The sequence below is a fragment of the Streptomyces sp. NPDC021012 genome, from assembly GCF_044333355.1.
In the GTDB taxonomy this organism is placed as follows: domain Bacteria; phylum Actinomycetota; class Actinomycetes; order Streptomycetales; family Streptomycetaceae; genus Streptomyces.
In genome coordinates, this window is the sequence record NZ_JBIRQU010000012.1 from 1 (window position 1) to 112,114 (window position 112,114).

Below are 112,114 nucleotides of genomic sequence, written 5' to 3' on the forward strand. Positions count from 1 at the left end.
ACACCGCTCGGCCTGGACCGCCCAGCTGGGCGCCCTGCCGGTGATCGAGGGGACCGTGATCCGCCTGCAGGTCGAGCACCTGCCCAGCGGCGCGACACCGAAGCCGGTCTGGCTGTGGTGGTCGGGCACCGACGCCACCCCGGCCGACATCGACCTGCTCTGACAGGCGTTCCTGCGGCGCTTCGACATCGAGCACACCTTCCGCCTGTTCAAGCAGACACTGGGCTGGACCTGCCCGAAGATCCGCACCCCCGAAGCTGCCGACCGCTGGACCTGGCTGATCCTCGCGGCGTTCGCCCAACTACGGCTTGCCCGCCCGCTGGCGGCAGACCTCCGGCGGCCGTGGGAGACACCCAGCCCGCCCGACAGACTCACCCCCGCACGAGTCCGTCGCGACTTCCGGCACCTCCGCCCCAAGGCCGCCTGCCCGGCCCGAGCACCGAAATCTTCGCACCCCGGTCCAGGACGTCCGCCAGGACGCAAGAACACCCGGCCGACCCCACGCCACGACGTCCACACAGTCCGCAAAACAGACACCATGAAACCGAAGGCGAAGAAGTCGACGACCCCACGGCCTCGCCGCACAGGTTAAAGATCAAGCTAGGCAGTGTCTTCAAAATGGCCGGGGCTGTTGGATCATGTCCCTGAATCCCGGTCGTTGGCCGGTTCCGCGTGGCTGGTCAGCAAGAGTCGCCTGGTCTGCGACGGCCGGGACCGTTCTCCCACATGCGTCGTCACGGGCGACCACACCAGCGACTGCACACGGGATCCGACATGGGCGGTCGACCAGCGGAAATGACGCAGGACGCGGATGGCCGGCATCCGGCGCCTCGGGGTGAGGCGCCGGATCCCGCGCCGGAGGCGGTGGCGGGTTACGTCGTAGGGATTGCCGGGCCGGCTGCCTCCTGCCGCGGGCTGTCCGGTTGGTTTCCACCGGTTCCGGTCCGGGCGTGGGAGGCGGCCGAGGGGTGGTTCAGTCCTCCTCGACCTCGGGGGTGAGGAAGTCCACGCCGTCCCAGAGTTGGCGTTCCTTGGAGCGGGGGTCGCTGACGACCTCGTTGGCGGTGGTGTTGTCCTTGGCGAAGGTCATGACCGGGCGGGTGACGGTGTCGTAGGCGGGCCAGTCGGCGCCGGGCTTGCCGGTGCGCGCGAACGTGATCCAGTGCGAGCGGATCGCCTTGGCCAGCTCGGCGGGCGGGGTGGCGCCGAGGAGCTTGTCGGCGCCGGGGGCGTCGAGGCTGTCCCAGAGGAACGGGAGGTCGACGATGTGGCCGGCGCCGATGGGGAGGGAGGTGCCGGCCGTCGCGGGCGAGCGCCAGCCGATCTCGTAGACGTAGGCCGGGGCGGCGCCTTCGCGCTGCCGGGTCTCGGCGACGTGGTAGCTGGGGATGCGGAAGAGGCGGTCGGTCATCACGGCCGCGAACACCTCGGCCGGTGTCGAGCGGGTGTAGGGCGCGGTGTCGTTGGCGCTGTAGACGTCGTATGCGCTGGCGGGCGCGCCGTAGACGGAGAGCCGTTCCTTGAGCTTGTCGGCCTGGGCGTTCGCGATGTCGGGGTAGGGCGCGACGAAGAAGCGGTGCTCTTCGGTGGTGGTGCCGATCAGAAGCGGGATCTTCGAGCCCACGCCTTCGCGGAGGGACTCGATCGGGGCCTTGGGCAGCAGACCTCCGTCGATCACGGGCTGGAAGGACATGCCGCACGAGTCGATGGTGCTGTCGCCGTAGGCGCTGCGGTCGGCTGTCTCGACGACGCCGTTGTGCGCGAGCTGCTGGGCCTTGACCACGTCGCCGGGGTCCTTCGGGGCGAGGAGGTGCGCTTCGGGGGCGTAGGTACTGACGCGGAGGGCCACCTCCATGGACAGGCGTCGCGCGTCCTCGGGGCGCTGGCCGATGCTTGCGGTGCCGCTCTGCACGATGGCCTTGTGGAACAGGTTGTCCTCGGCGACGTATTCGGAGGACAGCAGTGCCAGGATGCTCATCGCGCCGGCCGACTGGCCGAAGACCGTGACGTTGTCCTTGTCGCCGCCGAACTCCGCGATGTTGTCCTGCACCCACCCCAGGGCCGCGATCTGGTCGTGCAGCCCGCGGTTGTTGGTCCCGTTGTTGAGGTACCCGAAGCCTTCCATGCCGAGGCGGTAGTTGAAGGTGACCAGCACCACGCCCTCGCGCGCGAAGGCGGAACCGTCGTAGAGGGTGCCGGCGGAGGAGCCGCGCATGAACGCGCCGCCGTGGAACCAGACCATGACCGGGCGGGGCCCGGTCTGCTCGCGCGGCGCCCACACGTTGACCGTCAGGACGTTGCCGTCGCCCACCAGCGCGGGATCACCGCTCAGCAGCGTATCGAAGATCCCGTCGGTGGCACGGGACGGGGCGGGACCGAACGCGTTCGCCTCGATCCCGCCCCCCTCGCCGAAGTACGCCGCCGGAGCCCCGTACCGCAAGTTGCCGGTCGGGGCTTCCGCGTACGGGACGCCGAGGAACGTTCCGATCCCGTTTTTGACCTGCCCGGACACCGGGCCGTACCCGAGATCGATCTGCCATACCTCGCTGGACACGGTCTCACCTCGTCTTCAGATTGGGGGTCGCCGCCCACCGCAGACGCGGGGACGGCTCACGGCCATCATGATCAGAACGATCTCGGCGAGGGCGCCCCCGTCAGCCAATCACTCAAACGGGTGAATGGGTGCTCCGGCCTGGACAGCCGGCCCATCCGCTCGCTGGCGGCATCCGCGCGGCAGGGCTGACGGCGCGCCCCTCAGCCCTCGGCTTCCCTCACCCGAAACCGGTGACGGCACCACACCTGTCTGCGGCAGACAGGGCAAGCCTGAGCTGCACGGACGGCACCCTGATCGCCTTGAATCGCACGATCTCCCCTACACCGCGCTGCGCATGGTTCTGCCGTCAGACATCACGCCCACATCAGGAGTGATGCGAGGGTGACCGCTGCTTCGTAGGACTCGGCGGTCTTGTCGTACCGGGTGGCGATACCGCGCCACTGCTTCAGGCGGTTGAAGCACCGTTCCACGACGTTGCGGTGCTTGTAGGCCTCGCGGTCGAAGGCCGGCGGGCGGCCGCCCCGGCTACCGCGCCGGGCCCGGTTGCGGGCCTGGTCGGCCCGCTCGGGAATCGTGTGCGCGATGCCGCGGCGGCGGAGCCAGGTGCGGATCGCTTTCGAGCTGTAGCCCTTGTCGCCCAGGACGTGATCGGGCCGGACCCGGGGCCGCCCCGGTCCGATCCTGGGCACCCGGATCGCCTCCATCACGTCGGTGAACCGGGTGCAGTCGTTGGTGTTGCCTCCCGTGACGACGAGAGCGAGTGGACGGCCCCGCCCGTCGCAGGCCAGATGGATCTTGCTGGTCAGGCCGCCTCGGGACCGGCCGAGGGCCGGGTCGCGGAGCCCCCTTTTCGGGCCCCGGCCGCATGCTGGTGGGCGCGGACGACCGTGGAGTCGACCGACACCAGCCAGTCGATGTCGCCCGCCGCGTCCGCCTTCGCCTGCGCGGTCCGGAGCATCCGGTCGAACGTGCCGTCCGCGGCCCACCTGCGGAAACGGGTGTGGAGCGTGGCCCATGGCCCGTAACGGTCGGGCACATCCCGCCAGGCTGTCCCGGTCCGGAACTTCCACACGATCCCGTTCAGCACCCGGCGGTCGTCCCGCCGCTTCCGTCCCCGCAACGACACGGGCAGCAACGGCCGCACGAACTCCCACTCGGCATCGGACAGCTCATGACGACATATCACTCCACCATGATCCACTACCCAAGATCATTTGAATACACCGCCTAGGGGGGAGATCGTCCTGCTCGGTTGCAAGGGTAGTTACGGCATCGTCAGCGCCTGCATCAGGAAGAAGCTCACCTCGCCCGGCCGGTCACCGCACAACCCCGACATCCCGCCAGGTGGCCAGATGGATTCCCAGCCGCCCGGAGACGCTCACGGAAGTCGAGCGACTCCAGCTCAAGGCCGTGCTGGCCGACTGCTCCGAGCTTGACGCCCTCACCGGCCACGTCCGGGCCCTTCGCCCAGATGCTCACCGAGCGCCGGGGCGAACGACTCCCTGAGTGGCTCGACGCCGTCCGCCAGGACGACCTGCCCAGCCTCCGCACCCTTGCCGCGGGCATCGACCGCGACCGCGACGCCGTGATCGCCGGCCTGACTCTGCCCTGGAGCTCAGGCGTCGTGGAAGGGCACGTCAACCGGATCAAGATGCTCAAGCGCCAGATGTTCGGCCGCGCAGGCTTCGCCCTCCTGCGGAAGCGCGTCCTCATGTCCTGATCACCGACGACGGGAGGAACTCGATGGCAGCGGCGGCGGCGGATGTGCAAGCCTTCCCCTTCCAGATGCCGACGGAGAAGACCTTGATGACCAGCGACGACGCCCTCGAGCAGTTCAGACACTTCGCGCGTGAGAGGGCATTTGGCAGGCATGTTGGGTCGGACAGGCTCATCCAGGCAGGTCTGGACGCGCTGATAGCTGGGATCGAGAGCCCGTCCCTGGCCATGCTGGCTGGGCTCCTCCGGAGCGAAGAGCCCGAAGGCCGTCGCGAGGATCACCGATGACCGGGACGAACTGCTGGTGTTCTACGACTTCCCGGCGGAGCACTGGGGCCGCCTGAGGAGCACGAACCCGATCGAGTCGACGTTCTCCACGGTCAAGCTCCGTACGAAGGGCACCCGCGGGGCCGGCGGTCCGGCCGCGGCGCTGGCGATGGCGTTCGAGCTCGTCGGGTCCGTCCAGGCCCGATGGTGTGTGATCATCGGCGCCCACCTGGTGCCCCTCGTCCGGGCGGGGGACCGGTTTGAGAACGGCGTCCTGGTCGAGCGCCCAGAGGCCGCGTAGTCGGGTCGGCCGGTCAGCCGGCGAAACCGCCATTGCTCTTCAACAGTTGGCCGTTGACCCACTGTCCCTGCGGTGAGCACAGGAATTCCACCAGGTCAGCGGTGTCCTGCGGGCTGCCCAGACGTCCCAGCGGTGTCTGGCGCAGTACGTGGTCTCGGATGTCGTCGGACATCCAGCCGGTGTCGATCGGGCCCGGGTTGATCACGTTGGCGGTGATCCCGAGGTGAGCGAGTTCGTGGGCAGCGGACAGGGTGATTCGGTCGAGTGCGCCCTTGCTCGCCCCGTAGGGCAGGTTGCCGACGGTGTGGTCGCTCGTGAGGGCGATCACGCGTCCGGTTCCCGGAGTCCCGTTGAAGCGTCGGCCGAACTCACGGATCAGTAGCCAGGAGGCACGGGTATTGACCGCGAAGTGGCGGTCGAAGCTCTCCAGGGTGGTGTCGAGCAGGCCCGAGTCCACCGACTCGCAGTGACACATCACCAACGCGGTGACGTTGCCGAGACGGCCCTCAACCTGATCAAAGACCCGCCCCGGGGCCTCAGGATCGGTGAGGTCCGCCTCGATCGCCACCGTGTCGGCGCCCCGTTCTTCCAGGGCCTTCGCGATGGTGGTCGCGGCGTCGGTCTCGACGCCCCAGGCCATGCGCGCGTCGTACGGCGTCCAGTACGTGAAGGCGACATTCCAGCCTGCTTCGGCCAGTCGGTGAGCGATCCCCGCACCGATCCCGATGGACCGGCCGACACCGGTCACCAACGCGACCGGTCTGGCGGACTCGAACAGGGGCTTCTCATCAGCACTCGTCACAAGGCGCAATCGTTCGGCCTCCGCACGGCGACGGCAACCCGATTTTCCTTCAACTCATCCACAAGTCTTGACGATTACTCCTTCGAAAATGCTGTCCACGTCGTCTTCGCCCGACACATGCTGGAGCTGATCCGCCTGATCCGCCTGATCTCCGAGGACGTGGGGTACCACGGGAACTGGGCGGTAGCCGTCGGAGCCGACCGGCTCCGTGACCGACGCTGATGGAACCAACCGTCTATCTTCGCCAGTAACCACCGGTACAGCGCGACACCTACGAGGAGAGCACAGGCGTCACTCTGGTCGAACTGCGAGGAGCGCAAGGCGCGGTGACTCACAGGCTCCTCGGCCCCCTGCTCCGCTCGCCGGACTCCGAAGAGGCGTTCGCCAAGGCCCTGGCTGACGAAGAGTGAGTCGTGCTCCCGGACGCTTTGGACCACACCATCAGGAGGAACCAGTGTCGTACCCGCAACCGCTCACTCCCGAGGAGAAGCTCGCCGAGGCGAAGAAGCTGTTGAGGCTCCCGCGTATCGTCGCGATCTGCGGCTCCACCCGTTTCATGGCCGAGATGACCGAGGCCGATCTGCGGGAGACCGAAGCCGGAAAGATTGTCGTCAAGCCGGGTTGCGACATGAAGTCGCCGCACGAGCTTTGGTCCGACCCCGTCGAGGCCGAGGCGCTGAAGGTCCGACTCGACGATCTCCACCGGGCGAAGATCCGGCTCGCTGATGAGGTGCTCGTTGTGAATGTGCGCCCGAGTTCCCCATCGCCCCGCTCCCCGCGGGCGGTGCCCCCGGTCCTGCGGAGTGCGTCGACAGCCCTGTGTCACCCGCGAGGGTGAACATCGAGGAAGCATCAGAATTCATGAGCTTCCATCCGGCAGTCTGAGATTTCGCTGAGTATGGCGAAGTTGAGGGGGCGGGATGTCGCTCGCTGTCGTTGCACCAATCCGATCTCGACCGCTGTTGGAGTCGCCGCAGGACATCGCGGCCTTCGAGCAGGACCTGCTGTCTGAGTTCGTGCTCGCCCGGGCTGCGGCCGGGATCGCCGACGAGACAATTTCCGGAGACGTGGATGCGCTGATGGAGGTGCGCGGCTGGTGCGGCCGCCCGCTCTGGGAGCTGGTCCCGACTGACCTCGACCGGTTCTTCGGTGAGGACCAGCGACGGCTGGCCACGCTGACGAAGGTCCGCAAGGCGCAGTCCCTGGCGACGTACTTCGAGTTCCTGGAGGTGCGGCATCAGGCCGATATCCACGCGGCGACTGGCGTGCTGGTGCAGTGCCCGGTCGATGAGATCAACCGCCCGCGAGGCAAGACCAACATGCGGGTGCGGATCCCGCCGCCGGCCGCGGACGTCGATCGGCTCTTCGCCGGATGGCGCGACGATCTACATTCGGCTCGGAAGTACGCGCCGTGTGTCCGTAATTACACCGCATGCCGCCTGGCCAGCCTCATCGGCCCGCGGGTCTCGGAACTGTGCCTGCTCGAAGTCCACGACATCCGCTGGGACCTGGGCACCTTCGGCAAGGTGCTGCTGCGCGGCAAGGGCAGCCGCGGTCAGAAGAAGGAGCGCCTGGTCCCGCTCATCAATGGTTCTCGTGAACTCCTCGAATGGTGGCTCCAGGGCCCGCGGTGGGAGTTCGACGGGCACCTCGATGAGCCCGGTGCACCGCTGTTCCCCTCCGAGCGCCGCGATCCCGCTGGCCGCTGCAAGCGCGTGAGCACCAGCGCGATCCGGGGCGCGATGGCGGAGGCAGTGCAGCGCCACCTGCCTCGCTGGTCCGGCCGTGCTACTCCGCACGCGCTCCGGCACTTCGCCGCGTCCGATCTGTACGCACAGGGCATGAACGTCGTCGCCATCCAGGAGCTGCTCGGTCATCGCTGGATCAACACCACGATGATCTACGTGCACGTCAACAAGACCCACATCGAGGACGCCTGGACTTCCGCCGGCCAGCGGGCCGCGTCTCGGTTCACCGGATAGCCCAGGACAGGAGCCGGAATGAAGTGGAACCTGCGGCTGGCCGCCGCGCAGCGCGACATCTGGAAGTCCTCGCAGCTGCAGTCGATGCTCGCCGACGCGGGCCTGACGATCAGCGCGGGGAAGATGTCAAACCTGTGGTCCGGGCAGCCGGTCACCATCCGTCTGGACGACCTCGACATCATCTGCGAGGTCTTGGGCTGCCAACCCAACGACCTTCTGGCCCCGGAGCCCGAGAAGGCCCGCGCTCGTCGTCCCGCAAGCACGTCCGCCCCGGCGGCGGTCGCGGGCGAGCACCCCAGGATCGAACGTCGGGTCGGTCGGACGGAGCCACCGCTGTGAACCTGCGGCCCCGGCCGTGCAAGCAGTGCGGCGACAAGGTCGCGGAGTACGGCCGGCTCCGCTGCTTCAGCTGTCTGCATCCCGAACTTCCGCCGCCGACCTGCAAAGCATGCGGCAGCGACGCCTACTACGTCGGCGGCTACTGCCGTCGCTGTCATCCCCGCGTGCCGTACGCGGACAGCTGTAGCGACTGCCTCGCCTGGGGCACCTGGCACCGCCACGGCCGCTGTGCAGCCTGCACTTCCTTACGCAACCGCGGTCACGAGACCGGCACTTGCGCGACCTGCCGTCGCACCGTGCCACTCCTCAAGCACGGGGTATGCCGGCTGTGCCGCTGCCAGGCCCAAGCCGTTCCTCGGACGTGGCAGCGCCCGGACCTCACCACCGCGGCCACCACCGGGCAGCAGCTGTTCATCGCCGATCTGGTTCGGCGGGTCCACCTTGCCGCCCGGAGGCGGGAGCGCGGCTCATCCGATGCGCACCAGCTCGTCGGCGGCCCATTCTGGGCGATGCCTCGGTGGCGTCAGGAGCCGCTGTTCGTCGCCGAGCGGGACATGTCGCGCGTCACCGTTCCCGGTGTCGAGCCCATCGATCCCGCCTTCACCGCCTACGTCTCCGCGCGGGCCGAGGCAAGCGCCGAGGCCCAAGGCTGGTCACCGGTCTTGCGCGAGCGGGTGCTGCGAAGCCTGTACCTGCTGACCGCCGTCCACGGCCCGCACGAAAGTATCAAGGCCAGCACCGTTGCCACTCTGCCGCGCCAGCAAGTCAGACGTGCCATCACCCGGGTTACCGAGGTCCTCGCTCACCTCGACCTCCTCGACGACGACCGCATCGATCCCCTCGACGCGTGGATCCACCGTCGGCTCAGCGACGTGCACCCGGAGATCCGTGCAGAAGCCCTCGTGTGGATCCGCATCGTCCGATACGGCGGGCCCCGTCGCCGGCCCCGTTCGCCCAACACCGTCCGCAACCAGGTCAACGCCTCGGCCCCATTCCTCCTCGACTGCTCGAAGCGCTACCGCACCCTTCGCCAGGTCACGCGCGCCGACCTCACAGAGTGGCTTGCCCACTGCTCATCTCCGCACAACGGTGCCGTCGCGCTGCGCAACATGTTCAAGACCCTCAAGAGCCAACGGCTGCTGTTCGCCAACCCCGCACGCGGCCTGCGACTGGGGGCGAAGCCCACCTCGGTGCCCATGCCGCTGAGCGCCGAGGCGATCCAGGCATTGGCCGCGGCCGCCGAGAGCGACCCCGCCCTGAAGCTGCTGGTCGCCCTCATCGGCATTCACGCGCTCTATCCCCACCAGGCCCGCGAGTTGCCCTTGGCTGCCATCGACTTCACCGGTGGCCGGCTCGTACACGACAACATCGACCACCCCCTCGACGCCTTCACCCGTCAGGCCGCCGCTGACTACATCCGACTCCGGCACTCACGCTGGCCACACACCCGCAACCCCCACCTGTTCCTCAGCTCGCAGACCGCGCACTCTCGCACGCCGGTCACCATCGGCTGGATGCAGCCCTTGCTCAAGGATCTTCCGGTCACCGCCCAACGACTCCGCGAGGACCGGATCCTCGAAGAGGCCGCCGTCACCGGCGCCGACCCGCAACACCTGTGCGCGGTTTTCAACATCACCCCCGACACCGGACTGCGCTACACCCGGACATTCCACCCCGACCCCTTGTCCGACTGAGACCAGGCGGGTGCCTGACCCCGCGGTCCGTCAGGTTGGATGGCACCGTGGCGAGACGACCCAAGACGAAGAAGAAGCGGCCCCCCTTTGGCATACCGAAGGAGATCATCCTGCTGACCGGGCAAGACGTGTGGCCCTACACGTTCATCGCTGACGACTCGGGTGGCGGATGCGGCAAGATCCCGATGCCCTCCGACGCGGCCCCTGAGGAGGTGCAGACGGCGATCTTTACCCAGCTTGCGGACCTCACCCGCATACTCCACGGCGTTGAGATCGACGTTGAGTGGTCTTCCCTGACGCCGGACTCGTGGGTAGGCCACATCCGGCGTGTCACCGCGGAGGAGCCTCCTCCGCCTGGCGCGGTACCTGAAGTCGGCTGACCACCGATCGGCTCACCGGACACCGAAAACGTCATGTGCTTCGACACTGAATCAGTCGGAACCGAGCTGTACACAGCTGAGGATCCCGGCCGGCAGGGCCAAGTTCGTGGTGCCAGCGTCTCAGAAATCGCGAACTCAGGCGCTTTCGTCGGCGACTACATCGGAGACAGCACCCGAGCCGAAATCGCCTACGCCCGGTCGCTGGGCAGGCCCGTGCGGTTCACGCATCCCGAAGTCGCCCCCGACGTCTGACCGCCCACCCCCGTACCCTCCGCAGGCCGCAGGCACCCCTTGGAATTGATCATCTAAGGGCTGCCCCGCAAAGATCGGCTTGTGTGCCCGGTCTCAAGGGCACGGAGCCCGGGAGACATGATGTCCTCCGTGATGAACGGTGCAGAGCCGCATCCGTTCACGGACGACACCGACACCGACTACCTCCTCCACCACCCTGACTGGGATCGCGCCGAGCTTCTCGCTCGCGACGACGGGCACTTCATGGGACCGGGCCTGTCCTGGCCCGAGTTCGTCGCGGCCACAGACAACGCGCTACCCGGCGGCAGCACCACAGATCCGCATGCCCGCCTGCTGCTCCTGCTGCCGGCGTTCGGGGGCGACGAGATACCCGACGATGCCGTTGACCGCCTGGCGAACGCGCTACGCGCCCGCACCAGCGTGGAAGACCCCGGACCTCTCGCCGCTGTTCTCCTGGAAGATCAAGGGGCTCCCGCCCCCGCGCGCTGGACGTCAGCCGAGCACGGTTTCTCCGTCAACGACGACGCATGCTCTTTCCACAACCCGGTCAACAGCTTCGCGCTGTCCGCCGATCGTCTGGACCGGGTGGCCAACGCGCTGGCACCGCGACCCGCGCACTTCAATTTGCAACCGTGAGTGAGCCGTTTTCATCCTGAACAGCTGCAGGTCAGCAGCGTGTGAACGGCCTGGACGATGGTGCCGATGCGGCGGGTGGAGCATCTGACTCGGCGGAGTAGTCGCCTCTGGTCTGGCGGTCTGGGCCGGACTGAGCCTCGGGCGGCCCGGAGATCCCTTCGACCGGACCCGGCATCCCCGCACTCGCGCCAGGTCCGGCGCCACCGACCGCTCGCTGACCCGAAGCGCGACAGCGGTCTCCCGATTCCTCTTCCCGCCCTCGAAGCATTCCACTGCCTGCAGCCGGATCCGGTCCCGTGCATCCTCTCGACGTCGGTCGACCCACCGCCTTGCGCGTACTCACAGCCCAGGGCTACCGGAACCGACGGGCAGCCGTCAGGCGAACGGCTCCGGCAACACCCAATCAAGTTCAGTAGTGACTTTGCGTGATCGTCAGGGGCGTATGGCTCCAGGCACCGTCGGCCTCCCCCGTCGAACGCGGCCGGGGGCCTTCGAGCCGCTGATAGGTTCCTGCCGTGAGTGAACAACTGCCCGACGGCGGCATCGAGCTGTCACCCGACGAGATCGAAGCTCTCGATGCCAGGTGGTCGTCCTGCTGGACCCCGAGTGAGGTCGCGCAGCGGTTGGCCGGGGTCAGCGCACCCTGGTACGTGGCCGCGGGCTGGGCGCTGGACCTCTTCCGCGGTAGGCAGACACGCGCTCATGGGGACATCGAGATCGCGATTCCGGCCGCGAGCTTTCCCGAGATCCGCCGCCGTTTCCCCGGCTACATCTTCGACGCGGCAGGCAGTGGTCGGATCTGGGAGGACGCCACCCCGGAGGTGCTGACCGCCGTACACCAGACGTGGCTCCGCGATCCGGTCGCCGGAAACTACCTGGTCGACGTGTTCCGCGAACCGCACGACGGAGACACCTGGATCTGCCGACGCGATGAGCGGATCCGGTTTCCCTACAGCGGCATCATCCGCCACACCCAGGACGGTATCCCGTATCTGGCACCCGAACTGGTCCTGCTGTTCAAGGCCAAGCATGTCCGCCGGAAGGATCAGTCGGACTTCGACGAGACCGTCCCGCACATGACCCTGGCTCAGAGGCGGACCCTGGCTGAGCTGCTCGGCCGCGTACACCCGGGGCATCCCTGGATCACGCACCTGTAGTCGACCATCCACCGGTGAGCTCTTGGGACATCGGAACGAAAACCGGGGCTGTCCCGCCCAGCGAAGCTGCTAGTGCCGTGACCGCATAGGTTCACCGGGTTGCTCGTTGTGCTGGTTGGAAGTGGCGACTTCCAACCAGCAGGAGAGGCGGGATGGCACCACCGGTCAGGGTCCGGAGGCTGACGGAGCAGGAGGGGCAGAAGCTTCAGCAGACCGTGCGGCGGGGCAGCACGAGTTCGGTGCGGTTTCGGCGGGCGATGATGCTGCTGGCCTCGGCCGGCGGCAGCACGGTCCCGGTGATCGCGCGTCTGGTCCAGGCGGACGAGGACACCGTCCGTGACGTGATCCACCGCTTCAACGAGATCGGGCTCGCATGCCTCAACCCTCAGTGGGCGGGAGGCCGTCCCCGCCTGCTGAGCAGTGACGACGAGAACTTCGTCATCCAGACGGCCACCACCCGCCCCACCATGCTGGGCAAACCCTTCAGCCGCTGGTCGGTCCGCAAACTGGTCGATCACCTGCGTCGGAACATCGCCCGGCCCGTCCGGATCGGCCGCGAGGCCCTGCGGTGCTTACTGGCCCGCCACGGGATCACCTTCCAGCGGACGAAGACCTGGAAGGAGTCCCCGGACCCGGCATTCGACGCCAAGCTGGAACGAATCGAGTACGCAATCAACGAGCGGCCGGACCGCACGTTCGCCTTCGACGAGTTCGGTCCGCTGGGCATCCGCCCCACCGCCGGCTCCTGCTGGGCCGAACAGAGCCACCCCGACCGACTGCCGGCCACCTACCGCCGTACCCACGGCATCACCTACTTCCACGGCTGCTACTCGGTCGGCGACGACAAGCTGTGGGGGATCAACCGGCGCCGCAAGGGCATCGACCACACCTGGGCCGCCCTGCGGTCCATCCGCGCCGCCCGGCCGGACGGCGGGCCGATCTACGTGATCCTCGACAATCTCTCCGCCCACCTGAACTGGAAGATCCGCAGGTGGGCGGCCCGGAACAAGGTCGAGTTGTGTTTCACCCCGACCTACGCGTCCTGGGCCAACCCCATCGAGGCCCACTTCGGACCGCTGCGGCAGTTCACCCTGGCCAACTCCAACCATCCGAACCACACCGTCCAGACCCGGGCCCTGCACGCCTACCTGCGCTGGCGGAACAACAACGCCCGCCACCCCGACGTCCTGGCCGCCCAACGACGCGAACACGCACGCATCCGCAGCGAACGAGGTCTCCGCTGGGGCGGCAGACCTCTACCAGCGGCGGCCTGACGTCATCGCCCCGACCACAGGAACTGCTCGTCCGGTTCCTCCTGCCGCTCCAGCACTCCCGCTGCGACCAGCTGAAGAAGCACCTCATGGAGCGCGTTCCCCAACGGGTTGTCCGTCCAGAACACCGACTTGACCTGCGTGAACGTCACAGACTCCTCAAAGATCCCCAACGAGCGGCCCACCACGAAGGCAGCACCGTCCCAATCAGTCCATGCAGCCAGGCCCTCGGAAAGATCCACGAGCCGATCCTGCCATCACACGATCAGACCCGGTGAACCTTTCCGGTCACAGCACTAGGTGTTGCTGGCCGGCACGTTGTTGGCAGCGGTGAGAAGTCAGCTGTCGTGGCCATAGGGTCAGCGCTGTCCGCTCAGGTGGTGTCAGTCACCGTGGGGAGGCGGGGGCAGTTGCCGCGCCGGTCGCGCGTTCGGCGACGTCGGCGGGGGCGGCGGCGATGACGTCGTCGAGCGCGGACCGGGAGATTTCGAGGTCGGTGATGGCCTTGGTGATCCGCTCGCGTTCCTTGAACAGGTCGGCGAGAAGGTCGGAGCAGGTCGGCACGAGTCGCTCGCCCTCGTCGCGCAGGCAGGGCAGGACCGTAGCGATGGTGACGGTGCTCAGGCCGGCGGCGAGCAGGCTGCGGATGCGGCGCACCGTGTCCACGTCCGCCTCGTCGTATTCGCGGTAGCCGCTGGGGCGCCGCTCGGGCTGAAGCAATTGCTGCTCCTCGTAGTAGCGCAGCAGTCGTTCGTGTACGCCGGTCCTGCGGGAGAGCTCACCGATCCGCACGTGCTCCTCCTTACGGATGTCATGGCGGCGGCAACGCCGCTTGACTCTCACATCGATGTGAAACTCTAGCGTTCGGGGCATGAGCAAGAGCTTCGCCTCGCTCGCCGCCCTGTGCGCGAGCGTCTTCGTCGTCGGCACGTCGGAATACCTGGTCGCGGGCATGCTGCCCGAGGTCGGTTCGGATCTTCAGGTGTCGCAGGGCACCGCCGGGCAGGCGGTGACCGCCTACGCGCTCGGGGTGGTGATCGGCGGTCCCGTGGTGACCATGGCGACCGCGCGGCTGCCTCGCAAGGTTCTGGCGCTGGGTCTGATGCTGCTGTTCGCCGTGGGTAGCGCAATCAGCGCGCTGGCCCCGACGTTCGGGGTGCTGCTGGCCGGGCGGGTGATCTCCTCGCTCAGCCACGCTGCGTTCCTGGCGCTGGCACTGGTGATGGCCACAAGCGTGGTGCCCGAGCACAGGACCGGTTCGGCGATCGCCACCGTGGCCTCCGGGTTCACCGTCGCCACGTTGCTCGGGGTGCCATTGGGCTCACTGCTGGGGCAGGCCGCCGGATGGCGCGCCCCGTTCGCGGTGCTCACCGCGCTCACCCTGGCTGCCGTCGTGTTGCTGGCACTGGTGCTGCCCAGGCAGCAGGCGCCCACTGCGAGCTTGCGTGACGAGTTGCGGGTGGTGACCCGCAAGCCGGTGCTGCTGGCGATCGCCACCACGGCGGTCGGCTTCTCCGGTGTCGCCGTCGTGTTCACCTACATCGCGCCGCTGCTCACCCGTGTCGCCGACTTCTCCCCGGCCGCCGTCTCCGCCCTGCTGCTCACGTACGGCGTCGGCAGTTTCCTGGGCAACCTGGCTGCCGGCAAGCTGACCGACAAATCCATGTCCGCGACCCTGCGCGGGGTATTCGGCGGCCTGACCGGTGTGCTGGCGGTCATGCCGTTCGCCGCCGCCTGGCAGCCCACCGCCGTCCTCGCTGTCCTCGTCCTGGGCCTGCTCGCCACCGCCACCATCGCCCCGCTGCAGGGCCTGATCCTGCACCACGCCGGGGCGGCCCCGACCCTGGCGGTCTCCGTCAACGTCGGCGCGTTCAACCTCGGCGCCGCCGTCGGTTCCGCCCTCGGTGGGCTCCTCGTGGCCGCGGGCGCGCTGCGCTGGACCGGACTGGCCGGGGCCGTGCTGAGCCTGACCGGCCTGGCCCTGACCTACCTGGTCCTGCCCCGCGCCCATACCGCGTCACGTACCGATAACGCCGCGGTCTCCACCGCTGTTTGAACCGCCGCTCCTCACCCCCTGGAAGGTCTCCTCTTGACCATGCATGCCGTCCAGATCGACCGCCACGGCGGCCCTGAGGTCCTGACCGTCCGCGAGATCGCTGAACCCGCCCTCGCCGATGGCGAAGTCCTCATCCGCACCACAGCCAGCAGCCTCAACCCGGTGGACTGGAAGACCCGCGCGTGGCAGGTTGGCCCGCCGCTGCCGGCCACGCTCGGCTGGGACCTGGCCGGCCGTATCGTCGCCAGCACCGACCCCGCCCACGAAGTGGGCGAACCCGTGATCGCCATGTCGGCGCAGATCGCCACCGGCCTCGGTACGTGGGCCGAGCACGTGGCCCTGCCCGGCGGTCTGGTGACCGCCGCGCCTGCCACGGTGCCGTTGGCCGACGCGGCGGCCCTGCCCCTGGCCGGGGTGAGCGCCCTGCAGGCCCTGCGCACCGCCGAATTGACCGCCGGCGAGCGCATCCTGGTCATCGGCGCCGCCGGGGCGGTCGGCGGCCTGGCCGTCCAACTGGCCCGTCAAACCGGAGCTCAGGTTGATGCCCTGGTCTCCCGCCCCGGACACGAACACGCCGCCCGGGAGCTCGGCGCTCAGGAGGTCTGGCACCGCCGAGACGACCTGCCCCACGGCCGCTATCAGGCGATTCTCGACACGGCCGGCATCGATACAGCCACCGCCCTCGTTCCCGGCGGACGCTACGTCTCCATCGCCGACCACCCCCTGCCCGACGTTCCCGGCGCCCGCAAGAGCTATGTCCAGGAGAACGCCACCGATCTCGCGCATCTCGCCAAGCTCGTCGACACCCACGAACTACGCCTGCGGATCGCCGACCGCTACCCCTACGCCGACATCCGCGCCGCCCACGAGCGCTTCGAAGCCGGCGGCCTGCTCGGCAAGATCCTCATCACCTTCTGAAGTGCATCCCGCCCGGCACCGATGCTTCGCAATCGCTGCCGGAAGAATCCCCTTGCCACACGCCAACGCACCCCTGTCCGTCGAAGGACGCCGTCGCCTCGTCTCACGCCGTACACGCCCGGACACAACGGCAAGGTGGAGCGCTACCACCGGATCCTCGCCGAGGAATTCCGCTACGCCCGAACCTGGCTGTCCGAAGACCAGCGCCGCGAAGCTCTCGGAGTCCGGAACATCCACTACAACTACCACCCACCCCACAGCGCGGCAGGAGGTCGACCACCGGCCGCTCGGCAACGAGAAGGCGTCACCAACGTCCTGGCCTCCTGCTGGCGGAGTGGGAGGCGTCCGGCCCGGCGGCCTGGCTCGCCGACCGACCGGGCGTCGAAGTCGTGGTCGGGACCGGGCGCCGTTCTTCGCCGAGGGCGCCTCCGCAGGCGTTCCGCAGGCCGTCCAGGTCGCGGCGCAGCCCCGATCACTTCGCCTGGGCGAGCAGGACCGCGTCCGGACCGGCCGGGAACCGCAGCTGGCCGGTCGTGTCGTGCACGGCCCGCCACACCGCCTCGGCGACGTCGCTCTCCTTGGTGAAGAGGTCCTGGCCCGTGAAGTCGTCCATGGCCTTCCTCGCCCACGGCGCGTACGGCGCCGGGACCAGCGCGTCCAGCGCGACGCCGTTCGTCGCCCTGGCCGCGAAGTTCGTCGTCAGACAGGCGCCCGGCTCGACCGTCTTCGCCTGTACGCCGAAGGGTGCGAGCTCGAGCGAGAGGGATGCGGTGAACCCCTCGACGGCCATCTTGCTGGCCTTGTAGACGGCCGAGAGCGGCATGTGTCCCAGCACCACGCTGGAGGTCACGTTGACAACCACGCCGGAGCCGCGTTCGCGGAACTGGGGCAGTACCGCCTGCGTCGTCGCCATCACGCCGAACGTGTTGGTTTCGAAGACCTCCCGCACTCGGTCCATCGGGGTCCCCTCGAACACGCTGATGGAGGGGACACCCGCGTTGTTGACCAGTACGTCGACGGGGCCGGCCGCCTCGAACGCGGCGGCGATGCTCTCGGGCTCGGTCACGTCGAGCCCGACGACGCGCAGCCGGTCCGACTCGGGCAGGACGTCCGTACGCGGCGTGCGCATCGTGGCGATGACGTTCCAACCCCGCGCGTGGAAGTGGAGGGCGGTCTCCCGCCCGTAACCGGACGAGCTGCCGGTGATCAGGACTGTCTTCATGGTGTGACCTCTGCGATGTGAGGGGGCGGAGTCGCGGAGCGACAGGCATTTTCCTGCTCCACGGAAGAACTTCTATCCCCATTGAATCGCTCTGGCCTGCATAAACAGTAGAACTATCCTCGTCTTCACTTGCACGATCCTCCTCGGCTGTCGAGCCCCCACCATCAGGGCAGGATGGCCGCCGGCGTACGTGCGGAGTCCCGCAGGCGGGCCGCGTCCCGGCTGGGCGGTGCGCCGAACTGGCGGCGGTACTCGCGGCTGAACTGTGACGGGTTGTCGTAGCCGACGCGGTGGCCGACGCCGGTGACGTCGTTCGGGTGAGTGGCGAGGAGCAGCCGGGCCTCCTGCAGTCGGATCTGCTTCTGGAACTGGATGGGGCTCATTGCCGTCACCGCCTGGAAGTTGCGGTAGAAGGCGGAGACGCTCATGCCCGACAGCCGTGCCACGTCCTCGACCCGGAAGGGTTCGGCGTAGTGCTGCCGGATCCAGCGCACAGCCCGGGAGACATGGCTGAGGCCGCTGTCCGCGAGACCGAGCTGGCGCACCGCCGCACCCTGCTCGCCGGTGATCAGCCGCCACAGGATCTCGCGTTTGACCAGCGGGGCCAGTACGGCGCGGTCGCGGGGTTCGTCGAGCAGGCGCAGCAGCCGGACCACCGCGTCGAGCAGCGCGGGCGGGGCGTCGCTGACGGCGATCCCCGACGGCACGCCCGTGCCGGTGCGGGGGGTGTCCCCGGGACCGGCCTGCAGCAGCAACTCGGCGACGGCGGAAGGTTCCAGTACGAGGCCGAACCCCAGCGCCGGATGCTCGGCGTCGGCCCGGGTGAACTGCCCGGTGACGGGCAGGTCGACGGAAGCGATCAGGTACTGCCCGGCGCCGTACTCGTAGACCCGGTCGCCCAGGGCGAGGCGTTTGGCGCCTTGGGCGATGACCGCGAGCACCGTGCCGGACATGGAAGGCTCCGGCGGATCCGCCCGGTCGACCTTCGAGATCAGTACGCCGTCGATCGCCGTGGTCCAGTCGGGGCGGGCATGACGGGCCAGCAGGGTGCGGAGCTCTTCGAGATGCATGCGTCCATTGCAGCACCACTCCGGAGCATGGCTCCCGTATTCGCGAGGATCGTGCAACTGCGGGCGAGTATCGTTCTAACATTTCCGCAGGTCAGACCAGTTCAATGGAATCACCTCACTCCAGCAGAGAGAAGAAGGATTCCATGACTGTCAACTACGGCTTCAACGCCACCCTAACCGCCCGGCCCGGAATGGGCGACCGGCTCGTCGACCTGCTGCTGACCGGCCTGGACGAGGGCAGCCCCGGCGCGAGCGAACACTGCGTCGTCTACCTCGTCTCCCGCTCCGCGTCCGACCCCGACGTTGTCCACGTCACCGAGGGCTGGACCAGCGAGGAGGACCACCACCGGATCTTCGCCGGCGAGACCGCCCAGGCCATCGTTGCCCGGATCGGTGAACTGCTGGCCAAGGAGTCCGAGTACACCGACTACGTCCCGGTCCGCGGCAAGGCCGCGTTCTGACCCGCCCCACGTAAAGGAGAAGGCCATGACCATCGCACGCCCCGCCCTGGACCCCGAACTGCACGAGCTGCTCAGCGACATGCCGCTGATGTCCGAGCTCAGCCCGGACGTACTCGCCCACCTGCGCGAGCTCCCCTCGGCGCCCGTCGAATCCCTCCTCGCGCACCGGCAGGCCGACCGGCGCGATGTCACCGTGCCCGCCGAGGACGGCACCCTGATCCCCCTGTCGGTCTTCAGCCCCGCGAACACCGATCGCACCACCGCCGCGCCCTGCGTCTACTGGATGCACGGCGGCGGGATGGTGATGGGCGACCGCTTCGCGCAGATCGACATACCACTGGAGTGGCTCGACGAATTCGGCGCGGTCGTGGTCTCCGTGGACTACCGACTCGCACCGGAGGCCACCGGCACCGCCCTGGTCGAGGACTGCTACCAGGGACTGCTCTGGATCGCCGGGCACGCCACCGAACTGGGCATCGACCCCACCCGGATCGTCGTCGCGGGCGCCAGCGCGGGCGGCGGCCTCGCCGCCGGCGTCACCCTGCTGGCCCGCGACCGCGGCACCCCGGCGATCGCCGCCCAGATGCTGATCTGCCCCATGCTCGACCACCGCAACACCAGCACCTCCAGCCGTCAGTACGCCGGCACACCCGGCGTCTGGACCCGCCAGATGAACGAGTTCGGCTGGCGCAGTCTCCTCGGCGGCCTCAGCGACGACGAGGTGCCCCAATACGTCTCGCCCGCGCTGGCCACGGACCTCTCGGGGCTGCCGACCACCTACGTCGACACCGGCTCCGCGGAGGTCTTCCGCGACGAGGACACCGACTACGCCACCCGTATCTGGGCGGCCGGCGGCCAGGCCGAACTCCACGTCTGGGCGGGCGGCTTCCACGGCTTCGACGCGCTGTACCCGCAGGCGCACATCTCGGCCACGGCCCGCCGCACCCGCACCGACTGGCTGGCCCGGGTCCTGCGTGACGACTAGCCGCCGCGCTGAGGTGTCTGCCGGAAAGAGCTCCTGGGGAGGGCTCCGGCCCCAGACCCCCGTGGAGACAGTGTGGTGGCGTCGGTGGGGCGGGCAGCCGGTCAGCACCGGACTTCCCCGGACCGGCTCAGCGCCAGGGATCGAGCGCGTGTTTACTGAGGGCCGAGGACCGAGGGGCGAGGGCTGAGGGCTGAGGGCTGAGGGCTGAGGGCACTGCGGGCATCGCCTTGTCCTGTTCGAGAGCCAGGGCTTGGGCGGTTTTGGGGCCGACCTGGTGACGATCGCCTCCAGCTCGTCGTAGGCCTTCACCCCGGAAGGGCGGCGAGCGCCGGGCCCGCGGGCCACGGTGCCCGCTGAAGAGGGGCGGACCCGCATTGAAGCCGGCGGTCAGGCTGTGGCGGTGGGCTCCGCTTCGTCGCCTGCGGCCCGCAGGGCGTCGATCGTGGCGCCGTGCTCGAGACAGGTGTTGGTGGACTCCTGCAGCTTGACGTTGGCCTTTCGGTGGGACGCAGCCCTCGCCATCAGCTGGTTCCTCGTCAGCCAGGCCTGGCGAGGAACCAGCCAAATGCCGCTGTCGACACAATCCTCCACCTGCCGCTCCCTTGTAGGCCGAGGCCGGCGCCCTCAACATGTGTGCTTCCACTACCGGAGGGCACAAGAATGAGATCAGTACGACGATTGATCGGTTCGGTGCTTGCGTCGGTCGCTCTGCTCGTCGGTGTGTCCGGTAACAGCTACGCCGACCCGGGAGACTTCCTGCTGGTGAACGCGAATTCCGGAAGGTGTCTGTCCGTTCCGGGGGCGGCGACGAGTTTTGCCTACCTCAACCAGTTCAGCTGCAACAACTACGCGGACCAGTTCTGGTACCTGAAGTACCAAGATATGAAGCAGGGAGTCGCCTGGTACACGATAAGGAACCGGCATAGCGGGTTGTGTCTGTCCGTCGACGCCGCCCAGACGGAGAACTTCGCAAGGGCCACGCAGTACCCATGTGGGGTCTACGCCGACCAGTTCTGGCGGATCGACGACTACGACGCGAATACACGCGGCTACCACGTCAAGAACTGGAACAGCGACAAGTGCCTCGCAGTTCTGGACGGGAGCCAGCAGGAAGCTGCCTCGGTGATCATCTACCAGTGCGGAAGCTGGCCGGACCACTACTGGCGTCAGAAGTCAGCTTGAGCCGCTGACTCAAGCGGCGCTCAATAGTGGAAGGAATCAGAGCATCACCCGATGACGCCCGCGCCGCTGACCGACCAGCAGAAGGCGGAGGATCCTGGCGAACACTTCTCGCCGGGGTCATCCGCCTTCAAAACCGATCTCTCCGATAGGCTCTGGGCTATCGATCAGAAGTCCCCGGGCAGGTGGCTCCATCCGTAAAGCTGGGGAAGCCGGAGATCTTACATCTGACAACCTTTGGATGCGCTATCAGAGTTCACATCTTTTGTGGCCTGACGCAGTGCTCCGGGCTGTGCTTCACGGCCTGCCTGAGGCAGCGGCATGACCCCGAGTGCGGGGCGGGAGTGGTGCGCGGCTCTGCCCGGCGCAGGCCGGGACGGTCAGCCATGAAGGCAGCGATGTCGGTGTAGTACGCGTAGTCGCCGCTGTCGGTGAGGTCGCGAAGCCGGGCGATGGTCTCGGTCATGCCTTGGTTGTCGCTGAGGACGGCTTGGTGGAAGCAGACGGCGAGCTTGAGGATCGCGGTGGCGATGGCGACGCCGGAGACGCGGATCTCCTCGCGTAGGACGTGGGCGTGGTCCAGGCGCTGTGGCCGGTGCCGGTGCTGGTGCCAGCCGAGGTCGGGGACGACCCGCGTGGGCGGCGGGGAAGCCGCCGGCGAAGCGGGCGAGGCGGGCCAGGCCGCGGCGGGCGACGGGGGTGGCTTTGTACGCCAGAACCCAACGACGTGAACAGAGCCGCGAGGAAGTGCTCGGCCCTGGGGGCAGAGGCAGAGGATCATTCCGTCCCGGGTGCCAGGCACCGGTTCGCCCACCCGGGCTGCCCAGGGGGCCGGCGCCGTCGACGCGGTCCAGGTCGCCGGCTCCGTACCTTCGACGCAGACCATCCCGCAGGAAGCCGCGTACTCCAGGGCCGGTTCCGTGAAGGAGCTGGTGGTGACGATGATGGCCACGTCGGCCTCGTGCACGGCGTAGCAGGTGCCGCCGAGTCGCTGGAGGTCAGGAGAGCCGGCCCGGTGCTCCTCCCCGTACTGCTTGTACTGGAGGACCACACGTCTCCTGTCGGTGGTCGTCGCGATCACGTCTGCGCCGAGGTCGCCGGCGCCGCCGACCACCTCCACGGGGGAACAGCCGTCCTGGGCGCACAGCGCGGCGATCGTGTGCTCGAAACCCTCCGGGGTCGACGGCCAGGTGGGCCAACGCCCCGGGGCCGATGGCAGGCGGCATGGCGGGATCGGCAACAACCGGGGCGGTGCCCGGCGGACGGTCACAGTGCCGAGGGCACCCTCCTCCACACGGCTGTCCGGGTCCGGCAGCAGACGTGCCGTACACGCTGTCCCGTCCCCGACCTTCCCTTTCGGACCAGCCCCGGGGTCCCGGTCCGGCGGCCCATCGGGGCCCTGCCTCATCGAGTCACTGCTGCGCCGACGCCCAGCAGCAGCACAAGGACGACGAGGACCACCGGCAGGTGTGAGCCGGTCGAGCGGGACGTCTTGAACAACAGGGCCACACCGCCGACCACCACACCCGCGAGCCCCACCACGAGCACCAGGTCTCGCACGGACCTCGCCGGGCCCTCCCACCGCACCGCGTCCCTGCCCTCGCCCCTGCCCGCAACCATCGCCATACGCCTCTCCCGCGTTCGAATTCGCCTCACCCCGACACATGCCACCAAAACATGCTTCGACCGGTCTCCCCGTCCACGAGGCGACGCCACCCCAGCCACCCCAGTCGACCCAGGCGAACCCGCGCCAGCGGCACTCGACGGACCGCCGGTTCATCACGCCGCAGCCGGGCGCTCACAGAACGCGGCGGTCTGCCGGCGAGGAAGTCGTTGAGGAGGTCGAGTCCGGCGTGGTCAGCCGGTCGGTTCGTGCGGCAGCGATTCGAGCTTGTCGGCCGCGCGGACCTGGTGGAGGTGGATGAGGATGTCGTAGGCCCGGCCGAGGGCCAGGGTGGGCAGGGGGTTTGGGGTGAAGGTCGAGCCGGCGTCGTAGACCGGGCGGGCGTGGTCGAGCCAGGCGCGGGCCGCGGCGGGTGCGGTCCGCAGGTCGAGGTAGAAGTCCCGGTACCGGACCCGGTCCAGGGTGTACTCGTTCATGCCGGGGCGCGCGGCGGGGACGGTGACCGGCTTCCAGTCCCCGTCGAGGGAGGTGTCCTTGGTGAGGAAGGAGCCGGCGGCGAAGCTGAAGCCGATCGCGGTGTAGTCGCGGCCCAGGCCGTCGCGCAGTACCGCCCCCTGGGTCCGCGGGTAGGTGTCCGGATGGGTGGAGAGGTATCCGACGTGGCCGTTGTGGGCCGACAGCAGCATCTTGTGGCCGGTGTGGCGTTGCCACCACAGCACGTTGTCGGCCATGGCCTGGTCGCGCAGGCGCTCGGCGACGGTGACCGAGGCCGGGTCGGCGAGGTCGACGGTGGCGAAGGCGAAGGTCTGCGCGATGTTCCGGGCGTGCTGCACGGTCCAGGCGTAGTCGTCGTCGCCGTCGGTTCCCTGGTGCCCGGCGACCAGGTCGAACGCCTCCTGGGCGCGCGCAGCGTTCTCCCGACGCTCGGCGACCGGCTTGCGCAGGTAGGAGAACACGTCGTCGAAGGGACGCAGTCGGCTGTACAGCTCGGTGAGCCGGGGCAGCGCCTCCGGCCGGGTCTCGCGTACGGACGACAGCACGCGCTCGAAGACGGGGTCGCCGAGCTTCGGCGCTCCGAGGTCGTCCCCCATGAAGTGGACCGGGTGGTCGGGGTGGCGGCGGTTGTGCTCGCGCATCCAGCCGATCAGGCTCACGAACTCCTCGCGCTCCCAGGGAGATCCGGCCAGCGTCTCCTCCGCGATCTGCCGCGGGTCGCCGGGCCCGCCCTGGAGGTACTCGTCGATCCGGAGCCCTGCCGACCAGCTCATCTCCAGGGCGAAGGTGGTGAAGCCACGTTCCTCGACGAGGTGTCGGAAGACGCGTTCCTTCATGGCGAAGAACTCGTGCGAACCGTGCGTGGCCTCGCCCAGCCCCGCCACCTTCGCGTCCCCGACCATGCTGCTCAGCGCCCGGAGGTCCGCTGTCCGGCCGCCGGGGTCCGTGGTACGCAGCGGGTGTGCGACCCGTTCCAGAGACCGTACGGCAGCTGCCTCCCGGCCTGCTGCCACAAGATCGGCCGATACGGCTGGTGTGGCGGGTGTGTCGATCGAGACGGCTGATGTGGTGGGTGCGGCCGGGGCCGCTCGTACGGCCGCGGCTCGTACGGCCGGTGTCGCGGAAGCCACTGTGGTGGCCAGCGTCGTGGCGGCGACCACTCCCGTGAGTGCGAGCACCCCTCGCCGGCCGTTCCTCTTCCTGTACCCGTGCATGCTGATCGCTCCTTGCGTGCGGCGGCTTCCCGCGCCGATGAAGTGATCTTCGTGCGCCGGGGGGCGGGCCGCGCTGGGGTGGTCCACCGACTTCCTCCAGGGGTCGTCCCTGGTACGTGCCGGGGGTTAACCCCCAGCACTCGCCCGAGGAACACGAGGGGGGTACCCCCACTGAGCTCGGACCGCTACCCGGATGGTCCGGTGGATCTTGAAGCGAGCAGGGTGGACGGACACCACCGGACTCCTACGGGAAGGCCACTCATGTTCAGCTTGCAGTCCGCCGGCCGCCGCGCGGCGCGCACCACCGCCGTCGGTGCTCTCGCGGTCGCCATGTGCACCAACCTGATGACCGACAAGGCCGGAGCGATCGTCAACGGAACTGATTCCACCGAGCGTTACCCGTTCATGGCGGCGATCCCGGAATCGGCTCCGGAGCAGGGGGTGTACGACGGCAACTGCGGGGCGTCGCTGATCGACCCGCAGTGGGTACTGACCGCGGCTCACTGCGTGCAAGGCGACGGGCTCGAACTGGAGGGCATCGTCCGGATCGGCAGCGAGGAGCGGAAGTCCGGGGGGACCGTCCGGGCCATCGTGCGCACCGTCGTCCACCCGGGCTATGTGAACGGTGACGGGCAGGCCGCCAACCAGAATGACATCGCGCTGGTCCGTCTGGATCGCCCGGTGACCGAGAAGCCCGTACGGATCGCGAAGCGGGTCGGGCAGCCCGGAACCCCGACACGGATCCTGGGGTTCGGAACCACCGTCGACACCGGGCTGAAGTTCGCGGAGCGACTGCAGGAGCTCAAGACGCGCAGGGGCACCGAGGCCGAGTGCGCCCCCGGCTATGCGGGCCGGACCCGGCTGTGCACGGTCAGCCGTGTGCCCGGGGCCATGGCCTGTTTCGGGGACTCCGGCGGGCCGCAGCTCCAGAAGGACGGGCAGGGGCGGTGGGAGCTCGTCGGGACCACCTCGGGTCCCGGCGTCCCTGGGGTCGCGTGCTCGGCCGGGCCGGGTCTCTACACCAACGTGCCGGCCTACGCCGACTGGATCCGGAGGACCATCAGGCGCCACGCCTGAGCGCCGACACACGCCGACCGCCCCGGTCCCCCCCCCGCCACGGCGTCAGGAGCCGCGGTGCGGAGCGAACGTCAGGGAGCCGAGCACCGGCGCGGACGGGCGGGGCGAGACCGAGGAGGAGCGGGCGGACCGACGATGGCAGGAGCGTGCTGCGTGTTCGCGCGGGCCGTGGTGGTCATTGGCCGCTCATTTCGCCGTCCTCGGGCGGGCGTGGGAGCCGTTGGCTTCGATCACTTCTTGCGGTTCTGGTCCACTTCTTGTGGTGCGGTCACATCCTGTACCGAATGCACGATCCCGCGGAGAAGTTCCTTCAGGAGTTCGGGGGGCTGACCGTGAGCATCGGTGGTCCGGGAATCAGCTGTGCCCGCGAGCCATTCGAAGTGGACCCGGAACTGGCGTGATGCCCCGCAGGATCGGCAAGGGACGCAGTTAGCCCGATCGGGCCTGGTGGCAGGGGCACTTGGCGAGCAGGACGCGCTTGCGGAGGAGCTCGAATCCCGGGCGGTCGAACATCCGTAGATCCGGCCTTTGCGCTGAGCGCATTCGTCGACTCCGACCACGCGGGGCGTGGCGGTAGGCGGATCCGGCAGAGAGGTGATCAGCTTCAGGAGGGTGTTCCGGCTGATCCCCACGCCGAAGGCATCTGCGATTCGGGCGCCGGCCCGTCCCGCCACCGCGAGGCCGACAGAAACCAGCGTCGATCGCAGCCGCTCTGTCCGCCGACCGAACCGACGAGTGAGCCCGGGCACCTGCTCGGCAACCGTCTTGCGCGGGCAGGAGCCCTCCAGGCAGACGAACCGACGCACCCGTAGCGGCACCACGACCAGCTTGCCCGCTGTCGGCAGGTCACGAGGGAATCGCAGGGAGGAGCCGTGTACTCGCGCAGACCAGCACCCGCAGCCCGGACAGACCGCCCGCCTAGCCATGGCTCGGACCTTGACTCGGACAACCGTGTCAGCCACCTCGACCGACTCCACCGACAGGTTCTCCACCGATCAGAACAGCAGCTCACCCAGCTGCGGCTGTACTTCGTTCATGCCGCAGAACCGGCGCCCTCACCACACGCGAGCGGGGCGGTTTTCGGGCGGCCTCGGCCGTCATTTGACGACGGCCAACAGTCGCGCTGCGTACGCGGCCACAAGAAGTCAACCAGAGCCCGTTCTTGCGTACAAAGCCAGGCAGGTGCAGAGATTGTGCCGACATCAGCCATACCAAGGGAGCGTGACAGTCGTGGCAGACCTCAGAGTGACGTACGACAAGACCGCGAACGCAGCGTACGTCCATCTCACCGATCCGCAGGTTCGCACCAGATCCTCGCGTATGTACCCCTGTGATCCGGTGGAGGTCGGCGGCATGATCAACCTGGACTTCGACGAGCAAGGACGCCTCATCGGCATCGAGGTACTGGCGGCCGACTCCCAGCTGCCCGAGTACCTGCTCGAGTCGTCTGAACGTCTGGATGCCGGAGGTGTATCAACTGGTTGAGCGGTCCTTGTCTTGCGTCGCATCAACTTGGGGACGTGCCAGTCCGCGTAGCGGCGGTGGAGGTGGGCGAGCAGGATGACGCGGTGGCGGAGGAGCGGGACGCCGGCGCGTCCGGCCATGAGACGTTTCTGCAGTTTGACGTCGGTGATGCGACCTTCGTCGACCACGGAGTGGTAAGGGGTGGTGATTCCCTGGGCGACGGCGTGCCGGTCTTCGCGTAGGGATCCGGCGGGGCCGACGAGAGGGGCCAGGCCGCTTGTGCGCGAGGTCGTCCAGCCAGCCAGGGACGGGTGTCGCGTCGCGGTGGTCGAGCATGGCGGCGAACCGGCGGACCCGGTCGTGAGTCTGCCGGAGTTCCGGGCAGTGGCCGAGGAGTCGGGACAGGCCTCGCCGGAGGGGTGCGACGGCCATCTTCACGCGTTGGTAGTGGCCGAGGCATCCCTTGGCCTGGAGTTCCTCATGCAGGGTCTTCGCGCTGTGGTGTCCCTCGTCTCAGCGTTGTTGCAGGTAGTCGAGGTAGAGGTCCAGGGCGGAGGGTTTGCGGGGCGGTTGGCGCATCACCTCCTGCCATGTGCGGGCCCGGGCGTATTTGCTGACGGTCCGGCGGTCCAGGCCGAGTTCCCGGGCCACGGAGCTGTGGCTTCGGCCGGTCCGTGCCAGGGCCTGAACTGCCGCGAAGCGTCTGCGGGCGTGCCGCGCGGTACGGCTGTCGACCGCGGTGCTCTCGGTGGGTTCCTCGGTCGGTGCGGGACCGCTCTCACCGGCCGAGGGGAAGGGCTGCGAGCAGGCAGCTGGGGGCGGAGGTGATGTCCTGGACGCGGCGGGAGAGGCCCTGCCAGAGGCGGAAACGGTCGCTGACCTGCATCGCACCGGGGGCACCGCCTGCAATGCCCTGCCGGTAGGTGAGGGAGTCGTCGAGAGTCTGATGTTCAAGATCCGCAGTATCCGGGCACCGCTCCGGCCCGCCAGCACCACACCGACGTCCTACGCCAGGCGCTGCGACTGCGGCGTCCGCCGCTGGTAGCGCGTGGTCGGCCCCGCTACCTGTTCGGCGAAGGTCACCTTCGGGCACGACGCGTTCTCGCAGTACAGGGGGCGTACGGACAAGTAGATGCGAACAGGTCGGCCGGCTATGTGAATACGGTCGGTCTCACACAGGTACCGGGACAGAGGCGAGGGCGGTTCCTCCGCTGCTTCCGTGTCGATGGGAGGAACCGCCCAGTGTCGTCCCGACGGGGAGTGCCAGCCGTTGCGTCACTGCTTACCGGTACGCACGTTGATGCAGACAGCCTCCGCCGCGTTTGAGCTTCTCCAGCGTTACCGCTCCAGAAAGCAGCACACATCACCTCGGCGGTGAGGTTTTCGGTGAAGACCATGAAGTCCATCCGGCGCCTGGTACTGATCGCCGACCTCGCGTTCACCGAGAACCAGGTCCCGCTCCGCCGCACCATCGGCGTCTTCCCCTTCTCGCCCCAGGTGCGGCCGGTGACCTGGTCGGAGCGGATGGCGACCTCGCCGTCGTCCTTCCCCGCCTTCGCCCGGATCGTCGGCCAGACCTCCTCGTGCCGGCGGCACATGGCCTCCGGGTCCTGCTCCGCGGCCCGCTTGTCCGGGCACTGGAAGAACAGACCCCACTGGAAGAACAGACCCCACTGGAAGAACAGACCCCACCGCCCCCGCGGGTGCATGACCAGCGCCTCACGGCCGCCGACCTGTGCTTCGCCCCAGATGTCGACCGTCTTCAGTGACGCCCCGAACACCGCCGCCGCAGGGCCTTCTGCGCCGACGGCGACAGGCGCCGCGCGACCCCCACCAGATCACTAACACCCCGCCAACGACCCGTAATCCGAACCTTTTCTGATCAGTAGTGATTCATTAGTGAGTCGATAGCAGAGAATGGGAAAATTGGAGCACTCGCCGCACCGCGGAAGATGAAGTATGAAGTATGAAGTTTTTCTTCTTGCGGGGGAGGGGGGCTATTTAATTGCCACTGAATTATGTCGAGAGTCGGCGGTCCTCGGTATGTCGAGCCGACGTGCGTTCATGAAGGAACTGAAATGAGAATCCCCAAGCGTCGGGCGGAGCGCCGACGTGGATCACTTATCCCTCTGGTGGTAGCCACCGCCGCTGTTACCGTGCTGGCGACGCTGGGCCTTACGGGGGCATCCACGGAATCTGGTGGCCAGGTGCTGGCGACCGCGTCGTATGTCGCGAGCCAACCCTCCTATGATTCTGATTTCATGCTGCTCGAACCAACGTACACCACCGCGCAGATCCATCAGAAGGGTCTCAACATTCCTGACGATGACACGGGTGTCGTGGTTCCCTACTACGGCCCTTTGGGATGGAATCCCGGCGCGCAGAAGAACAAGGACTGGATCGGGATCTACGAGAAGGGCCAGTTGGACACCGCCCACCGCATCGACTGGGACTGGGTCTGCCCCAATGAGATCGGAAAGTGTGCCTCGTTCGGGGCGGCGGTCGTCCCGGCTGGAAACGACGGGCTGGCGTCCGGGAAGACGTACACCGCCGCGTACTGGGTCGGCGCGGCGAATGAATCCAAGGGTAGGCCGGCGGCCACGGTCGATTTTGTCATCCCCTGGTAACCCTCGAGGAGAAAACACTCTCATGCGAACGCGAACGCGTTTCTTCGGCCGCTGGAAAGGCTTTCGGCGCAATCTTCTTGTCGCTTCCCTGACCGCTGCCGTCACTGCTGCAGCCACCCTGGGCGTGCAAGCATTTGCAGCGAATGGTGAGACCGTGCAAGGTCACAAGTTCATACTCGTGGACGCCTTGTGGACCACCGCGCACATTCGCGAGAAGGGCGTTCTCCAGGCGCTGGATACCGGACTGGTCGTCACCTACATCACTCCCACCGGCCGGGTTCCCGCCAACAACAAGGACTGGATCGGGATCTACGAGAAGGGCCAGTTGGATACCGGCCACCGCATCGACTGGGACTGGGTCTGCCGTTCTGCCGAGCGGTGCACCTCCCACGGCTCGGCGGCGATCCCGGCCGGTGACGACGGGATGCTGCCCGGAAAGATGTACACCGTGGCCTATTGGGCCGACGGCGCCAAGGAGTCGGACGGCCCGCCGGTAGCCACGATCGACTATGTCGTGCCGTGGTCGGGGATCGCCCCGCCCGTGCACGACGAAGGCTGAGAAATCAGATGTCCGGAAGAGATCACCGTATGTTCCCCAAATTCATCCGTGGCCTTCTCGCGATGGTTCTCGGAGTCTCCCTCCTCCCGGCTCTGGCCAGTCCCGCCTCCGCCGTCGAAGAAGATTTCATCTCCAACTACAGAAACCTCATCCAGGACATCCGGAACGGGGTGGCCAGGGATGGGGCACACACCACCGGAGCAAGTTCGGCACAGACGGAGCCACGTGAACTTGGCGACGGCATGGTCGTCGTGTCGCTCAGGGACATCACCCCCGATTACGCCCCTGAAGTCCAACTCGTCATCAATCGGACGAACACGTATGTGCAGGGCTACTACCTGCCGGCCCAGAACCGGTACTACAGGTTCCCGAACTCGTCCACGGACGACATCAACGCTCTCCCAGCCGGCACCAACCCGCAGGTGTCCACGCTGAATTTCGGCGAATCGTATCCGGACATGGGATCCAGTAGGCTCACCCGGGCGATTCCGGGCAGCTCGGACCGCCGCCCCATCAACATCAGCTGGCCGGGTCTCCAGCAGGCGATCGCTACGCTCGGCGCGACGCAGCCCGACTCCCTGCGAAGCGACAACCTGGGCGAGCCTCTCACGATTGTCATCGTGGCCCTGGTGGAGGCAGCCCGAAACCGCCACATCGAAGACCTGCTGATAGAAACCTTCAGGACCTGGGATTCGCTGGATGCCAGCACCATCGCGGTGTTCGTCAACAACTGGGCCACGATGTCTGACATCTACGCCCAGCGGAGCGAGACGAACAACTTCTATTTCGAGTACACCTATTACGACGCCGGGCGCCTGGTGACGCAGTTCGTCAACCGGATCTGGCTGGGCGCCTGGCTGGCGCTCCTGGCGCGTCCGAACATGAGATCGATGCCCATGTGCTCCGACGACCCTTCCCTCCCGCCCTCGCCGGAATGCGAGCAGCCCACCCCAGGGACATCTGTGGCGAACGCCCCGGCGGCGTCGACGCGGGCCGCCTACAGCTACATCGCCGACACGCAGGACGAGTTCGGTACGGGCATCGGCGTCCCCCGCAGCTACACCGGCGGTTTCTTCGGCCCCGGCACCAAGTTCGGGACCGAGGGCTACCAGTCGTCGTTCACCTACGACAACGCCGTCACCGTCATCGCCCTGACGAAGGGCGCCCGTCGTGACCTGACCCGCGCGGTGCGGCTGGGCGACAGCCTGCTGTACGCCCAGGACCACGACCCCGAGAACGACGGCCGGATCCGGGCTTCGTACCTGCCCAATCCGTTCGTCACCACGCTCGGCCGCGACTACCCGGCCGGCACGCCCTACATCGGCGGCTGGTCGGTCTACACCGGGAACATGGCCTGGGCAGGCATGGCGTTCTGCCACCTCTACAAGGCCACCGGCGACGGCAGGTACCTCGACGGAGCGCTGCGGGCCGCGAATTGGATCCAGACCAACTCGGCCGACGACCGCGGAGCGGGCGGGTACATCGGCGGATACGCCGACACCTCCACCGCCGAGGACGGCAGCGGCATGGTCAAGCGGACCTGGAAGGCCACCGAGCACAACATCGACGTCGGCGCGTTCTTCTCCATGCTGAACCAGCTCACCGGCGACCAGGTGTGGAAAGCCCGGTCGGACAACGCGTTCGCCTTCGTCAAGACGATGCTGAGCGCCGACCACAACCACCTGTGGACCGGCACAGGCCTCGACGGCGTCACCACCAACGAGGACGCCGTGCCCGAGGACGTGCAGACCTGGAGCTACCTGGCCACCCTCGACCCCGCCTACGAGCGCACCGTCGACTGGGCGGCGGGACGCATGGCCGCCACGGACGGCCCGGTGGACCCCGGCACCAATGAAAAGCTGTTCAAGGGCGTCAGCTTCGGTGCCATGGACACCACCAAGGTCTGGTTCGAAGGCACCGCTCACCTCCTGGCCGCCTACCACGTCCGCCACAAGACCGGCGATGCGGCCAGCGCCGCTGTCCTCCAGAAGACCTTGGAGAACGCCCAGACCTCGGCCCCCAACAACGACGGCCGGGCGATCGTCGCCGCCTCCGACGACGGCCTCGACACCGGCCAGGGCGACCTCTACTACGCCTCCCGCCACACCGGCGCCACCGCCTGGTACCTCCTGGCCGGTGTCGGAGCCAACCCCTTCCGCCTCTGACCACCCTGGTCAGGCGTCGTAGACGGGTCCCGACCAAGATCCACCGCCGGCCAGGAGCTTCGTATGCCTGTTTACCCGGCTACCCGGCTACCGGGCTACCCGGCCAATTCGGTTCTTGTCGAGCTCCTTCGAGTTGGTCACCGATCGTGCGGCAGACCCGGGTAGGGAGCCGTCACGTGCAATGAGCGAGGCCCCCGGGCTGTTGATCGAGACGTGTGAAGTCTCCATCACGCTGCTCGGGGGCCTCGTTGGCCATCCATCTCGCCGCAGTCGACCTGCCCCATGCACTCGTGGAGCGGGTCACCAAGCTCATCGTCATCCGCGAGGGCGACCGGCGGCGCAAGCTCCGTCCGCCCCAGCCCGCGATGGCACCACTGGTGCACCTGCGCGAACGCACCACCCCGGTGAAGATCGCTGCCGGTTTCGGGATCAGCGAGTCCACCGCTCACACATACACCAGCACGATCGTCGACCTGCTCGCCGCGCGTACGCCGGGTCTGCTGAAGACGCTGCGCGAACATGATCCGACTTCGTCCTCCTCGGCAGCGCGGGGACGCGCCGCAGTTCGAACCCCTACTGGACGGGGTCCGCGTGCCCCGCGTCGGGCCAGGCCAGCCCTGAGGCTGATCCTTTGGAGCGGACACCCGGACAATGGATCTTGATGGTCCAGAGAGGGATGTCCAGGTGGGACGTAAGTCTCCTTATCCGGAGGAGTTCAGGAGAGACGCCGTCCCGCTCTATCGCGCCGCGGCCGAGAAGCGGACGTATGCGTCGATGGCTGCTGATCTCGGTATCACCGCGGAGTCGCTGCGGACGTGGGTGCGCAAAGACGAGGCTCAGGCGGCGCCCGAAGGCCGTGATGACGGCGTGAGCGCGGCGGAGGAGCCGGCCCGGCTGCGGGCGGAGAGCGCCCGGCTGCTGAAGGCCGAGCAGGAGCGGCAGCTGGAGCCGGACGAACTCCAGCGCCTGGCCCTCGCCGCGGTCGACCCGTACGTCGACCGCGACGTCCTCGCGCGGCAGATAGCCCGCGAGGAACAGCAGCGCCGCGCCTTGGACGGGTCCGTCGGCCGGTGGGGCGCGCCGGATAAGGAGCCGTAGGCCGGCGCGGCTCCGGTTCGGCGGGTCAGCGGCGTCCGATGGTGCCGCGGACGAGGGCGTAGGGAGTCACACAGAAGGCGCAGAGGGTGGCGACGATCGTGATCACGCGGGCGGCGCGGGTGGTGGGAGGGGCATTCGCGGCATCGGTCATGAGACGGTGGACTCCTTCTCCTACGGCGGGCAGGGCAGTCGACTCTGCTCCGGTATAGCCGCTCCGGGCCACAGGGGTGCGTGCTTCCCGGCAAGGCACCCCCGGCCGCGACGAACGCGCTACCCGAAGCGGTGACGATCGCGCCGTGGGCAATGGGGCAACGCGCATTCGCCGCATTCTCTCCCAGCGGAGCAGCAGCTCCGTCCGGCGGCCTGCGGGCCGGGAGCTGCCCGGGACACCGGATCCCGATCGCGGCCCGTAGCGCCCCGGCCGTCTCCTCGTCCGTGTCACCGCGCCTCGGGGCACAGGCTGGTCGTCCCCTCCTGCGCGGTGTTCTCGTTTTCGGCGGCATCGGGGGCGTCCTCGGCGCTCTCCGCGGTGCGGCGGTAGTACGGGTGGGGGAGCCCATCCTGCGGGCGAGGTGGAGAGGGGTGGGGGTGCTTTGGCGGACGCCGGAGGTGATGCCCTGGTTGGTCAGGACGGCGGCGATGGCTCCGATGAGGTCGCCGTCGGCGTCGGGACTCTGAGCGATGAGGGTGAACCGGGTGGCGGCGTGAGCGTAACCGTTCTTGCTCTGGCTGCCGCTGTCGAAGCGCGTCTCGTGCTTGCCGAAGCGGCCAGCGGGGCGGCGGCCCAGGTGCGGGAGACGTTGACGAGCAGGAGGTCGGGGTAGGTGACGGCGCCGTCGTCGGTGGCGAGTTGGAAGAGGCTGTTGGTGGTGTCGGTGGCGCGCCAGGTGCCGTCGCTGGTGCGCATGTGGGCGCCGGTGGGGCCGGCCGATGCGTTCCAGGTCGCCGATGACGCGGACGGTGGCCAGGGGCGTTGGGCGCGGGGGAGGCTGTGGCCGGGCAGCCAGGACGCCGGCCGGGTTATGCCGGGCGGCGGCTTCTGGCCCAGGGCTTCGTCGGTGAGGCCCGCCCAGATGTATTCGACGGCGTCGCCGTCGACGTAGAGCACCGCGGGGGCTGGCGCGGGGAGTTCGCCGCGCACCGCTCCGGTGGGGCCGGAGCGGCAGGCCGGGGACGAGGACGACCCGGCAGGCGATGCGCCGACGTAGGGCGTGTGTCGAGCGTCTCGCCTGTCCGGCGGCGCCCGGCCCCCGCCCTGGTCGGCCACCGCCGGCCGTCCGGGGTGTCGCTGCCGCTGTACGAGCGGGTTGTCGCGCCCGTACGCCTACGGGTCGGGCGCTGAGGGCCGGGCCGGCCGAGGGGAACCGGCTGGGCGTCGGGTTCGCGGCGTGCGGGGGATGATGGGGGTGGAACGACGGAACGCGAGGTCAGGAGCTTTCATGGTGAAGCGGGTGCACCAACCCCGTGAGGACGCGGAGTTCGATTTCATCCTCGGGATGAGCGACGTCCCGGTCCTCGCGTACTTCATCGGGACATGGCCCAAGGCGCTCGATCCCTGCCGGGCGATGGACCTCGTGGTGGGTGGCATCGCCGAGGAGTACGCGGGCCGCCTGACGGCCGTCCGCGCCGACATCACACGCTGTCCGGCCGCGACCGGGCGGTACGGGGTCACCGGAGCCCCGTCGTACGTCCTGCTGAAGGAGGGCGAGGCGGTGGCGCACGGCGAGGGACCCATGACCACCGCCGAGGTACGGGAGCTCCTGGACGGCCACCTCTGATCGACGTGAACACCGACAGCATCGACGCCAGTGGCGGCCTACGGCCGGAGCGCTCAGCCTGGGGCGACGGATCCGACATCGGGTGGGCCTGCGCGCGACAGGAGTACGCGCGGTGGACGGGCGCCGAGCGCGCCGTCCTCTCGCGAGCCTGACGCCCACCCCTGGGCCGAGACTCCTCACCACCGGTCCCGGTCGTCCGAGGGACGAGCAACAGGCCCTTGGCCACCTGTACGACGGTGACCACGACAAGCTTCACTCGGGCCGGCCGCAGGGCCGCGCCGACGCTGAACCGACCGGCGGGACGTCAGGAAGTGCCGCCTGATCGGCACCCAGAGGTGGGTCGTCGGTTTGCGTTCAGGGACGGGGCATCAGGGGCAGGAAGCGGTTTTGTTCTTTGTGGGCTCATCGAAGTAGGCGGTGCCGTGATTGTCGAGCAGGCAGACTCTGATGATCAGGCCGGCCCGGCCGGTCATCGTTCGGGGTCGGGCCGGGGACCAGGACGGTCTACTTCGTCGGACGGCCCCGAGGAGCACCTTTCTGAAGAAGAGGCGGAGCGGGCCTTCGCCGAGCTGGACCGGTCGGCCGAGGAGCTGAAGGTTCAGCAGGTGGCCCGGTACTCCTGATCAGGGATGTAGGCCGCCCATTGGGTGGGGGAGAGGGAGCCGAAGCGGGTGCACAGCTCGGTGGCCAGCCGCTCGGGGGCGAGTGGTTGGGTGCGCGGGCGGGTGTTGGCTCCCTGGATGTGAAGGGACTCGCCGTCCGGGGAGAACGCGAGGGTTCTCACCCTGTCCCCGCTGGTGGGCAGAGGTGCGCCGATCATGGTGCGGGAGGGGATGTCCCACAGCCGGATGCCGCCTGCCCGGGTTCCGGCGGCGAGCGTGCGGCCGTCCGGGGAGAACGCGAGAGCGCTGACGGCGACCGGCGTACCGTCCGGGCCGTCCGGTTCACCGCCGGCCAGTACGCCCTGTGGGGACCTCATGGCACCGTCGTACAGCAGGATCCGTCCGGAGCCGTCGGCGACGGCGAGCAGGTCGCCGCTGTCGTCGTACGCCATGGCGTCCCCGAGGTCGCGTTCCGTACGGTCACGCATCAGCCGGCCCGTGGGGAGTTCCAGGACCGTCCCGTCGTTGAGCGCCATCAGCGGCGTGCGGGGGTGGAGCGCCATCCGTGTCGCGGATGCCCCTTCCCGGAAAGGTGTCAGCGGCTTGGCGTGCGTGAGGTCCCAGACCTGGGTGGAGAGGACGCCGTACACGACGGGCTTTCCACCCGCGTTCGCCACGGCGAGGGGAACGGCGAGGGGAACGGACGGCTCTTGCCCCTGACGCATGGTCACCTCCGCTGCCGGGCGACGGTTCTCCACGTCCCAGACCAGAATGTGCCGAGCGGGTATCGCGGGCACCACCGGCACGTCACGGCCGTTCACAAGGTCGTCCATGGGGTTCGAGGCGGGGGTGAAGGCAAGGAACCTGCCGTCCGGGCTGAACGCCGCAACGGGCTTGGGAGGCTGGCCGGGGAGGTGACGTACGCCCGGCGTGGTGCCGAGGAGGCGGCCGGTTCCCGTGTCCCGCAGTTCGTAGAAGAGCTTGCCGTCCGCGGTCCTCGGCACCGCCGTGACGTGTCTGGTGGGGCTGGGCAGAGAAGGAAGGCGCTTCTTGTCGTCCCAGCGCGCGGTGATGAGGTCGCGTACGTTCACGGCACGTACGGTGCGCCCGCCCATGCCTATGTAGCGGACAACGCCGGCGGCGCTGTCGATCCGTACGTTGTACGGCTTGTCCTGCGGGGACAGGGGCAGATTCAGGAGCAGCGGCCTGTCCTGCTCGGCGTACAGATCCTGCCGGTCGTGCAGGACGCGGGTGTTGCGCCAGAGAAGCAGGTGGTCGTTGGTGACGCCGACGATGAACCGGGAGTCGGGGCTGAAGGACACCTCGGTGAGGCCACGCTGAACCAGCTCGTCCAGGGTGTCCCCGGTCACGATGTCGAGGCGTTCGGCACCCTGCTCGCGCAGGGCGAGCAGCGTTCTGCCGTCCGGGCTGAAGCGCAGAGATCCCGCTTGGCAGGTGGGGCGGATTGCTTCCCGGGGAACGGCGAGCGCCTTGAGGGGCACCCTCTTGCCGCTGGGAACCCGCCAGATCTCGACCCTGACGCCCGTACCGCAACGGGCCACCAGGCTGCCGTCCCTGCTCAGCGCGACGGCCCCGTCGCCGATCCGGGCGCCCCGCAGCGTGAGCAGCGGATGCTTTCCGCCCGGGGCCCATACCTCCGCGCGGTCCTCCAACGCGAAGGCGACCCGCCGCCCCTGCTCGGACAGGGAGATGTCCCTGGCCACCATCGCCCCCCGTACGGGAACGGTGCGACGTACGCCGCCCGGCACGTCCCACACGGTGAGGCGACCTTGGGGCACCAGGTCTGCCGCCCATCGGCCGTCCGGGCTCCATACGGGCAGTCCCGGATACAAGACGGACAGTTCGAGGTCGCGCGGGTCAGCCATGCTGCTCACCGTGAGCAGGCCGGGAACGGTGTAGGAGCCCGTCCTGGTGCGGGTGGCCGTATCCCATACCTGGACGCGTTTACCCTCCTGGACCCGAACGACCTTTCCGTCCGCGCTCAGCGACGTGTGCGAGGTCTCCGTGTTCCGCACCTGCGGGGTGAAGTCCGGCTCGGAGCGCTGTCCCAGAGCGGCGAGCAGCGAGGAGCGGGTCTCCTGTGTCTGTGCGAGCCGCCAGGCCGCGATGCTGAGTCGTCCGGCCAAGGCCGGGTCGGTGGTCCGCAGACTGGCCGCCACGGTGCTGGTACGGCGGGCTGTGTTCTGCGTCCGCTGCTCGTTCCCGGCGCGGTTTTGCTGGACGGCGACCGCCGCCCCCAGTACTGCCAGCACGACGAGGACGCTCAAGGCGCCGGCTGTCGTGCGTCGCAGCCGGATCCGGGACCGCCGTGCCCGCATGCTCCGGGCCAGGAAGTCACGCTCGTCGGGGGTGAGCGTGCCCTCTTCGCTGTCGGGGGCGAACGCCTGGGCGGCGGCCTTCAGCCTGGTACCCCGCAACAGCGCGCCCCGGTCCCGCCCCAGGGACGTCCAGAGCTCGGCAGCCTCGGTGAGACGACGGTGGAGCCGCAGACGGTCCCGGTCCTCCTCGATCCACCCCGCGAGGCGGGGCCAGCCGGTGATCAGGGCCTCGTGGGTCAGATCGACGCGATCCTGATCGAGGGTGACCAGGCGGCTGCGGCCGAGGTGGTCGAGGACGTCCGCGGCCTGCGGACCGAGGCTCTCCAGTTCCGCGCGGGTGGTGGGGCGCTTGGTGTCCGCAGTGCCTTCCCCGGGGGTGATCAGGCGGAGGAGCAGACGGCGTGCCGTGGCCTGCTGATCGTCGTCCAGCCGCGCGTACGCGGTCTCTGCGGCCTGGGCGATGGATCCTCCCAGCCCACCGGCCTGTTCGTAGGCGGCCAGGGTGAGGGTACGGCCCTGACGGCGCCGCCAGGTCTCCAGCAGTACGTGCGACAGCAGCGGTAGAGCGTTCTGCTCCGCGACGACAGCTTCCAGCAGACGGGCGGTCAGGGCGCGCTCGACGACGGTGCCCCGCAGGCCGGCCGGCTTGGTGATCACCTGGCGGAGTTCGGTCTCGGTCATCGGGCCGACCGGCAGTGCCGCCTCACGCATCACGACTGCCAGTTCAGGGTGTTCGAGGCACCGGGCGTAGAAGTCGGCGCGGACGCCGAGCACGACATGCAGCCTGCTCTCCGCGGACCGGGCGGTCAGCAGCATTTCCGTGAAGGCGAGACGTTCGGCGGGGTCGGCGCACAGGGTGAAGAGTTCCTCGAACTGGTCGACGATCACCCAGGTCGGCCCTTCTCCGGCAGCGGGCACGAACGCGGACCGGTGACGATCGAGGGGATGCGCGCCGGGGGTGAGAACGCGAACCGCTGCCGGACGTGGTCCCGTGTTCCGTTCTCCGTCCCGGACTTCTCGTCGCAGGCGGGGGATCAGGCCCGCACGCAGCAAGGACGACTTGCCGCTACCAGAGGGACCGAGTACGGCGACCACCCGGTGGTCCCTCGTCAGGGTCAGAAGATCCTCGCTCAGTGCTTCCCGGCCGAAGAAGACGTCCTCATCGCCGGGCTCGAACCGTGCCAGACCCCGATACGGGGACGGCGCGTCATCCGCTTGCTCACATGCCGCCAGTTCTTGCGACACGGCACGCCAGCGCTCCTCCCACTCTTCGGGATCGGCGCCGCATGCCGTCGCGTAGGCCCGTACGACGGGCAGAGAAGGCAACTGCTCGCCCGCGGCTGCCCGTGACAGCGTCGCCACCGAGTACCCGGCACGGCGAGCCATGGCGGCATAGGTGGGTCCACCGGCCTCCCGACGCAGCGCACGCAGGTCATGGGCCAGCCGCGCCACCGGGCCCTGCCCCGGGTCGAGCGGTTTCTCCTGACGCCCCATGCCCACCCCATATCCCGCAGCGGCATCATCCGTCCCTGACCTGCCGATCATGCAGCCAACCGTTTCCGGCGCTCGGTCGACAAGAGGGTTTCGCGTCGCGCGGCGGCGCCAGGGCGGGATTGTTTCGTCGTCGGAACCGGGCTGCGCAACAACCTCCCAGCAGCGAAAACTCGTGGTGCGGGGCGAGGTCGTCGAGCCTCGGCCGGCTCCGCCCGAGTCGGCCGCGCCCCTTGGACAGGCGGCCTTGGACCGTCCGGAATCCACCGCGAGAACCTCAGACAGGAGAAACCCTCATGCCCTCGAGCGACGACGAGATCCGCTTCATGGAGGAGTGCCGACAGCGCGCCGAGCGCGAGCACGCCGAGTTCCAGGCCCGACAGGAGGCCGAGTACCAGGCCCGTATCGCCGAGGAGGAAGCCCGCCGGCGCGCGGAGCAGCCGCGCTCCGGCCCCACCTGGTAGGCATCCGGACCGGTCACGCATCGGCCTGCCTCGATCACATGCCGACACGGGGCGGACATGAGATCAACAAGACCGGCTGACGGCCTGGCAGGCCCGCACGACGGGTGAGGGGCGGCAGGGGACGACCACGGCTCCCACGTGGGCCTTTCGAGTCCCCTCCCCCCTCCCCCTCCCCGTCATCCGCTGACCACGTCCCTCGAGACGACGACCCGTGACCGCCTTCCACAAGCCGGTTGCACGTCTGCGGACGTCCTATGAGAGGAATTCCGATGAGAAACACGCTCCGCACCGCCACCGCCGCCCTCACCGTCGCGGCGATTCTCGGATTCGGCGGTGCCACCCACATTGCGCCGGCCATCTCCACCACCGCGGCTTCGGCCACGAGCCCCATGACCGGCCTCACGGCGGACGAGTCCGCTGCCCCGGACCGGGTGGGCAGCCTGGTGTCCGCGGGCCAGTCGGCGTTCGCCCTCGCGCAGGACGGCTCGGCCGTCTACGAGACGGTGTACGAGGCCGACAAGCTCCGTGACACCTGGAAGAAGATCGGCGGGCCGGCGACGGCGCTGTACGCCGGCGGCGCGGGACTCTTCGCCACCGACCCCGACAGCGGCGAGCTCTACCGCTACGACGGCGAGCCGGACAAGTGGACCCGCGCAGGCGGCCCGGCCGCGGAGTTCGCGGTCGGCGACGACACCGTGTACGCCCTGTCCGCCGACCGCTCCACGGTCAGCGAGCGTACCGGCACCGGCGCCGACGACTGGCAGACCATCGGCGGACCCGCCGGGCACCTGTACGCCGGACCGGCCGGGCTGTTCGCCACGAATCCCGACACCGGTGACCTCTACCGCTACGACGGTGAGCCGGGCCGGTGGACCCAGGTCGGTGGCCCCGGCGCCACCTTCGCGGTGAGCGGCAACCATCTGTACGGACTGGCCCCCGACCGCTCCTCGGTCAGCGAGTGGACGGGCGCGGGCACCGACTGGACCCGAATCGGCGGACCGGTCGCGGAACTGTACGGCGGCGGCGCGGGTCTCTACGCCACCGCCCCGGAGACCGGTGACCTGAAGCGTTACGAGGGCCAGCCGGACAGCTGGACCCAAGCCGGCGGCCCTGGCGCCACCTTCACGGTCGGCGTCGATCAGGTCTACGGGGCGTCGCCGGACCGGTCCACGGTGTCCCGGTACGTCGCCCCCGGACAGTGGCAGCAGCTGGCCGGCATGGTGGAGGCGACGTCCATCACGCCGGAGCAGCGGCTGCAGCGAATGCAGGAGCTCATGACCGAGGGCTGGACCGGCTTCAACGCCTGGCAGTGGGCGCGCACGGACCACGTCGCCAACAAGAGGCCCGACCCGTACGGCTTCGACTGGTCCGCCAACGGCTGCAACGTCATCAAGGACAAGCTGAAGAGCGGCGCAGGCTTCGATCTCCGTCCCGCCTGCATGCGGCACGACTTCGGCTACCGCAACTTCCGGGACCTTCTGGGAGAGGACGGATTCCGCAACGGCGTCATCGGTCTCACCGGCACCGGTATCGGGGGCCCCAAGGCGCAGACGGACGAGGTGTTCCTGAAGGACATGTCGAACGAGTGCAGGCGTCCGCTCGGAGAGGGGAGCAACATCGTGGAACGGCCGGCGCTCATGGTGGCAGCCTGCGACGCCGCCGCACAGGAGGTGCGGGCGACGGTCGTCCTCTTCGGCTGATCGATGCGCTGGACCTCTTCGCTGAGGCGCGGGTGCGGCGGGCTTCACAGGCCGCCGCACCCTTGCGCGTCGGGGGAGGCACCCCAGGGCCGGCAGCGGGTCCTGAGGGAGATCGCCGTCCAGACGATCAGGGTCTCGGAGCAGGTGCAGCGCGAAGCCGGTGAGGCCGGGCAGCCCGCTGGCGCCGACAGCGCGGATCCAGGTGGGGAGTGTGGAGCCGAGGCGGTCGGTGAGGATCTCGCCGAAGTCGTGGACGTGTCCGGCCGTCGTGTCCAGTTCGGGGCAGCGGGCCAGGACGTCTTTCAGACCGGCCCGGTCCTTCTCGGTCAGGGACGTGGGATGTCGGGTGAGCCGTCCGGTCACCTGCCGTAGCGATGCGGCGGACGGTGCCCCGCGCAAGATGGCGATGTGGGCCCGGACCATGCCGTAGGTGACCGGGGCGGGCTCGGAGACCAGCTCGCCGTGCAGTCGGGCGACGCTGGCGCATTCCTCGGTGAAGCATCGCTCCAGGTAGGGCTTGTAGGGGCCCAGCCTGCTGGGCCGGGGGGAGGTTGTCGCGGATGGTCTCCGGCCTCGGGGAACATCGGTACAGCGGTTATCGGTGAGAACGATCTTGTTCAGGGTGTGAGGGCGCTGACCCTGTTCTCGTACTCGCGGCGGGCCTTGCGCTGGGCCGGGACCGCGGGAAGGTCCTGGCGGTGGACCCCTGGCGCGGCGCTGGCGCGCAGGGTGTAGCACTGGCCGCGCCGTACGGACGTCCCCTCGTCGAGCGCGGCACGCTCGGCGGGCTCCAGTTCGGTGGTGCGGAGGTAGTCGGCGACCTTGCCCGGCATATCGAGGGTGGCCGGCAGCTCCGGGGCGGGCACGTCCTCCTCGTCGGCGGGGTGGTCGGGTAGGAGGTCGGCGACGGCCGTGCGGATGGCGCCGCGGCTGACCCTGTGCTCGCGGGCGAGGGCGGCGATGGAGCGCCCTTCCAGGTATGCGATGCGTACGTCGTCGGTCTTCGTGGCCGCAATCGCGGGGCGGCGGCGCCCGCCCTTGCTGCCCTTGGCCTCGGCGGCGCGCAGCCCGTCGTACGTCAGCTCGCGCTGGAGGTCGCGCTGAGGCTCGCCGGCGGCCGCGAGGGTCTGCACCATGAACTTCACGGTGGACAGCAGCTCGCCGGTGCGCGGGTGGCGGGCGGTGAGGTCCATCGCGGAGAACGCGCCGTCGTGGATGCGCAGCGCCACCTGGTCGCGGTGGAGGACATCGAGCACGTCGAGGATGCGGCCGGTGCCGCGTACGAGGTGGAACATCTCGGAGATGTGCAGGGTGTCGCCCGGCCGCGCGTAAGTCAGCGGCTCGCGGAACTTGGGGCGCTGGAGGGGGTGGAGGCGGCTGGAGGTTCCCGGGTCCTCCTCGAAGACGACCGGGTCCTCGATCGCGGCCTCGTCCAGGACGAGGTTCTGCCGGACGGTGGACTGCTGGTCGGTCGAGACCCGCTTGTAGACCAGGTTCACCACCGAGGGGCCCCTTCCGCACGGAGGATCGGGCCCTGTCTGTCGTCAAACCCTGTCAGCAGTCACCATCGGATCTGATGGGATTCGCGGCGCCGTGAACCCCCGGATTGCGGTGATGCGCTGACCGCTTGAGCTCGCCATCGTTTGCCGACGGGCGACCGACGCACCTGTGGTTGGAGCGGGCGGCTCGCCGCCGCCTCGTAGTCCCGTTACGACAGATGACGGGCGAAGAAGGTCCCCACCCGGCGCCGTACCTCAGCGAGTGTCACCGCAGGGTCGCCGGTACTGACGAGCGCGGTCCGCGCCGTCGCTGTCACGAGACCGGAAGTCTGGAGTCGAGGGACGAGCGAGCCGTAGTCGGTGAACGCCCAGTGGTTCGCGTCGGGGAGCAGCACGCGGTGGCCGGGAAGGCCCGCCCAGGACGACTCGATTCGGGCGGCGCCGTCGAATCCGTCGGTGCGGAACAGCAGCAGCGGCTGGTCGAGGCCGACCGGCGTCGAGGGCAGGTCGAGATAGCCCTCCAGGTTCGCCACCGCGCCGCCCCGACGGTCGTCACGGGCCGCGTCCACCGCCGCCGTGGCTCCTGCGGAGCACCCGTACAACCCGACCCGGCGGGAGTCCATGACCCGGGCGAGCGGAAGGTAGCTGAGCCGGTCCAGGACGAGCCGGAGGTCCGCGATCCGGGTGTCCACCATCGTGCGGAAAGCTGCCGGGCCCGAGGTCCGAACAAGACGGGCCCGAGGTCCGAACAAGACGGTCGTCCGCAACCCGTTGATGGTGGGTGGCCGTACGGCGGTGCGGAAGCGGCGGGTGGTGCATTCGTCGACCCTTGACGGCCTCGGTCTCCTGTCCCGGACCCGAGTGCTGAGCAGGCGTCTCCGCTCTCGGCGGAGGCGGCGTGCTGGTCTGCTTGCCGGGAATCGGATCGCCATCAACGGGGTTGGTGGGGGATGAGCCGTTATTGGAGGGCCATGCGAGCGATACAGGTGTACGAAGTGGGCGGTCCCGAGGTGCTGCGGGAGGCCGAGGTGGACCAGCCGCGGCCGGGTCCGGGCGAGGCGGTCGTGGAGGTCGCCGTATCCGGAGTCAACTTCCTCGACGTCTACCACCGCGAAGGCCGGTACAGCCTCCCGCTGCCCTTCACCCCGGGCGCTGAGGGCGCCGGTACGGTCGTCGAAGTCGGACCCGGCGTCGCTGACGTCGCGGTCGGGGACCGGGTCGGTTGGGTGGAGATTCCCGGCACGTATGCCGAGCGGGCCGTCGTGGACTCCTCCCGGTTGGTGCCGCTGCCCGACGACATCGGCTTCGAGACAGCCGCCGCCGTGCTCCTCCAAGGCATGACCGCGCACTACCTCGTCAAGGACGCCTACCCGGTCCAGGCGGGCGACACGGTGCTCGTGCATGCGGCCGCCGGTGGCATGGGGCTGCTTCTGACCCAGCTCATCACCCATCTCGGTGGCAGGGTGATCGGCACGACGTCGACCACGGCGAAGGCCGAGCTCGCGAAGCGCGCCGGGGCCGCCGAGGTGATCCTTTCCTCCGCGGTCGACGATCTCGCGGCCGAGGTGAGGCGGCTCAACGGCGGTCAGGGACTGCCGGTCGTCTTCGACGGTGTCGGCGCGCACACCTTCGATGCGAGCCTCGCCAGCCTGCGACCCCGCGGCCATCTCGTGCTCTTCGGCGCGGCAAGTGGTGCCGTACCGCCGTTCGATCCGATCCGGCTTGCCCACGGCGGTTCGCTGACCCTGATCCGGCCCAGCCTCGGGGACTTCATCGCCGATCGGTCCGAACTGCTCCGACGGGCCGCCGATGTGTTCGAGTGGGTGCGCTCCAAGGCGCTTGAGGTCACCGTGACGGGCCGCTACGCCTTGTCCGAGGCCGCCCAGGCCCACAGCGATCTGGAGGCTCGGCGTACCACCGGCAAGCTGCTCGTCATACCCGATGCGGCCGCTACGGGACGCCGCGAGGAGACGCAGAGCTGATCGCGGGTGACGAGGTCGGGGATCTTGGAGACTGGGATGTCGAGGGCATGGCCGACCGGCATCGCCAAGATCCCCGACAGCGTCAGGCACCCAGCAGGCCAAGATCAAGTTCTGGCGGGTTTCCGGCGTATCCGGGTCACACCCCTTCAAGCTTCCTCAGCCGGGACCTGGCTCGCCCGTCCACAACCTCCCGGGCAGAACACCTGGTTCACCGCAAGACGGAGCAAACGATCGCCACGCAGGTGAAGTACCTGACCACGTTCGCCAAGGAGGTCGAGGTCGGCAAGGAGCGGTTCGACGCCGAGTTCGCCAAGGTGATCAAGGGCGGTGACATCGCCCCGCGCGCTCCCCGGCAGCGGTGCGCGACGGCCGCGAAGCGGCTGACCAGGGCGAGGGCCCGCAAGCTCATCACCGCGCTGGTCGGCCACGACTGGTCCGGCTGGCCCCCCGTCGTCGTCCTCGTCCAGCTCCGGCGCGTCCGGGTCGCGCAGTGGGCGCAGGGCGCCGGCGGCGTCGGTGTACTTCGTGGTCCAGGGCACGATGGCGTTGAGGGCCAGGCCGAGCGCGCCGAGCTGGTCCTCCATGCCATCGCGGTACGCCTGGTGGATGGTGCCGCGCTTGCCGTGGCACACGTCCCTCGCCGGCTTGTGGCGGGACTCCTACACGGTGGGCTGCCGGTTCATCTGACGGCGGTAGGTGTCGTCGACCGGGTCGACCACTCGCGGCAGGTGCTCGGTCTTGGCGATCCGCCCGTACTCGGCGAACGCCGCCCCGGCCGTGCGGCCTCTCGCCACCACCTCGACCGCCCCGTACGAGCCGGACTCCTCGCGATCGAACATCGAGGTAACGCTCCGCGACGGCTCCCCGAGATCTGTGCCAGAACCTCGTTCTCGCGTACAAAGCCAGGCGCCGGACAGCACGGGTAGCACCGTCGTGAGGGCGGGGATGTCGAGTTGGCAATGGTTGGTGATAGGCCCGGGCGCCTTGGTTCGGTACACGTCAAGCGGAGGGCGGTGCGGCGTCAAGGTCGCGGAGCGGTTTCGTCGTATCCGGGCAGGGTGCGGACTGCTGCGGTGATTGCGGACCGGAGCTGGTCGAGGGTGTGGTCGGGCCCGAGGATCATGCGGCGGAGCTGGGGCATGGCCAGGCTCCAGCCGACCAGGCCGAGGGTGAGGAACAGACGGTTGCGGGCCGCGTCGTCCGAGTCGGCGGACTGGGTGGCGCGGATCTTGTCGTCGTAGTGCTGGGTGCGGGCTTCTTCCCCGGGGACGGGCTGGTCGCCGAGTTCGAGGGCTTCCCACATGAGCAGGCGCAGGGCTTCCGGGTGGGTGCGGTGGTAGTCGAAGAGCCGCTCGGCGTATTCGGGGAGATCTTCGTTCCCGGGCGGGACGGCCTGGGCGAGGTCGGCCATGAGGCGTTCCAGCACGGCGGCGAAGAGTTTGTTCTTGTCGCCGAAGTAGTCGTAGATGGCCCGCTTGTTGGCCCTGGCCTGGGCGGCGATGCGGTCTACGCGGGCACCGGCCACACCGTGCTGGGCGAACTCTGCGGCTGCTGCCGCGAGGATCCGCTCTTTCGTCGCGTTCGAGTCATAGGCCATACATCGATGGTAACGAACTGGTTCGTTTGACCGACCGTGGAGTCGTCTGCGACTCTTGCCTCATTCCGAACCATCTAGTTCGTTCGCTTGGAGTTGTGATGCCCTTCCCTGATCCGTCGACCGCCCACGTGCCGGTCCTGCCCCGTCGCCTGCCGCTGGTCATGGCGCTGGCCTGCGGGGTCAGCGTGGCGAATGTCTACTTCCCGCAGGCCCTTACCCCGCTGATAGCCGACGGTTTCGATGTCGCCACGAGCACGGCGGCGACGGTGGCGACGGTGACCCAGCTCGGCTATGCGGTCGGGATCTTCTTCTTGGTTCCCCTCGGCGACCGTCTTTCCCGCCGACCGCTGATCACCGTGCTGCTTGCCGTGACGGGTCTCGCTCTCCTGGCGGCCGCCCTCGCTCCGGCCACCGGCGCCCTGCTCGCGGCCAGTGCCGTGGTCGGGGTGGCGACGGTGGTTCCGCAGCTGCTGCTTCCCCTGGCGGCCGGCCTGGTCGCAGACGACCGCCGTGGTGCTGTCATCGGAACTCTGCAAGGCGGGCTGATCGGCGGGATCCTGCTGGCCCGAACCTTCGGCGGCACGCTCGGCGAGCAACTGGGCTGGCGCGCACCGTATCTGGTCGCGGCGGCGCTCACCGTCCTGCTGGCCCTCGTGCTCCATGTCGCCCTGCCCAATACCGCCCCGGCCACGCGGGATCGCTACACCGCCCTGCTCGCGGCCAGCGCGCGGATGCTGCGCACCGAACCGGGCCTACGGCGCTCCGCCCTCTTCCAGGCCACCCTCTTCGGCGGATTCAGCGCCGCCTGGACCGTGCTCGCCCTGCTGGTCACCGGATCCCGCTACGGCCTGGATTCACGGGCGGTGGGTGTGCTGGCGCTGATCGGCGCGGCCAGTATGGTCTGCGCCCCGGTGGCCGGGCGGTGGGTGGACCGGCACGGCGCGGACCGAGTGAGCCTGTGGTGCATCCTGGGCACCTTCGCCGCAGCCGCGGTCCTGACCTTGGGCGCGGCCGGTTCCTGGGTCGGGCTGGCGGCCCTGGCAGTCGGGCTGCTGCTGCTCGACATCGCGGTGCAGTGCAGCCAGGTCGCCAACCAGGCCCGCATCTTCGCCCTGCGGCCCGAGGCCCGCAGCCGACTGAACACCGCCTACATGACCTGCTCGTTCCTCGGCGGCAGCGCCGGCTCCTGGCTCGGGATCCGCGCCTACGCCCAGACAGGCTGGCTGGGCGTGTGCGCCCTGATGGCAGTTCTGGCTCTCCTCGCGCTCGTCGTCTGCCTCACCGGCGCGCCCGCGCGGCAGGCCGGTACCGAGCCCCGGTCCGGGACGCTCGCCCGGTGAGAGGCGACCGTCCCGCGGTACGGGCCCCTCCAACCGCCTCGAACCACTGTGCTCCCCACCTCCGACCCGAAGGATCTTCCATGTCATTCCCGGCCATGCCCTCGGCGGTAGCGCAGTTCTTCCGTGCCTCGCAGAACGGCGACGCCACCGCCTGGGCCGCGGCGTTCGCCGAGGACGGAGCCTTCCACGATCCGGTCGGCACACCGCCGATCATCGGCCGCGCTGCCATCCACGACTTCATCGCCTCCGTGCTGCCCAACTTCCAGCCCTTCCTCGGCCTGACCCCCCTCGAAGCACACACGGTCGGCAGCCGGGTTGCCGTCTCCTGGCGCGGCGCCGCCGTCGCCCTGAGCGGCAAGCCGGTCAACTGGTCCGGCATCAACATCTACGAACTGGCCGAGGACGGCCTCATCCAGGACGCCAAGGCGTACTTCAACCACGCCGTCTTCCAGGCCCAGCTCGCCGGCTAAGGGCTGTCCCGTAAATGATCTCCGGGCCGCCGTGGGAGTGGGCCGCCATGCGGCCCGCTTGCCTATCCGGCGAGGGCGAGGTTGTGCATCCGGGCGATGCCGAGCATGGCGTGGTGGACGCCTTCGTCTTTGAGGCGGCAGTCGCGGAGGATCTTCCAGGTCTTCATGCGGGCGAAAACGTGCTCGACGCGGGCACGGACCTGCTTGTGAGACTTGTTGTGGTCCTCTTTCCAGGCCGGGAGTTCGCTCTGGCCGCGTTCGCGGCGGTGTGGGATGACCAGTCCGGTGCCCGGGTAGCCGCCGTCGGCGATCGTGAGGGTCTTGCCGACGGCGGCCTTGGCACCGGACTCCTCCTACGCCTTGCAGTCGTCGCGGTTCCCGGCGAGCGGCCGGCCGACCACCACGACCAGACGGGTGTCGGCGTCGATGACGACCTGGGGGTGACTGGCAACCGACCCGCCTCTCAGCTGCCGCTCAGCGGAGACGCCCACATGAGGTCGTGTCCGGATCTCTTCGTGAGGTGGGCCAGCAGGTGCTCTGCCGTGATGGAAGCGGTGTCTTGCGGCGCGCCGACTACGACCAGGGCGGCGATGAGCCTTGCCGATGCTGCTTCCGGCACGTCCGGGTCGGTGAGGAGGGGAAGCAGCAGCAGGAAGCGGATGGCTGTGTCCTGGATGCCTTCGGCCGAAAGGGACGGGCTGTCAGTGATCCGGATCAGTTCGCGCCATGTCAGCCCCGTGCCCGAGAAGTCTCCGTCCCAGCTGGCGATCTGCTCGACACAGCTTCTGCCTGGATGGGTGAGGAGGTAGTCGGTGCCACAGTCGCCATCCAGGTTGCGGTAGACCACCACGGCTCCGGGGCCGTTTTCTGCCGGCACCCTGAACGCTGGCCAGCGTTCGGAATCGAAGAGGACCTCGGACAGGGCATCGACATCGGCGCCGTCCTCACCGAACCACTCCGGAACCGGCCGCTCAGCACACCCACCGTTGCTGCACATTGCCAGAAGGTAGTTCGACCAGAAGCCCGGGCGGGCCAGCAGTGACTCGCCCGCCACCAACGGGCCGACGTCGTATCCCTTGATCAGCACCCCTCGATCCTGTCACCAGCCACCGACACGGCCCGATCCGAAATCGGCAAGGAGGCACTGCCCAGTTACGGGACAGCCCTTAGCCATAATCTCCTGGGCATCGACACATTTCGTGGCAGGCTGGGGGGCATGGCACCCCTCGATGATCAAGAACTGAGCACCGCGATTCAGGATGCCGACTCGCCGGCATGGTCTGTCCGCGGGGCGGCTGGGCGGCAGCTCGCGGGTTCGGACAAGATCGAGGAAGTGGCGGACGTCATCCACCGTCTTCTCCTGGACGCCCAGGACACCTGGGTCATCCAGGAAACAGCCGAGGCATTGCTCGAACGCAAAGACACCATCGGCCTGCGCTATGTCCTGCTGGCCTACAGCCAGGCGGGCAACTACGACGCGGTGGACCATCTCGGTGCTGCCCTGGACTGCAACCCCGAATGGATGACGACCGAAGGTGCGGACCGGCTGATCAAGCAGTACCGAGAGCTGGCAACGGACCCCGACGCCGGGGTCCGCAGCGAAGCCCGACAGATCCTGGCGAAGCTGCGGCCACGCGAGGGATGGGCGCGTGACTCAGAGGTCGACTCCTGATTCTCGGTTGATCAGGGTCGGCTGGGGCCGCGCGAAACCGGAACCCGGGGCCGCCTCAAGCAGGAACACTGACTCTCTGCATGGCCACACGGGGCCACCCGGAACCGGAAAAGTGGGGCCAGTTCAGGCTGTTAATGCCACAGGGTGTCGGTGAAGCGGTCTTCGGGTTCGGGGTAGGTGCCGGTGCCTGCGCGGCGTACGGGCCCGAGGTAGGTGGTGCGGACCTGAGCGATGACGGGCGCCCAGGCGGGCAGGGGCGTGGTGCCGGGCGGGCCGGCGGAGGCGATGACGATGCCGCCGCCGGGGGTGATGAGGCAGTCGAGGTCGGCCAGGACGCGGGGTCGGTCGAACCAGTGGAACGACTTGGCCATGACGCACAGATCGATCGGGGGCAGGCCCAGGGTGGTGATCTGGGTGGAGTCGCCGTTGACCCACTCGATGTTCGTGATGTTCCGCTCGATGGCAAGACGGGCTCCGGCGGCGAGCATGCCGGGTTCGGGGTCGATGGCGTAGAGGCGGGCGACGTGGGGTCCCAGCGGCAGGGCGGAGATCCCCGGGCCGCAGCCCAGGTCCATGGCCGTCTGGGTGCCGTCGAGGCCGAAGCGCTCGGTCAGAAGCGCGAAGAACTCGTCGGGGTACCAGGGGCGGAAGCGGGCGTAGTGCTCTGCTGCAGAGGCGAAACACATCAGGAGGCGCCCATATCGACCGCATGGGCGACTTGTGCGGGTCTTGTCGCTATCGCCCCGACCGGCGCGTTGGACCGGACGCATGTCCCTTCAGCGCCGGATACCGGGCCTTCATGGATCGTCATCGGCGCCTCCTCGGGCGCCACGCTCGCACCTCGGCTCAGGTGCGCGGACTCGATCGACTCGTCGACCTTCCAGATCTTGTTCGCCAGGAACGCGCCCGTGGCGCAGCCCCACCATGAGTGGACAAGCGAGCCGGGCAGCTCACCAGCTCCGCGATCCCGTCCGGGTGCGCCCATGCTCAAGATCAGCCAGGACCTCCCGGGCGGCGCGGGCACCGGAGGCGAGGGCCCCTTGCAGGGACCCCGTCGCCCGGTGGTCGCCGCATACATACCGGCCAGCACTCAGACGGGTCGTACGAGTCAACGGATACGGAGGGGGCATTGCCGGCAGGGCATCGGGCACAGTGATCTGATGGATGGTTTCCCAGGACTTGGTGTCCACTCCATACACCTCGGCAAGAGCCTCTCGAATTCGGTCGTCTCGTTCTGGAGAGAGCTCTCCGAGCACGGAAGTCGACACCAAGGCCCGGCCATCCGTCGCGAAACCAGGATGGACCTCGGTGAGGACGCAGGTGTTCAAGAAGCGGCGGCCAGCATCAACGACAAGGGTTGGCTCGGCCAGCGGTGAGCGTTCGGCAGCGTGGTAGATAGTGCTCACGGTACGACCGGTAGAAACGTGAAGGCCTGTCACGAGGTGAGCCGCAGCACGAGCCCCGGTTGCTACGACCACCGCCCGGGCGTGGATCTCGGCACCGTCAGCGAACTGCACCCCATCGTCAGTGAGGCGGTCGACCCTCGCTTCGGTCGACAGCACCCCGTAGGGCAGTTGGGAGGCAAGTTGGGCGGGCACGGCTTGGATGCCATCAGCGGGAAGGCAGAGAGTGCCTCGCAGGAAGGTACGCCAAACGAGGTGGAAGACACGGGATGAGGTGTCCAGTTCTTCTTCCAGGAAGACACCGGAGAGGAAAGGGCGGAAGAAGGTCTCGATCAGATCCTGAGACACCCCGGCTTCCGTAAGAGCGATGTGGGTCGTGGTGTCGGGACGGGCGCGCAGCAGGGCAGCGGGCTCCAGCATGTCGCGAGCCGACAGCGCTCCCACGGCGAGCAAGTCTCTGGGTGAGGCCGCCCGGCCGGACAGTAGATCTCCGCTGCCACGCAGATCACGGGTGGGATCGGTGTAGCGCCGCATCCCGCGCGTGGTGGACACGAGAACGGCGGGGTTAAAGCGCCGGAGCCGGAGCCGGCGCAGGTCAAGTCGATGCTTGACCTGCGGGTACGACGTGTTGAAGACCTGAAATCCGCGGTCGACCGTGAAACCCGCGACGCGATCGGTGCGCATCCGCCCTCCGGGCGCTTCGTCAGCCTCAAGGAGGCGGACGGCGAGCCCACAGGCGGCGAGGTCCGCCGCACAGGCAAGGCCAGCCGCACCAGCCCCGATGACGACGACGTCGGCGCATTCCTTACCTGCCACGACCATGGAGGAACTCCCTTTCAGGTGAGTCGCTCGTCGGGTTCAGTCACCATGACCGGTGCCGCCGCTACCGAAACCACCGCTTGAGATCCCGCGCCATTTACGCTTCTCCTCACTCGGCGGTTCGGTGTCAGGCTCACCGGAGCTCTTCAGGTTGTACGGCATCAGGCGGTGCTCACCATCGGTGTGCGGCATCTCGGAGGGCTTGCGGTACTCGGAGACCTCGCCCGGCAGCTGTCCCGTGTCGGGCCGATGTGGCTGCGACTCGGGGTCCGGGGGCGGGAGTTCCTTGTTCCTGACTCTTACACCGAACACAAAGGCACCGATGAGGACGGCGACCACGATCAGACCGCCGAGTACCTGGGCGAGTCCGGACTGCCAGACGCCGGCCGCAGTCTCCGCGGTACCAAGGATGTGGGCGTTCATGGAGGCATCCCATCTCTCTGAGCCTGTCCAGGATGGCCAGTGGCGACCCGAGAGGCGCCGGTCTCGACGCCAACACTCCTGACTTCCGTCGTCGGGTGCGAGGCGGATGCAGGCGGCTGGGTGGAGGTCGGTAGATCACGCACCGCAAATTCATTGGATGGCTCCGCCACTGGCACCCCGGACAGGCAACGTGGCCTGTACCGCGACGCAGGCGATAATCCTCCTGCCCCACCCACGGGCGACAGCAGAGAATGTCTAAGCTACAGGTACCGAGCTGTCTTCATCCTGAATAGCTGCAGGTCAGCAGCGCGTGGACGGCCTGAACGATGGTGTCGGCGTACACGTGAACGTGGCTCTGGCAAGATTTTCGTAGCCGGAGATCATCCCGGTGACAGGATCGGGACGGCCTCCAGCGGGCACTTTCAGCCGAAGGTGCCATCGTCACGGACGGAGAAGTGTTCGCAACCGTCGTGCTCAAAACGTACGCGCCCGTCGAACCGAGAGGCGGCGTGGGTGCAGGCTCCCCAGTCCAGGCCCAGATCTCCGCTCAGCGGGATCCAGAACCGGCATCCGCCGCATTGCTCGTCGAACCATTCATCCCGGTGGCCGGGGGTCCCCGTGGAGCGACTGATCTGCTGCAACCAGCGTCTGTGGACGTCGTCCCCCGCATCTTCGTTGCCGTCCGTCTGCGGCCTGCCCAACGCCATCCGTTCCCCACCCTCTCGCCGAATTGGCAAGGTCAATCTGCACGGAACCGGTGGCCAGCCGCCAGCTGATTTCTGCGAGCCGCAGGTCATCGGCCCAGTGCACCGCAGCCATCACCTGCAAAGGTGGGTCGGCAGGTTCGCGTAGCGGCGGCGGAGGTGGGCGAACCGACATCATCGAGGCCGTCGTCGGTGTCTGCACCACGGCCCGCACCGGTTTTGTGATCGTCGACGAGGTCCACAACATCTCTCTGACCACCCGCCAGGGCGCCGAGGTCTCCGACACCCTGAAGTACTTCTCTGAGCACATCCCCGCCACGTTCATCTACGCCGGCATCGACATCGAGCACAGCTCGATCCTCTCGGGCACTCGCGGCGCACAGATCGCCGGACGCCTCACCCTCATCCCCACCCGCCCCTTCCCCTACAACGACGAGTGGAAGGGCCTGGTCAAGACGATGGAGGACACCCTGCTGCTGCACCACCACAAGCCGGGAACCCTTGCCGCACTGGACCGCTACCTCCACGACCGCACCGGCGGCATGATCGGCGCCCTCTCCCACCAGATCCGCGGAGCCGCGATCGACGCCATCCTCACCGGCACCGAGAAGATCACCCAAGTCGAACTCGAAGCCATCCCCTGGACGTCACCGCCAGCACCCAGGCTCCCCAGTTCAGAAGAGCCACCCGGTGAACCCACCGGCGCAAGGACTGGACCGTCCGGTCGTGGTACTGCCGATCCAGGTCTTCCCCCGCCCCTGCGAAGGCGCCGAGACCTTCGTCGCACGCCCCGCGCAGGCCAACTACCTCAAGCCCTTCTACCTGCGCGTCTACCTCTGCGACCGTCCCATGACGGCCGGCGCCCTCAGCTGGCCCCGACTCGCCGCCGCGACCGGACGAGACCCCGTCGAACTCCAGGACGTCCTCGAACGCACACCACCAACACCGCCCGACCTCCTGCTCTGCCAGTACTGCAGCCGCCCACCCAGACCGAACGTCGAGGCCGGCCCGGCTCCCTGGTGGTGCTCGGCCCGATGCCGACGCAGAGACGACCTCCTGAAGAGCGCGCCCTCCAGCAGCGGCATCCTCCCGGACCAGAAACAGGTCCTGCCCTGCCCCGGTTGCGGAGCCCAGTTCATCCGGCCCGCGATCAGCCCCCGCAGCGCTTGCTCACCTCGCTGCCACGGCAGGAACGTCCGCGCGCAACAGGCTGAGCTGGCCCTCTATGAGAACCCTGACGCAGTCGAGGACGAATCCGCTTGAGTCGGGCGATTATGCCTTCTCCCGGACGAGTCCGGGTGTCTCGGGGCCTTCACGTGGTCCAGCAAGGCTCTCAGTCCTCGCCGACCTGCAAGAGCGCGATAACGAATCCGGCTCCCCGGCCGGCGACTACGCCGTCGAAGGTGTGCCTGGTGACCGGATTCCATGCGCGTCCGCTCTCCCAGAGACCGTCGATGTTGGAGAACCACTCCGACCCCGGGCCTAAAATCGAGATCGCCTTCGTCGCAGCCCGTCTTGCGTGGGCGACGTCGCGCCGCGGATGCCCCGGGAACACCAGGCTGTCGGTGGAAAGGTTGACCATCAACTCGGCTGCGGTGTCACGCGTGACCGGACGAAGGGCCGCCTCGATCTCCTTGAGAGCCGTTGGTCCAGTGGCGCCCACTACCGCCTCATGAGCCCAGTCAGCTTCGGCGGTCTTCGCGAGCTCGTGGACATGGTGCGCAAGATCAGCTCCCGAACTCCAGCACCAGCGCGAGTACACACTCTCCCCGCTGGCCAGGGAAAGGAGGAGCACTTCGAGGAGATCTGCATCATCCATGGCTGCATCCTCGCAGGAGCCGTTTGAGCCTGAAGACGTCGGCCTACCTGCGCGGAGTCCTCCGAAACTGTCCACGGACAGAGAGACAGGGCAAGTCAAACTCACCTGACAAACGATCAAGATCACTTGTCAGAGGTCACTTACGTCCTGGCCGGGCCCGGCCGTCCGGAGGACGATGGAGTCGTGGGCGAGCACGACGAGGGCCAGGACCCCGCGCCGAACCGGCGCGCCCGCCGCTGACCGCGGACCGCGCCCGGGAGATGACGGCCGGGTTGCGCGAGGCGATGGACGACGTTCGGCACTCCGTGGCTGTGCTCGCCGCCCGGGTCCGCGATGCGCACGCCGCCCGCGTCTAGCTCCTCCTGGGACACAGCAGCTGGGACTCCTACTGCCGGGCGGAATCCGACCCCACCCGCGCCCAGGCGTACCGGCTCCTCGACGTTGCCCGCGCGCTCGCTGATCATCACCAGCAACCGGGCGCCCAGCGATTGGTATCCGCTCTTCCCTAACCCCGTCGTCGCCGAGTCACTGCTGGACCGGGTGATCAACACCAGCCACCAGGTGATCATGAACGGCCCCAGTTACCGGCCGAACAAGCGTCCCAAGAACCCCGACGACAAGCCCCCGGCCACCTAGCGATCCAGCTCGGAAACGTTCCACTCCCGGGGCAGGCCCTCGCCGCAGAAGACGCAGACGAAGTCCTCCTCCCGCACGAGGTTGAGCTCCCGGCAGAAGCCGCAGCGGCGGAAGGCCACCTCGTGCGTGAAGCTGGACGGACGCGCGATCCCGATCCGGTCCAGGGCCTCGGCCACGGCCGGCCATGAGATGACGTCCGGGCAGTAGCCGGTCGACTGGTTACTGACCTCCTCGACCACCCACCGCTCGGACTCCTCACGGAAGCTCATCTCACCGGCGCTCAGGACCTCTTCGCCGCCGGCACACACCACGTGCTCGCTGCGGCGCGGAGCCAGTCGCAGCACCCCGCCGGCATCGACGACGAACGTGAACGGCTCGGCCAACTCATCCGGGGTCAGTGCGGAGGCCCACTCGACGAAGTCCGCCGACGATCGCATGCTCCGACCCTCACCACCCGCCCGGACGAGCTCCTTCAACTCAACCGGACCCACATACCGATACACCCGCCCCTGCGTCGTCACGCTCACCAACGTAGCCCCTCACACAGCCAGGACCTGGAGAATTACGTGACCACAGCCCTTGGGGAATTACGTGACCGTCCACAAGAGGGGGGCACACCCGTGTCCCACCAGCCCCAGCTGCCCAGCCGGCCCAAGACAATCCGCGCGATCCGAGCCCGGCTTGGCCCCTGGCGCACCCTTCAACGCTGCTGGAACGCCTGGTCAGTTGACTGCACTAGCTCAGGCCACGGCTCGACTCCGTGACCTTGGTTCAAGAGCATGCGGGGGTGTATGAAGCTCCTTCGATTCATCGAGATCTGATTGACGGCCGGGTACGGATGCCCCGGATGGGGGGCGGTGGTAGAAGGCGAGTCGCCTTCGTTGCCGTGGCGGGTGGTGGATGCTGCTGGTCGGGAGATCGAGCCGGTCAGCAGTTACCTTCGGGACCGGATGCTGGGCGATGTCAGCCCGCTGACATGTCGCAGCTACGGCTTTGACCTGCTGCGCTGGTACCGAGTGCTCTGGGCACTGGATGTGGGCTGGGAGCAGGCCACCGAGGCGGAGACCGCCGCGTTGGTGGGCTGGCTCCGTTCGGCTCGCAACCCGCAACCCGCAACCCGCAACCCGCAACTCGCAACTCGCAACTCGCAACCCGCAACCCGCAGCGCCAGCGCCGGGCAGGTGGCCACCGGGCCGGGACGGTGAACCCGAAGACTGGCAAGACGACGCTTCGGGCCGGGTACGCGCCGGCGACCATCGCTCACAACCTTTCGGCAGTTCATGGGTTCTACGTCTTTCACCTGCACTTCGGCCGGGGTCCGGTGGTGAACCCGGTGCCTGAGAACAGGGCACGCCGTGCTGCGCTCGCGCACCTGTCGCCGATCGAGGCTCGCGCCGCATACCGGCGCGGTCGGCTGCGGCCGAAGGTGCCTGCCCGGCAACCGCGGGCACTGCCCGATCACCAGTGGGACGAACTGTTCACGCAGATGAAGTGCGCACGGGACCGGCATTGCTGTCCTGCTACGTCTCGTCTGGCGCCCGAGCCTCCGAACTACTCGGGGTTGAACTCGGAGACGTCGACTGGACCAAGGGCCAGCTGTGGGTGATCTCCAAAGGCAGCCGGGCCCGACAACCGGTTCCGGTATCGCCCGAGGCCCTCGCCCACCTCGCCGCCTACCTGGAGGAGGCCGGGCTCCTACCCGACGGCATGCCACTCTGGCGCACCCGCCGCGGCCAGCCGAGACCGCTGACCTACTGGGCGGCCCGCCGCATCATCCAGCGCGCGGACGAAGCGATCGGGGCGAACTGGACGCTGCACGACCTGCGGCACACCGCCGCGACCCGACTCGCCCGCGACCCGGAGCTGACGCTGGTGGAGGCGCAGACGATCCTGCGACATGCCCATATCAGCCCCACGGCCCTTTACACCGTGGTCGGACTGGACGACCTGGTGGACAAGCTCGCAGAGCACTACGCACGGCCGGTCCAGCCGGCCACGTGGCCGCAGCGATACGAGGCGAGCGACATCGAGGCGGTGTTCGGTGCCGGGCGCTAAAGTCGGCGACAGCCTGCGGCTTCAAGGCCCGACGACCAACCGGGTCCGCCGCCATGAGAGCGCCGAAGGCCGGGTGTCGACCGGAAACTTCGAACCTAATGCCATCATTCCCGCCCCTCCGCCACGGCCAATTCGGCCGCCTCGCTCCCTTGGTGACTTCGCGACGGCCTCGGTGGAGGAGATCACCGAAGTGGTCGTCGGGCACTTCCTGCCTGCCGGGTCCAAGACGTGGCGAGCACGTCAGGAAATGCAGGAGTTCCTCGGCCACCTGGCCGGATTTCCCGGAGATACCTGGCAGGAGCGCTGGGAAGCAACCGGTCACGACGCGGGCATTCCCGTCGGCCGGGTCGCTGGGGACGACCGTGCCCCGAGTCGCCGACTGAGCGCGGCGGCGGGCCGTTGCTTCGCCATGCGGTTGATCCGCCCCACGCTGCTGGGCCTGCGCTCCAACACCTTGACCCGCTACACCCCGTGGTTCCGCAGCATCGCGAATGATCCGTGGCTGAAGGAGTTCTGCGAGCGGGTCGATCAGATGCCCGTCGGCTCTGCCCGCCGTGGCCGGGCGAAGTCCGACGTCTGCTATGCGCTGACGGTCTTCGGGATCGACCTGGACGGGCTCACGCCCGAGGCCCTGCTGCACTACGCCGTCGAATACCGGACCCATGCTCTGGCCGGGGAAGACGCCGAGGCGGGCACCTTCTCCGGCACGCTGGCCTGGCCGGTGCTGCACGAAATGGGGCAGTTCCCGCGCTCCGCTCCGCGAACTCTGCGGGCTGCTGTCACCCGGGGGCAGTTGTCGATCGAGGAAGCCGTAGACCGCCATCAGCTGCGCAACCGCGAGGTGCGAGACCTGTTGGTGGAGTACGTACGCCGCCGCTCCGCCGAGCTGGACTACTCGACCCTGCGGCACCTGATCACCCGGCTAGTCAAGACGTTCTGGAAGGTGATCGAGGAGGTCAATCCCGAGCAGGCCGACCTGCGGCTGTCGGGGGAGACCTTCACACAGTGGAAGGAGAAGCTGCTCGTCCTGCCCGGCGGCAAGCCACGCCTGGACATGGACGGCCCGCTGCTGGCGGTCCGGTCCCTCTACCTCGACCTGCACACCTGGTCCGTTGCCGAGCCCGAGCTATGGGCGAAATGGGTCGCGCCCTGCCTGGTCCGGGACGCCGACCTGCGCCACTTCCAGCTGCGTCGACGCCGCCTGAACGAACGGGTCGCCGACCGCACGCGAGTCCGTCAGCCGCTGCTGCCGATCCTCTCCCAGCACGTCAACGACACCTGGCACCAGCGCAGAGAACTGCTCAAGGCCGCAGAGCGTGAACCCCGGCGAAGAGTTCGTACACGACGGCACCACGTGGCTGCGGGTGTCCTGCAACGAGCGTCACAACCGGCCCCCGGTCCGTGTGGTCAACCGCACCACCGGCGACCTCGTACGCGTCTCCCAGGACGAGAACGCCGCGTTCTGGCAGTGGGCCGTCGTGGAGACACTCCGGCTGGCCGGCCTGCGCGCCGAGGAACTCACCGAACTGAGCCACCTCAGCGTCAGGCAGTACCAGCGTCCCAACGGCGAGGTCGTCGCGCTCCTCGTCATCAGCCCGTCCAAGAGCGACCGCGAACGTGTCATCCCCATGTCGGCCGAGCTGTTCCACGTCATCGCCCAGGTCATCCGCCGCCACCGCGAGGAACACGGCACCGTCCCGGTCTGCGCCCGATACGACCTGCACGAGAAGGTGTGGAGCGAGGAGCTGACCTACCTCTTCCAAACCGTCCACAGCGGCAGCCAACGCGGCATGTCCAGCACGACGGTGTGGCGCATCGTCCGACGTGCGTGCAATGAGCTGGCGGCCACACATCCGGAGTTCGCCAACGTCCACTTCGCGCCCCACGACTTCCGACGGCTGTTCGCGACCGAGCTGGTGAACAACGGCCTGCCCATTCACATCGGCGCCGCCCTGCTCGGGCACCTCGACATCCGCACCACTCGTGGTTACGTCGCGGTCTTCGACGAGGACGTCATCAGCCACTACCACCAGTTCCTTGCCCGGCGCCGAGCAGCACGGCCGACGGAGGAGTACCGAGAGCCCACCCGCGACGAGTGGGAGGACTTCCAGGAGCACTTCGACAAGCGCCGCGTGGAACTCGGCTCCTGCGGTCGCCCCTACGGCACCCCGTGCGCTCACGAACACGCCTGCATCCGCTGCCCGATGCTCAGCATCAACCCGAAGATGCTGTCTCGCCTCAACGAGCTGGAGGAGGACCTCCTCGCCCGCCGCAAACGAGCTGTCGAAGAGGACTGGCGAGGCGAGATCGAAGGGCTCGATCTGACGCTCACCTTCTTGCGGAGCAAGCGCGAGCAGGCCCGCCGCTTCCAGCGCAGCGATCCTGTCTCCCTCGGAATGCCTGCGATCCCCCATCAGAAACCCCAGGCCACAGACAGGTAAGCAGCACTGCGAACACCAGGAACGTGGCCTGGGTCAGAATCAGGGGCATGGATGTTCCCAAGCTGCTGGAAGCCGCTTCCCTGCTCGTTCCCGAGGAGAGCGCCACCGAGAACGACATCACGGTGGCCGACGTCTGGGACTACCTCACCCACGACGAGTGGGAGGTGGCCCTTGACCTGCTGGAGGAACTCGGAGACGTCCAACCGCTTCCACTCAGATTCTGGGAAACCCTGGCCACCGCTGCCGAACAGATGCGGTTGGAGACGAGTGCGGCCTGGTGCCACTGGCGCTGCTACGAAACCCGCAATGGCATCATCCGGGCCGACCTCACCCTCCGCCCGGCCGCCGAGGCTCGACGGCAGACGCCCATTTCTGGTGCCGGCGTCCTGCGACCGATGTGGAACATCGGAAACCGAACCCCGAGTGGCGAACCGGCCCTCAACATCGCCATGCTCTGGGTTGAGTACACGCCCTTCCTCGAACCTGGCGGGCGAGCCTCGGTGCGACTCGCGCCCCTTGACCCTCAGCAGTGGCAGCACCTTGAGCCCGGCCAAGTGATCACCATGCACGAGGACCGATCCGTGGCCGGGACGGCAGTCGTCCTGGAGGTTCAGGGACCCTGCGGCCACGCCCACGGCATAGAGTCGAACGATCAGTAACGACTGCGGGAGGGGAACATGGCGGAGCGGAGTTGGCAGCTCAGACAGGGTGAGCGGCTGGTGGGAACCTTGGTCCTCGAAAGCGGTGACATGTTCTGGTCCGACTGTCGCTTCGAACCCGGCCCAGCCTGGGAAGGGCTTGCTCCCCTGTTCGCCGCTTCCCGTGATGCCTGGCGCCGTGGTGACGAGGATGCGGCCTTGGCCGCAGACGAGACGATCTACGCCCAAGACCTTGCCCTCGTTCCAGACAGCGGCGCAGCCCCGATCACGGAGTTCCTGATTCGGATCGAGGGAGAAGTCGCCAGATTCCGTCACTGATCCGACGCGGTCACGCTCCTTCGGACTTCTCACGCCCGCTGACTTTGTGCACGAGATGGGTTCTGGCACAGCTTCCGTGCAGTGGCCACGGTGAGTGACAGCTGAGCGTTTCCGGATGGTACGCGAAGTCGCCCGAAAATGGACGGTGGTCAGTGGCGCTGGGCTGACAGTCCAGGCCGTGGAAGACGTTGTACTCAGGTTGAAGGAGCTGTTGTTCCCGGCGATCGCGGATATTGCTGTGCTGTCGGTGGACGTGGATATCGAGAAGGTGCGCCTTGATGCGGAGTGCACCACGGCCGGCGCTGTCTGTCCGGGATGCGGAGTCTGCTCGACCCGGGTTCACAGCTCCTACCTACGGTTTCTCTCTGATGTCCCGACCGCCGGACGAAGGGTCGTACTCCAGCTGCGGGTCCGGCGGTTCCGATGCTGGAACACCAAGTGCCCACGTCAGACGTTCGTAGAGCAGATATCCGCCCTCACCCGCAGGCATGGTCAGCGCACCGAGCGACTGCGTTCCACACTGACCGCAGTCGGCCTCGCCCTGGCCGGCCGGGCCGGCGCCCGCCTGGCTGCCGTGCTCAACGTGTCCATCAGCCGGAGCACAGTCCTGCGCCTGGTCGAGGCGCTGCCCGAACCGGAGGTGCCGACGCCGCGGGTGGTCGGCGTCGACGAGTACGCCACCCGCAAGGGCCGCCACTACGGCACTGTCCTGGTGGACGTCGAAACCCGCCGGCCGATTGATCTCCTGCCTGATCGAGAGGCATCGAGCCTGGCCACCTGGCTCGCCCAGCGGAGCAATGCTCAGAACCTGTGGATCAGCGCCGGGAGGAACGCGGAGGACGTACCTTCCCGATGATCCTTTGACGGTCTCCGAGTAGGCCCGCGTTGCAGCGCGGGTCGGGAAGGCACGCCCGTGCTCAGCGTAGTGACCGACGGCGGCTCCACCCAGTCCGGCTCCCTGATCGACGAGATCGTCCGGGAGGGCGCCCGGCGGATGCTGGCCGCCGCGCTGGAGGCGGAAGTCAAACCAGTACATAGCTGAGTTGGCGGCCGAGACTGATTCGGCCGGCAGACGTCTCGTGGTCCGCAACGGCCACCATCAGCCCAGGACGGTGGTTACGGCCGCTGGCCCGGTTGAGGTCACCGCGCCGCGGGTCAACGACCGACGCGTCGACGAGGCCACCGGCGAGCGCAAGCGGTTCTCCTCGAAGATCCTGGCCCCGTGGTGCCGCAAGTCCCCGAAGATCTCCGAGGTCCTGCCTTTGCTCTACCTGCACGGGCTATCCTCCGGTGACTTCGTGCCCGCGCTGGAGCAGTTCCTCGGCGGCACCGCCGGCCTGTCACCCGCCACGGTCACCCGGCTGACCAAGCAGTGGAGCGACGACCACGCCGCCTTCCAGAGTCGGGGCTTGTCCGACCGCGACTTCGTGTACGTCTGGGCTGACGGGGTCCATCCGAAAGTCCGGCTCGGCCAGGCCCATTCGTGCGTGTTGGCCCTGCTCGGCGTCCGTCTGGACGGGAGCAAGGAGCTGATCGCCCTGTCCGAGGGCCTACGGGAGTCCACCGAGTCGTGGGCCGACCTGCCGCGAGACTGCCGCCGCCGCGGCATGCGCGACCCCGAGCTGGTCATCGGCGACGGCGCCATGGACCTGTGGCGGGCGCTCGCCGAGGTGTTCCCGGCCGCGCGGCCGCAGAGGTGCTGGGTTCACAAATCCCGCAACGTCACCAACTGCCTGCCGAAGTCCGCGCAGTCCGGCGCGACGAAGGCGATGCAGGAGATTTACAACGCCGAAGGCCGTCACCACGCCGAGAAGGCGATCGAGGCGTTCGCGAAGACCTACGGCGCCAAGTTCCCCAAGGCCGTCGCGAAGATCACCGACGATGCTGAGGAGCTGCTGGCGTTCTACGACTTCCCGGCCGAGCACTGGATTCACCTGCGGACCACCAACCCCATCGAGTCCACGTTCTCCACGGTCAAGCTCCGCACCAAGGTCACCCGCGGAGCGGGCAGCCCGGCAGCCGCGCTCGCGATGGTGTTCAAGCTGGTCGAGTCCGCTCAGGCCCGATGGCGCGCGATCACCGGCGCCCACCTGGTTCCACTCGTCCGCTCAGGCGCCAGGTTCACCAACGGCGTCTTGGTCGAACGCGAGGAAACCGCCGCCTGAGTCCAGAGCGCTGTTCGTCTCATGCGAACGAGTGGCTGTCTCATCAAACTCGGTCGAGAAGAGCGCACCGCATGCACGAAGATCTACGGATGGATCACCTGCTGGTAGGCCACTGGAGCAGCCTCCCCTTCTCCTATGGCGTCATGGAAGCATCTGAGCTCGCGTTCCTCGGTGACGGACGGGGCTGGAGCACCTGGTTCAACGTCGAAGGACTGTGCGTCACACGCTTCACCTGGCGGTGCCCGGAATCGGGAGTCTTGGAACTGAGTGCGCTGTGGATGGTCCAGGGAACCCTTAGCCGAGAGCCTGGACCCCTGGCCTTCTCCTCGGTGGAACCGGCCGAGCGACTCGACGAGGTCACGCGGTATCGCTACGTCGTCGGCCCCGCCGTCCCGATGCCCGGTGCCGAGCCGTTGACCGCGGTGAGCTTCGAGGAGCCAGTGGAGTTCTGCCACCAGTACGCCCGGGGCTCGGCGCAGATCCGGCCCGAGGAAGACCCCACCCACCTCGTTCTGCCCTATCAGTAGCCAGCCTCGACTCGATCACGGCGGTGCACAAGAACGGAGTTGCGATCCACAAGTCTTGACTATTGCTCGCCCAGCAGCGGCCAGGGATCGAGGTCGTCTGCAGGGACCGCGCGCCGTTCTTTGCGGAAGGCGCCACAGCCGGGGCACCCCAGGCGACGCAGGTCGCCGACCGCTGGCATCTGTGGCACAACCTCGGGAAGCCGCTGAGCGGGCTGTTGCCTGCCACCGCCAGTGCCTTCGCGTCCTGGCCCCCGATCGCGAGGCGAGGGCCGAACCATCGACGCCGCCCGAGGAGAAGACGGACTCTCCATGGCGGAGCGAGCGGTTCGCCAACCGCGTCCGAGCCAGACACGCCACGGTCCACGCGCTGCTGGAAGCCGGCCACAGTCGCTGCTCCATCGGCGTCAGCTCCAGATGACCCACCGCACCATCAGGAGCCTCGCCGACGCTGCGAAGCCGGAAGACGTCTTCCGCGGCCAGTGGCAGCACAACAGGACCTCCGTCCTCGATGAGTACAAGCCCTACCTGGACCAACGCTGGGACGAAGGCTGCACCAACGCCTGGAAGCTGTGGGAGGAGATCGTTCCCTTGGGTTATCGCGGCAGCTACGGCCGGGTCAGCGCCTACCTGCGACAGAAACGCACCTCGCCACGGCCGGTCACCGCGCATCCGCCGGCACCCCGCGTGGTGACGAAATGGATCCTCAGCCGACCCGAGACGCTGACCGAGATCGAACAGCTCCGACTCAAGACCGTCCTGGCCAACTGCCCCGAACTCGACGCCCTGACCGGTCACGTCCGGTCCTTCGCCCACATGCTCACCGAGCGTCAGGGCGAACGACTCCCGCAATGGCTCGACGCCGTCCGCCAGGACGACCTACCCAGCCTCCACACCCTCGCGGCCGGCATCGACCGAGACCGCGACGCGGTCATCACCGGCCTCACCCTGCCCTGGAACTCCGGTGTCGTCGAAGGACACGTCAACAGGATCAAGATGCTCAAGCGCCAGATGTTCGGCCGCGCCGGCTTCAACCTCCTGCGCAAGCGCGTCCTGCTCGCGTGACGAAGCCATGCGGCCCTCCACGGCCGAAACGGCTATACCGGCTCCTCGAACAAGTCGATCCCAGCGGGCCTGCGATCAAGAAGCGGTCCGAGACGCTCCTCCATGGCAGCGAACCACCCGTCGAGGTCCGTATCGGTGTCGTAAAAGAACCAGGAGTCGAAACCTCCCAAAGCATCCAGGTCCAGTGCTGGCGTGTAGCGGAGCTCGCAGCGAACTTGCACGTACTGGTCGTGCTCACTGTCGTCACTGACGTTGAGCTGCCTCGTGAGGTCCACAGTGAACATCGGCCGCCCGCTGGAGACGTACGTGCCGTACTGAAAGAGCAAGCCGTCAGAGTCGGCTTGGGGCGCTGTGTGAAAGCGCCTCCGCCCGAAACGCATGAAGGCGAGCCATGCACCCCGAGTCGTCCCCTCGGCCGTCGTCAACTGCTCGACCGCCAACTCGGCACGCAGACAGTCGAGAGCGTCCTTCGGCTGCGACCTGTTGGGCATGCCGGCTCCCCTCGCTTTGTGGATCAGCACCATAACCTGGACTGATCGGATCGAATCCAGCCCGGGTCACCGAGGCGTATGCCTCGGTGACCCGCAACGCTCGGTTACTGCTGCACGAAAGCTGTGCCAGAACCCGAGATGGGAAGCAGATGTCGACCACTTTGGGAGGCACGACAGTCTGGTGCTGTTCGATGCCGGACGGTCAGAAGAGGCCAGCCGAGGTGTTCTGCGTGAGGGTCTCGAGGATTGGGCGCAGCCATGGGCTGCGCACGGCTGGTAGTCGGACCAAGGTGTGTTGGAACGTTCCCCGGTCGGCACGGAACAGGTGGTGGGGGAGCAGCGGGGGCGGGTCGTCGCGGAGGACGTCTTGGGCTATGCGGCCCGAGGCGGGAACCGGCAAGTTCGGTTCGGGAGAGGCCAGCCACAGCCACACCCCCAGCGGCAGGGGCACCAGGTATGCCGGTGCGGTCGGGTCGGCAGGGGTCCAGGTTCGGCCCGTCTGGGGGTGGACGGGGACGAGGAGGATGTCGACGCCCGCGTCCGGGGAGGGCTGTCCCGGTCCGGCCAGGACGGCGCGCCGCTTCGGGGTGCCTGCCGGCAGCAAGGCGTCGAGCGCGCGTTGGAAGACGTCCGCGGTCAGGCCGCCCGGGACCTCCACCGGCTGCCCCTGGGAAGCGATGAGCAGGTGGGCGAGTGCCTGGCCGGCTGCCGCCTCCCATTGCGGACTCCACGACCAGTAGTGGTTCGGCCCCAGCCGTCCTCCCCACGTGGCGATCGGCTCGAACGGGGGCGTCTTCTCTCCCGTCTCTGCCAGCTCCGCCCAGGAGAGCGGCGCGGCGTGGATACCGTCGACGGGGACACGGTGCACGACGTCAGAGCCGAGTCGCACCATCTGCCAGAGGGAGCAATCGTCGACCCTGGTTGCCACGGGGAGGTCGCATGCCTCGCAGGCCATGTTGGGCCCGTCGGCCCCGTCGAGGCCACAGCAGGCACCGCCACGCTTCTCAGGAATCAGCCGGGTTCCACGGATATCACCGGGCGCGATGACATTCGCCCCGGTCGTGCCGTCGGACAGGGCGTGGACCGGAGCGTAGATACCGCGTGCCTCAGCCTCGCCCGGATCAATCTCGTCCCACATCCGCCACGGCCCTCCCCAGGGTTCCGGGTCCACGGCAAACGTCCCTGACTCCATGAGCACCGGAAGCTGGGCCCCGTTCCCGTACTGCTGACGTGCGTGGACCGGTAGTGCGACCTGGGACAGCGGGATGGTCAACTCGGCCCCGCATCCCGCACACACGAAAACGAACAAATTTCCTCCAGATGGGAAACGGACGCATCTTCGCAGCTCACCGGCAGCCGGCCAACATGATTTCTCATCCGCTGCGGGAACGGCACCAGCCACTGTCGTGGAGGATCAACGCAGCGCGATCAAGTGCTAGCTGCGCCTCGGACTACGGCAGGCGACTCACTCGGTGTTCGAATCCCGGTGTGCTGCAAAGCCAGCCCGCGTTGGTGCAGAGAAGGTCGAACACGCCCCCACCACCCGAACTACAAGCCGTGCTCGCCTCATTGGCCACCAGCAGGGCTCTTGATCTCTACTTACGGGTTTTGACAAACCACCGCTAGACGGGCGATGTCGGCGGAGGGCTGCCCGGAAGGGCCGGGTCCTCCGGGTGGCGTACGGTGCCGCTGCCGAGTACGACGCGGGACCGGACCCGCATCGGCTCGTCGCCGTGCCGGGAGAGCAGGACCAGCTCGTCGACCCGGGCCGTCATGGGGCCGAGGAGGGCCTCTGCCTTGCGGGCGAGGAGGTGCGGGTCCGGGGTGCGGCCGAGGGACAGGTGCGGGGTGAAGCCGTGCGAGCGTGATCCGCACAGCGGGAAGCGGAGTTCCAGGGACTCCCGCAGTCGCGCCCAGGGCTCCTGGTCGGCGGCGGCCGGGTCGAGCCAGACGGTGGCGTCCTCGCGATGGCCGAACCAGTGGACGCCCGCCAGACGGGCGGTGAACGGCGGCGTCTCGGCGAGCGCCGCTGCGACCAGCGGCAGGGCCCGGGCGAACTCGGCCTCGGGGACGAAACCGAAGAGCACGTTGACGTGCGGCGGCCAGCGGCGGATCTGCCGGTCGTGTTCACGGCGGATGTGCTGGATCGGCGGCCACAGCTCCGCCGGCGGCAGCCAGGCGACGGCGGTTCGGTTCGTCGGCGGGACGGCGAGGACGTCGCCGGGCGCCGGGGCCGGCACGGGACCGACCTGCCCGACGAGGGTCTCGTCGAGCCGGTCGACGCCGGAGGCGCGGTCCCAGACGACCTGGCCGTCCGCCTCGAAGAACACCACCCGGTGCCAGGGGATCTCCCCGCCCGGCACGAAGTCGCCGAGCAGCACCCGCTTCGGCGGGGCCCCGCGTTCCGCGATCCCCATCACGAACCGCTCGGGGTCGAAACGCGGGTCCCACAGCACCCGGTGGTAGATCTCGTCGCTGGTGTGCACGTCAGCACCTGCCCTAGACCATCAGGGTGCCGCGTGCCCGGCCGGCCCCGCAAGCCGCCGCTCGACCCGCCCGCCTCGCTCCGGTGTCCGCCGCCTGCTGGTCAGGGTCCGGGGCCGTGGGGCGGACCGGGTGCACCGGGCCCCCCTCCTCGTCCGCGAAGGTCGTCAGAACGAGGCGCTGCCCCACCTGTGCGAGGTCCTCGCGGTCGCGGAGGAGGTCCGTCCGGACACCGAGCCGGGGGAGTACGTCTTCGTCGTGTCCCGCTGCCACTGCAACCTGGCCGCCCCCTTGCAGTGGACCGGTGCCTTCGACCTTCGACGAGGCGCTGCGCGAGCTGGACGCCGCCGAGACCTATCTCGCCCCCCCTCGGCTCGGAACCGTACGAGGGCGAGATGCGGGACTGCGCCGCCAAGCGCCGCACGATCACCGACGCGGCGGCGGACGGCCGACGGCCTCCCTCCCCGCCCGGGCCGCAGGCGGTAGTGGCACAGGGGCTGACCGACACCAGGAAGACCAGCGATGCCGCCGGCCGAGAGGGCGTACACGTACCGGATGCCGATTCCGGTTCCTACGTGGGTGGTTGGAGAACGCTGCGGGGGCCTGTGCAGCGGGCGCCTTCCTCTGTCACCCGTCGGCGCAGTTCGCGGTCGGCCGTGACCACCAGGCACGGTCGGCCGTTCGCGTTGCGGGCCAGTTCGGTGATCAGGTCGTCGCCGCTGCCGGGAGCGTCTTCGACGCGTACGCCGGGTACGGAGGGGATGCCCCGGGCGCGGCCCTCGACGACCAGGACGATCTCGTACGGGGGCGGGTACGGGCCGTCGGCCGGTCCGCCGGTCGCGGCGAGTCGGTCACGCAGCCGCTCGGCGGCGCCGCGGCGGTCGCGCCACCAGCCGTCCGGTACCGATCCCACGACGTTGGCTCCGTCCACCACCAGTAGGGGACGGGGAGGCGAGTCCTCGGAATTCACGGCTCCATGATGCCAAGGACGCGTGGCTCCGAGGGACGGTCCTCGCCTCCCGGGCACGTACCGGGCCGTTGGCGCCGACAGCGGGTTCCCTCGGGTGGTAACACTTGTTACCATCCGGGCATGGGGAAGACACAGCTGGGCGCACGCGTCGACGACGACATCGCGGAGCTGGCCAGGGCCCGCGCCAAGGACCGGGGCCTGAGCCTGGGCGACTACATCGCCTCCCTCGTGCGGGACGACGCGGACGGCATGCGTCGGCGCGGGCTGGACGCCGCACGCCGCTTCCTGGACGAGCACCAGGACCTCTTCGACGAGACGGAAGAGACGGCGCGGCGCACGACGGGGGCCCAGGCCGCCTGATGGAGCTCTACATCGACGTCCCCTGGATCCTCCAGGTGGCCGAGCTCGCCGGTGCCGACGATCCGGCGCCCGACGACTACGGAGTACCGGTGGCCGCCGTCGCCTGCCACCGCGCCGAGATCCTGGACCAGCCCGTCTACGACGGCCCCTACGCCCGCGCCGCCGCCCTCGTGCACGTCCTCGGCCGCTGCCGCTGGCTGGACCGCTCCAACATGGCCGTGGCGGCGGCGACGGGCGTCATGTACCTGGAAGCCTCCGGCATCCGGGTCGAGCCCACCAGGGAGGACGCGGTGGCCCTCCGGGACCTCCTGCGCGACCCCACCTGCAGCGCCGGGGCGATCGCCGCGCTCCTGCGCACCTGGTCGCCGCGCGGCTGAGGCCGCCCGTCAGGTGGACGAGGCCGCCCTTGCCCGGGCGACCCCGGCCGCCGAGCCGGTGCGGGTCAGAGGGCTGAGACCCAGTACCGGTCGAGGGTGAACCGGCCGTTGCCGGCGGCTCCGTCGCGGGTGCCGGTGGTCTCCCGGGCCAGGGTGTACCAGGCGTCGACGAAGTCGGGGTCGTCGGTCCAGAAGGAGGACGGGAGCGCATCGATGACCGGGTCGACCAGCGGTATGTACGCGCCGAGGTCGGCGATGGTGAGCAGGGCGGTGGCGATGGCCTTGGCCAGGGCCGAGTAGTTGGTGTCGCCGTCGTCCTCCATCATCACGACGTCGGCCAGGTTGTACTTGTACTGCGACCAGTTCACCAGGATCTGGTTCGGGTAGTACGTGGTTCCCTCGTCGTTCAGGTACGGGTGGGTCACCGTGTCGACGCGGACCTTGCCGTCGAGTCCGAAGCCGCTGACGATGCTGAAGATCTCGGCGTCGCCCTTGATCCAGGGCTCCTTGTCGTCGTTGAGGCGTACCGAGGTGATGCGGGAGGTCCAGTAGCCGGTGTCTGCGGATGCGGATGCGGCGGATGCGGACGTGCCCGTGCCCGGCGCGGTGGCGGGGGTGGAGGCCGTGGTGACCCCCGCGGCGGCGAGCTCGCGCTCCAGGACCTTGAGGCCGGCCTCGACCGCTCCTTCCCCGTCGATCCCGATGACGTACACCGGCATGTCGGGGGTCCGGGAGGCGTCCAGCGTGTGCGACCGGCCGCTCGCGTCGTAGGCGGTGACGGTGGTGGCCTCGTCGTCGGACGCGGCGACGGCGACCAGCGGGGCGTGGCGGGAGTCCGTGGCGCCGGTCAGGGTCACGGTGAGCAGCCCGCCCGTGTCGCGGTCCAGCCCCTTGGCCGCGAGTACGGAACGGTCCGCGGCGGCGACGTCGACGGCGAGCGATGCCGCGGCTCCGGTAGGGGACTTGTCGGCCAGGGCCTTCAGCCCGGTCTCCTTCCCGCCCGCGACGGCCCGGCGGAGCTCGGCCCGCCAGGCGGAGTCGGCGAGCGAGCGGGCCAGCGAGCGGGCCGCCGCGTCCGTTGCGGCGCTCACCGACGACGCCTTCGCCGCGACCTCCACCACGGGCGTCGCCGCGGCGGGGTCCTGGGCGGCGGTGACCACGATCCCGGTGAGGGCGAGGCCGCACAGGGCCGTACGGAGCTGCTTTCTGACGGACAAGACATCCTCCAGCGAAAGTCGGGCAGCGCCCCGGGATGCCGGGGCACGCCTGAGACACCGGCCGCGGATGTACGGCCGGCGTGGTGGTGCCGGAATGGAACGCGACCATGATGGGGCATGGCGCGTCTACGCGTATAGACCGCACCGGCGGCGGTAGGGAGCAGGAGCCCCTGACGAAACGACCTTCGGGTGCGCGACTGCCGGCCGATCGAACGTCCCCCGCGCACCGGCCGGTTCACGGCTCACGCCGACGTCCCCCGAGTCCCGTACACGCGCGAGGGCCGCGCTCCCGGGGCGGGAGCGCGGCCCTCCGTGCGCGGCAGTCGGCGATCAGGCCGCGGAGAGCGAGATCTCGGTCGACTTGATCAGGGCGACGACGGAGGTGCCGGCGCTCAGGCCGAGGTCCTCGACGGCGTCCTTGGTGATGGCGGCGGTCAGCTCGCCGCCCTCGACGGAGACCTTCACCGAACCCATGGCGCCGCCGGTCGAGACCTCGGTGACGGAGCCGGCCAGCTGGTTGCGGATGGAGATGCCCTCGACCGGGCCGGTCGCGAGGGCGACCTCGGTGGACTTCACGAGAGCCTTGACCGCGGAGCCCTCGGTCAGGCCGAGGTCCCTGACCGCGTCGGCGGTGACAGCCGCGGTGATGTCCTGGCCGCCGGCCAGGCGCACCTTCACAGAGGCCATGGCCTCACCCGTGACGACGGCGGTGACGGTGCCGGGAAGCTGGTTGCGAATGGACAGGGTCATGGGAACGCGCCTCGCAAAGTCGGGGACGGGCAGTCGTCAGGTCTGCGCCCTGCACTGTTGTCGACGCTACTGGAAGGCTCGGTCCAGGGGATCCATCTCCTTGCGCCGCGCCTTGTGTCCGCCATGTCGGTGGCGCACAGATGCAAGGTTAATCGCTGTAATGGCGTGTAGATATTGCTTGAGTTCGCTGCTACAGTCCGCATCTGCGTGTGCATGAGTGACCCTCGACGCAGAAGCGCACCGGCTCCCGTCCTCCCCGGCAGCCCGAACGAACGCTCACTCCGGAGCCGGCCAGGACCACGTCCACGAGTCCGGGCCCTCCCCCTCACGGCGCTGCGGTCGAACCGCCTCTTCGGTCCCCAGCCGCCGTCCCTGTCGACCATCAGAAAGATGGAATCCGATGACGAGAAACCTGTTGTCGCGCCTCGCTCCGGGCAGGGCGCTGATCCTCGGCGCGGTACTGGCGCTGGCGGTGCCGGGAGCCGCCTACGCCAACACCGTGACCGTGACGGTGAAGACCCCCGGGGCCACCAGCGGCCCCGCCTCCGCCAACTCGGAGATATCGACGCATGCGGACTGTTCCAGCGGTCTCGTCTCCGGTGGCGGTATCAACCAGGCCGTCGGCACCGGCGCGAGTGTGAACGGCAACCACGTCAACGGCACCTCGCCCAGCTCCAACGGCACCGCCGAATACACCGGTTCCACCGGTGTCGTCGGCACCGACGTGACGCACTGGCTCGGCATCGGCGGGAGCGGGGGCCAGGTCAACGCCTCCTTCTCCACCACCCCCTACGCCGTGTGCTTCACCAGCAACCTGATCGACCACACCCAGGTCGTCATGAACAAGGCCAACACCCCCACCACCGGGGCGACCGTGGGCCTCGTCACGGCGACCTGCCCGGCCGGCACCCGCCTGCTCGGCGGCGGCGCCCGTACCACCCCGGGCAACACGGGCAGCTTCAAGACGATCGCGAGCTTCCCCACCTTCAACGACTCCGCGCACGCCTTCGGCGCGAAGGCCGCGGCGGACGGGGAGACGAACCCCGACTCCTGGTCGGCCGTCGGCTGGGACTCCGGCGCCAACAGCGCCAACTACACCTACGCGTACGCGATCTGCAGCGGAAGCGGCATCAACGTCAGCGGCGCCACGGTGAAGGTCCGCCACACCGAGGTGAGCGGCCCGACCACCGGGAGCACCGGCCAGACGGCGACCGTGGGCTGCGGCCAGGGCGACGGGAACCTGATCGGCGGCGGCGCCGCGATCAGCGGGGGCGGTGTGACCACCACCGGTTTCACCGGCCCCGGTTCGGGCGGCGACCACCTCAACGGCAGCTTCCCCAGCACCTCCGGCGGCACCGCGGTCGGCGACGGGACCACCACGGCGGCGTACTGGACGGCCTCCTCCCACACCGGAGGCCAGTCCTCTCCCGGCACCTCCACCGACGCGTGGGCGCTGTGCGCCAACGACGGCGTCTGAGACGGCCGTTCCCGACAACCGGCCACGCACAGCACACGCACATGCACATGGACGTGCACATGAACACGAACACGAACACGAAGACGCGAGAGAGAACCCGATGAGTACGAGAATCCGGCGGGGCTCCGCCACGGGCAAGGCCCTGATCCTGGCCGCCCTGCTGACCGTCGCGGTGCCGGGAGCCGCGTACGCCAAGACCGTCGACGTCACCGTCTCCACCCCCGGGGCCACCATGGGCCCCGCGACCCCTTTCACCGGGGTCACCTCGCACGCCGACTGCCCCGACGGCCTCGTCTCCGGCGGCGGCGCCGACCAGGCCATCGACAACGACGAGATGTCCAACGGCAACCACGTGATGGGCATGGTCCCCAGCGCCGACGGCGCCACCGAGTACACCGACACCCCCGGGGTCGTCGGCGCCGACCCCACGCACTGGATGGCGTTCGGCGGAAGCGGCAGCCGCAGCAGCGAGGCCTTCTCCACCACCCCGTACGCGATCTGTCTGCGGAGCAACCTGATCAGGCACACCCAGGTGGTCATGAACAAGGCCAACGGACCCACCACCGGGTTGTCGTCCAAGCTCGTGACGGCCACCTGCCCGGCCGGCACCGTCCTGCTCGGCGGCGGCGCCCGCACCACCCCGGCAAGCGTCGGCAGCCTCAAGCCGATCGCCGGCTTCCCCACCTTCGATGACGCCGAGCACCACTTCGGCTCGATCGCGGCGGGTGACGGCGAGCGCGACCCCGACTCCTGGACGGCGGTCGGCGGGATCGGCGGCGGACGCGGCGCGGAAAACATGACCTACGCATACGCCCTCTGCAGCACCGACGACATCGACCTCAAGCACGTCTCCACGACGGTTCACTTCACCGAGGTCAGCGGCCCGAACACGGCCTCCACGGGGCAGACGGCAACGGCCGGCTGCTCCCGGGAGGAAGGACAGCTGGTCAGCGGCGGCGCCGCGATCAGCGGTGGCAACGTGACCACCACCGACTTCAGCAAGGCGACCTCGGGCGGCCCCCACCTCAACGGCAGCTTCCCCAGCGACGCCGTCGGCAACCCGGTCGGCGACGGGGGCGCCAACCCGTCGTACTGGACGGCAGCCACCCACAGCGGGGGTTCGCCCTCCCCGGGCAGCTACTCCGACGTCTGGGCGCTCTGCCTGGACGTGCGGCACGGGCACAAGCGGTAGCTCCCTCCTCGGGTCCCGTACGTCATTTCTGGCGTACGGGGCTCAAGGCCAGTACTCCAGCCGTAGATCGTGATCTCGGTGGCGAGGGGCGCCGAGGCAGCAGGTGGCCGGCGTCGATCATCTCGCCCGGGATCGCCCACGCCGTCGCGGGCGTCGGCTCCTTCTCCGTCCACCTCCGTCTACCCGAGTTCACCGAGACGGAGGGCATCCCTCATCCCGCTGAGCTTCGCGGTCGTGGCCGGGGTCCGTTCCTGCGCTTGTTCAGCGAGTCGGAGGGCGTCGTCGATCTCGCCGAGCTTCACGGAGGACAGGACGGCCGCCCGCTCTATCAGGTCGTCCCGGGACACAGTGGTCAGCCACGTGCACGGGGTGAAGCCCGGACGCGGGAACGCGAGCCGCAGCACGCCTTCGAACGGCAGTCCTTCACCGGCGCCGACCGTCACTTCGATGCCCAGACCGCTGATGTCGACGCCGGCGGGAGCGACGACCTGCATCACCCGGATCCCGGACGTTTCGTCTCCCGACAGCAGTACGACCAACCTCCGCTCGTCGAACTGGACCCACCAGACTTCGCCACGTTGCACAAGTCCTCCAGACACATGACGGCAGACAGACACTGCGCGACCCTGACGCGCTGTGGAGAAGGGTGCGGCCACCGTTGGGCATCGGTGCGCGAAGACTGAAGATCATGCGGTGGCCGCAGGTCGCAGCGTAGACCCTGCCCGCTGGCTCGGCTGGTCCGACTGGCGACGCCGCCACCAGGCCCGATCCCGGACCGGCCACTACCGGAAGCAAGCCGCTCGAACGTGAAGATCACGATTTACGGCTGGAGTCTAGGCGTCGTCGGGTTCCGGTTCGTGGAGGGTGATCGCCCCGGAGGGGCAGACGCCGACGGCCATGCGGGTGGCCGCGCGGTGGGCGGCGGGCGGTTCGGCATGCAGGAGGAGTACGAGACCGTCGTCGGGGTCCTGGTCGAAGACGTCGGGGGCGGTCATGGCGCACATGCCGGCGCCGATGCAGCGCTCACGGTCGACGCTGAGGCGTGGCGCGCTCACTTGGCGTCCCAGGTGACCGGGAGGCTCTTCACCCCGTAGATGTCCGCGGTCTCCGGGCGCAGGGCGACCTCCTCGGCCGGTACGGCCAGGCGGAGGGTGGGGAAGCGGTCGACCAACGCGCGGAAGGCGACCCGCATTTCGACCCGGGCCAGCTGCTGTCCGAGGCACTGGTGGATGCCGTGGCTGAAGGCCAGGTGCCCGGCGGCCTGCCTGCTGAGGTCGAGCGTGTGGGGGTCGGCGAAGCGGTCGGGGTCGCGGTTGGCGGTGTTGTACGAGAGGAGGACCGTCGTGCCGGCCTCGATGGTGTGGCCGTCCAGCTCGACGTCCTCCAGCGCCGTTCGGTGGAAGGTCTTGGCGACGCTCAGATAGCGCAGCAGTTCCTCCACGGCCCCGTCGGTGAGCGCGGGATCGGCGCGCAGCGCGGCCAGTTGGTCCGGGTTCTGCAGCAGCGCGAAGGTGCCGAGGGACAGCATGTTCGCGGTGGTGTCGAATCCGGCTGCCAGGAGGATGAGGCTGATCCCCTTCAGTTCCTCGTCGGTCAGATCGCTGTCGGTGAGTTCGCTGAGGATGTCGTCGGTGGGGTGGGCGCGCTTGGCCGCCACCAGCTCGGCGAGGTATTCCTGGGTCGCGGTGTAGGCCGAGATCAGCTCCTCGTCGCTGACCTCTCCGCCCATGAACGTGTCGATCTGCTCCTGGAAGGACGCCCGGTCCGCGTAGGGCACGCCCAGGATCTCGCAGATCACGATGGTGGGGATGGGCTTGGCGAACGCGGTCACCAAATCCGCCGGAGGCCCGGTCTCCTCCATGGCGTCCAGACAGTCGGCGGTGATCTGCTCGATCCGCTCGGTGAGCATCCGCATCCGCCGCACGGTGAACTTGCCGACCAGGGGCTTGCGGTAGCGGCTGTGCTCGGGTTCGTCCATGAGGAGGAACTCGCCGGGCGGCGCCGGAGGGAGCTGGAAGTCGACGACGTTCATGAGGTCCTTGCGCGAGCTGAACCTCGGGTCGGCCAGGATCGCCCGCACCGTGTCGTATCCGGTGATCAGCCGGCCGGGTTTGCCGCCGGGGTGGGTGTAGTTGCTGATGGGGCCGTGCCGGCGGGCTTCGACCAGCTCGGCGGGCGGGTCGAAGGGGCAGCCGGACCGGCGCTCCGTCGGCAGCGCCGTGACGGTGTGGAGGGAGTCGCTCATGGATCGTCCTCATCTCGCGATATGACGTGTTCGGGATTGATTGAAAGCTACGTTGCGTTCACGGTGACGTCAATCGGTTGAATGTGTTTTCGCAGGTAGTAGGTGGAGAATTGATGCAATGACGCTGAGCTCGAATGCAACGGCGCGTTGCAATGAATGACGGCGAAGGCAATACTCGCGGGATGCCAGGAGAACGCCTGACCCAGCAGGACCGTGAACGCATCGCCGCCGGACTCACCGCCGGCCTCTCCTACGCCGAGATCGCGAGACGGGTCGACCGGCCGACCTCGACGATCTCCCGGGAGGTCGGCCGCAACGGCGGCCCCGGCGGCTACCGGCCGCAGCGGGCACACCGGGCCACGGCCCAGCGGGCGCGCCGGGGCACGCCGGAACCCCCGCGGGCGGCCGCACGGCCGGTCGGCGCGTTGGAGGAGGAGATCATCGAACTGGCCGTCAGATCGGGGATGCCGAGGATGACGGCCCGCGTCCACGTCGACCTGCTGCTGTCCGAAGACGGCAGCCGCACCGCGGCCGAACTGACCCGCAGACTGAAGGTCAGCCCGGCCTCCGTCTCCGTGGCGGTGAACTCCCTGGTCCAGCACGGATATGTCCGGCGCGAACGCGATCCTCGGCGGCGGCGCGACGTCTACGTCGTCGACGACGAAGCCTGGTACCACTCGATCGTGATCAGCGCCCGACAGACACTCGAATCGGCGCGGGCCGCGATGGCGGCGGCCGAGACGCTCGGCCCCGACTCGCCGGTGGCGCAACGGCTGGTCAGGGCCGGGACGTTCCTGGAACGGGTCGTCGAGGACATGCAGGACTCGGCCGACCGCTGGCGCGCCCTCCTGACGTGAGGAGGGCCCGGAGCATCCGGAGGGTCAAGCCTCCTTTCCGAAGACGAGCACTTCGGTGGAGGCGAAGCCCATGGGGGCCAGGAAGCTGGCTTCCAGGGTGCAGCCGAGGGTCGCGAAGAGGTCCACACATGCCTGGCGGGGCATGGCGGCCGGGTAGGAGTCGTGCCCCGCGCCGCCCTCCGTGGCCCAGGCGCGCATCGTGGCCGGGTCCAGGCAGGTCTCGGTCATGACGTCGAAGACGATCCGGCCGCCGGGTCGCGTGACGCGTGCCATCTCGAAGAAGTAGCGGGAGGCGGAGAGGAAGGTCACGGTGTTGAAGACCTTGTGGGCCTGGACGAGGTCGACGCTCCCGTCGGGCGTCGGGGCGAGACTGCAGTCCGAGGTCGGCCGGGCGACCACCTTGAACGTGTCCACCAGGTAGTCGGCCCAGGGCGCTGCCGTCTCGTAGATCTCGTAGCGGCCCGGTGAGCACTCCTTCAGCGTCTTCTCCAGGTAGCGCCCGGACCCGGGGCCGATCTCCAGCACCGTGTCCGGGGCTGCGGCGAAGACGCCGAGGGCGCGTAGTTCGTCGATGGTGGACTGGGTGGCGCCGGGCGTGCCGTTCATGACCTCGTCGAGGTAGTCGCCGACCGGCAGGCCGGCCGCCCGTGCGGCCCGCATGGTCGCCTCGAAGGGGATGAAGTCATCCACTCCGCCCCGGTTGTTGGTGCTGCGCACGATGTCGAATCCAGTGCGTGCCAGGAGCCGCTTGATGCCCGCCTTCAGCATGGCCCCTCCCCTTTCTGCTGCGTTCATGCGGCCCACCCTCCCAGGTCGTTGCCGCTTCCGGTGTCCGGCCGCAGCTGAACGGGCGGCTGTTTCAGGACGATCTCCCTGGCGACGGTGACGGCGACGGGTCCGATCCGTGCATCGTGCGGAGGCGGAGCCGGGCTCGCTTCCGCGCGCTTCTGCACGGTGGGCAGGTCCAGTACGGCAGACACGGCAAACACTCCGGTGTGGTGAGAGCACGCCGAGGTCACGGGCGTGCGTGAGGGTACGTACGGTGCGGCGAAGTGCTGCCCGGGGACCTACGGGGCGCAGGGTTGGGCGCGATGCAGCAGAATCGTGAGCGCATGCGGTCGCGGCAGCGCATCGCCGGACCGGGGCGCACGTCGTGGCCTCGGCAGGGGCTCCGCCGCGCGGCGCAGGACGAGACTGACGACGTACGACACGTACGTCCACCAGTGGCATGCGCTGCCGGCCGCCGCATACGTCAGACGGGCGGGCAGACCGGCCGTGCCGCGCACGAGGAGGATCAGCGCGAAGCCGGCGAGAAGGTTCAACACGCCCATGGCCAGGGGCTGATGGTGCCATGCCGTCGGGAGCCGCAGGTGCCCGTCCAGTCGGGCTGCGGGGACCTCCGTCCCGGTCAGCCGCAGCCAGCCCGGCAGGAGCGCTTGCGCGGCGGAGAGGACGACGGCGCCTGCGCGGGGTGCTTCGGAGCGCAGGGCCGGGTAGACGCACACGGCGAGGACCACTGCCGCGATGAGCAGAGCGGTCCAGGAGACGGCGGAGTCCGTCGTCGCGTGGTGCAGTCCCGCCGCGAGCATGGTGCCGACCAGAGCGAGGACGATCGCCCGGACGGCGGCGCCACGCGCGGGAGGACGCTGCGGCGAGTGGCGGCGATCGAGGGCGCGAAGGATCGGCATGACTCGACCATCATGACCGAAGCACCCCCGGATCTCGGCATGAATGAGGCATTCCGAAAGGCGGGGTGAAGGAAGGGCCGAAAACAGCCCAGCTCTTGGTCCGCGACGTGGCCGCCACTGCCTGAGGGCTCTTCCCGACGGGCCGGGGTCGGCGGCGAGTCCGGTCGGCATGCCGCGAGTCCCCTTGAGCCGAGCGGACGGTCCGTCATCCCGCTGCCGCGTACGTACGCCGGTGGTGACGGCCTAGGGCGCGTAGGTGCGGCGTATGCGTTCGTCGTACTCGGCGGCCGACTCCAGGCCCATCGCCACGCGGCGCTCGTCCAGGTGCTCCGGATCGTGTACGGGCCGGGGCCGCAGGCTCTTCCCGCTGCCGATGTACTGGGTGCCGTAGAGCTGAGGCCGGCCGGAGGCCACGAGGACGCGGTCGGTGAGGTAGGCGAGGTGCCGGGGTGAGGCGTCGCCGGACTCGACGGAGGCCTTGAGGAGGTCCAGGGCGGCACGCTGGAATTCCGGTGCGCGGTCGGCATGTTGCGCGAGCAGCCAGGCGTCGTGGGCGCCCTGGTCGCCGACGAGCCGGACGCCGGGCCAGCCGTGTTCGGCGACGACCTCCTCGAGCCAGGCCGTGTTGTCGGCGTCGACCTCGACGAGGTCGTCGAGGCTGCCGGTCCGGAGCGCGGCGTCGCGGGCCTTCTGGTCGAACTCTGCCCGGCGGCGCAGCTCCTCGGCGAGGTCGGGGCGGTCGGGCATCACGTGTTCTCCTGGCTCATGCGGTGGGCTCGGCGGTGTTGGTGTCGGTGTCGGTGTCGGTGCGTTGGGCAGGGACGCGGCGGTCGTTCTGCAGGTCCCACAGTTCCTTGAAGAGCCCGGGAGCTTTTACGAGTTCGTCGAAGGTGCCGTCCTGGATGACGCGGCCGTGGTCGAGGACGACGATGCGGTCGGCGATGGCGACGTTGGCGAGCCGATGGGTGACGAGGACGACGGCGCGGTCCTGGGCGATGGCGCGGAGACCGGAGAAGATGCGGTGCTCGGCGCGGGCGTCGAGGGCGCTGGTGGGCTCGTCCATGACGAGGAGACCGGCGGGGCGGTGGAAGGCGCGGGCGATGGCGATGCGCTGCCACTGGCCGCCGGACAGCTGGACGCCGCCGAACCACTCGCGGGCCAGAAGCGTGTCCAGGCCGCTGCGGAGGTCGTCCACGACTTCGTGCGCCCCCGACTGCTCGGCGGCCAGGCGGAGATGGCCGTCACCGCCGTGGGGCTGTCCGAGGGTGATGTTCTCGCGGGCCGTGAGCGGCCATTGGGCGAAGGACTGGGGCACGACGGCGGTCTGCGCCCACAGGGCGTGGGGGTCGAGTTCGGTGGTGTCGTGGTCGTCCCAGCGGACCCGGCCGTCGGTGGGCAGGTAGAGGCCGGACAGGAGCTTGGAGAGGGTCGTCTTGCCGGAGCCGTTCTCGCCGACCAGGGCCAGCACTTCACCCCGGCGGACCTCCAGGGTGACCTTGTCCAGGGCGGGCCGGTCCGCGTCGGGGTAGAAGTACGTGAGCGCGTCGGCCCTGACGACGCCGGGCGCGGCGGGGACGACGGTGCCCCGGTTCAGGCGGTGGCCTCCGGCCTCCTCGATGAACTCCACCCAGTCGTCGAAGTAGAGGCCGGTGCGGAAGAGCTGGGTGCCGTAGCCGACCATGCCGCGCAGGGAGGAGCCGACGGTGCGCATCGCGAAGACGGCGGTTCCGGCGGACGCGACGGACATGTGGCCGGTGGCGAGCAGCAGACCGAGGGCGATCCAGACGGCGGCGGACGCGATGCCGCCGGTGACGGCGCCGATGAGCGCGTACCGGGCGCCTTCGTGGACGGCCTTGTCGGTGACGGCGTCGACACGGGCGCCGATGGCGCGGTAGCGGCCGAGGAGGAAATCGGCCATGGTGCCGGAGCGGAGCTGGTCGGCGGTGCCCTTGTCCGCGATGTGCCAGCGCAGATGGCTGAGGGTGCGGCGCTCGGCGGCCATGGCGCGGGACGACTCGTACTGGACGCGCGCGCCCTTCATGCTGGCGATGCCCTGCGGCAGGACGGCCAGGACGAGGAGCGGCAGCAGTAGGGGGTGCAGGACGGTGACGACGCCGGCCGCCGCCGTGATCGACGCGAGACAGGCCATGAGCTGCTGGGACTCGGTGATCAGATCCCGTGCGGCGTCGGCGCCCCGGTCGGCGTTCTCCCATTTGTCGCTGAAACCGGGGTGGTCGTAGGCGACGAGTTCGGCGTGGACGGCCGCACGGAGCATCTCCAGCTCGGCCTCGCGCGAGATGCGGGGGGACAGCCGGGTGGAGACGTTGACGATCGCGATGCCGAGGAGGGCACGCGCCCCGGCCGCCCCGGCGAGGACACCGATGGCGGGCAGCGCCTCGACGAGGCGGTCCTGGACGCGGCCGGAGGCGATCAGGGCCGTGATGGTGCTCGTGGTGGCCATGAGCGCGAACGCTTCCAGGGCGGCCGAGAGGGCCTGACAGGTGAGGAGGACGACCACGGAGCGGGGATTCACGTGCCAGGCGAGGCGGAGCGCCCGGCGCACGAGCTGGGGCAGGCGCCGGGCCATGGACCAGGTGGTCACCGAGTTCCGCTGGAAGACGGTCACCGTGGAGGACTGGAACCTCAGCTCCTCGCCGGGCCCATCGGTTCCTGTTTCGTCGGACAACGGTCAGCTCCCTCCGCCGAGTTGTGGTGGAGCGCGTGAGCGTACGGGGGCGGGGCCGCCGGGGGAACCGCTCGGCGAGCTGATCACCCGAGGGTGTGATCGGGCCTTCTCAAACCCGCTGACCTGCTGTGATGCGAGTGACATGAGTGAGTGATGGGGGTGCGTGACGTCATCTTCCGACGCGAGGCGGCCAGGTCGCGTCCGCGGCCCGCTCGGACTCCGCGCCGCGGACTTCCGCGACACGCTTCAGGCCTTGTGCGTGATCCACACCCCCGGCTCCCAGTACGCGCCACGGTCCCGCGCCCGGTCCACCCGGAGCGGTGCGAGGCCGCCGGGGAACACGTACTCCCCGTCCTCCGGGAAGGCGAGGCCCGTCCAGCGTTCCCACTCGGCGACGGTTCCGGTGATCCGTGAGGAGTGCGCGGATGCCGCCGCGATCGTGCCGCCCGCGCCCACCTGGGTACGGATCCACGGGTCGAACGGAGTCCCGTCGTCCCGTGTCCACGCCGCGTACCGCTCGATCGGCGCCAGCGGGTACCGGTCCTTCCAGGTGGGCCGTACGGGTACCAGGACCGTCCCGAGGCCGGCGCGGCGGGCGGTGTCCGCCATCGCGTCGAGCAGCACCTTCGACAGGCCCCGGCCCTGGTGGTCCTCGGCCACCTCGATGCCGAGGGCGCACAGGGCGCCGGGGGAGAGGCCGGCGTCGCGGTCCGCGAAGGCGCGGGCGATCGAGTCGTCCAGGCCGGGGCCGAGGTCCTCGGCGGTGCCGTCCCAGGTGCGGGGCAGTGAGCGGCCCGCGCCCGCGATCACGTCGCGCTCGTCATCGTACAGGAGGAACTGGAACTCGGGGAAGTCGGTGAACAGCCGGTTCCAGTAGTCGCCGTTGATGTCGCCGTGCAGGTTGTACTCGGGCACCACACCGGCGAACCGCTCCGGGATGCGGTCCCACAGTTCGGGCCGCTCCGAGTGCCGCACCAGGACCAGGGCCATCAGACGCCCCCGTCCCGGGCGGGAACGGCGGGAACGGACGGGCCGACGGGTCCGGCGGGAACCTCGACGTCCCACACGACGACGATCGGCAGCCCGTCCCAGGCGGCGCGGGCCGCGTCCCCGATGGCCTCCTCGTAGCCGCCGGGCGCGAGCCGGCCGTTGAACAGCGGCTCGTGGCAGGCGCGCACCCGGAGCCCCGCCGCCGCGAACGCCCCCAGATAGTGGCTCAGGAGATGGACGTGGTTGCGGACGAAGGCCAGCTCCTCGGCGCCGCTCACGAAGAGGCACTGCCCCTGGAGAGCGATCACGAACGGGTGCATGTCCGTGACCACGATCCGTCCGCCGGGCCGCACCACACGCGCCAACTCCATGACGGCCGGAGTGACATCGGGCAGGTGGGTCATCGCGAGCGAACAGACGGCGAGGTCCACGGAGTCGTCGTCGAGCGGCAGCCGCTCCAGGTGTCCGACCCGGAGATCGGCCTGCGCGGAGTGCTCCCGGGCCTTCTCCAGCATGTGCGGCGACTGGTCCACGCCGATGACCCGGTGACCGCGCCCGACGAGCGTCCTGGTCTGGCGCCCGGTGCCGCAGGCCGCGTCGAGGGCGACACCCGGCGCGAGGCCGTCGAGGATCCTCCCGACGACCGGTTCCTCCACCTCGATGTACGAACTGGGCAGCGAGTCGTACACCGCCGACCAGGCCTCGTACCCCCGCGCCGCGTCGAGCTCGCTGACGGTGGCGCCGCCGTCCGGCAGCTTCTCCTCGCCGGGCTCGGCGAACGCGAAGCGCCGGATGTCCTCCACCCGCTCCCGGAGGAAGGCCTCGTCGCCGTCCACGGCGTTGCGCAGCAGCGCGAGCCCCTCGATTCCCAGCACCAGTTCCCGTACGCGGAATTCACCGCTCATGCGAGCCCCTCACCGATCGGTGGACGATCACGTCGTCACTGTCGGAATCCGCACTACCCAACGGCGGCGGCTAAAATACGACCTCACCTCCGTGTGGCCGAAAAACAGGTCCGAATGGCCGGTTGGACGCGCCATTGTAGGCCCTGCTCACGGCTGCCTAGCATGACCGGCATGATCGAAGGATATCTGGGCAGGGAAAGCGTCACCCTCGACGGCGAGATGACCCTGCACGTCTCCACCGACGCCCCCCGATTCCGCCTCCGTTTCTACCGGCTGGGCGAGACGCTCGAGCTCGTCGGAGAATCCGGAGAATTCCCGGGAGGGACGCATCCGGTGCCCGGCCACCCCGACGGATTACCCGGGCGCGCCTCGCCCGCCGACGACTGGGAATGGCCGCCGCTCACCCTCCCCGTGCCCGACATGTGGACGCAGGGGATCCACCTCGTCGAGTTCGTGGAGACCGGTGGACCGGACGCGACCGGAGAGCCGCCGCTCCTGGACCTCGCGCACCTCGAAGGCCACGCGCGGGAGTTCTTCGTCGTCCGCCCCCGCGTCCCCGGCAGCCGTTCCCGCATCCTCTACAAGAAGTCCACCTTCACCCGGCACGCCTACAACCGGTCCGACCGGCCCGGCCTCGACCGGGCCGTCAGCCTCTACGACCACCCCGTCCACCGGCCCGGCGGCGCCGGCGAACCCCGAGGTCACAAGGTCAGCCTCCACCGCCCCGGCGGAGTGATCGACCTCGCCTACTGGGACGCGCCCTTCATCGGCTGGCTTGAGCGCCACGGCTACCCCGTCGAGTACGCCACCGACCTCGACCTCCACGAGGACCCCGACCTCCTCGCCTCCTACGACCTCCTCCTCAGCGTCGGCCACGACGAGTACTGGAGCGAGCGGATGCGCGACCACGCGGAATCGTTCGTCCGCGACGGCGGGAACATCGCGTTCCTCAGTGCCAACACCTGCTGGTGGCGGATCCACCCGACCGACGGGAACACCGCGTTCGTCTCCGACACCGACCATCACGTCGGCGAGGAATACCCCCACCTGCCCGCCACCGACCAATGGTGGACACCCGCACCCGACGGCGTCGGAAATCCGGAGAACTCCCTCACCGGCGTGAGTTTCCGCAACGGAGGAATGTGGGCGGCCACCGAATGGCCCGGCGACCGTCCCCTCGGCGGATACACCGTGCAGCACGCCGACCACTGGATCTACGAGGGAACCGGATTACGAGACGGAAGCGAAGGGGGCGACGAAAGGGAAGGGGGAAAACCTGATCGGCTCGGAGAAGGCACCCCTCTCATAGGCTACGAGTGCGACGGCGCCGCCTACACCTACGACGAGGCGGGAATCGCCCGCGCCACCGGCGAGGACGGAACCCCGGAATCCTTCCTCATCCTCGGAATTCACGTCCTCGAACCGGTGCACGAGGACTTCCACCACTTCAAATGGGGACACTGGAACACCGTCGTGCGCGAGCCGGGCATCACCAGCCCCCGCGCCGCCACCATGGGCCTGTACACCGCACCGGGCCCCACCGGCGGCACCGTCTTCACCGCCGGCACCACCGACTGGCCCGTGGTGTGCGGTCACGAACAGGACCCGGCCGTCGTCCGCGTCACCCGGAACCTCCTCGACCGGCTGCGTCACCGCCTTCGATGAGTTCCCGCAGCCCGGCGATCCGCGCCGCCCCCTCCGGCAGGGGCGGCGCGATCCCGTCCACCGCCCGGTCCGGCCGCCACAGATGGACGGCCCGCATCCCCGCCGCCAGTGGACCGAGGACATCGGGCACCCACATGTCCCCGACGAACAGCACCCGTTCCGCCGGCAGCGCGCACCGGTCGAGCACCGCCCGGTAGATCAGCGGATGCGGCTTGCGCGCCCCCGCCCGCGCGGAGCCCACCACCAGGTCGACCGCGTCGCCGAGGCCCACCTCGGCGACCCGGTCCTCCAGGTCCCAGAACCAGTTGGAGCACACCCCGACGAGTAGCCCGCGCCGCCGCAGCGCCGCGAGGGACTCCCGTACGTCCGCGAAGAGCGCGAGCCGGACCGCCTTCATCGCCCGGTCGAGCTCCTCGACCAGACCGTCGAGCGCCTCCTCCGGCACGCCGCAGGACCGCGCCCGGCGCCGCAGCCGGTCGCGCTCCCACGTCACGTACGCCGTCTCGTCGGCCGAGTGAGCCCGGTGCTCCTCGCCTTCGGCGGGGCCCACCGACCACTGGTCGCCCCACAGCTCGCCCTGGGCCGCCAGGCCCCGGCGCGCGAAGACGCCCCGGTGGTCCGGCGGCAGCGGCTCCACCATGCGCACCAGCGTCCCGTAGAAGTCGAGGACGACCGCGCCGATCCCCGCCGGCACCACCACGGGACTCCCCTAGAACCGGCCGTACCTGCGGGGGAAGTAGTCCTCCAGGACGCCGTCCCGCTCGATGTCGACGGTCGCGCAGTGCAGCCCGCCGCCGAACGGACCCACCGCCCGGAACGGCACCGGCACGATCTCGAAGCCGTACGAGGAGAGCTGCTCCGCGAGGCGCACCTCGTTCTCCTCGACGCACAGCGTGTTCGCGTCGAGGTTCAGCATGTTCCCCGCGAGCCACGGGCTGCAGAACGACAGCTTCGGCGGATGGTCCCAGCTCGCCGGCTGCACCGCCTCGACGATCTCCCAGTCGTTCAGCTTGAAGAACTCCATCAGCTCCGCGTCCGCGAGCCGCTCCCCGCAGTGCAGCACCAGCCCCGGGCGCAGCGGCACCCACGTGGCGTCGATGTGCAGCGGATGGGTGTTGGTCGAGGTCACCGCATGCACCCGGTGGTCGGGGAAGTGGCGCCGCAGCCAGTCGTACCCGCTCCGGTTCGTCACGAACGACAGCTGCACGAACAGGTCCTTGCCGAAGCGCGCGACGTCCGCCGCGTCGAACAGCGGCTCCGCCTCGGTGAGCACCAGGTCGTAGTCACGGACCCTGGCCAGCTGCACCTCGGTCGGCAGCTCGTTGTACGTGTCCCAGAACCCCGTCTTGTACGAGGCGTCCGTGAGCCTCGGTTTCGGCGCGGCCTCCCAGCGCATCCGGGGATCGGCGTCGAAGAGGTCCTGGAGCACCGGCCGGTAGCAGAGGTACTCGAACCAGCGGCTGCGGTACGACATGGTCGCTTCGAGGACCTCGTTGCCGACCGTGAGCAGCAGGTCCCGGGGCGGCATGCAGCCGAACATCGACTCGTGCGTCCACTCCGGGGTCGACACCTCCTTCGTGAAGTCGACCGGCGTCGGCCGGTCCACCCGGATGCCGCGCCGCCGCAGCATGTCCGCGAAGTCGTCGAGCTGCTGCTCGGCCTCGGCCACCATGTCCGCCGGCATCGGGCCGTACGTCCCCAGCGGGAAGCCGTCGTCCGGGTAGTCCCGGCGCACCGCGTGCTCGGGCGCCTGCACCACGGTGCCCTCGGCCCGGCCGACGATCACGTGCCGCAGCGGGTCCCAGCCGTTCCACGCGTTGACCCGTACCGGCCTCTCGGAGGAGCCGGGGGAGGCGGGAGCGGAGCTGTCCTGTGCGGGGGTCGTCCTCTGCTCGGTCACGTACAAACCCTTCGATGGGGGACGTGGAGTGCCGCAGGGGCCAAACTGCGGGCAGCGACCCGTCACCGTCAAGAGTCACTCCGCCACGCGCCGTGTCGTTCGCGCCAGCGTGGCCTGACCACGGCCCCGCCCCGTCCGCGTGCGACGGCATCGGCGCAGCGCAGCGGGGGAACGCTCCGCCCTTCGGGTTGCGCCCACCGCCGTGTTCCGGCCGAAACTCCGTGTCGCGGCGAGGTCCGGTGATCGGCGGGGTAGGGAGAAGACCGTCGCCGAAGCCCCGTACGCCGCCGAGCCCCGTACCTCCCGACATCCCGACATCCCGAGATCCCTACACGTCCCGCACGGAGGAATCCATGACACCGCGCCTGCCCCGCCGTTCCGTGGTCCTGGGAGCCCTGCTGCTCACGGTGGTGGGCTGCGGCTCGGGCGAGGGCGGCGCACCGGGCGAACGGGCCGACGGCGGCAGGCTGACGGTGTGGCTGACGGTGGACGCCCGCGAGAGCTGGCCGGAGCTGGTCGCCTCCGCGAACAGCCGGTTCGCGAAGGCGCACCCGGGCGTGAAGGTCGACGTGCAGTACCAGCAGTGGACGACGAAGAACCAGAAGCTCGACGCCGTCCTCGCCGGCCGGAACGTGCCCGACGTGGTCGAGATGGGCAACAGCGAGACCACCAACTACATCGTCAACGACGCCTTCGCGCCCCTGGACCCGAAGACCTTCGAACAGTCCGGGCAGTGGCTGCCCGCCCTCGCCGACGCCTGTCGCCTCGACGGCCGGACGTACTGCGTGCCGTACTACGCCGGAGCCCGCGTCGGCGTCTACCGCACCGACTACTTCAAGGGCACCGGCATCACCCGGGCCCCGCGCACCTACCCCGAGCTGATCTCCGCCCTCGACCGGCTCAAGGCCCGGTACGGGGGTGCCAAGGACCCCGGCTTCTCCGCGCTCTACCTGCCCGGCCGCTACTGGTCCGCCGCCATGGGCTTCGTGAAGGACGCCGGCGGCGAGATGGCGGTCGAGAAGGACGGCCGCTGGCAGGGCGCCCTCTCCTCCCCGAAGTCCGTCGCCGGGCTCACCACCTGGAAGAAGCTCATGGACGACTACTACGTCGGCGACCGGGCGAAGGACAACGGCGACCAGCCGGCCGTCATCGGCCAGGGCAAGGTCGGCGTCTTCTACGGCAACACCTGGGAGGCGGAGGCCGCCGCCGACGCCCGGTCCGGCGGCGATCCCCGCCTCAAGGGAAAGTTCGCCACCTTCCCCTTCCCCGGCCCCTCCGGGCAGCTGCTCCCGCCGTTCCTCGGCGGCTCGACCCTCGCCGTACCCGCCAAGTCACGCAACCAGGAGCTGGCGGCCGACTGGATCCGGATCTTCACCGACCGGGAGTCGCAGCGGCAGCTCGTCGCCGCCAACACCCTCCCCAACAACACCGTCCAGCTCGCCGACGTCGCCGCCGGAGGCATCAACGGACCGGCCGCGCAGGCCGCCGCCCGAGGCTGGGTCACCCCCCTCGCCCCCGGCTGGACCTCCGTGGAGAAGTCCAACATCCTGCCCGAGATGCTGGAGCGCATCGCCACCGGCAAGGCGTCCGTCGAGGACGCGACCCGCGAGGCGGACCGCAGGATCGACGCCGTGATCAATGAGCGCTGAACCGGCCAGGCGCCGCCCGCACCCCCTCCTGCCCTACCTGCTGATCGCCCCGTCCCTCCTCGCCCTCCTGGTCGTCCTCGCCTATCCACTGGTCGACATGGTGACCCTGGCCTTCCAGGACATGACCCGCAAGGAGCTGTTCAGCGGAGCGGCACCCCCCTGGGCGGGGCTCGGCCAGTTCCGGACGATCCTCGGCGACGGGTTCTTCTGGACGGTCGTGGCCCGTACGACCCTGTTCGCCGGCGTCTGCGTGACCCTCACCATGAGCTGCGGCCTGCTCGTCGCGCTGCTGATGCGAGGGACCTCGTCCTGGGTCCGGGCGGTCATCGCCGGGGTGCTCGTCGCCGTCTGGGCCATGCCGGTGATGGTCGCCGCGGCCGTCTTCCGCTGGCTCTTCGACGCCGACTACGGTCTCGTGAACTGGCTGCTCTCGAGGCTGCCCGGCGTCGACCTCGCCCGGCACAACTGGTTCACCGACCCATGGCAGGGCTTCGCCGTCATCACCGCCGTCGTCGTGTGGGGCGCCCTGCCGTTCGCCGCGATCAGCCTGCATGCGGCGCTCGCCCAGATCCCGCCCGAGCTGGAGGAGGCCGCCGTCATCGACGGAGCACGCCCCTCCCAGGTCTTCCGGTACGTCACCTTCCCCGCAGTCAAACCCGTCTTCGTGATGGTCACCACCCTCATGGCGATCTGGGACTTCGGCGTCTTCAACCAGATCTGGCTGATGCGCGGAGGACAGCCCGAGCGCGAGTACTACCTGCTCGGCGTGTACTCGTTCATCGAGTCGTTCGCCGTCAACCGCTACAGCACCGGAGCGGCCATCGCCCTGGTCACCGTGGTCCTGCTGCTCGCCGGGGCCGTGCTGTACCTGCGGCAGATGCTGAGGCTCGGGGAGGCCGAATGAGCCCTGTGGGGAAACGCGCTGGGGGAGGCCGGACGAGCCCCGTGGGGAAACGCAGGGCACGGGCCCGGAGCCGTCGCGACCTCCTCGGGCTCCTCGTGGCCGCCGTCATCGGCTTCCCCGTCTACTGGATGGTCCTCACCGCCTTCCGGCCCGCGACCGAGATCCTCTCCCTCCCACCCGAGTTCTGGCCGAGCAGCCCCACCCTCGACAACTTCACCCGCGCCATGCGCACCGAGACCTTCTGGGCCAACGTCCGCTCCAGCACCGTCATCGGCCTGGGCACCGTCCTCGTCTCCCTCCTGGTCGGCACCCTCGCGGCCTTCGCCCTCGCCCGCTTCCGGTTCGCCGGCCGCAAGGCCTTCGTCGTCGTGATCCTCACCGTCCAGATGATCCCGCTCGCCGCACTCGTCATCCCCGTGTACCTGCTCCTGAACGACGCCGGGCTCACCGACAGCCTCCTCGGCGTGATCGTCGTCTACCTCGTCTTCACCCTGCCGTTCACCGTGTGGATGCTGCACGGCTTCATCACGGCGATCCCCGTCGAACTCGAAGAGGCGGCGATGGTCGACGGCTGCGGCCGACTCGGCGCCTTCGTCCGCGTCGTCCTGCCCCTGCTCGCCCCCGGGCTCGTCGCCACCTCCGTCTTCGCGATGGTGCAGGCGTGGAACGAGTACGTCCTCGTCTACGTCCTGCTCTCCACCCCCGAGAAACAGACCCTCAGCATCTGGCTGGTCTCCTTCCAGACCAGCTTCGGCACCGACTACGGCGGCCTGATGGCCGGAGCCACGCTCACCGCCCTGCCCGTCGTCGTCTTCTTCCTGGCCGTCCACCGCAAGATCGCCGCGGGGCTCGCCACGGGAGCGGTCAAGGGCTGAAGGACGCCCGGCCGCCACCGGCACGACCCGTCGCCGACACCGTTCACCGCATACAGAGGAGTGCCCCGTGACGCACGACCGCCTCGACCTCGTCTCCAAGCTCTACCAGCCCTCCGGCTGGCCCCGGATCCTGGAGGCCGCGTCCGGCTCGCCCACCGGCGCCCCGCTCGTCGTGGACCTCGACCCCACCACCTTCTGCGACCTGGCCTGCCCCGAGTGCATCAGTGGAAAGCTCCTCAACCAGGGCCGGTTCACCCCCGAACGGCTCGCCGCGCTCGCCGAGGAACTCGTCGCCCTGTCCGTACGGGCCGTCGTCCTCATCGGCGGCGGGGAACCCCTCGCCCACCGCGGCACACGCCAGGTCTTACGCATCCTCGGCGAAGCGGGCCTGGCCGTCGGAGTCGTCACCAACGGCACGATGATCAGGCAGAACCTCGCCGAGCTCGCGCAGTACGCCTCCTGGGTCCGCGTCTCCGTCGACGCCGGCTCCGCCGAGACGTACGGCCTGTTCCGCCCCGACCGCAAGGGCCGCAGCGTCTTCGACAAGGTCATCGCGAACATGCGGCTGCTCGCCGCCGAGAAGAAGGGAGCCCTCGGCTACTCCTTCCTCGTGATGTCCCGTCAGGAAGCCGACGGCACCACCGTCACCAACCACCACGAGGTCCTGCGCGCCGCCGAACTCGCCCACGACATCGGCTGCGACTACTTCGAGACCAAGGCCATGTTCGACGACGACCACCACATCGTGCAGGTGCCCCACGCGATGCTGGAATCCGTCGACCGGCAGCTCGCCGAGGCCTCCCGACTGGAGAGCGACCGCTTCCAGCTGGTCAACTCCTCCACCCTCACCTCACTGCGCCGTCACGTCGGACCCGTCCAGCCCAAGGAGTACGACCGCTGCAAGGTCGCCGAACTCCGCACCCTCATCACCCCCTCCGGGGTGTACGTGTGCGCCTACCACCGCGGCAACCCGCTCGCCCGCATCGGCGACGCCGTCACCGACGACCTCGCCACCATCTGGCAGAAGTCCGACCGGGGCATCGTCGACCCGAGCCGGGACTGCCGGTTCCACTGCGCCCGCCACCGCTCCAACCTGGAACTGGAGCGCATCGACGCAGGAACCGGCGAGCCCCCGCTCACGGAGGACTACGACCCCTTCCTCTGACCTCCCGCCACCGGCACCGGCTCCCGTCGCCGGCCCGGCGCCGCCGACGTGGGAATGACCCGGGCCGCCGGATGAGAGACACGCAGGTCCCGTGAGAGCCGCGCCACGGTCGCCGTCGCCTCCGCCGTCGGGCAGACACCGACCAGCGCACCGCCTCCGCCGGCCCCGCTGAGCTTCAGCGGGAGACCGGCGGAGCGCAGCGCCGCCTCCCGCAGCTCCTCCAGGACCGACGTAGACATCCGCTGGCGGTCCCGCATGGCCTCGTGGGCGTCGGACATCGCCGCCCCCAGCGCCGCCAGGTCCCGGCCGCGCACCGCCTCCCACACCCGGCCCGACGCCTCGTCGGCCTCGGCCCGGTAGGCGGCGAGCGCCGGGTCCCCGGCCGCGAGCTGCGCCCGCACGTCCCGGATGTGGTGCCCGGTGTCCTTGCGGGTGCCGGAATCCACGACGATCACCCGCCACTCCTCGGGGAACTCGAGCCGGTCCCGTACGACGGGAAGCCCCCGCTCACGGCCCTCGATCAGCAGCGCCCCTCCCTCCACGACCGCCAGGTGGTCCATGCCGCCGCCGTGGAAGACGGCGAACTCGAACTCGTACGCCCATTGAGTGAGCGTGGCGTCGGAGACCCGCCGCCCCCGCACCGAGGCGTCCGCGAACGCCCGGAACAGCGCCACGATCCGCGCCGTCGACGACGACAGACCGCTCGCCGCCGGCGCCTCGCTGGACACCGTGACCGCCGGCGGGCGCGCGGTGAGGCCGGGCACCCGCGCCCGCAGGAACGCCCACACCTCCCCGGCCCAGCCGCCTTCTTCGGGAGGGGATCCCGTACCGACCTCCACGGTCGTCATCAGGCCCAGCGCGAGGCTCACCGAGCGGCCCCCGCCGAGCCAGTCCAGGTCCTCGCCGGACAGGCAGGCCCGGCAGGGCACCACCGCGCGTATCGGATGCGTCGCCTTCACCTTGCCTGGAACCTTCCCTCCGTACGGAACCTCTCGAACAGGGACAGCACCACCGCCGTCGGCGGATGCAGCGGCCGGGGCGGGGCGTCGAGCGGCAGGAACCGGGCCCGCCGCACCTCGTCGGCACCGGGCGCGAGCGTCCCGGACCAGCGCCGGGCGACGAAGCACAGCGCGAAGCAGTGCGTCACGTCGCCGTTCGGGTACGTCAGGGTGTGCACCCCCGGATCGGAGAGCGAGGCGAACGCCTCCAGGTCCTCCCGCGCCACCCGCAGCCCGGTCTCCTCCAGGAGCTCCCGCGCGGCCGCGTCGGCGAAGTCGCCGTCCTCCTCGCAGGCCCCCGCCGGAAGCTCCCAGACACCCGTGTCCACGCGCTGCTGGAAGAGCCCGCGGCCCTCGCCGTCGAGCAGCAGCACCTGCGCCCCGGGCACCAGGAGCTTCCGGGAACCGACCCGCTGCCGCAGCGACCAGATGTAGGAACCGGCGTAACCCATCGCGTACGTGCCACCTCGTCGCCGTGCCTCGCCCCTCGCGGGGCCCGTCGGTGCGCAGCGTGTCACGCCCCGGACGTCTCCTCCGCGAGCCAGCGCGGCGTGGCGTCCGGCGTGGCCAGCAGCCACCGCACGTACCGGTCGACGCCCTCCTCGACCGGGATGCGGGCCTGCCAGCGCAGCAGGTCGCGGGAGCGTTCGGTCGAGGCGTACCCGCCGAGCGGGTCGCCCTCGGGGCGCGGGGTGACGATCCGCCGCGCGCCGGGGAAGTACGGGGCGATCAGATCGGCCACCTCGCGGACAGACGTGGGCCGGCCGGTGCCGATGTTGACGGTCTGTTCGGCCATCTGCTCCTCGATCAGCGCGAGCGCGGTGGCCTCGGCGATGTCGTCGACGTGGACGAGGTCGCGGACCTGGATCCCGCCGCCGTTGAGCCGCATGGGCCGGCCGAGACGCGCCTGGAGCGACAGCCACGGCACCATCCACGAGTGGCTGCCCGGCTTGGGGATCTGCGGCTCGCCGTACACGGAGAAGTACCGCACCACCGCGTACTCCGTCCCGCTGGAAGCGCCCAGCATCAGCCGGGTCTGGTGCTCGGCCCACAGCTTGGAGTTGGCGTACACGGACATCGGGAAGAGCGGCTGGTCCTCGTGGAAGACCTGCGGCCCCTCGACGTCGGGGTCCCCGTCCCCGTACACGGAGGCGGAGGAGACGAGCACGAGGCGCCGCACCGGGAACCGGGCGGCCTGCTCCAGAACGACCTGCGTGCCCTCGACGTTGGCGCGGAACGCGATGTCCGGGCGCCGGGTGCAGGCGGCTACGTCCGCGTAGGCGGCGGCATGCACCACGAAGTCGGCGTCGCGCAGCAGCGTCCCGACGGTGGCGGCGTCGCGGACGTCACCGACGACGAGCCGGGCGCCGCTGCGGGCCGTCCCGAAGGTCTCGTGCCCGGACTCCGGGTAGGCGTCCATCCGGTCCAGGACGGTGACGACCGCCCCCGCGCCCTGCAGCAGCGCGACCAGCCTGCTGCCGACGAGGCCGCCGCCACCGGTCACGACGACACGTGCGTCGCGGAGCTTCTCCAGCCGCGAGCGGACGGTCTCCTCGGCGGGCCTGCCTGCGGCGGCGGTGGCGGTCGACTGGGGTAACACGGGCATGGAAGCCTCTTTCCGCTGTCGGATCGTCTGTGGAGTCGTCGTCGGGCCGTCGGTCGGGCCGTCTGTCGGATCGTCCTGGAGGGGGGAGAGGTACGCGGTTCTCACGGGCCCGGCGTGCCAGGCCCCAGCATCCACGGGCCCTTCGCCCGCCTGCCAGAGGGCCATTTCGGCACTCTTGCGGGCCCCCGGCACCACCCGTACTGTCCGGAACCGGCTGGCGGACACGGGTTTCACACGGATCCCGGCGCGGTCCGGGCCGATCCGGAGCGAGGAGGACGTATGGCGCGTCAACGGCTCAGCGCGGTGGTCATGACCCATCCCAGACGCCGCGAGGCGGCCGAGAAGCTGGCCCTGAGCGCGCCGTCCGGCCTCCTGCGCGTGGTCATGGACCCCGACCCCACCGGCACGCCGTCGGTGCTCCGGACCGCGCTCGCCGCGTGGTCGGCCATCGAGGACGGCGCCACACATCAACTGGTGATCCAGGACGACATGGTGTTGTCCGAATCCTTCTACGACCGGGTCCGGTCCGCGATCGAGGCGCGGCCCGACGCCGCACTGGCCCTGTTCGCCCTCTGGGACTCCAGGAACGGGGCCGCCGTACGCATGGCCGCGATGGCGGGCGCCCGCTGGGTCGGCGCCGTCAACGAGTACTTCCCCTGCGTGGCGATCGTCCTGCCGCGGCGGCACGCCGAGGGCTTCGCGGCCTACGGCAGACGGCGGCTCGGCGGCTGGCCCGACGACATCCTGATGCACCGCTACCTGCGCGACCGGGGCGTCCCCCGCTACGTCGCCGTACCCAACCTGACCGAGCACGAGGACCGCGGCTCGATCTCCGGGAACGCCTTCCGCGGCCCGCGCCGCTCGGTCTGCTTCCTACCGAAGGACGCGCCGGCCGAGGAGACCCGGACCCTCACCGGCCTGACGGTCCTGCCCTTCTTCAAACACGGCGTCGCGCAGTGCGCCGTCCGGGCCCCCGGCCCCGGGCCGGAGCACTGGCTGCACATGGACACGCACCAGTACCTCGAAGGCGCCGGACTGCCGAAGTCGCTCCTCGACCCGCCCGGCGCCGGCCCGGCCGCCCCGGACGTGAAGGCGACCTGGCTGACGGCTCTGGCCATGGGCTACGAGGCCACCCGCACCGGCCTCGCCACCCCTCCTCCGGGGGACGAGGCGTACGCGGAGGCCCTGGCGACGATCGGCCCGGGCGGCATCAGCAACGCCGCCACGGAGGAACACATCGCCCAGCGCCGCGAACCCCTGGCCGAGGTGGCGCGACGCGCACTCGAAGCCGGACGCGAAGCCGCCACCGGACAACGCCCACGCCCACGCTCACGCGAGCGGAGCGGCCTCGTCTGGCGCGGCGCGGCGAACCCCCTCGGCGAGCACCTGGCGCGCCGACTGGCCGACCGGCGGGAGCCCGCGGACGCGGTGATCGACCTGACCCGTCTCCACTCCGCCGAACGGAAAGTGACGATCCATCGGCAGGGCGACCCGACCCCGTACACCCTGAGCGTCGGCGAGATCTACGGCCCCGGCTGCTCGCCCCGCACCCCCATCGGCCGCATGGTGTGGGACGCGCTGCGCAGCCACCCCATCACCGTCGAGGGCGACCCCGGTGCCGAGACCCACCCCCTGTACGTCCACGACCTCGCCGACGCGATCGCGACGGTCCTGCGCACCCGCCCGGACGACCACACGCTCACGGTCACCTCCGAGGAACCGTGCACGGCGGCAGAACTGGCCCGAGCCGTCCACGACGCCGTGCGGCCCGTCCCCATCCGGGCATCGCCCCAGACCGCCCCCGGCTGGCACACCCCTCCCGACCATGCACGCCCCCCGGGCTGGACCCCCGCGACCGGCCGCGCGCGCGGCCTGCACGCCTTCGCCCAATGGCTCGCCTACGAAGGGATCCTGCTCGACTCCGACGAACCGTCCCACGGCGGTGGTTCCCGGTCCGGGCCCACACCACCCTGACCACGGCACGGCACGGCATGTTGAAGCCGCGCGCCACGGGCCGGCCGCCGTAGAGCGGTGGGCGGAGGCCTGTCGGCCTCCGCCCACCGGCGACGACAGGGCTCAGTACCGGAGCAGCCCCGCGTCGATCCGCTCCCAGGCGGCCCGCAGTTCGGCGAGCCTGGCCTGCTCGAACGGCGCCCGGTCCGCCTGCTCCCGGGAGTCCTCGGACAGGTGGAAGAGCTGGTCGCGGCCGGACTTGCCCCGGTAGTACTTCCAGTCGCCCCGGCGCAGCGCCCTCTCGCCCCGTACCCGCCAGAAGAGGTCCCGCTCGGGCACCTCGGCGCCGCGCAGCAGGTGCCCGGCGAGGCTGGTGCCGTCGAGGGGGTACGCGGGGTGGGGGCGGGCGCCGGCGAGGTCGAGGAGGGTCGCCGTCCAGTCGGGCGTGAACACCGGCAGGTCGCTGACCTGGCCGCCGTCGATCCGGGCGGGCCAGCGCAGGATCGAGGGGACGCGGATGCCGCCCTCCTGGAGGGAAGCCTTGTTGCCGGAGAGCGGCCAGTTGTAGGAGAAGCGTTCGCCGCCGTTGTCGCTGGCGAAGAAGACGAGGGTGTCCTGTTCCTGGCCGGAGCGCCGCAGCGCGTCGAGGACCTGCCCGATCGAGCGGTCGAGGTCCTCGACCATCTGCTTGTACTTCTCGACCGAGCCGCCGTCCTGGTGCCAGAGGGCGGAGCGGTCGCCGGCCTTGATGCGGCGGACGATCTCGTCGCTGGTCTCCTTGTCGCCGTCGGCGATCCAGGGCCAGTGCGGGGTGGTGAAGTTCAGGTTGAGCAGCCAGGGCTTGTCGTGCTGGCGGCCGACGTACTCGCTCGCCCGCTCGGTGAGGATCCGGGTGTAGTAGCGCAGGTCCTTGTACTCGGCGTCGCCCTCGTAGAGGTCGTACTCGCCGCCCAGGCCGAGCTTGGAGTAGTACTCCAGGGCGCCGCCGAAGTTGCCGAAGAACTCGTCCCAGCCGGAGCGGGTGGGGGAGTAGTCGGGCAGGTAGCCGCAGTGCCACTTGCCGATGAGGGCGGTGGCGTAGCCGGAGTCCCGCAGCAGCGAGGCGAGGGTGGGGTGCGTGGGCTCCAGGCCGACGGACTTGTCGGCGATCGGCTCGGCGAGCCCGCCCTTCGTACGCCCCGGGTAACGGCCGGTGTAGAGGCTGAAGCGGGTGGGGGAGCAGGTCGCGGAGCCGGAGTAGGCGTCGGTGAAGCGGACGCCCTGGCGGGCGAGGCGGTCCAGGTGGGGGGTGCGGATGTGCGGGGAGCCGTACGAGGAGAGGTCGGCCCAGCCGAGGTCGTCGCCCAGGATGAAGAGGATGTTGGGCCGCGGGGAGTGGCGGCGCGGGTGCGCGGCGCGGAAGGGACGCTCCTGCGGGCCTGCCGCGGGGGCCGTCCGCTCGGAGGCCTGCGCGGCGGGCGCGGTGGCACCGAGGGCGGCCGCGGCGGCGGCACCGGCGGCGACCCCGCCGAGGGCACGGCGGGACAAGGGCGTGGACATGCGGTTCTCCAGAAGGGCGTGCGGACGTACGGGCATGCCTCCGGGTCCGGCGGGCGGGGGACGGTGCCGCGGGCGGGGCGGGCGGAGGGCGAGGCGGTGGTGGCCGGGCGAGCGGGAAACCGGCTGTTCAGACGCAGCGACAGGCCGCGCCGGCGACGCGGACGAGGTCCACGTGGCGGCGCTGGACGAGGGTGACCGAGCGGTCACGAAGGGGCTGCATGGGCCAGGAGTCTCGTCGAGATGTCAGGGTGGCGTCAACGGCGTACGGGCTGGTTGACGCGCGTAGTTCGCATGATCGAAACACCGGCGACGCTCGGGCTCCGGCCGGGGCCGTGACGTACTTGACGGCCCGACGGCCCGACGGCCCGACGGCCCGACGGCCCGACGGCCCGACGGCCCGACGGCCCGGCGGCCCGGCGGTCAGGCCGTCCGGGCAGGTCTCAGGCCTTGATGGTCGCGGCGTCGATGACCTCGTCCAGGACGTCACGGGAACGGACGAGGTCGAGGATCATCCGGTCGATGCGGTCGCGTTCGACCGTCAGCTCCTCGACGAGCTCGCCGGTGGTGCGCTCGGTCGGACCGCCGTCCGCGTCCCGCATGCACGGGAGGAGCAGGGCGATCTTCCTGCTGTTCAGCCCCGCCGCGTAGAGGGCCTGGATGCGGATGACCCGGTCGACGGCCCACTCCCCGTAGGACCGGTGGCCGCCGGGGGTGCGCTCGGAGAGCAACAGGCCCTGCTGCTCGTAGTAGCGCAGGGAACGCTCGCTCACCCCGGAGCGTCGCGCCAGCTCACCGATCCGCATCATCCGCCCCGTTCCCGCTTACGCTTTCGCTTCCGTGGATCGCTCTTGAATCTGACATTGGTGTCAGGTTCTACGGTACCGGCATGACGAACAACGCGGGCGGATCCCGCCTCTTCGAAGCCACCACCCTCGGCCCCCTCTCCCTGCCCAACCGGCTGGTCATGGCCCCGCTGACGCGCAACCGCGCCGCCGCCGACGGGGTGCCGACACCGCTCATGGCCACGTACTACGCGCAGCGCGCCACCGCCGGCCTGATCATCGCCGAGGCCACCATGCCGAGTGCCGTCGGCCAGACCTACGCCAACATCCCCGCGCTCCACACCCCGGCCCACGTGGCCGGATGGCGACGGGTCACCGACGCCGTACGGGAGGCCGGCGGGCGGATGTTCGTGCAGCTCCAGCACGGCGGACGGGTCGGCCACCCGGACACCAGCGGTCACGTTCCCGTCGCGCCCTCGACGGTGGCGCTCCCCGAGGAGATCCACACCCCCGACGGGCGCCGCCCCGCCGTCGTCCCCCGTGAGCTGACCGTGGAGGAGATCCGCGCGACGGTGGCCGACTTCGCCGCCGCTGCCAGGCGGGCCGTGGACGCGGGCTTCGAGGGTGTCGAGGTGCATGCCGCCAACGGCTACCTGATCCACCAGTTCCTCGCGAAGAACACCAACCTGCGCACCGACGAGTACGGCGGTCCGGTCGCCCACCGGATCCGCTTCGCGGTCGAGGTGGTCCAGGCCGTCGTGGACGCGATCGGCCCCGAGCGGGTCGGGGTGCGCATCTCCCCCGGAGTCGGCGTCAACGGCATCGAGGAAGGCGACACCGACAGCATCTACCGGGCCCTCGTCACCGCCCTGACCGACCTGGAACCGGCCTACCTGCACGTGGTGTTCGCCGACCCCGACCAGCCGCTGTTCCAGGAGATCCGGAAGTCCTGGCCGGGCACCCTGATCGCCAACCCCGTCCTCGGATGGGGAGGGCCCCTGCCCGCCGACGGCGGCCGTGCGGCCGGCGAGAAGCTCCTCGCCGCCGGAGCCGACCTGATCTCCCTGGGCCGCGGCTTCCTGGCCAACCCCGACCTCGTCGAACGCCTGCGAACCGGCGCGCCGCTCAACGCCGTACGGGACCAGTACCTGATGTACACGGGCGGGGCGACGGGCTACACCGACTACCCCGCCCTCAACGAGCCGGCACTCGCGGCCTCCTGAGCGCCCCACGGCGGCCGGGAGGGACCGAGGCGGACCGAAACCGCTTCGACCGGGACGCGCCGAAGCGGCCCATCCCGTACTGCGTGATGCGGCTGCACCCGTACTTCGTCGTCGACCGTCCCGCACCTCAGGTCCTTCAGGACCTCCGGTCGCGTACCGGAGGGGAACTGCTGACCTGGGACGCGTCCGGCGACAACACGGACGCGCACGTGGCGGAACCACGCCCCCGCCGCAAGGCGGTACTCCGCACCTGCGTGCGACCCCTCCGACCTCACCCTCTCCACGGTGCGGGAGCGCCCGGGAACCCTGTTCGCTTGGACCCCCACCGCGGGCTACCGCACGGTGAGCGGCACATGGCGTCAGCAGGGAGCCGGACGCGCCCTCGCTCGTTCCGTACGGGACTCCTGGGTCACTGGGTGGTGTAGTCGGCCATCATGGCCATGTCCTCGTGTTCGAGGTTGTGGCAGTGGAGCATGTAGGTGCCGGCGTAGTCGGTGAACCGGGTGACGACTTCGACGGCTTCGGCGGGGCGGAGGTCCACGGTGTCCTTCCAACCGTGGTCCTGGGGGCCGATCTCGCGGTTGTTGCGGCTGAGGACCTGGAAGTGGTTGAGGTGGAGGTGGACGGGGTGGTGGAAGTTGGTGGTGAAGCGCCAGATCTCCGTCTGACCGAGGGTGGGGCGGGCCAGGGCGCGTCCGGGCTGGTAGGCGGTGCCGTTGATGGTCCAGCCGGCGTCGGAGCCGGTGAAGTGGAAGTCGCGGGTGACGGCGGCCCGGGTGGGGTCGAGCGGGGGAACGGTGCTGAGCCTGTCCGGGACGGTGGTGTCGTCGCGGGGGGAGCCGGAGGCGATGTCGAAGCGCATGACCTGGGCCGTCGAGCCGTCTCCGTGGAGGTTGAGCAGGCGTACGCGGGTGCCGGGGCGGTAGCGGGAGAAGTCGATGACGACGTCGTAGCGTTCGGCGGGGGCGATGTCGAGGGTGTCGTGGGCGCGGGGGGAGTCGAGAAGGCCGCCGTCGCTGCCGATCTGGACGAGGGCGTTGCCGCCCGGGGGCTGCGGGTCGAGCTGGAGCCTGTAGGTGCGGGCGTTGGAGGCGTTGAGCAGGCGTAGCCGGTAGCGGAGCCGTTGCGTCTGGTGGACGGGCCAGGGAGCGCCGTTGACGAGGATGACGTCGCCGAGGACACCGTTCATGTAGGGGTCGGTGACGCCGGGGGTGTGGAGCTGGGGGTCGAGCCAGGGGTACTGGAAGGACCCGTCGGCGGCGAAGGAGCGGTCGGCGATCATGAGGGGGATGTCGCGGTCGCCCTGCGGCAGGGGCAGGCGCTGTTCTTCGTCGTCGTGGACGAGGTGGAAGCCGGCCAGTCCCATCCAGACGGCGGCGCCGGTGTAGCCCATGCGGTGGTCGTGGTACCAGAGGGTCGCGGCGCGCTGGTCGAAGGGGTAGGTGTAGGTACGGGTCGCCTCGGCGAGGTCCATCGCGTGGTGGGCCATGGACGCGCCGTGGGGTCCGCTGTTCATGTCCTGGTGGACGCGCTGGGCGTCGTAGGTGCCGTTAGCCGGCAGGATCAGCGAGGTGGGGTAGCCGTCGCTGGCGGCGGGGGTGTGCCCGCCGTGGAGGTGGACCACGGAGGGGTGGTCGAGTTCGTTGCGGTGGCGTACCACGGTGCGGCGTCCGGAGCGGGAGACGATCGTGGGCCCGGGGAAGGTGCCGCCGTAGGTCCACGCCTTGGTGCGCAGCCCGGGCAGGATCTCCAGTTCGGCGTGCTGCTGGGTGATGTCGTAGGTGTCGGTGGTGGCGCTGGTGGACGTCGGTCGCAGGACGCGGGGGACGGGCAGGGGCGTGCGGAAGGGAGCGGGCAGCGGGGCCTTGCTGGTGAGGACCTTGCCGGGCCGGCCCTCGCGCGCGTAGTCGCTGAGCAGGGGCCAGCCGGCGGCTGTCAGAGCACCGGTGCCCAGCAGCGCTCCGCCGGCGGTCAGGAGCGTGCGCCGCCTCACTGGACCGGCTCCGGGTGCGCGTCGCGCTCGGGGGCGGGGGCGGCCGGGGTCTTGGGGGGCAGGGGAGTGGTCAGCACGCGCTGGCTCAGTACCGCGACGGCGGAGACGAGGATGACGCCGAGCAGGACGTGAAGGGTGACGGCGCGCCCCATGCCCAGGGCGATCTGGCCCACGAGGACCGGCACCAGGGCGATCGCCGCGGGCAGGACCGCTCGCGGCCCTCCGGCGCGGCGGACGAGGAAGGCGGCGACGGCCGTCAGGAGGGCGACCACGGTGATGACGCGGCCGAGCGTTCCGTGCAGGGCCAGCATGTCGTAATGACCACCGAGAAAGCCTCCGGCGAGGGCGACCTGGGCGAGCATCAGAACCGACAGGAATGCGGTGGCGATGCGCAGGGACAGCAGGCAGGTACGTAATGACATGCTGGTGATACAACCGGAACGCCCGACGGCCTGCAACCTGGACTCGGCTCTCTGTCAAGAGAGTTGGATGTTCTCCAGCCGTTCTCGAGTTTGGCAAAGTCCAGTGAAAGCCAGTGGGTGGATCGAGATTGGGCCACGCCTCTCCTGTCCGGCGTCTGCAGTGCGCGTACTCCGTTTCGCGAGGGGTCCGCGGGGGGACCGAGATGGCCATGTCCGTCTTTTGAGAAGGTAAAGCGACGGTGGGCTGTGGTTCGTTTGTTTGCTGTTCGCAGAGGAGTTCGCCGGATCGTTCTTGTTCTTGTTCTTGTTCGGCGGTGGCGGTGTCAGGCCGATGGATGCAGGCCGCTGTCCGTGTGCAGTGACGTCAGTCCGTCACCGACGGCGGTGTGGACGTCTTCGGGAAGGACGAGGACGGGTGCCTGGGCGAACAGCGCGGCCAGTGCCGCAGTGGCCTGCTGCGTGTCCGGCCGGCGGGTGTCCGTCCAGTCGCGTAGCAGCTCCGCGAGGTCGGGGCGTTGTTCCAGGGCGTAGCGGACGAGGGCGCAGGTCCAGTCGCGGCTGCGACGGCTGTCGTGCCGGAACTCGGTGCACAGGTCGGCGAGGAAGACGTCGTCGTTGTCCCGGGCCAGTTCGGCGAGCGACTCGTTGACCAGCACGTCGAGCGCGGGTTTGACGACGAGGTTGAGCGCGGTGAACGCCTCGCCCCAGTCCCGTACCGTCAGGAGTTCTTCCAGGACGCGGCGCAGCGGCTGCCAGGCGGGGTCCCCCTCCCACGCCGTGCGGGCCGTGGCGGTCTCGGCGAGGCTGTCGTCGTGCGCGTCGGCCAGGGCTCTGGTCCAGTAGGCCAGGCGCTGGATCCGACGGGCCTCGTCGGCGGCCTGGAAGGCGGCGCAGTTGGTGATGAACGCGGACGGTGCCATGTGGGCGACGTACGAGGCGGTCATCTGCAGCACGTGCAGGGGGAAACGCAGCGGGACGGCGAGCCGGCGCAGCACCGCCACCCAGGCGGGATCCAGCCTGTGCAGGGTGCGTGCCGACTCGTGCTCGTCGATCAGCAGGTCGGTGTGGACCTCCCGCTCGTGCTGGAGCGTGACGTAGTCCTTGTAGGTCAGCCGGTACGGGTCGCGGAAGCCCTCCCAGTCGGGCACCTGGAAAGCGGAGCCTTCCCGATGGGCCAGGTACCACTGGTTGAGAGGAGCGCCGCGATCGAGCTCGAAAGGAGCGGGCTCGCGCCGGAAGGTGTACTGGAACCGGGCGGTGACCGCCTCGTACGGGCTGGGCTTGCGCCGGACGTCGCCGAGCAGGCTCCAGGTGCGCGCCCCGGGGCGCGGTGGGTTCGCCATGTCAGTCCTCCTGCCTCGCCAGGTACCAGGTGATCTCGTCGTCGGTGATTCTCATCCGCCCGGCGAAGGCGCCCAGCGCGGGTTCCAGCCTGGACAGCGGGAAGGCCTGCCCCAGCTCCGCCTCCAGACTGGCCTGGGTGAGCCGGCACCGGCCGACGGTGTGGACACGGATGTACCCGCCGCGGTCGACCACATGGACCTCCTGCCCGGGGTTGTCCGTCTCCACCGCGGCGATGACCGCCTGGGCCAGGTCGGCGTCCATGCCCCGGAGCACGGGACCCACAAGCCTCGGCGGTGCGACGCCCGCGGCCGTCGCGTCCGTGGTCGCCTCGTCCGCCGTCCGCGCCTCCGCCCGACCTGTCTGCTCCATCCGACCCGTCTGCTCCATCCGATCCGCGCGCATCAGCCGACTCCTCGCTGGTCGTCGCTCTCCGGGGGAACGGCGACGTCCACCGATCCCTCCCGCACCCGCACCGTGTACTCGGCCAGCAGACAGCTGCTCGGGTTGATCCCGGCCCCGGTGGCCGCGTCGAACTCCCACAGATGGCCCGAACAGGTCAGGACACCGGTGTCCGCGTCGAAGTCCGCGTCCTCCAGCGGGAGGCCCTGGTGCGGGCAGGTCCCCTGGTACGCCTTGACCGCCCCACCCGCGAGGCGCACCAGGAGGATCGCGCGGCCCGCCACGTCGACGCCGAGGATGTCGCCCTCCCACAGGTCGCCGTCGGCGGCGACCGGTGTCCAACGGACGTCGGCGCTCATGCGTACGCCACCCGGAGGACGTCCATCGGCCCGACCTCACAGGCGCCGAGCGTGCGTCGCGGATCGAGCACGCGACCCTGGTGGGAGACGGTCAGCGGCTGCTCCCGCACGGGAACGAAGGCGCCCAGGACCTGGTCGGTGATCTTCCGCGCGGCTTGTTCGACCGAGTCGGTGTCGTCGAGCAGGACGAGCCGGACGATCAGTTCGCGATCGACGGCCACCTGCACGGGAAGAGCGGTCACCTCACGGTTCCTTCCGGTCGAAGATCCACGCGTAGCCGACGGAGTCGTCGCCGTACTCCGCGGGCGTCAGTCCCATGTAGGCCAGGGCTCCTTCCAGGGTGGCCGGCTGGACGTCGCCGGCCACGAACCGCTCCGTGAAGTCGACGTGTCCCGCGTACCGCTCGGGCCGCAGCGAGAAGATCCACCGGCACGGCGCCGAGCAGAAGAAGTAGCGCCGCCCCGCGTGCTCCGCGGTGAGGGGCTCGGGGGAGTCCAGCGTCCCCGCGCGGTGGCCCGCCGGATTCGTGAGCGGGAGGTTGCACGTGTGGCACAGCGTGGGCAGCGCCGTGGGGATCTCCCGCCCCTCCCGCAGGCAGGTGGCGAGCTGGTCCCACATGAGGCCGTAGTTCTCGCCCCAGCCGGGGTACTTCTCCTCCAGCCAGGCACGTTCCGCCGGAGACACCCCCGCATGCGGGTTCCACCACATGGTGGACCGCAGGTACCACACGCCGATCTGCGCGGTGTGGTGGAACCAGTCCAGTTCGGGCAGGAAGTGGTCGTTCCAGTACCAGGGAAGCTCCAGCCCCAGATCACGGAACTGCTCACGGAACTGCTTGACGATCCACTCGTTCATGAACTCCTTGAACGACTGGCTGCGGTGCTCCAGCGGCGTGTAGTAGTCCATCGACATGCCCGTGAGCAGGGCGAAGATCCGCCACACCCGCCAGAACGCCACGTCGACCAGTTCCTGGACGACGTCCTTGCGGCCCGCTTTGAGCAACACCTTGATCGTCGGCTCGCCCTGCTGGGCATGGCGCGCCTCGTCCGTCTGGATCGACGAGATCAGCGCGGCGAACTCCAGATCCCCGACCTCCAGGGCCTCCGCCGCCATCCCCAGGAACTGGAGGTTGGAAAACCCCGTCTCCAGCGCGAAGGTGAGCTGGATCGCCGTGGACACCGCGTCGTTCCCGCCGAAGGTGTCGTCGAAAGCCGCCCGGGCGGCGATCGCTCCCCAGTGCTGGGTGTGGAAGGTCCGGTGCGCCCAGTCGGCACGCGGTTCCCTGCCCAGCAGGCTGTAGGCGAAGTACGCCTGGATCTGCGCATGCCGGATCTCGTCGAGCGTGCCGAAGACGGCCATGTTCCGCCACGCCGCCGACCGCCCGAACCGTGCCATACGGCCTTCGGCGATCGCCCCCAGGTACTCCGACAACGGCGTCACCCCGTAGTGGGCCAGGACCGCCGCCCGCCACCCCGGATCAAGGCGCTCATAGACGTGCGAACGCGCGGCCACCTGGTTCACCGCGTAGACCGCCGCGTCCTTGCCGGCCTGGTTGTGCACGTACTCGGGGTAGGTGATCTTGTACGGCTCGTCCCATTCCCACCACGCCTCGGTGGGCACGCCGTACGTGTTGGAGACGTCCTGGGGGAACGCCCGATCCTCATCGACGTACGACAGCGTCCAGTTCATGTCCCGGGTGAGGTCGTACCAGGCGGAGCGGGGAAGGGCAGGCATGTGCTACTCCTTCGGTGCCGTTCTCATGTGCGCCGGGCAACCACTATCGGAGGCAGAGGACAACGGGGGAACCTTCGCGGGCCGCCCCTCGGAAGCACAACGGTTCGACTCGCACCACAGGGTGCGCCCCCTGGACGCCCTGGCAGCCTGCCCGGAACTCGGCTACGACTCCACGTCCCGCTGGTCAACCGGTCGACCACTACCCTCGTCGGCTACAGCTCCAACGGCCGACTCGACGGTCCCGGCCTCGACTCTGTCAGCCGTTGCGAACCGCGTACTGGATAGGAGACACGGGATACGAGATACGAGATACGAGATACTGGATCTTGAGACCACGAGCAGCCCATGGCAGGCTCATACCGCATGATCGATGAATTCGCGAAGGACAACCTGCACGGGAGACTGCGGCGGGACCGCGAGGCGCTGCTCTGGAAACTCGACGGCTTGTCCGAGTACGACGCCCGTCGGCCTTTGACAGCGACCGGGACCAACCTCCTCGGCCTGGTCAAACACGTGGCCACCGTCGAAGCCAGGTACCTCGGCGAGGTCTTCGGCCGCCCTTCCCCCGAACCGCTGTGCCGGTGGCAGGACTCCGACGGCAGCGACCAGTGGGCGACCGAGGACGAGACCCGCGATCAGATCATCGGGTTCTACCGGCGCACATGGGAACACTCGGACGCGACGATCAATGAGCTTCCCCTCGACGCCCCCGGTCACGTGCCCTGGTGGCCGGAGCCTTACTCCCACACGAACCTGTTCGCCGTCATGGTCCATGTCCTCGGCGAGTCCAACCGCCATGCCGGCCACGCCGACATCCTCCGCGAGGGCCTCGACGGCCGGACCGGAATGCGCCCCGAACACGAGAAGCAGATCGACGAAGAAGCCCGTGCGGCCTACCGCGCGAAGATCGAGCAGGCCGCCAGGTCGGCCGCATCCATCAAGGAGTAACGGAACCTCTTTCATCCTGTGCTGGAGGGTGAAACGGGCTGGTCAGCGAGGGTGGTGACGCGGCAGGGCCCCTCGTCGCCGGCGTGGTGGTCTCACTCGTCACGCCGGCGATCGAGGGGATGCTCCTGTTGGTTCCGTATCGAGCCATGCTCGACGTCCCGTACGAGCTCGTCGAGCATGGCTCCTGGCTGCTGTACGAGCATCGCTTGGCCCGCAACACCCGCTGGCGCAAGCTCGATTGCTTCCAGCAGGCGTTGCTCACCCTCGTCCACCTGCGCAAGAACGAGACGTTCTCCCAGCTCGGAGCGGGTTTCGGGATATCCCAGGCCACTGCCTGGCGGTACGTGGACGAGACCCGGGACGTCCTGGTCTCCTGGGCGCCCGGCCTCCACGAAGCCCTCACCGGCCTCGGTGAGGGCGACCACGTCATCGTTGACGGCACCCTGATCCCCACCGACCGTATCCACGCCGACGAGCCCTACTACTCGCAAAAGCACCGCAAGCACGGCATGAACGTGCAGGTCATCACCCGTCCCGACGACACACCGCTGTGGTTCTCCCGGCCAACACCGGGCCGCACCCACGACCTGACCGCGGCCCGCGCCCACGGCATCATCCAGGCCTGCCTGACCCGACAGATCCTCGTCCTCGCGGACCGCGCCTACCAGGGCGCCGGCGCCACCGTCCGCACCCCGTACTACCGCCACCGCGAACATCCTCCGCATTACCAGCAGTTCAACCGCGACCACGCCCGGCTGAGAGCCCCCGGCGAACGCGCCTTTGCCCAGTTGAAAGCCTGGCGGCTACTACGGCGAGCCAGACGTTCCACCCGACGCATCAGCATGATCGTCCAGGCTGTCCACACGCTGCTGACCTGCAACTATCCGGGATGAAAGAGGTCGAAGGAAGCAGGCCGACCTCCTCACCTATGCCTTCACGTCGAGACGCACAAGCGCGCCGATCTCCACGAGTTGATCCGGCAGCGCCAAGTCAGAAACGCCCATGACCGTGCTGGCGGGCCGGTGCTCCCCGAAGTACTCGGCGTGGAGGCGTGCTGTCGTGTCGAAGTTCTCCCGCAGCTTCCTCACCAGAACCGTAGTCTCCACTATCTGGCTACGCTCGGCCCCGAATTGCCCCAGCACCAGGTCCAGGTTCTCCAGCGTGGTGCGGACCTGCAGTTCAAAGTCGTCGACACCCACGAAGTTGCCGTGACGGTCATGAGACAGCTGCCCCGACACATAAACCGTGTCATCGACCTGAGTTGCCTGACTGTACCCGTACAGCGACTCCCACGGCATGTCGAACCCGAATACCTTCACCTGAGAACTCATGACTCACTCCCTTAATACAGCGCGCGGGACCGTCAGTTGCAGACAGGTCCCTTGCGAGTAGAAGTTACGGGTCCGTACAAACGATGCTTGTCTGGTAGCGCTGTCTCAGTGTTCTCTGCGCGCACAAAATTGGCTGCAGTGGCGCTCCTCCGGGCGGCCGGTGTGATGAGTGGACCACTACGCCGACGACAAGATGCCCTGCCTCCTCACCACCCCCGTCGGCCAGCCCGTTTCATCCTCCAGTAGAGGATGAAAGAGGCTCACGGACTGGGGCAGCCCTGTGGCGTCGGCCGCACAGGGCGGCAAACAGCACGTGCTGTCCGAGTGGCATATCCAAGCGCGGACTTGTCGCGCGCATCGCGGAGCTACCGCCGCCTCGCCGTCCAATACGAATGCCTTCCGCCTGGTGGCAGAGACTTCGGGAAAGTCTCGTGCTCTCGATGCGGAAGGCTTTTTCGTATTCCCGGTCTGGGTTCGATATCGCGGTTGTGGAGCGTGTGGGTGGTGTGGGTGGTGTGGTGTGGGGGTTTATCGGGCGATGAGGAGGGTGGCGGGGGTGTTGGTGGGGTGGGTGGTGATGGTGGTGTAGCCGGCGTGGGTGAGCCAGGTGGTGTAGTCGGTGTGGGTCCAGGTGTTGCCGGTGTTGCTTTTGAGGAGCATTTCGGAGGCGAAGAGGAGGGGGAAGGTGGGGCCGGTGCGGTGGGGGTCGACGATGTAGTCGCAGATGACGAGGGCGCCGTGGGGTTTGAGGGTGTGGCGGATTTTGGTGAAGAGGGTTTGGTTGTCGTGGGGGCTTTCTTGGTGGGCGATGTGGGAGTAGAGGGCGATGTCGTAGGTGTGGGGGGGGAGGGGGGTGGTGTGGAAGTCGCCGTTGAGGGGGGTGAAGCGGTGGTTGAGGTGGTGGGGGGTGAGGCGGCGGTGGGCGATGTTGTTGATGGGTTCCCAGTCGAGTTGGGTGGTGTGGGCGGTGGGGTTGAGGTGGAGCCAGATGGAGGAGAAGATGCCGGATCCGCCGCCGATGTCGAGGATGTGGGGGTGGTCGAGTTCGGTGAGGTTGAGGGCTTCGGCGGCGGTGTGGGCGGCGGTGACGGAGAGGCCGGCGATGGCGGTGACGACGTTTTCCCAGTGGGGGTTGTCGGCGATTTCGACCATGGGGTCGGTGGGGGGTTTGCCGGTGGTGTAGATGTCGAGGCGGTCGGCGAGTTTGTCCATTTCGGCGAGTTTGAGTTGGGCGAAGCCGCTGATGTCGGTGGGTTTGCCTTCGACGAGGTAGAGGTCGGTTTCGGGGGTGTTGTGGTAGGTGCCGTGGTGGGTGGTGAGCAGGCCGAGGCCGACGAGTCCGTCGAGGAGGGTTTGCAGGCCGCGGGGGGCCATGCCGGTTTTTTCGGTGAGGGTGTGGGGGGTGGTGTGGCCGTGGTGGATGTGGGTGAACAGGGAGTGGCGGGTGGCGGTGGCGAGGATGCCGGTGGCCCAGTAGCCGCTGGCGATTTCGAGGATGCGGCCGGGGGAGGGCAGGTGGGTGGTCATGGTGTCCTTCCGTGGGTCACAGGGTGGCGGGGAGGGCGTGGCGGCGGGGGGCGGGGGTGGGGGTGGGGGTGGGGGTGGTGTGCCAGCGGCCGATGGCCATTTCGGCGGTGATGCCGGGGCCGAAGCCGGCGATGATGCCGGTGGCGTGGGGGGTGAGGGTGTTTTCCTCGAAGAGGCGGCGTAGGGCGTCGAGGACGACGGCGCTGGCGATGTTGCCGTATTGGGTGAGGGTGGCGGAGCTGTGGCGGAACATGTGGAGGTCGACGCCGAGGTAGGTGGAGAGGTCGGCGAGGATGCGGGGGCCGCCGGCGTGGATGATGTAGAAGTCGAGGTTGGCGATGTCCCAGCCGTGGCCGGCGGCCAGGTCGCGCAGGACGGGGGCGAGGGGTTGCATGGTGCCGGGGACGCGGCGGTCGAGTTGGAAGTGGAAGCCGGTGGGGCGGACGGCGTAGGAGATCCAGTCCTCGGTGTGGGGGATGAGGTAGGAGGCGTTGCGTTCCAGGGACATGCCGGTGCCGCCCTGGCCGCGGACGACGGTGGCGGCGACGGCGTCGCCGAACAGGCCGTCGGAGAGCAGTGAGCCGATGTTGTCGTCGTCGGGCTGGTAGCACAGGGAGCACAGTTCGCAGGAGACGATCAGTACGTTGCCGCTTGGGTAGGCGGTGCAGAAGTCGTGGGCGCGGTTGATCGCGGCGCCGCCGGCGGCGCAGCCGAGTTGGGCGATGGGGATCTGGCGGGTGTCGGTGCGAAAGCCCATGGTGTTGATGAGCCAGGCGGTCATCGAGGGCATCATGAATCCGGTGCAGGAGACGAAGATGATGGCGTCGATGTCGCGGGCGGTCAGGTCGGCGTGGGCGAGGGCTTCTTCGATGACTTTGGGGCAGCGTTTCTTGGCTTCGGTCTCGAAGGTCTTGTTGCGTTGTTCGAGGCCGGGGTGGCGCAGGGTCTGTTCGATGGGCTGGACGATGTGGCGTTTTTGCACGCCGGTGTTGCGGATGAGCCGGAGTGCCAGTGGCAGCTGGGGTTTGCCGTGGTGGGTCTCTTCGGCGAACTTCAGGGTTTCTTCCATGGTGATGACGTGTTCGGGCACGTCCACCGACGGTTTGCATATGGTTGGCATGTCCGTGGAGTCCACCTTCTGAGGAGACGGCGCGCGGTTCGGCCTTCCTACCCTTGCCGGTCGTGCTTGCGATCGGCTTGACGCGGGCTTGGGCGGGGGCGGGCGGTCGGTGCGGGGCTGTACGGGATGCTGCCCGTCCCGCCGGCCGGCTTCGGTGGCTCGACCCTCGCGGCCCGGTGCTGTGCCGATGAGACCCTCGGTGTTCTCGCGGCGTGGGCGCCGGGCCTGCGCGAGGTGCTGGCCGGGCCGGGTTGGGTGGGGCGAGGTGTTGGCCGGGTGGGGCGAGGCGCTGGGTGAGGTGCTGGCCGGGCCGGGTTGGGTGGGGCGAGGTGTTGGCCGGGTGGGGCGAGGCGCTGGGTGAGGTGCTGGCCGGGCCGGGTTGGGTGGGGCGAGGGCGGCTTCGTCCTGGTGGGCAGCCGTTCTGGTTCCTGTTGGCCGTGCTGCCGCGGACGGGTCGTG

General features: G+C 69.3%; 110 protein-coding genes and 11 pseudogenes. 59 read left to right on the top strand and 62 right to left on the bottom strand.

Features of this window, described 5'->3' with window-relative positions; genetic code table 11:
• A pseudogene (locus tag ACH4TP_RS31205) lies at positions 1–592 on the top strand (transposase); the annotation flags it as partial.
• Between the two features lie 381 nt (positions 593–973).
• Here ACH4TP_RS31205 and ACH4TP_RS31210 read toward each other — a convergent pair.
• Complete coding sequence (locus ACH4TP_RS31210; RefSeq protein ID WP_398439781.1) at positions 974–2,554, bottom strand: carboxylesterase/lipase family protein; 1,581 nt, start codon at positions 2,552–2,554, stop codon at positions 974–976.
• 353 nt (positions 2,555–2,907) lie between these two features.
• Positions 2,908–3,737 (bottom strand): IS5 family transposase gene (locus tag ACH4TP_RS31215; protein ID WP_398439909.1). Its coding sequence is split into 2 segments (ribosomal slippage): positions 2,908–3,398 and positions 3,398–3,737, totalling 831 coding nucleotides; the frame shifts between segments, so codons are not numbered across the junction.
• Positions 3,738–4,025: 288 nt separating this feature from the next.
• On the opposite strand from ACH4TP_RS31215, the gene ACH4TP_RS31220 reads away from it, so the two are divergent.
• From ACH4TP_RS31220 to ACH4TP_RS31230, 3 genes and pseudogenes are all read left to right on the top strand, one after another.
• Complete coding sequence (locus tag ACH4TP_RS31220) at positions 4,026–4,274, top strand: transposase (protein ID WP_398439910.1); 249 nt, start codon at positions 4,026–4,028, stop codon at positions 4,272–4,274.
• Between the two features lie 23 nt (positions 4,275–4,297).
• Entirely contained in the window at positions 4,298–4,558 is a 261-nt protein-coding gene (locus tag ACH4TP_RS31225; protein ID WP_398439782.1) for a hypothetical protein, read from the top strand.
• Positions 4,518–4,838 (top strand): annotated as a pseudogene (locus tag ACH4TP_RS31230) (transposase); the annotation flags it as partial. The gene ACH4TP_RS31225 and the pseudogene ACH4TP_RS31230, both read left to right, overlap by 41 nt.
• 13 nt (positions 4,839–4,851) lie before the next feature.
• On the opposite strand, the gene ACH4TP_RS31235 reads toward ACH4TP_RS31230, so the two are convergent.
• Positions 4,852–5,640, bottom strand: coding sequence for an SDR family oxidoreductase (locus ACH4TP_RS31235; protein ID WP_398439784.1), 789 nt, complete (start codon positions 5,638–5,640; stop codon positions 4,852–4,854).
• A gap of 454 nt (positions 5,641–6,094) precedes the next feature.
• On the opposite strand from ACH4TP_RS31235, the gene ACH4TP_RS31240 reads away from it, so the two are divergent.
• The 6 genes from ACH4TP_RS31240 (at position 6,095) to ACH4TP_RS31265 (ending at position 10,923) form a co-directional block, all read left to right on the top strand.
• On the top strand, positions 6,095–6,478 hold the full coding sequence (locus ACH4TP_RS31240; RefSeq protein WP_398439785.1) for a hypothetical protein: 384 nt from the start codon (positions 6,095–6,097) through the stop codon (positions 6,476–6,478).
• Positions 6,479–6,560: 82 nt separating this feature from the next.
• Positions 6,561–7,622: a tyrosine-type recombinase/integrase gene (locus ACH4TP_RS31245; protein ID WP_398439786.1), complete on the top strand. Its 1,062-nt coding sequence runs from the start codon at positions 6,561–6,563 to the stop codon at positions 7,620–7,622.
• 18 nt (positions 7,623–7,640) lie between these two features.
• On the top strand, positions 7,641–7,961 hold the full coding sequence (locus ACH4TP_RS31250) for a helix-turn-helix transcriptional regulator (protein ID WP_067344253.1): 321 nt from the start codon (positions 7,641–7,643) through the stop codon (positions 7,959–7,961).
• 296 nt (positions 7,962–8,257) lie between these two features.
• The gene (locus ACH4TP_RS31255) at positions 8,258–9,655 is read left to right on the top strand and encodes a hypothetical protein (protein WP_398439787.1); all 1,398 of its coding nucleotides are present in this window, start codon (positions 8,258–8,260) and stop codon (positions 9,653–9,655) included.
• 47 nt (positions 9,656–9,702) lie between these two features.
• Complete coding sequence (locus tag ACH4TP_RS31260; RefSeq protein WP_398439788.1) at positions 9,703–10,035, top strand: hypothetical protein; 333 nt, start codon at positions 9,703–9,705, stop codon at positions 10,033–10,035.
• A 369-nt stretch (positions 10,036–10,404) separates the two neighbouring features.
• Positions 10,405–10,923, top strand: coding sequence for a hypothetical protein (locus ACH4TP_RS31265; protein WP_398439789.1), 519 nt, complete (start codon positions 10,405–10,407; stop codon positions 10,921–10,923).
• 11 nt (positions 10,924–10,934) lie between these two features.
• Here ACH4TP_RS31265 and ACH4TP_RS31270 read toward each other — a convergent pair.
• Positions 10,935–11,051: pseudogene (locus ACH4TP_RS31270) on the bottom strand (IS5/IS1182 family transposase); the annotation flags it as partial.
• 387 nt (positions 11,052–11,438) lie between these two features.
• Here ACH4TP_RS31270 and ACH4TP_RS31275 point away from each other — a divergent pair.
• Entirely contained in the window at positions 11,439–12,080 is a 642-nt protein-coding gene (locus ACH4TP_RS31275; RefSeq protein ID WP_398439790.1) for a nucleotidyltransferase domain-containing protein, read from the top strand.
• Positions 12,081–12,232: 152 nt separating this feature from the next.
• On the top strand, positions 12,233–13,354 hold the full coding sequence (locus ACH4TP_RS31280) for an IS630 family transposase (protein WP_398439791.1): 1,122 nt from the start codon (positions 12,233–12,235) through the stop codon (positions 13,352–13,354).
• A gap of 2 nt (positions 13,355–13,356) precedes the next feature.
• Here ACH4TP_RS31280 and ACH4TP_RS31285 read toward each other — a convergent pair whose 3' ends face one another.
• Together ACH4TP_RS31285 and ACH4TP_RS31290 are read right to left on the bottom strand one after the other, a co-directional pair.
• A complete protein-coding gene (locus ACH4TP_RS31285; protein ID WP_398439792.1) occupies positions 13,357–13,593 on the bottom strand; it encodes a hypothetical protein in 237 nt (78 codons plus the stop codon).
• Positions 13,594–13,738: 145 nt separating this feature from the next.
• Complete coding sequence (locus ACH4TP_RS31290) at positions 13,739–14,143, bottom strand: MerR family transcriptional regulator (protein WP_398439793.1); 405 nt, start codon at positions 14,141–14,143, stop codon at positions 13,739–13,741.
• 79 nt (positions 14,144–14,222) lie between these two features.
• On the opposite strand from ACH4TP_RS31290, the gene ACH4TP_RS31295 reads away from it, so the two are divergent.
• The 3 genes and pseudogenes from ACH4TP_RS31295 to ACH4TP_RS31305 all read left to right on the top strand — a co-directional run.
• Complete coding sequence (locus ACH4TP_RS31295; RefSeq protein WP_398439794.1) at positions 14,223–15,407, top strand: MFS transporter; 1,185 nt, start codon at positions 14,223–14,225, stop codon at positions 15,405–15,407.
• Between the two features lie 39 nt (positions 15,408–15,446).
• Positions 15,447–16,325, top strand: a complete 879-nt coding sequence (locus ACH4TP_RS31300; protein WP_398439795.1) for an NADP-dependent oxidoreductase — start codon at positions 15,447–15,449, stop codon at positions 16,323–16,325.
• A 99-nt stretch (positions 16,326–16,424) separates the two neighbouring features.
• Positions 16,425–16,649, top strand: a pseudogene (locus ACH4TP_RS31305) (integrase core domain-containing protein); the annotation flags it as partial.
• 148 nt (positions 16,650–16,797) lie between these two features.
• On the opposite strand, the gene ACH4TP_RS31310 reads toward ACH4TP_RS31305, so the two are convergent.
• Complete coding sequence (locus ACH4TP_RS31310; RefSeq protein WP_398180512.1) at positions 16,798–17,547, bottom strand: SDR family oxidoreductase; 750 nt, start codon at positions 17,545–17,547, stop codon at positions 16,798–16,800.
• 164 nt (positions 17,548–17,711) lie between these two features.
• A complete protein-coding gene (locus tag ACH4TP_RS31315; RefSeq protein WP_398439796.1) occupies positions 17,712–18,617 on the bottom strand; it encodes an AraC family transcriptional regulator N-terminal domain-containing protein in 906 nt (301 codons plus the stop codon).
• Positions 18,618–18,760: 143 nt separating this feature from the next.
• On the opposite strand from ACH4TP_RS31315, the gene ACH4TP_RS31320 reads away from it, so the two are divergent.
• A complete protein-coding gene (locus tag ACH4TP_RS31320) occupies positions 18,761–19,078 on the top strand; it encodes a putative quinol monooxygenase (protein WP_398180517.1) in 318 nt (105 codons plus the stop codon).
• Between the two features lie 25 nt (positions 19,079–19,103).
• A complete protein-coding gene (locus tag ACH4TP_RS31325; RefSeq protein ID WP_398439797.1) occupies positions 19,104–20,063 on the top strand; it encodes an alpha/beta hydrolase in 960 nt (319 codons plus the stop codon).
• Between the two features lie 387 nt (positions 20,064–20,450).
• On the opposite strand, the gene ACH4TP_RS31330 is transcribed toward ACH4TP_RS31325, so the two are convergent.
• A complete protein-coding gene (locus tag ACH4TP_RS31330; protein WP_398180531.1) occupies positions 20,451–20,585 on the bottom strand; it encodes a hypothetical protein in 135 nt (44 codons plus the stop codon).
• 198 nt (positions 20,586–20,783) lie between these two features.
• Between ACH4TP_RS31330 and ACH4TP_RS31335 the strand changes: the two genes are divergently transcribed.
• Positions 20,784–21,245 (top strand): RICIN domain-containing protein, encoded by a 462-nt coding sequence (locus ACH4TP_RS31335; protein WP_398180534.1) that lies wholly within the window; start codon positions 20,784–20,786, stop codon positions 21,243–21,245.
• Positions 21,246–21,498: 253 nt separating this feature from the next.
• On the opposite strand, the gene ACH4TP_RS31340 is transcribed toward ACH4TP_RS31335, so the two are convergent.
• The 3 genes from ACH4TP_RS31340 to ACH4TP_RS31350 form a co-directional block, all read right to left on the bottom strand.
• On the bottom strand, positions 21,499–22,362 hold the full coding sequence (locus ACH4TP_RS31340) for a restriction endonuclease (RefSeq protein WP_398439798.1): 864 nt from the start codon (positions 22,360–22,362) through the stop codon (positions 21,499–21,501).
• 284 nt (positions 22,363–22,646) lie between these two features.
• Positions 22,647–22,868, bottom strand: a complete 222-nt coding sequence (locus tag ACH4TP_RS31345) for a hypothetical protein (RefSeq protein WP_398439799.1) — start codon at positions 22,866–22,868, stop codon at positions 22,647–22,649.
• Positions 22,869–23,099: 231 nt separating this feature from the next.
• Complete coding sequence (locus tag ACH4TP_RS31350; RefSeq protein ID WP_398439800.1) at positions 23,100–24,263, bottom strand: erythromycin esterase family protein; 1,164 nt, start codon at positions 24,261–24,263, stop codon at positions 23,100–23,102.
• 573 nt (positions 24,264–24,836) lie between these two features.
• On the opposite strand from ACH4TP_RS31350, the gene ACH4TP_RS31355 reads away from it, so the two are divergent.
• Positions 24,837–25,652 carry a S1 family peptidase gene (locus tag ACH4TP_RS31355; RefSeq protein ID WP_398439801.1) on the top strand — a complete coding sequence of 272 codons (816 nt, stop codon included), beginning with the start codon at positions 24,837–24,839 and terminating at the stop codon, positions 25,650–25,652.
• 230 nt (positions 25,653–25,882) lie between these two features.
• Here ACH4TP_RS31355 and ACH4TP_RS31360 read toward each other — a convergent pair whose 3' ends face one another.
• Positions 25,883–26,578 carry a transposase family protein gene (locus ACH4TP_RS31360; RefSeq protein WP_398439911.1) on the bottom strand — a complete coding sequence of 232 codons (696 nt, stop codon included), beginning with the start codon at positions 26,576–26,578 and terminating at the stop codon, positions 25,883–25,885.
• Between the two features lie 304 nt (positions 26,579–26,882).
• Here ACH4TP_RS31360 and ACH4TP_RS31365 point away from each other — a divergent pair, with 304 nt between their 5' ends.
• The 7 genes and pseudogenes from ACH4TP_RS31365 (at position 26,883) to ACH4TP_RS31395 (ending at position 33,565) form a co-directional block, all read left to right on the top strand.
• The gene (locus ACH4TP_RS31365) at positions 26,883–27,137 is read left to right on the top strand and encodes a DUF2283 domain-containing protein (RefSeq protein WP_398439802.1); all 255 of its coding nucleotides are present in this window, start codon (positions 26,883–26,885) and stop codon (positions 27,135–27,137) included.
• Positions 27,138–27,172: 35 nt separating this feature from the next.
• A complete protein-coding gene (locus ACH4TP_RS31370; protein ID WP_398439803.1) occupies positions 27,173–27,358 on the top strand; it encodes a hypothetical protein in 186 nt (61 codons plus the stop codon).
• 1,836 nt (positions 27,359–29,194) lie between these two features.
• Positions 29,195–29,743 carry a hypothetical protein gene (locus ACH4TP_RS31375; protein ID WP_398180555.1) on the top strand — a complete coding sequence of 183 codons (549 nt, stop codon included), beginning with the start codon at positions 29,195–29,197 and terminating at the stop codon, positions 29,741–29,743.
• Between the two features lie 22 nt (positions 29,744–29,765).
• Positions 29,766–30,302 carry a hypothetical protein gene (locus ACH4TP_RS31380; RefSeq protein WP_398439804.1) on the top strand — a complete coding sequence of 179 codons (537 nt, stop codon included), beginning with the start codon at positions 29,766–29,768 and terminating at the stop codon, positions 30,300–30,302.
• Positions 30,303–30,364: 62 nt separating this feature from the next.
• A complete protein-coding gene (locus ACH4TP_RS31385; RefSeq protein ID WP_398439912.1) occupies positions 30,365–32,467 on the top strand; it encodes a ribosome-inactivating family protein in 2,103 nt (700 codons plus the stop codon).
• A gap of 248 nt (positions 32,468–32,715) precedes the next feature.
• Positions 32,716–32,994, top strand: a pseudogene (locus ACH4TP_RS31390) (transposase family protein); the annotation flags it as partial.
• A gap of 124 nt (positions 32,995–33,118) precedes the next feature.
• Positions 33,119–33,565, top strand: coding sequence for a transposase (locus ACH4TP_RS31395; RefSeq protein WP_398439805.1), 447 nt, complete (start codon positions 33,119–33,121; stop codon positions 33,563–33,565).
• 25 nt (positions 33,566–33,590) lie between these two features.
• Here ACH4TP_RS31395 and ACH4TP_RS31400 read toward each other — a convergent pair whose 3' ends face one another.
• Positions 33,591–33,716, bottom strand: coding sequence for a hypothetical protein (locus tag ACH4TP_RS31400; RefSeq protein WP_389238185.1), 126 nt, complete (start codon positions 33,714–33,716; stop codon positions 33,591–33,593).
• Between the two features lie 463 nt (positions 33,717–34,179).
• A pseudogene (locus tag ACH4TP_RS31405) lies at positions 34,180–34,832 on the bottom strand (RNaseH domain-containing protein); the annotation flags it as partial.
• A 172-nt stretch (positions 34,833–35,004) separates the two neighbouring features.
• Here ACH4TP_RS31405 and ACH4TP_RS31410 point away from each other — a divergent pair.
• On the top strand, positions 35,005–35,343 hold the full coding sequence (locus ACH4TP_RS31410; protein WP_389238189.1) for a thioredoxin family protein: 339 nt from the start codon (positions 35,005–35,007) through the stop codon (positions 35,341–35,343).
• A gap of 598 nt (positions 35,344–35,941) precedes the next feature.
• On the opposite strand, the gene ACH4TP_RS31415 is transcribed toward ACH4TP_RS31410, so the two are convergent.
• Positions 35,942–39,778 (bottom strand): helix-turn-helix domain-containing protein, encoded by a 3,837-nt coding sequence (locus ACH4TP_RS31415; protein ID WP_398439806.1) that lies wholly within the window; start codon positions 39,776–39,778, stop codon positions 35,942–35,944.
• Between the two features lie 293 nt (positions 39,779–40,071).
• On the opposite strand from ACH4TP_RS31415, the gene ACH4TP_RS31420 reads away from it, so the two are divergent.
• Positions 40,072–40,239, top strand: coding sequence for a hypothetical protein (locus ACH4TP_RS31420; RefSeq protein WP_398439807.1), 168 nt, complete (start codon positions 40,072–40,074; stop codon positions 40,237–40,239).
• 269 nt (positions 40,240–40,508) lie between these two features.
• Positions 40,509–41,939: a phospholipase A2 gene (locus ACH4TP_RS31425; protein WP_398439808.1), complete on the top strand. Its 1,431-nt coding sequence runs from the start codon at positions 40,509–40,511 to the stop codon at positions 41,937–41,939.
• Positions 41,940–42,556: 617 nt separating this feature from the next.
• Here ACH4TP_RS31425 and ACH4TP_RS31430 read toward each other — a convergent pair.
• Both ACH4TP_RS31430 and ACH4TP_RS31435 read right to left on the bottom strand, forming a co-directional pair.
• A complete protein-coding gene (locus ACH4TP_RS31430) occupies positions 42,557–43,441 on the bottom strand; it encodes a recombinase family protein (RefSeq protein WP_398439809.1) in 885 nt (294 codons plus the stop codon).
• A 206-nt stretch (positions 43,442–43,647) separates the two neighbouring features.
• Positions 43,648–44,133 carry a hypothetical protein gene (locus ACH4TP_RS31435; protein WP_398439810.1) on the bottom strand — a complete coding sequence of 162 codons (486 nt, stop codon included), beginning with the start codon at positions 44,131–44,133 and terminating at the stop codon, positions 43,648–43,650.
• A gap of 276 nt (positions 44,134–44,409) precedes the next feature.
• Here ACH4TP_RS31435 and ACH4TP_RS31440 point away from each other — a divergent pair, with 276 nt between their 5' ends.
• The gene (locus ACH4TP_RS31440; RefSeq protein ID WP_398439811.1) at positions 44,410–45,420 is read left to right on the top strand and encodes a quinone oxidoreductase family protein; all 1,011 of its coding nucleotides are present in this window, start codon (positions 44,410–44,412) and stop codon (positions 45,418–45,420) included.
• 443 nt (positions 45,421–45,863) lie between these two features.
• On the opposite strand, the pseudogene ACH4TP_RS31445 reads toward ACH4TP_RS31440, so the two are convergent.
• A pseudogene (locus tag ACH4TP_RS31445) lies at positions 45,864–46,193 on the bottom strand (Tn3 family transposase); the annotation flags it as partial.
• Between the two features lie 248 nt (positions 46,194–46,441).
• Positions 46,442–47,017: a TetR family transcriptional regulator gene (locus tag ACH4TP_RS31450; RefSeq protein WP_389238206.1), complete on the bottom strand. Its 576-nt coding sequence runs from the start codon at positions 47,015–47,017 to the stop codon at positions 46,442–46,444.
• Between the two features lie 98 nt (positions 47,018–47,115).
• Between ACH4TP_RS31450 and ACH4TP_RS31455 the strand changes: the two genes are divergently transcribed.
• Positions 47,116–48,357, top strand: a complete 1,242-nt coding sequence (locus ACH4TP_RS31455; protein ID WP_398439812.1) for an MFS transporter — start codon at positions 47,116–47,118, stop codon at positions 48,355–48,357.
• Between the two features lie 80 nt (positions 48,358–48,437).
• The gene (locus ACH4TP_RS31460; RefSeq protein ID WP_398439813.1) at positions 48,438–48,827 is read left to right on the top strand and encodes a nuclear transport factor 2 family protein; all 390 of its coding nucleotides are present in this window, start codon (positions 48,438–48,440) and stop codon (positions 48,825–48,827) included.
• A 62-nt stretch (positions 48,828–48,889) separates the two neighbouring features.
• Here the strand turns inward: ACH4TP_RS31460 and ACH4TP_RS31465 are convergent.
• Both ACH4TP_RS31465 and ACH4TP_RS31470 read right to left on the bottom strand, forming a co-directional pair.
• A pseudogene (locus tag ACH4TP_RS31465) lies at positions 48,890–49,267 on the bottom strand (transposase); the annotation flags it as partial.
• Positions 49,268–49,290: 23 nt separating this feature from the next.
• The gene (locus ACH4TP_RS31470) at positions 49,291–49,914 is read right to left on the bottom strand and encodes a hypothetical protein (protein WP_398439815.1); all 624 of its coding nucleotides are present in this window, start codon (positions 49,912–49,914) and stop codon (positions 49,291–49,293) included.
• A gap of 129 nt (positions 49,915–50,043) precedes the next feature.
• On the opposite strand from ACH4TP_RS31470, the gene ACH4TP_RS31475 reads away from it, so the two are divergent.
• Positions 50,044–50,499, top strand: a complete 456-nt coding sequence (locus tag ACH4TP_RS31475) for a hypothetical protein (protein ID WP_398439816.1) — start codon at positions 50,044–50,046, stop codon at positions 50,497–50,499.
• A gap of 131 nt (positions 50,500–50,630) precedes the next feature.
• Here the strand turns inward: ACH4TP_RS31475 and ACH4TP_RS31480 are convergent, their stop codons facing one another.
• From ACH4TP_RS31480 to ACH4TP_RS31495, 4 genes are all read right to left on the bottom strand, one after another.
• Positions 50,631–51,185 carry a class I SAM-dependent methyltransferase gene (locus ACH4TP_RS31480; RefSeq protein ID WP_398439817.1) on the bottom strand — a complete coding sequence of 185 codons (555 nt, stop codon included), beginning with the start codon at positions 51,183–51,185 and terminating at the stop codon, positions 50,631–50,633.
• 264 nt (positions 51,186–51,449) lie between these two features.
• Positions 51,450–52,724, bottom strand: coding sequence for an FAD-dependent oxidoreductase (locus tag ACH4TP_RS31485; protein WP_398439818.1), 1,275 nt, complete (start codon positions 52,722–52,724; stop codon positions 51,450–51,452).
• Positions 52,725–52,760: 36 nt separating this feature from the next.
• Positions 52,761–53,144, bottom strand: a complete 384-nt coding sequence (locus ACH4TP_RS31490; RefSeq protein ID WP_398180603.1) for a DUF6479 family protein — start codon at positions 53,142–53,144, stop codon at positions 52,761–52,763.
• A gap of 422 nt (positions 53,145–53,566) precedes the next feature.
• Positions 53,567–53,941 (bottom strand): DUF3027 domain-containing protein, encoded by a 375-nt coding sequence (locus ACH4TP_RS31495; protein ID WP_398439819.1) that lies wholly within the window; start codon positions 53,939–53,941, stop codon positions 53,567–53,569.
• Positions 53,942–54,015: 74 nt separating this feature from the next.
• On the opposite strand from ACH4TP_RS31495, the pseudogene ACH4TP_RS31500 reads away from it, so the two are divergent.
• Positions 54,016–54,486 (top strand): annotated as a pseudogene (locus ACH4TP_RS31500) (ATP/GTP-binding protein); the annotation flags it as partial.
• An 88-nt stretch (positions 54,487–54,574) separates the two neighbouring features.
• Positions 54,575–55,111: a hypothetical protein gene (locus tag ACH4TP_RS31505; RefSeq protein WP_398439915.1), complete on the top strand. Its 537-nt coding sequence runs from the start codon at positions 54,575–54,577 to the stop codon at positions 55,109–55,111.
• A gap of 70 nt (positions 55,112–55,181) precedes the next feature.
• Here the strand turns inward: ACH4TP_RS31505 and ACH4TP_RS31510 are convergent, their stop codons facing one another.
• Positions 55,182–55,667 (bottom strand): hypothetical protein, encoded by a 486-nt coding sequence (locus tag ACH4TP_RS31510; RefSeq protein ID WP_398439820.1) that lies wholly within the window; start codon positions 55,665–55,667, stop codon positions 55,182–55,184.
• 333 nt (positions 55,668–56,000) lie between these two features.
• On the opposite strand from ACH4TP_RS31510, the pseudogene ACH4TP_RS31515 reads away from it, so the two are divergent.
• Positions 56,001–56,207, top strand: a pseudogene (locus tag ACH4TP_RS31515) (hypothetical protein); the annotation flags it as partial.
• Between the two features lie 92 nt (positions 56,208–56,299).
• On the opposite strand, the gene ACH4TP_RS31520 reads toward ACH4TP_RS31515, so the two are convergent.
• Positions 56,300–56,824, bottom strand: a complete 525-nt coding sequence (locus tag ACH4TP_RS31520; protein ID WP_398439821.1) for a hypothetical protein — start codon at positions 56,822–56,824, stop codon at positions 56,300–56,302.
• 336 nt (positions 56,825–57,160) lie between these two features.
• On the opposite strand from ACH4TP_RS31520, the gene ACH4TP_RS31525 reads away from it, so the two are divergent.
• The 9 genes and pseudogenes from ACH4TP_RS31525 (at position 57,161) to ACH4TP_RS31565 (ending at position 65,530) form a co-directional block, all read left to right on the top strand.
• Complete coding sequence (locus ACH4TP_RS31525; protein WP_398439822.1) at positions 57,161–57,508, top strand: hypothetical protein; 348 nt, start codon at positions 57,161–57,163, stop codon at positions 57,506–57,508.
• Positions 57,509–57,794: 286 nt separating this feature from the next.
• The gene (locus ACH4TP_RS31530; protein ID WP_398439823.1) at positions 57,795–58,358 is read left to right on the top strand and encodes a tyrosine-type recombinase/integrase; all 564 of its coding nucleotides are present in this window, start codon (positions 57,795–57,797) and stop codon (positions 58,356–58,358) included.
• A 1,316-nt stretch (positions 58,359–59,674) separates the two neighbouring features.
• A complete protein-coding gene (locus ACH4TP_RS31535; protein WP_398439824.1) occupies positions 59,675–60,799 on the top strand; it encodes a tyrosine-type recombinase/integrase in 1,125 nt (374 codons plus the stop codon).
• Between the two features lie 47 nt (positions 60,800–60,846).
• A complete protein-coding gene (locus ACH4TP_RS31540) occupies positions 60,847–61,458 on the top strand; it encodes a hypothetical protein (protein ID WP_398439825.1) in 612 nt (203 codons plus the stop codon).
• Positions 61,459–61,476: 18 nt separating this feature from the next.
• Positions 61,477–61,776: a hypothetical protein gene (locus ACH4TP_RS31545; protein WP_398439826.1), complete on the top strand. Its 300-nt coding sequence runs from the start codon at positions 61,477–61,479 to the stop codon at positions 61,774–61,776.
• Between the two features lie 178 nt (positions 61,777–61,954).
• Positions 61,955–62,632 (top strand): transposase family protein, encoded by a 678-nt coding sequence (locus tag ACH4TP_RS31550; protein WP_398439827.1) that lies wholly within the window; start codon positions 61,955–61,957, stop codon positions 62,630–62,632.
• A gap of 57 nt (positions 62,633–62,689) precedes the next feature.
• Positions 62,690–63,941, top strand: a pseudogene (locus ACH4TP_RS31555) (IS256 family transposase).
• 89 nt (positions 63,942–64,030) lie between these two features.
• Positions 64,031–64,468, top strand: coding sequence for a hypothetical protein (locus ACH4TP_RS31560; protein WP_398180631.1), 438 nt, complete (start codon positions 64,031–64,033; stop codon positions 64,466–64,468).
• Positions 64,469–64,882: 414 nt separating this feature from the next.
• The gene (locus ACH4TP_RS31565) at positions 64,883–65,530 is read left to right on the top strand and encodes a transposase (protein WP_398439828.1); all 648 of its coding nucleotides are present in this window, start codon (positions 64,883–64,885) and stop codon (positions 65,528–65,530) included.
• Between the two features lie 32 nt (positions 65,531–65,562).
• On the opposite strand, the gene ACH4TP_RS31570 is transcribed toward ACH4TP_RS31565, so the two are convergent.
• From ACH4TP_RS31570 to ACH4TP_RS31585, 4 genes are all read right to left on the bottom strand, one after another.
• Positions 65,563–66,021: a hypothetical protein gene (locus ACH4TP_RS31570; protein ID WP_398439829.1), complete on the bottom strand. Its 459-nt coding sequence runs from the start codon at positions 66,019–66,021 to the stop codon at positions 65,563–65,565.
• Between the two features lie 202 nt (positions 66,022–66,223).
• The gene (locus ACH4TP_RS31575) at positions 66,224–67,330 is read right to left on the bottom strand and encodes a hypothetical protein (RefSeq protein WP_398439830.1); all 1,107 of its coding nucleotides are present in this window, start codon (positions 67,328–67,330) and stop codon (positions 66,224–66,226) included.
• Positions 67,331–67,643: 313 nt separating this feature from the next.
• On the bottom strand, positions 67,644–68,507 hold the full coding sequence (locus ACH4TP_RS31580; protein WP_398439831.1) for an RNA repair domain-containing protein: 864 nt from the start codon (positions 68,505–68,507) through the stop codon (positions 67,644–67,646).
• Between the two features lie 569 nt (positions 68,508–69,076).
• A complete protein-coding gene (locus tag ACH4TP_RS31585; RefSeq protein ID WP_398439832.1) occupies positions 69,077–69,475 on the bottom strand; it encodes an NTP pyrophosphohydrolase in 399 nt (132 codons plus the stop codon).
• Positions 69,476–69,595: 120 nt separating this feature from the next.
• Here ACH4TP_RS31585 and ACH4TP_RS31590 point away from each other — a divergent pair, with 120 nt between their 5' ends.
• Positions 69,596–69,835: a hypothetical protein gene (locus ACH4TP_RS31590; RefSeq protein WP_389238376.1), complete on the top strand. Its 240-nt coding sequence runs from the start codon at positions 69,596–69,598 to the stop codon at positions 69,833–69,835.
• Positions 69,835–70,212, top strand: a complete 378-nt coding sequence (locus tag ACH4TP_RS31595; RefSeq protein WP_398180644.1) for a fic family toxin-antitoxin system, toxin component — start codon at positions 69,835–69,837, stop codon at positions 70,210–70,212. Before ACH4TP_RS31590 ends, ACH4TP_RS31595 begins: the two co-directional genes overlap by 1 nt.
• Positions 70,213–70,277: 65 nt before the next feature.
• Here ACH4TP_RS31595 and ACH4TP_RS31600 read toward each other — a convergent pair whose 3' ends face one another.
• Both ACH4TP_RS31600 and ACH4TP_RS31605 read right to left on the bottom strand, forming a co-directional pair.
• Positions 70,278–71,429 (bottom strand): DUF3103 family protein, encoded by a 1,152-nt coding sequence (locus ACH4TP_RS31600; protein ID WP_398439833.1) that lies wholly within the window; start codon positions 71,427–71,429, stop codon positions 70,278–70,280.
• A 330-nt stretch (positions 71,430–71,759) separates the two neighbouring features.
• Entirely contained in the window at positions 71,760–72,179 is a 420-nt protein-coding gene (locus tag ACH4TP_RS31605; RefSeq protein WP_398439834.1) for a molybdopterin-binding protein, read from the bottom strand.
• 400 nt (positions 72,180–72,579) lie between these two features.
• On the opposite strand from ACH4TP_RS31605, the gene ACH4TP_RS31610 reads away from it, so the two are divergent.
• Positions 72,580–73,656, top strand: coding sequence for a hypothetical protein (locus ACH4TP_RS31610; protein WP_398439835.1), 1,077 nt, complete (start codon positions 72,580–72,582; stop codon positions 73,654–73,656).
• Between the two features lie 100 nt (positions 73,657–73,756).
• Positions 73,757–74,848 (top strand): hypothetical protein, encoded by a 1,092-nt coding sequence (locus ACH4TP_RS31615; protein WP_398439836.1) that lies wholly within the window; start codon positions 73,757–73,759, stop codon positions 74,846–74,848.
• A gap of 179 nt (positions 74,849–75,027) precedes the next feature.
• On the opposite strand, the gene ACH4TP_RS31620 is transcribed toward ACH4TP_RS31615, so the two are convergent.
• The 3 genes from ACH4TP_RS31620 to ACH4TP_RS31630 all read right to left on the bottom strand — a co-directional run bounded on the left by ACH4TP_RS31620 (position 75,028) and on the right by ACH4TP_RS31630 (position 77,093).
• The gene (locus ACH4TP_RS31620; RefSeq protein WP_389238387.1) at positions 75,028–75,432 is read right to left on the bottom strand and encodes a type II toxin-antitoxin system PemK/MazF family toxin; all 405 of its coding nucleotides are present in this window, start codon (positions 75,430–75,432) and stop codon (positions 75,028–75,030) included.
• Between the two features lie 249 nt (positions 75,433–75,681).
• Entirely contained in the window at positions 75,682–75,903 is a 222-nt protein-coding gene (locus tag ACH4TP_RS31625; RefSeq protein WP_389238389.1) for a ferredoxin, read from the bottom strand.
• Positions 75,900–77,093, bottom strand: a complete 1,194-nt coding sequence (locus ACH4TP_RS31630) for a cytochrome P450 (protein WP_398439837.1) — start codon at positions 77,091–77,093, stop codon at positions 75,900–75,902. The genes ACH4TP_RS31625 and ACH4TP_RS31630 overlap by 4 nt, the downstream gene beginning before the upstream one ends.
• 182 nt (positions 77,094–77,275) lie before the next feature.
• Here ACH4TP_RS31630 and ACH4TP_RS31635 point away from each other — a divergent pair, with 182 nt between their 5' ends.
• Entirely contained in the window at positions 77,276–77,950 is a 675-nt protein-coding gene (locus ACH4TP_RS31635) for a helix-turn-helix domain-containing protein (RefSeq protein ID WP_398439838.1), read from the top strand.
• Positions 77,951–77,974: 24 nt separating this feature from the next.
• Here ACH4TP_RS31635 and ACH4TP_RS31640 read toward each other — a convergent pair whose 3' ends face one another.
• From ACH4TP_RS31640 to ACH4TP_RS31670, 7 genes are all read right to left on the bottom strand, one after another.
• A complete protein-coding gene (locus ACH4TP_RS31640) occupies positions 77,975–78,745 on the bottom strand; it encodes a class I SAM-dependent methyltransferase (RefSeq protein ID WP_398439839.1) in 771 nt (256 codons plus the stop codon).
• The gene (locus tag ACH4TP_RS31645; RefSeq protein WP_398439840.1) at positions 78,742–78,930 is read right to left on the bottom strand and encodes a hypothetical protein; all 189 of its coding nucleotides are present in this window, start codon (positions 78,928–78,930) and stop codon (positions 78,742–78,744) included. Before ACH4TP_RS31645 ends, ACH4TP_RS31640 begins: the two co-directional genes overlap by 4 nt.
• A gap of 87 nt (positions 78,931–79,017) precedes the next feature.
• Positions 79,018–79,638: a hypothetical protein gene (locus ACH4TP_RS31650; RefSeq protein WP_398180673.1), complete on the bottom strand. Its 621-nt coding sequence runs from the start codon at positions 79,636–79,638 to the stop codon at positions 79,018–79,020.
• Positions 79,639–79,881: 243 nt separating this feature from the next.
• The gene (locus ACH4TP_RS31655) at positions 79,882–80,385 is read right to left on the bottom strand and encodes a DUF6624 domain-containing protein (protein WP_389238401.1); all 504 of its coding nucleotides are present in this window, start codon (positions 80,383–80,385) and stop codon (positions 79,882–79,884) included.
• 16 nt (positions 80,386–80,401) lie between these two features.
• Positions 80,402–82,324 carry an ABC transporter ATP-binding protein gene (locus ACH4TP_RS31660; protein WP_398439841.1) on the bottom strand — a complete coding sequence of 641 codons (1,923 nt, stop codon included), beginning with the start codon at positions 82,322–82,324 and terminating at the stop codon, positions 80,402–80,404.
• Between the two features lie 246 nt (positions 82,325–82,570).
• Positions 82,571–83,314 (bottom strand): GNAT family N-acetyltransferase, encoded by a 744-nt coding sequence (locus ACH4TP_RS31665; protein ID WP_398439842.1) that lies wholly within the window; start codon positions 83,312–83,314, stop codon positions 82,571–82,573.
• A complete protein-coding gene (locus ACH4TP_RS31670; RefSeq protein ID WP_398439843.1) occupies positions 83,314–84,219 on the bottom strand; it encodes a class I SAM-dependent methyltransferase in 906 nt (301 codons plus the stop codon). Before ACH4TP_RS31670 ends, ACH4TP_RS31665 begins: the two co-directional genes overlap by 1 nt.
• A gap of 171 nt (positions 84,220–84,390) precedes the next feature.
• On the opposite strand from ACH4TP_RS31670, the gene ACH4TP_RS31675 reads away from it, so the two are divergent.
• Positions 84,391–85,884 carry a N,N-dimethylformamidase beta subunit family domain-containing protein gene (locus tag ACH4TP_RS31675; RefSeq protein WP_398439844.1) on the top strand — a complete coding sequence of 498 codons (1,494 nt, stop codon included), beginning with the start codon at positions 84,391–84,393 and terminating at the stop codon, positions 85,882–85,884.
• Here ACH4TP_RS31675 and ACH4TP_RS31680 read toward each other — a convergent pair.
• Together ACH4TP_RS31680 and ACH4TP_RS31685 are read right to left on the bottom strand one after the other, a co-directional pair.
• Positions 85,841–86,584: an HAD family hydrolase gene (locus ACH4TP_RS31680; protein ID WP_398439845.1), complete on the bottom strand. Its 744-nt coding sequence runs from the start codon at positions 86,582–86,584 to the stop codon at positions 85,841–85,843. The two genes, ACH4TP_RS31675 and ACH4TP_RS31680, sit on opposite strands and share 44 nt — an antisense overlap.
• 9 nt (positions 86,585–86,593) lie before the next feature.
• Positions 86,594–87,784, bottom strand: coding sequence for a serine/threonine protein kinase (locus tag ACH4TP_RS31685; protein ID WP_389238412.1), 1,191 nt, complete (start codon positions 87,782–87,784; stop codon positions 86,594–86,596).
• Between the two features lie 353 nt (positions 87,785–88,137).
• Here ACH4TP_RS31685 and ACH4TP_RS31690 point away from each other — a divergent pair, with 353 nt between their 5' ends.
• From ACH4TP_RS31690 to ACH4TP_RS31705, 4 genes are all read left to right on the top strand, one after another.
• On the top strand, positions 88,138–89,433 hold the full coding sequence (locus tag ACH4TP_RS31690; RefSeq protein ID WP_398439846.1) for an extracellular solute-binding protein: 1,296 nt from the start codon (positions 88,138–88,140) through the stop codon (positions 89,431–89,433).
• A complete protein-coding gene (locus tag ACH4TP_RS31695) occupies positions 89,423–90,337 on the top strand; it encodes a carbohydrate ABC transporter permease (protein ID WP_398439847.1) in 915 nt (304 codons plus the stop codon). Before ACH4TP_RS31690 ends, ACH4TP_RS31695 begins: the two co-directional genes overlap by 11 nt.
• Positions 90,334–91,212, top strand: a complete 879-nt coding sequence (locus ACH4TP_RS31700) for a carbohydrate ABC transporter permease (RefSeq protein ID WP_398180697.1) — start codon at positions 90,334–90,336, stop codon at positions 91,210–91,212. Before ACH4TP_RS31695 ends, ACH4TP_RS31700 begins: the two co-directional genes overlap by 4 nt.
• Before the next feature lie 67 nt (positions 91,213–91,279).
• Positions 91,280–92,377, top strand: coding sequence for a radical SAM protein (locus ACH4TP_RS31705; protein ID WP_389238421.1), 1,098 nt, complete (start codon positions 91,280–91,282; stop codon positions 92,375–92,377).
• On the opposite strand, the gene ACH4TP_RS31710 is transcribed toward ACH4TP_RS31705, so the two are convergent.
• From ACH4TP_RS31710 to ACH4TP_RS31720, 3 genes are all read right to left on the bottom strand, one after another.
• A complete protein-coding gene (locus ACH4TP_RS31710) occupies positions 92,359–93,336 on the bottom strand; it encodes a mevalonate kinase (protein WP_398439848.1) in 978 nt (325 codons plus the stop codon). The genes ACH4TP_RS31705 and ACH4TP_RS31710 overlap by 19 nt on opposite strands.
• Positions 93,333–93,827, bottom strand: coding sequence for an NUDIX domain-containing protein (locus ACH4TP_RS31715; RefSeq protein ID WP_389238425.1), 495 nt, complete (start codon positions 93,825–93,827; stop codon positions 93,333–93,335). Before ACH4TP_RS31715 ends, ACH4TP_RS31710 begins: the two co-directional genes overlap by 4 nt.
• Positions 93,828–93,889: 62 nt before the next feature.
• A complete protein-coding gene (locus ACH4TP_RS31720; protein ID WP_398180703.1) occupies positions 93,890–94,981 on the bottom strand; it encodes an NAD-dependent epimerase/dehydratase family protein in 1,092 nt (363 codons plus the stop codon).
• 279 nt (positions 94,982–95,260) lie between these two features.
• On the opposite strand from ACH4TP_RS31720, the gene ACH4TP_RS31725 reads away from it, so the two are divergent.
• A complete protein-coding gene (locus tag ACH4TP_RS31725; protein WP_398439849.1) occupies positions 95,261–96,955 on the top strand; it encodes a hypothetical protein in 1,695 nt (564 codons plus the stop codon).
• Positions 96,956–97,057: 102 nt separating this feature from the next.
• Here the strand turns inward: ACH4TP_RS31725 and ACH4TP_RS31730 are convergent, their stop codons facing one another.
• The 3 genes from ACH4TP_RS31730 to ACH4TP_RS31740 form a co-directional block, all read right to left on the bottom strand.
• Positions 97,058–98,473, bottom strand: coding sequence for a sulfatase (locus tag ACH4TP_RS31730; RefSeq protein WP_398439850.1), 1,416 nt, complete (start codon positions 98,471–98,473; stop codon positions 97,058–97,060).
• A 127-nt stretch (positions 98,474–98,600) separates the two neighbouring features.
• Entirely contained in the window at positions 98,601–98,693 is a 93-nt protein-coding gene (locus tag ACH4TP_RS31735; protein WP_389238433.1) for a putative leader peptide, read from the bottom strand.
• A 220-nt stretch (positions 98,694–98,913) separates the two neighbouring features.
• Positions 98,914–99,276 (bottom strand): MerR family transcriptional regulator, encoded by a 363-nt coding sequence (locus ACH4TP_RS31740; protein ID WP_389238458.1) that lies wholly within the window; start codon positions 99,274–99,276, stop codon positions 98,914–98,916.
• An 83-nt stretch (positions 99,277–99,359) separates the two neighbouring features.
• Here ACH4TP_RS31740 and ACH4TP_RS31745 point away from each other — a divergent pair, with 83 nt between their 5' ends.
• Complete coding sequence (locus tag ACH4TP_RS31745) at positions 99,360–100,478, top strand: alkene reductase (protein WP_398439851.1); 1,119 nt, start codon at positions 99,360–99,362, stop codon at positions 100,476–100,478.
• A 409-nt stretch (positions 100,479–100,887) separates the two neighbouring features.
• On the opposite strand, the gene ACH4TP_RS31750 is transcribed toward ACH4TP_RS31745, so the two are convergent.
• From ACH4TP_RS31750 to ACH4TP_RS31780, 7 genes are all read right to left on the bottom strand, one after another.
• Positions 100,888–102,471, bottom strand: coding sequence for a multicopper oxidase family protein (locus ACH4TP_RS31750; RefSeq protein WP_398439852.1), 1,584 nt, complete (start codon positions 102,469–102,471; stop codon positions 100,888–100,890).
• Positions 102,468–102,893 (bottom strand): hypothetical protein, encoded by a 426-nt coding sequence (locus ACH4TP_RS31755; protein ID WP_398439853.1) that lies wholly within the window; start codon positions 102,891–102,893, stop codon positions 102,468–102,470. The genes ACH4TP_RS31750 and ACH4TP_RS31755 overlap by 4 nt, the downstream gene beginning before the upstream one ends.
• A 323-nt stretch (positions 102,894–103,216) precedes the next feature.
• Positions 103,217–104,236, bottom strand: a complete 1,020-nt coding sequence (locus ACH4TP_RS31760) for a toluene monooxygenase (RefSeq protein ID WP_398439854.1) — start codon at positions 104,234–104,236, stop codon at positions 103,217–103,219.
• 1 nt (position 104,237) lies between these two features.
• On the bottom strand, positions 104,238–104,606 hold the full coding sequence (locus tag ACH4TP_RS31765) for an MmoB/DmpM family protein (protein ID WP_398439855.1): 369 nt from the start codon (positions 104,604–104,606) through the stop codon (positions 104,238–104,240).
• Between the two features lie 32 nt (positions 104,607–104,638).
• The gene (locus ACH4TP_RS31770) at positions 104,639–104,995 is read right to left on the bottom strand and encodes a Rieske 2Fe-2S domain-containing protein (protein ID WP_398439856.1); all 357 of its coding nucleotides are present in this window, start codon (positions 104,993–104,995) and stop codon (positions 104,639–104,641) included.
• A complete protein-coding gene (locus ACH4TP_RS31775; RefSeq protein WP_389238448.1) occupies positions 104,992–105,237 on the bottom strand; it encodes a toluene-4-monooxygenase system B family protein in 246 nt (81 codons plus the stop codon). The genes ACH4TP_RS31770 and ACH4TP_RS31775 overlap by 4 nt, the downstream gene beginning before the upstream one ends.
• A 1-nt stretch (position 105,238) precedes the next feature.
• Positions 105,239–106,729 carry a YHS domain-containing protein gene (locus ACH4TP_RS31780; RefSeq protein WP_398439857.1) on the bottom strand — a complete coding sequence of 497 codons (1,491 nt, stop codon included), beginning with the start codon at positions 106,727–106,729 and terminating at the stop codon, positions 105,239–105,241.
• A 363-nt stretch (positions 106,730–107,092) separates the two neighbouring features.
• Here ACH4TP_RS31780 and ACH4TP_RS31785 point away from each other — a divergent pair, with 363 nt between their 5' ends.
• Positions 107,093–107,677 carry a DinB family protein gene (locus ACH4TP_RS31785; RefSeq protein ID WP_398439858.1) on the top strand — a complete coding sequence of 195 codons (585 nt, stop codon included), beginning with the start codon at positions 107,093–107,095 and terminating at the stop codon, positions 107,675–107,677.
• Between the two features lie 83 nt (positions 107,678–107,760).
• Positions 107,761–108,570 carry an IS5 family transposase gene (locus ACH4TP_RS31790; RefSeq protein WP_398439859.1) on the top strand — a complete coding sequence of 270 codons (810 nt, stop codon included), beginning with the start codon at positions 107,761–107,763 and terminating at the stop codon, positions 108,568–108,570.
• Between the two features lie 33 nt (positions 108,571–108,603).
• On the opposite strand, the gene ACH4TP_RS31795 is transcribed toward ACH4TP_RS31790, so the two are convergent.
• The 3 genes from ACH4TP_RS31795 to ACH4TP_RS31805 form a co-directional block, all read right to left on the bottom strand.
• Positions 108,604–109,008 carry a RidA family protein gene (locus tag ACH4TP_RS31795; protein WP_398439860.1) on the bottom strand — a complete coding sequence of 135 codons (405 nt, stop codon included), beginning with the start codon at positions 109,006–109,008 and terminating at the stop codon, positions 108,604–108,606.
• Between the two features lie 528 nt (positions 109,009–109,536).
• The gene (locus ACH4TP_RS31800; protein ID WP_398439861.1) at positions 109,537–110,535 is read right to left on the bottom strand and encodes a class I SAM-dependent methyltransferase; all 999 of its coding nucleotides are present in this window, start codon (positions 110,533–110,535) and stop codon (positions 109,537–109,539) included.
• Positions 110,536–110,551: 16 nt separating this feature from the next.
• Positions 110,552–111,655 carry a type III polyketide synthase gene (locus ACH4TP_RS31805; protein ID WP_398439862.1) on the bottom strand — a complete coding sequence of 368 codons (1,104 nt, stop codon included), beginning with the start codon at positions 111,653–111,655 and terminating at the stop codon, positions 110,552–110,554.
• Positions 111,656–112,114 lie beyond the last annotated feature (459 nt).

Coding starts and splice junctions, on each gene's coding strand:
- ACH4TP_RS31590 (WP_389238376.1), top strand. CDS start 69,596: ATGGGGAAGACACAGCTGGGCGCACGCGTCGACGACGACATCGCGGAG.
- ACH4TP_RS31455 (WP_398439812.1), top strand. CDS start 47,116: ATGCCCTTCCCTGATCCGTCGACCGCCCACGTGCCGGTCCTGCCCCGT.
- ACH4TP_RS31675 (WP_398439844.1), top strand. CDS start 84,391: ATGATCGAAGGATATCTGGGCAGGGAAAGCGTCACCCTCGACGGCGAG.
- ACH4TP_RS31355 (WP_398439801.1), top strand. CDS start 24,837: ATGTTCAGCTTGCAGTCCGCCGGCCGCCGCGCGGCGCGCACCACCGCC.
- ACH4TP_RS31490 (WP_398180603.1), bottom strand. CDS start 53,144: ATGAACGCCCACATCCTTGGTACCGCGGAGACTGCGGCCGGCGTCTGG.
- ACH4TP_RS31540 (WP_398439825.1), top strand. CDS start 60,847: ATGGATGTTCCCAAGCTGCTGGAAGCCGCTTCCCTGCTCGTTCCCGAG.
- ACH4TP_RS31375 (WP_398180555.1), top strand. CDS start 29,195: ATGAGAATCCCCAAGCGTCGGGCGGAGCGCCGACGTGGATCACTTATC.
- ACH4TP_RS31475 (WP_398439816.1), top strand. CDS start 50,044: ATGGCACCCCTCGATGATCAAGAACTGAGCACCGCGATTCAGGATGCC.
- ACH4TP_RS31300 (WP_398439795.1), top strand. CDS start 15,447: ATGCATGCCGTCCAGATCGACCGCCACGGCGGCCCTGAGGTCCTGACC.
- ACH4TP_RS31380 (WP_398439804.1), top strand. CDS start 29,766: ATGCGAACGCGAACGCGTTTCTTCGGCCGCTGGAAAGGCTTTCGGCGC.
- ACH4TP_RS31350 (WP_398439800.1), bottom strand. CDS start 24,263: ATGGTCGGGGACGCGAAGGTGGCGGGGCTGGGCGAGGCCACGCACGGT.
- ACH4TP_RS31640 (WP_398439839.1), bottom strand. CDS start 78,745: ATGAACGCAGCAGAAAGGGGAGGGGCCATGCTGAAGGCGGGCATCAAG.
- ACH4TP_RS31725 (WP_398439849.1), top strand. CDS start 95,261: ATGGCGCGTCAACGGCTCAGCGCGGTGGTCATGACCCATCCCAGACGC.
- ACH4TP_RS31765 (WP_398439855.1), bottom strand. CDS start 104,606: ATGGAGCAGACAGGTCGGGCGGAGGCGCGGACGGCGGACGAGGCGACC.
- ACH4TP_RS31480 (WP_398439817.1), bottom strand. CDS start 51,185: ATGTGTTTCGCCTCTGCAGCAGAGCACTACGCCCGCTTCCGCCCCTGG.
- ACH4TP_RS31735 (WP_389238433.1), bottom strand. CDS start 98,693: ATGCAGCCCCTTCGTGACCGCTCGGTCACCCTCGTCCAGCGCCGCCAC.
- ACH4TP_RS31740 (WP_389238458.1), bottom strand. CDS start 99,276: ATGCGGATCGGTGAGCTGGCGCGACGCTCCGGGGTGAGCGAGCGTTCC.
- ACH4TP_RS31345 (WP_398439799.1), bottom strand. CDS start 22,868: ATGGCGATGGTTGCGGGCAGGGGCGAGGGCAGGGACGCGGTGCGGTGG.
- ACH4TP_RS31510 (WP_398439820.1), bottom strand. CDS start 55,667: ATGGATGATGCAGATCTCCTCGAAGTGCTCCTCCTTTCCCTGGCCAGC.
- ACH4TP_RS31805 (WP_398439862.1), bottom strand. CDS start 111,655: ATGCCAACCATATGCAAACCGTCGGTGGACGTGCCCGAACACGTCATC.
- ACH4TP_RS31295 (WP_398439794.1), top strand. CDS start 14,223: ATGAGCAAGAGCTTCGCCTCGCTCGCCGCCCTGTGCGCGAGCGTCTTC.
- ACH4TP_RS31400 (WP_389238185.1), bottom strand. CDS start 33,716: ATGACCGATGCCGCGAATGCCCCTCCCACCACCCGCGCCGCCCGCGTG.
- ACH4TP_RS31745 (WP_398439851.1), top strand. CDS start 99,360: ATGACGAACAACGCGGGCGGATCCCGCCTCTTCGAAGCCACCACCCTC.
- ACH4TP_RS31800 (WP_398439861.1), bottom strand. CDS start 110,535: ATGACCACCCACCTGCCCTCCCCCGGCCGCATCCTCGAAATCGCCAGC.
- ACH4TP_RS31760 (WP_398439854.1), bottom strand. CDS start 104,236: ATGGCGAACCCACCGCGCCCCGGGGCGCGCACCTGGAGCCTGCTCGGC.
- ACH4TP_RS31495 (WP_398439819.1), bottom strand. CDS start 53,941: ATGACCTGCGGCTCGCAGAAATCAGCTGGCGGCTGGCCACCGGTTCCG.
- ACH4TP_RS31715 (WP_389238425.1), bottom strand. CDS start 93,827: ATGGGTTACGCCGGTTCCTACATCTGGTCGCTGCGGCAGCGGGTCGGT.
- ACH4TP_RS31265 (WP_398439789.1), top strand. CDS start 10,405: ATGATGTCCTCCGTGATGAACGGTGCAGAGCCGCATCCGTTCACGGAC.
- ACH4TP_RS31650 (WP_398180673.1), bottom strand. CDS start 79,638: ATGCCGATCCTTCGCGCCCTCGATCGCCGCCACTCGCCGCAGCGTCCT.
- ACH4TP_RS31720 (WP_398180703.1), bottom strand. CDS start 94,981: ATGCCCGTGTTACCCCAGTCGACCGCCACCGCCGCCGCAGGCAGGCCC.
- ACH4TP_RS31565 (WP_398439828.1), top strand. CDS start 64,883: ATGACCCACCGCACCATCAGGAGCCTCGCCGACGCTGCGAAGCCGGAA.
- ACH4TP_RS31460 (WP_398439813.1), top strand. CDS start 48,438: ATGTCATTCCCGGCCATGCCCTCGGCGGTAGCGCAGTTCTTCCGTGCC.
- ACH4TP_RS31450 (WP_389238206.1), bottom strand. CDS start 47,017: ATGGCCTATGACTCGAACGCGACGAAAGAGCGGATCCTCGCGGCAGCA.
- ACH4TP_RS31395 (WP_398439805.1), top strand. CDS start 33,119: ATGGATCTTGATGGTCCAGAGAGGGATGTCCAGGTGGGACGTAAGTCT.
- ACH4TP_RS31315 (WP_398439796.1), bottom strand. CDS start 18,617: ATGCATCTCGAAGAGCTCCGCACCCTGCTGGCCCGTCATGCCCGCCCC.
- ACH4TP_RS31410 (WP_389238189.1), top strand. CDS start 35,005: ATGGTGAAGCGGGTGCACCAACCCCGTGAGGACGCGGAGTTCGATTTC.
- ACH4TP_RS31560 (WP_398180631.1), top strand. CDS start 64,031: ATGGATCACCTGCTGGTAGGCCACTGGAGCAGCCTCCCCTTCTCCTAT.
- ACH4TP_RS31670 (WP_398439843.1), bottom strand. CDS start 84,219: ATGAGCGGTGAATTCCGCGTACGGGAACTGGTGCTGGGAATCGAGGGG.
- ACH4TP_RS31665 (WP_398439842.1), bottom strand. CDS start 83,314: ATGGCCCTGGTCCTGGTGCGGCACTCGGAGCGGCCCGAACTGTGGGAC.
- ACH4TP_RS31325 (WP_398439797.1), top strand. CDS start 19,104: ATGACCATCGCACGCCCCGCCCTGGACCCCGAACTGCACGAGCTGCTC.
- ACH4TP_RS31310 (WP_398180512.1), bottom strand. CDS start 17,547: ATGAAGACAGTCCTGATCACCGGCAGCTCGTCCGGTTACGGGCGGGAG.
- ACH4TP_RS31785 (WP_398439858.1), top strand. CDS start 107,093: ATGATCGATGAATTCGCGAAGGACAACCTGCACGGGAGACTGCGGCGG.
- ACH4TP_RS31615 (WP_398439836.1), top strand. CDS start 73,757: ATGAGTACGAGAATCCGGCGGGGCTCCGCCACGGGCAAGGCCCTGATC.
- ACH4TP_RS31245 (WP_398439786.1), top strand. CDS start 6,561: ATGTCGCTCGCTGTCGTTGCACCAATCCGATCTCGACCGCTGTTGGAG.
- ACH4TP_RS31770 (WP_398439856.1), bottom strand. CDS start 104,995: ATGAGCGCCGACGTCCGTTGGACACCGGTCGCCGCCGACGGCGACCTG.
- ACH4TP_RS31595 (WP_398180644.1), top strand. CDS start 69,835: ATGGAGCTCTACATCGACGTCCCCTGGATCCTCCAGGTGGCCGAGCTC.
- ACH4TP_RS31605 (WP_398439834.1), bottom strand. CDS start 72,179: ATGACCCTGTCCATTCGCAACCAGCTTCCCGGCACCGTCACCGCCGTC.
- ACH4TP_RS31280 (WP_398439791.1), top strand. CDS start 12,233: ATGGCACCACCGGTCAGGGTCCGGAGGCTGACGGAGCAGGAGGGGCAG.
- ACH4TP_RS31330 (WP_398180531.1), bottom strand. CDS start 20,585: ATGGCGAGGGCTGCGTCCCACCGAAAGGCCAACGTCAAGCTGCAGGAG.
- ACH4TP_RS31795 (WP_398439860.1), bottom strand. CDS start 109,008: ATGAGTTCTCAGGTGAAGGTATTCGGGTTCGACATGCCGTGGGAGTCG.
- ACH4TP_RS31415 (WP_398439806.1), bottom strand. CDS start 39,778: ATGGGGCGTCAGGAGAAACCGCTCGACCCGGGGCAGGGCCCGGTGGCG.
- ACH4TP_RS31485 (WP_398439818.1), bottom strand. CDS start 52,724: ATGGTCGTGGCAGGTAAGGAATGCGCCGACGTCGTCGTCATCGGGGCT.
- ACH4TP_RS31250 (WP_067344253.1), top strand. CDS start 7,641: ATGAAGTGGAACCTGCGGCTGGCCGCCGCGCAGCGCGACATCTGGAAG.
- ACH4TP_RS31695 (WP_398439847.1), top strand. CDS start 89,423: ATGAGCGCTGAACCGGCCAGGCGCCGCCCGCACCCCCTCCTGCCCTAC.
- ACH4TP_RS31630 (WP_398439837.1), bottom strand. CDS start 77,093: ATGAGCGACTCCCTCCACACCGTCACGGCGCTGCCGACGGAGCGCCGG.
- ACH4TP_RS31320 (WP_398180517.1), top strand. CDS start 18,761: ATGACTGTCAACTACGGCTTCAACGCCACCCTAACCGCCCGGCCCGGA.
- ACH4TP_RS31440 (WP_398439811.1), top strand. CDS start 44,410: ATGCGAGCGATACAGGTGTACGAAGTGGGCGGTCCCGAGGTGCTGCGG.
- ACH4TP_RS31655 (WP_389238401.1), bottom strand. CDS start 80,385: ATGCCCGACCGCCCCGACCTCGCCGAGGAGCTGCGCCGCCGGGCAGAG.
- ACH4TP_RS31385 (WP_398439912.1), top strand. CDS start 30,365: ATGGTTCTCGGAGTCTCCCTCCTCCCGGCTCTGGCCAGTCCCGCCTCC.
- ACH4TP_RS31220 (WP_398439910.1), top strand. CDS start 4,026: ATGCTCACCGAGCGCCGGGGCGAACGACTCCCTGAGTGGCTCGACGCC.
- ACH4TP_RS31755 (WP_398439853.1), bottom strand. CDS start 102,893: ATGTCATTACGTACCTGCCTGCTGTCCCTGCGCATCGCCACCGCATTC.
- ACH4TP_RS31545 (WP_398439826.1), top strand. CDS start 61,477: ATGGCGGAGCGGAGTTGGCAGCTCAGACAGGGTGAGCGGCTGGTGGGA.
- ACH4TP_RS31700 (WP_398180697.1), top strand. CDS start 90,334: ATGAGCCCTGTGGGGAAACGCGCTGGGGGAGGCCGGACGAGCCCCGTG.
- ACH4TP_RS31730 (WP_398439850.1), bottom strand. CDS start 98,473: ATGTCCACGCCCTTGTCCCGCCGTGCCCTCGGCGGGGTCGCCGCCGGT.
- ACH4TP_RS31780 (WP_398439857.1), bottom strand. CDS start 106,729: ATGCCTGCCCTTCCCCGCTCCGCCTGGTACGACCTCACCCGGGACATG.
- ACH4TP_RS31570 (WP_398439829.1), bottom strand. CDS start 66,021: ATGCCCAACAGGTCGCAGCCGAAGGACGCTCTCGACTGTCTGCGTGCC.
- ACH4TP_RS31435 (WP_398439810.1), bottom strand. CDS start 44,133: ATGGTGGACACCCGGATCGCGGACCTCCGGCTCGTCCTGGACCGGCTC.
- ACH4TP_RS31225 (WP_398439782.1), top strand. CDS start 4,298: ATGGCAGCGGCGGCGGCGGATGTGCAAGCCTTCCCCTTCCAGATGCCG.
- ACH4TP_RS31425 (WP_398439808.1), top strand. CDS start 40,509: ATGAGAAACACGCTCCGCACCGCCACCGCCGCCCTCACCGTCGCGGCG.
- ACH4TP_RS31420 (WP_398439807.1), top strand. CDS start 40,072: ATGCCCTCGAGCGACGACGAGATCCGCTTCATGGAGGAGTGCCGACAG.
- ACH4TP_RS31360 (WP_398439911.1), bottom strand. CDS start 26,578: ATGGCTAGGCGGGCGGTCTGTCCGGGCTGCGGGTGCTGGTCTGCGCGA.
- ACH4TP_RS31610 (WP_398439835.1), top strand. CDS start 72,580: ATGACGAGAAACCTGTTGTCGCGCCTCGCTCCGGGCAGGGCGCTGATC.
- ACH4TP_RS31690 (WP_398439846.1), top strand. CDS start 88,138: ATGACACCGCGCCTGCCCCGCCGTTCCGTGGTCCTGGGAGCCCTGCTG.
- ACH4TP_RS31635 (WP_398439838.1), top strand. CDS start 77,276: ATGCCAGGAGAACGCCTGACCCAGCAGGACCGTGAACGCATCGCCGCC.